Origin of the sequence: Enterobacter sp. 61D5, from assembly GCF_034107965.1 — a bacterium.
Taxonomy (GTDB): domain Bacteria; phylum Pseudomonadota; class Gammaproteobacteria; order Enterobacterales; family Enterobacteriaceae; genus Enterobacter; species Enterobacter cloacae_M.
Genome location: NZ_JAWNFK010000011.1, coordinates 113,957 through 212,912 on the forward strand (window position 1 = coordinate 113,957; position 98,956 = coordinate 212,912).

The window sequence follows — 98,956 nt, forward strand, 5'->3', positions numbered from 1 at the left end:
GGGAGCGAATTTCCTTAAGATACTCCTCGAAACCTTCGCCCTGAAACACCTTCACAACAAAACTACCACCAGGCGCTAGTACATCACGACACATTTCTAACGCTAGCTCCACCAGATACATGGCGCGGGGGATATCCACCGCCGGTGTTCCGCACATATTTGGTGCCATATCTGACATGACAACCTGGACCTTACTATCACCTACACGATCAAGTAACGCTTTCAGCACTAATTCATCACGAAAGTCGCCCTGAAGGAAGTCGACACCGACGATGGGATCCATTGGTAAAAGATCGCACGCGATGATTCGGCCCGTTCCGCCGATCTGCGTTACCGCATACTGGGACCATCCGCCAGGTGCCGCACCGAGGTCAACAACCGTCATCCCCGGCTTAAAAAGTTTGTCACTTTGCTGTATTTCATCAAGTTTAAACCAGGCACGGGAACGTAACCCCTTTTTCTGTGCCTGTTGAACATATTTATCGCTAAAGTGTTCCTGAAGCCAGCGGCTGGAGCTGGCAGAACGCTTTTTACCTGTCATTTAACATTTCCGTCCTGGTTCATCGTTACCTGCCTGTGACGTAAATTTCTACGCAGCTATTTGGCGATATAAGGGAGATGGCGGTAGAATGAACCGTTTTCAATCCCAACGTAAGCAAAAATATACGATGAATCTGAGTACTAAACAAAAACAGCACCTTAAAGGTCTGGCACATCCGCTCAAGCCTGTAGTGATGCTTGGCAACAATGGTTTGACCGAAGGGGTGCTTGCCGAGATTGAACAAGCGCTGGAACACCACGAGCTGATCAAGGTGAAAATCGCCTCTGAAGACAGAGACACTAAAAACCTGATCGTGGAAGCCATCGTGCGCGAAACCGGCGCCTGTAATGTACAGGTCATCGGTAAAACGCTGGTGCTCTACCGCCCATCTAAAGAGCGTAAAATCTCGCTGCCACGCTAAGGATATCCTGAATCAAACACATTTTCTGTGTGAAACGAGGGATTTCTGTCAGCAGGCGAGCAAAATGCCATGCTCCTTGAGTTGATAAAAGGCCGCTATGCGGCCTTTTTCTTTTCTTTACAATGTATCAACATCTCAGTAGAGAAGCGAATTACAGGTATTCAACCTTGATAATTTCGTATTCCACTTCACCGCCAGGGGTGCGGATGGTGACAACATCGTCCTGCTCTTTGCCAATCAGGCCGCGAGCAATCGGAGAGTTCACTGAAATCAGGTTCTGTTTGAAGTCTGCTTCATCATCACCCACGATGCGATAGGTCTGCTCTTCGTCGTTGTCCAGGTTCAGCACGGTCACGGTAGAACCAAAGATCACACGCCCATTATTAGGCATTTTGGTGATATCGATAACCTGTGCATTGGACAGTTTTGCTTCGATATCTTTAATACGCCCTTCACAGAAGCCCTGCTGCTCACGCGCTGCGTGGTATTCAGCGTTCTCTTTCAGGTCGCCATGCTCGCGCGCATCCGCGATAGCGGCGATGATTTCAGGACGACGCACGGATTTCAGGAAATCCAGCTCTTCGCGCAGTTTTTCGGCACCACGTAAGGTCATCGGAATAGCTTGCATTTGTTATACCTCTTAAACATTCCTGTTGGGAGCAGTGTTCCCTGCTCCTGCCCCCCTAAGCGGGCAAGAAGCAAAAAGAAAACCGACCCGGGAGCAATGCCCCAGGTCAGCAGCAATTTTTCAATTTGATATGCATTTTACCGCGAAGTTCACTATGGGTCATCGTTTACTTTGCAGTGCCATGCACCGTAGTATGACGGTTTGTTTTCGGGTTGTTAGCGCGAGATTATGCGATTTTCCAGATTTATCATCGGATTGACTACCAGTATAACGTTCACCGCCCAGGCCGCGAATGTTGATGAGTACATTAATCAGCTCCCCGCAGGCGCGAACCTTGCACTGATGGTGCAGAAGGTTGGCGCACAGGCTCCCGAGATTGACTATCACAGTCAACAGATGGCGCTGCCTGCCAGTACCCAAAAGGTGATCACTGCCCTCGCCGCCCTGCTCCAGCTCGGGCCTGACTTCCGTTTTACGACCACACTCGAGACCAAAGGTAACGTCGAGGGTGGCGAACTGAAAGGCGATCTTATCGCCCGTTTTGGCGGCGATCCGACCTTTAAGCGACAGGATATCCGCAATATGGTTGCGGTACTGAAAAAATCTGGCGTACAGAAAATTGATGGCAATGTGCTGATCGACACATCCATCTTTGCCAGCCACGATAAAGCCCCAGGCTGGCCGTGGAACGACATGACCCAATGTTTTAGCGCCCCACCCGCCGCCGCGATTGTTGACCGTAACTGCTTCTCGGTTTCGCTTTACAGCGCGCCAAAGCCAGATGATTTAGCGTTTATCCGCATAGCATCCTACTACCCGGTAACAATGTTTAGCCAGGTCCGAACGCTGGCGAAAGGCTCCCCGGATGCGCAATATTGTGAGCTGGACGTCGTGCCGGGCGATCTGAACCGCTTCACGCTTACCGGCTGCCTGACGCAGCGCGCCGATCCGCTGCCGCTGGCCTTTGCGATACAGGATGGTGCAAGCTATGCGGGTGCCATTCTGAAAGATGAACTAAAACAAGCGGGCATAACCTACACCGGCACTCTGCTTCGCCAGACGCAGGTTAACCAGCCCGGCACGGTCATCGCCAGCAAACAGTCTCCGCCGCTGCACGATTTACTGCGAATCATGCTGAAAAAGTCTGACAACATGATTGCCGACACCGTGTTCCGCATGATTGGCCACGCGCGTTTCGGCGTGCCGGGAACCTGGCGCGCGGGTTCAGACGCCGTTCGTCAGATCCTGCGCCAGCAGGCCGGGATCGAGCTGGGTAATACCATCGCCGTCGATGGATCCGGATTATCGCGTCATAATTTGATCTCTCCGGCCACGATGATGCAGGTGCTTCAGTACATTGCACAGCATGACACTGAGCTAAACTTTATTTCAATGCTGCCGCTGGCCGGGCATGACGGTTCGCTGCAGTATCGCGCCGGGCTTCACGCTGCCGGCGTGGATGGCAAAGTATCCGCTAAGACAGGCTCGCTGCAGGGGGTTTACAACCTTGCAGGCTTCATCACTACCGCCAGCGGACAACGCATGGCATTCGTGCAGTATCTTTCCGGCTATGCCGTCGAACCGACCGACCAGCGCAATCGTCGTATTCCGCTTGTTCGCTTCGAAAGCAGGCTTTATAAGGACATCTACCAGAATAACTAGCGATGAAACTACTCATAGTTGAAGACGATCTGTTATTGCAGGAAGGGCTGGCGCTGGGGCTGGCCAATGAAGGGTATGCCCTTGACTGTGCTGGCACCGCAGCGGAGGCGGACGCCCTGATCCAGAGCGGCGAATACAGTCTGGTGATCCTCGATTTGGGCTTGCCTGATAAAGACGGCGCCACGCTGCTCAGCCAGTGGCGACGCCGCGGTATCGCCAACCCGGTGTTGATCCTGACGGCACGCGATGCCATTGAGGATCGTATCACCGGCCTTGATGCAGGCGCAGATGATTACCTAGTGAAGCCTTTTGCGCTTGCGGAGCTGCAGGCTCGGGTGCGAGCGTTGATTCGCCGCTATCAGGGCCATAGTGATAACTTACTGACCGACGGCGATATTACGCTGAATCTGCAAACCCAGCAGGTACTGCGCCGGGATCAGGCGGTAGAGGTGACGCCAAAAGAGTTCGCCCTGCTTACGCGTCTGATCATGCGCAGCGGGCAAACGGTGCACAGAGAAACGCTCCAGCAGGATATCTACTCCTGGCAGGACGACCCGGGGTCAAATACCCTTGAAGTTCACATTCACAACCTGCGTCGCAAGCTCGGCAAGGACAGAATCAAAACCGTCCGTGGCGTTGGCTATCGCCTTGAGAGCCAGAAATGAACAGCATGCGTCGGCGTTTGATGGTGCTGCTGGCGGTTATTCTCTTATTTTTCCAGCTGATAAGCGTCATCTGGCTGTGGCATGAAAGCCGTGAGCAGATTGGTTTTCTGGTGAATGAAACGCTGTCGGCAAAAGCCCGCAATAACCATGTCGAAAAAGAGATCCGCGAGGCGATCGCTTCCCTTCTCGTCCCTTCTCTGGTGATGGTCGGTTTCACGCTGCTGTTTTCATTCTGGGCGGTCACCTGGATAACCCGACCGCTGAATAAACTGCGTGACAGCCTGGCTAACCGTTCGGCGGATAACTTAACTCCGCTTCCTATGTATTCCGACATGGAAGAAATAGGCGCGGTGACAACCTCCCTGAACCAGCTGCTCGCCCGGCTGGACAATACTATTCAGCAGGAGCGTCTCTTCACCGCTGACGCCGCACACGAGCTTAGAACGCCCCTTGCCGGTATCCGGCTTCATCTGGAGCTTATGGCGCAGTCAGGCGCACCACAGGCCGCGACGTTAATTAGCCGTATAGATCAGCTCATGCATACCGTCGAACAGCTGCTGATGCTGGCCCGTGCCGGACAGGCAATGGCCAGCGGACACTACGAAACCGTGAGCTGGACGGAAAATATCATTGAACCTCTCGGCCTGGGCCATGAAGCCAAAGAGCATACGGTGATTTGGCCTGCTAAAAGCGCGCTTACGGTTCAGGGAGACGCCGTGCTCCTGCGTCTGATGCTGCGCAACCTGCTGGAGAATGCGGGGCGCTACAGCCCGGCAGGGACAACGATTACAGTGACATTAACCGGGGTCGACGGGGGAACGCAGATTAGCGTGATCGATCAGGGCCCCGGTATTGATGAAGCGCACCGACAGTCAATTACCGAGCCATTCCGCCGTCTTGACCAGCGCTACGGTGGCAGCGGTCTGGGCCTGAGTATCGTGCAGCGCATCGTGCAGCTCCACCACGGCAGGTTGACGCTTGAGAATGGCGCTGAAGGTGGTTTGATCGCCAGCTGCTGGCTACCCGCAACGCTGGAATAAAAAAAGCCCCCATAATGGGGGCTTTGGACAGATATTAGTGCTTGTAGATGAACTCGACGCCTTCTTCGTCGTCTTCATCCCAGTCATCGTCCCAGTCTTCATCATCTTCTTCCGCTTCCAGCTCTTCGAGCTGCTGACGGTGGTAGTCATCCCACATGAATTCGACTTTTTCAGGCTGTTTCGCTTCTTCCGCCTGAACAATTGGGTTCTCAATGATGAAGGTCATCACATCCCAGCACAGATCTTTCACGCCAACCTGGCTTGCCGCAGAGATCAGGTAATATTTATCTTCCCAACCCATTGCTTCAGCAATCGCTTTAGCTTTCGCTTCCGCTTCGGCTTTGTCCATCAGGTCGATCTTGTTGAAGACCAGCCAGCGTGGTTTATTCGCCAGTTTTTCGCTGTATTTTTCCAGCTCACCGATAATGATGCGGGCGTTTTCAACCGGATCGGAACCATCGATAGGATCGATATCGATAAGGTGCAGCAGCACGCGGCAACGCTCAAGGTGTTTCAGGAAGCGAATGCCCAGACCCGCACCTTCCGCAGCGCCTTCAATCAGACCCGGAATATCGGCAACCACAAAGCTCTTCTCGTTATCCATACGGACAACGCCCAGGCTTGGTACCAGCGTGGTAAACGGATAGTCCGCCACTTTTGGTTTCGCCGCAGAAACCGCGCGAATGAACGTCGATTTACCGGCGTTTGGCATACCCAGCATGCCCACGTCTGCCAGAAGCATCAGCTCCAGCTGCAGATCGCGCTTATCGCCCGGGGTCCCCATCGTTTTCTGACGCGGAGTACGGTTAACGGAGGATTTGAAACGGCTGTTACCCAGACCGTGCCAGCCGCCTTTCGCCACCATCAGGCGCTGACCGTGTTTGGTCATGTCACCCATGGTTTCACCGGTTCCCTGGTCAATCACACGCGTACCGACCGGAACTTTAATGGTGACGTCTTTACCGCGTTTCCCGGTACAGTCACGGCTCTGGCCGTTCTGGCCACGTTCAGCGCGGAAGGATTTTTCGAAACGGTAGTCGATCAGCGTGTTGAGGTTCTCATCCGCCTCCAGCCACACGTCACCACCATCCCCGCCGTCGCCGCCGTCAGGACCACCACGTGGGATATACTTTTCACGGCGGAAGCTCACGCAACCATTGCCGCCATCACCAGCCACGACCAGGATCGTCGCTTCATCAACAAACTTCATTTTACTCTCCGTAACTCATTCGCCTGAGCGGGGGACTACTACAACCGCTTCATTTTTGCGCCAACGTCCCCAAAGACGATGACCAATGGCGGAATACATCGCGCCCGCAACCACGACAAACGCACCGAGATAACCCAACAGGTTGAGCATCGGTCTGACGAAGACATCGGGCCAGGCCATTGATAACAAATCTGAAAATAACAGCGTAAACAGCGGAGTAAGCGTAATTAACGCGCTCACCTGTGCTGCCTGCCAGCGCGCCATCGCTTCGGCCAGCGCGCCATAACCGACCAGCGTGTTCAGCCCACAAAAAATGAGGCACGCCAGTTGCCAGTCGCTAAGCTGGGAAATCACACCCGGCTTGGCTAATGGCAGCAATGCTATTGTACACAAAGTGTACAGTAAAAAGAGGATCTGCTGTGAGGCAAGTCGCCGCAATAACACCTTTTGTGCGACGCCATAGCTCACCCAGACCGTTGCTGCCCCCACACCAAAAATTACACCCCATGTGTAATCCGTCAGGCGGGTGAAAATCTCTATCAGACTGGTGTTGAAGAACATCACCAGACCGCACAACAGCATGCTCGCCCCGATAATCTGCGTACCGCGCATCTTCTCCTTGAGGATAAAGACGCTAGCGACCATCATGCCCACCGGTGAAAGCTGACCTATCACCTGCGACGCCGTGGGGCTGAGATATTGCAGGGAAGAGCTGAACAGGATGAAGTTACCGAACAGACCGCCCGTCGCGATAGCCAGCAATACCAGCCAGCGCGGTTTGCGGAAAAGCCGCAAGGGTGGAAGCTTACCTTTGATAGCCAGAATAACCCCGAGGCCGATGCTTGCCATCAGAAAGCGATAAAAGACCACCGTAGGCGGCTCCATCACTTCCAGAACCTGCTTCATTGCAATTGGCAGCGCACCCCAGCACATTGCGGTAGTGAGCGCCAAAAGAATACCCATGCCGGCCTGCTGCTTCATGCCCGTTTTCCCTACAGAAAAAATTACCGGGTTTCCAATGTAAAAAGCCCCGCAACAGGTTGCGGGGCTTTAATCCGTTACCGGACCGAGAAAACCTTACTCAGCAACGATGCTGATGTATTTACGGTTGTTCGGGCCTTTAACTTCAAATTTCACTTTACCGTCTGCTTTAGCAAACAGAGTGTGGTCACGACCGCAACCTACGTTGTTGCCAGCGTGGAATTTGGTACCACGTTGACGAACGATGATGCTACCCGCCAGAACGGATTCGCCACCGAAACGCTTAACGCCAAGGCGTTTAGCTTCTGAATCGCGACCGTTACGTGTGGAGCCGCCAGCCTTTTTATGTGCCATTTAAATCTCTCCTCAGGTCTTAGGCGCTGATGCCAGTAATTTTCACATCAGTGAACCACTGACGGTGGCCCTGCTGCTTACGGTAGTGCTTACGACGACGAAACTTAACGATTTTAACTTTCTCGCCACGACCGTGTGCAACAACTTCAGCTTTGATAACGCCGCCATCAACGAAAGGAACGCCGATTTTGACTTCTTCACCGTTTGCGATCATCAGAACTTCTGCGAACTCAACAGATTCGCCAGTTGCGATGTCCAGCTTTTCCAGGCGAACGGTCTGACCTTCGCTTACTCGGTGTTGTTTACCACCACTTTGGAAAACCGCGTACATATAAACTCCGCTTCCGCGCACGTCCTCGTATGAATCAGAGTGCGCTATAAATATTCACAATAGGGCGCGAATATTACGCAAAACGCGAGCCTTTGACAAGTGCTACCGTCAATACATGAAGAAAAAAAACACAACACGTACGGTAACGTTTATCTGTGCCGTTTTTTCAGTACAATCAGCACTACTATTGATAAACCGAAACCCTTCGTTACCCCATTGAAGATGGGATCAACAGGATAAAAAGCCCGGCTTTTGCGATGAATTTAGAAAAAATCAACGAGTTAACCGCGCAAGATATGGCGGGTGTGAATGCAGCAATCCTGGAGCAACTCAACTCTGACGTTCAGCTGATCAATCAGTTGGGCTATTACATCGTCAGCGGCGGCGGTAAACGCATTCGTCCGATGATTGCCATTCTGGCTGCCAGAGCCGTTGGCTATCAGGGAAATGCTCACATCACTATCGCAGCGCTCATCGAATTTATTCACACGGCGACGCTTCTGCATGACGATGTTGTGGATGAATCGGATATGCGTCGTGGCAAAGCCACGGCAAACGCCGCTTTTGGAAACGCAGCCAGCGTCCTGGTGGGGGATTTTATCTATACCCGTGCCTTCCAGATGATGACCAGCCTGGGCTCACTGAAAGTGCTGGAAGTGATGTCCGAAGCCGTAAACGTCATTGCTGAAGGCGAAGTGCTGCAGCTGATGAACGTCAACGACCCTGACATTACCGAAGAAAACTACATGCGCGTCATCTACAGCAAAACTGCGCGCCTGTTTGAAGCGGCTGCCCAGTGTTCCGGCATTCTGGCTGACTGTACCGAAGCACAGGAAAAAGGCCTGCAGGACTATGGCCGCTATCTGGGTACGGCATTCCAGCTGATTGATGATTTGCTGGACTACAGTGCGGACGGCGAGACGCTCGGCAAAAACGTGGGCGATGACCTCAACGAAGGCAAACCAACTCTGCCGCTGCTTCATGCTATGCGCAATGGAACAGCCGACCAGGCGAAAATGATCCGTGAAGCGATTGAGCAGGGAAATGGCCGCCATCTTCTGGAACCTGTCCTGGAAACCATGGCTATCTGCGGATCGCTGGAATGGACGCGTCAGCGTGCGGAAGAAGAAGCCGACAAAGCCATCGAAGCGCTTCAGGTCATTCCAGACAGCCCATGGCGCGATGCACTGATTGGTCTTGCCCACATCGCCGTTCAGCGCGACCGTTAATCCCCTTGTTTCTCCCCGCAGCGATAGCGGGGAGATTCCAGTACACACCTGTAAATTCTGTGTTCATGTAAATTCATCGGTTTAGAGACCGCATGAATAAAGCCGTGTCTTATTCTGAATATCCCTTCAAGTAACGCGAACTTTTTAGAACAAGAAGTTGAAATGGGTATAGTAACCGCGTCGTTTCAGAAGAAACGGCGTAGGTGAATCCGAACTTAAGGACGGCGTTATGGATACGAAATTTATCGACTGGCACACGGCTGATATTATTGCCGCACTGCGCAAAAGAGGCACTTCACTGGCAGCAGAGTCCCGCCGCCATGGACTGAGTTCTTCAACTCTGGCAAACGCCCTCACCCGCCCCTGGCCCAAGGGAGAATTAATTATCGCGACGGCGCTGGATACTCATCCGTGGGTAATTTGGCCTTCGCGCTACCACGATCCCATTACCCATGAATTTATCGACAGATCGCGCATGATTCGCCAGAGAAAGGTAAAAAGAGAACCGCAGGAATAACGCGTTTTTGACAGGAACAGCAACCCCCCGGTCATTGCTGGCAGGGGGCTGCCGGAACGATTACTCGCCCTTCACACGCTCGATGTTGGCACCCAGCGCGCGCAGTTTATCTTCGATACGCTCATAACCACGATCGATGTGATAGATACGATCCACGATCGTTGTGCCTTCCGCGATACAACCCGCCAGCACCAGGCTTGCAGACGCACGCAGATCGGTTGCCATCACCTGAGCACCTGACAGTTTCTCAACACCGTGGCAGATCACGGTATTACTTTCGATCTCAGCATGCGCGCCCATACGGATCAGCTCCGGTACGTGCATAAAGCGGTTCTCGAAAATGGTTTCTGTGATGAAGCCAGTGCCTTCGGCTACCAGGTTCAACAGGGTGAACTGCGCCTGCATGTCCGTTGGGAACGCCGGATGCGGCGCCGTACGCACATTGACCGCTTTTGGACGCTGGCCGTGCATATCGAGGCTGATCCAGTCTTCACCGATTTCGATATCCGCACCCGCATCGCGCAGTTTCGCCAGCACCGCATCCAGGGTATCTGGCTGCGCGTTGCGACAAACAATCTTCCCGCCAGAAATCGCCGCAGCGACCAGGAAGGTACCGGTTTCGATACGGTCCGGCAGAACGCGATAGACGCCGCCACCCAGACGCTCAACGCCTTCGATGGTGATACGGTCGGTACCCTGACCGGAAATCTTCGCCCCCAGCGCCACGAGGAAGTTGGCGGTATCCACGATCTCCGGTTCGCGCGCGGCGTTTTCGATGATGGTAGTACCTTCTGCCAGCGTCGCCGCAGACATAATGGTGACAGTTGCGCCCACGCTCACTTTGTCCATGACGATATGCGCGCCTTTCAGACGACCATTAACGGACGCTTTAACGTAACCTTCTTCCAGCTTGATCTCGGCGCCCAGTTTTTCCAGACCAAAGATGTGCAGGTCAACCGGACGCGCACCGATGGCGCAACCGCCCGGCAGAGAGACCTGACCCTGACCAAAACGCGCCACCAGCGGGCCAAGCGCCCAGATGGATGCACGCATGGTTTTCACCAGATCGTAAGGGGCTGAGAAATTGTTCACCTTGCTGGCGTCGATCCAGACGGAACCGTTACGCTCAACTTTCGTGCCCAGCTGGGTGAGCAGCTTCATGGTGGTGTCGATATCTTTCAGCTTCGGTACGTTCTGAATTTCTACCGGCTCTTCAGCCAGCAGCGCAGCAAAGAGGATTGGCAGCGCGGCGTTTTTAGCGCCAGAAATTGTGACTTCGCCCTGGAGACGCGTTGGCCCCTGTACACGAAATTTATCCATTGTGTGCTCTCTTATAAATTCAACCGTGCTGCGGGCCTGTCGCCCTCAGCTCAAAAACCGTTTAGTTTGCGATCGCGTGCCCACTCTTGCGGGGTGAACGCTTTAATCGACAGGGCGTGGATGCGGTTATCCGCAATATATTCCATCAGCGGCGCGTACACAGCCTGCTGTTTCTTCACGCGGCTCATACCGTCGAACATCTCACCCACAGCAATAACCTGGAAGTGACTGCCATCGCCAGTGACGTGGGCTTCCTGAAGGGAGAGTGCATTCATCAGCACTGTCTGGATTTCATGATTTTCCATGGGCTCTTAATCATCTGATAGTGAAAACAAGCCCAACATCTTAGAGCAAAGTGGCGTTGTCTTAAACAAGCAAAAAGCCCCGACGATGAAACAGTCAGGGCTTTCGGAAGTAACGCACTGAAAATATTAACGAGGCAGTACGTCCTGAGGGAGATTGTAGAGCTGCGCAAGGGTCACGACATTATCGCTCGCGCCGTGAAGCGTGACGCTTGTTCCCTGCTTTTTCCCCACGGCAATCAGATGGGCAAGCAGCGCAACACCCGCCGTATCTACCCGCGTGACGTCTGTCAAATCGATAAGCGTCACGCCCTGCATCGCTTCGTGGCGTTTGTCCCACAGTGGGTTCAGCAGATCCTGATCCAGTTCACCGGACAGCTTTAATGTTTCGCCTTCACGCGCCCAGCTGAGTTGCTGTAACATTACTTCTTCTCGTCCAGGGTAATTTTCTGGCGAGAGATAGACTGCAGCTGAGCGGTCAGGCCATCAATGCCTTTGGTGCGCAGCAGGTCGCTCCATTCGTTCTGTTTGGTGGTGATCATGCTTACTCCTTCGGCAATCATGTCATACGCCTGCCAGTGACCGGTCTGGCTGTTTTTACGCCACTGGAAATCCAGACGAACCGGCGGACGACCGTTAGGATCGATGATCGTCACACGGATAGGGACGATGGTCGCATCGCCCAGCGGCTGCTCAGGCGCAATCTGATAGGTCTGGCCGTGGTACATCGCCAGCGCCTGGCCATAAGCCTGTTTCAGGTATTCACGGAACGCGGCAAAGTAGGCATCACGCTGCGCAGGGGTCGCGTCTTTGTAATAACGTCCCAGCACCAGCGCACCCGCATATTTAATCTGCACGTACGGCAGCAGCTCCTGGTCAACAACTTCACGCAGATAATCAGGATTAGCACGAATTTTAGGCTGTTCGTTTTTAAGACGGTCGAAGGTCTTTTTCGCCGCTTCGTCCATCAGTTTGTACGGGTTACTCTGATCCGCAGCGTGGGCGGCGGTAAGAGGGGCGATGACCAGCATGGCAACCATTAACAGTCGTTTAAACATGAATGACTTCTCCTGATATTAATTCGCAGCACCTGGCGTCGGTGCGACGTCGGTATGATCTTCGCTCTGCGCTGGGGCAGCGTCGGATTTTTTCTCATCCCCTTTACTGCTGTAAAGGAACTGACCAATCATATCCTCCAGCACCATCGCGGATTTCGTATCCTGAATGACGCTACCGTCTTTAAGGATAGTCGTTCCCAGCTCGGGATCTTCAAAGCCGACGTTAAGCGCCAGATATTGTTCGCCCAGCAGACCGGAAGTGCGGATAGAAAGGGAACTGGTGTCCGGGATATGGTTGTAACGCTCTTCGATATCCATCGCGACGCGTGGCAGGTAGGTTTTCTCATCAAGCGTAATGTCAGATACGCGTCCGATCACCACGCCGCCGATGCGAACCGGTGAACGCGCCTTCAGCCCGCCGATATTATCGAAGGTGGCATAGATGCGATACGTCGGCTCGGTGCGCACAGACGTGATATCCGCCGCTCTCAGGCAGATAAACAGCGCGGCCAGCAGCGCCAGCAGCAGGAATACACCGACCCAAATTTCATTTTTTCTCGTTTGCATGAACTCAATTCCCAAACATCAGTGCGGTGAGCACAAAATCCAGACCCAGTACGGCCAGCGACGAATGTACGACTGTACGTGTAGTTGCGCGGCTAATGCCCGCCGACGTCGGGATGGCATCGTATCCATTGAACAATGCAATCCAGGTGACCGTAATGGCAAATACCACGCTTTTAATCAGGCAGTTAACCAGATCCATCCGCAGGTCGATGGCGTCCTGCATCGCGGACCAGAAGAAACCGGCATCAATGCCTTTCCAGTGAACGCCAACCAGCGAACCGCCCCAGATACCCACGGCGACAAACAGAATAGTCAGTAACGGTAAAGAGATCACCCCAGCCCAGAAACGCGGCGAGATCACGCGACGCAGCGGATCGACCGCCATCATCTCCATGCTGGAGAGCTGCTCGGTCGCACGCATAAGGCCAATTTCAGCCGTTAATGCCGACCCCGCGCGCCCGGCGAACAGCAGCGCCGCCACAACTGGCCCCAGCTCGCGCAGCAGCGAGAGCGCCACCAGCATCCCAAGGCTGGTTTCCGCACTGTAGGTTGTCAGAACAAGATAGCCCTGTAGCCCAAGCACCATACCGATAAACAGACCGGAGACAATGATGATGAGCATCGACAGCACGCCGACATTATAAAGCTGCCGCACCAGCAGCGGTGCGTGCTTGCGGAATTCCGGCTTGCCGACCAGCGCGTTGAATAACATCAATCCGGCACGCCCGAACGTCCTGATGGTTTTTATGCCACGGTGTCCGAGAGCGGCCAACGCATTTAACAGCATGAGTGGCTTAACTCCCTATTCCCAGTAAATCGTCACGATAGTCGCCCGCCGGGTAGCGGAACGGCACGGGGCCATCGGCAATACCGTCGAGGAACTGCCGCACGCGTGGATCGCAATTTTCCTGCAGCGCCTGAGCGCTGCCGTGTGCGACGATCTTTTTGTCCGCCACGATATAGGCGTAATCGGCAATGCTCAATACTTCAGGTACGTCGTGAGATACCACAATGCAGGTGACGCCAAGCGCGCTGTTCAGTTCAGAGATGAGCTTAACAAGCACGCCCATCGTGATGGGATCCTGTCCAACAAACGGTTCGTCGAACATGATTAAATCAGGTTCTAATGCAATGGCTCGCGCCAGCGCGGCGCGGCGCGCCATCCCGCCGGATAGCTCCGAAGGCATCAGCTTCGCGGCGCCCCGCAAACCGACGGCTTCGAGCTTCATCATCACCGTGCTTTTCAGCAGTTCAGGCGGCAGGCTGGTATGCTCGCGCAGCGGATAGGCCACATTATCAAAGACATTCATGTCGGTGAACAAGGCTCCCGACTGAAAGAGCATGCTCATGCGTTTGCGGACAGTATACAGACGCGAGCGTGACATCTCCGGGATGTTTTCGCCATCGAAGAGGATTTCACCGCGATTGGGTGGGATTTGCCCACCAATGAGGCGCAGCAGGGTCGTTTTACCGATCCCGGACGGCCCCATGATGGCAGTGATCTTGCCACGCGGTACGGTCAATGAAATATCATCAAATATCAATCTGTTGGCGCGAGAAAAACTCACGCCGCGAACATCGACTAAATTCGCCATCGTTTGGCTCATTTATGGTTCCTTTATTACCCTGCTCACGTTAAGGCATGCCGCCTGAATCAGCCCTCAACTCCGCATTTTTACAGAATAATAGCCGTTGAGGTTAGCGAAAGCTGGCATTTGTTTTACTTTTCCGGCGCATAAAGTCAAAATTAGGAATTCGTTACGCCTCAGACTGTATGCAGTCCAGCCATTCCCGTGCGATGGACCGACGAGTATACCTGAAGAAAGGACTTTTGATGCTTTTAGCAACAGCACTGTTAATAATTGGTTTACTTTTGGTGGTCTACAGTGCTGACCGTTTAGTGTTTGCTGCATCTATCCTGTGTCGCCTGACGGGCGTACCGCCTGTCGTCATCGGGATGACCGTTGTCAGTGTGGGAACGTCACTTCCTGAAATCATCGTCTCTGTCTCGGCATCGCTGCATGGTCAGTTAGACCTGGCAGTAGGTACCGCGATTGGCTCCAACATCGTTAATATACTCTTGATTTTAGGCCTGGCCGCACTGCTCCATCCATTTCGCGTGCATTCTGATGTTCTGCGCCGCGAATTGCCGCTAATGTTAATCGTAAGCCTGCTGGCAGGCTGCGTATTTTACGATGGTGTGCTGAGCTACAGCGACGGCATTTTCCTGCTGGCGCTGGCCGTTATTTGGCTGCTGTATAGTGTTAAAATCGCCCGTCTGGCTGAGAAGCAGGGTCAGGATAGCCTCACGCGGGAGCAGGTCGCCGAACTGCCGCGAGAAGGCACGCTGCCTGTTGCCCTGCTCTGGCTTGGCGTTGCGCTGATCATCATGCCGATGGCAACGCGCATGGTCGTGGATAACGCGACGGTGCTGGCGAACTATTTCGCCATCAGTGAACTGACCATTGGCCTGACGGTTATCGCCATCGGCACCAGCCTGCCGGAGCTGGCCACGGCCATTGCGGGGGCTCGTAAAGGTGAGGATGACATTGCCATAGGTAATATCATCGGTTCCAACATATTTAATATCGCCATTGTGATGGGCCTGCCGGCCCTGATAACGCCAGGGCCCTTTAATCCCCTGGCGTTATCACGCGACTACGGTGTGATGTTATTGGTCAGCGTGATATTTGCCCTGCTCTGCTGGCGGCGGCAACGACAGATCGGCAAAGGCGCAGGCGCGCTGCTGACGGGTGGATTTATCGTATGGATGGCGATGCTGTACTGGCTCTCGCCTCTTCTCTCTGGGTAAACGGAAACGCATTATGTCGCAAATAGAATTGCAGCCGGGTTTTGACTTTCAGAAAGCAGGCAAAGAGGTTCTGGAGATTGAACGTGAAGGTCTGGCGCAGTTAGATCAGTACATTAATCAGGATTTTAGTCTGGCATGTGAGAAGATGTTCTACTGTGCCGGCAAAGTCGTGGTGATGGGGATGGGTAAGTCCGGACACATTGGACGCAAAATGGCGGCAACGTTTGCCAGCACCGGAACCTCTTCCTTCTTTGTACATCCGGGGGAAGCCGCGCACGGTGACCTGGGTATGGTCACGCCGCAGGATATCGTCATCGCGCTGTCCAACTCCGGGGAGTCTAATGAAATTCTGGCGCTGATCCCGGTACTGAAGCGACTGCAGGTGCCGCTTATTTGCATGACCAGCCGTCCGGAAAGCAGCATGGCGCGCGCAGCTGATATTCACCTGTGCGTGAAAGTGCCCAAGGAGGCCTGTCCGCTCGGCCTGGCGCCGACGTCCAGCACCACCGCCGCGCTGGTCATGGGTGATGCGCTTGCCGTCGCGCTGCTCGAAGCCCGCGGTTTTACGCCGGAGGATTTCGCGCTTTCCCACCCGGGCGGCGCGCTGGGGCGGAAGCTTCTGCTTCGGGTTAACGATATTATGCACACCGGGGATGAGATCCCTCACGTCAGTAAAGAAGCCTCCCTGCGTGATGCGCTGCTGGAAATCACCCGTAAGAATCTGGGTATGACGGTCGTCTGCGACGATCTGATGAAAATTCAGGGGATCTTCACCGATGGCGACCTGCGTCGCGTGTTCGACATGGGTGTAGATGTCCGCACGCTCGGTATTGCCGATGTGATGACGCCGGGCGGTATCCGCGTCCGTCCGGGTACGCTGGCGGTGGATGTGCTGAACCTGATGCAGTCCCGTCACATTACCTCAGTGATGGTTGCCGATGGCGACCAGTTGCTGGGTGTGGTACATATGCATGATCTGCTGCGCGCAGGCGTAGTGTAATGAAGGATAAGACAATGAGTAATGCGGGTGCATCCCTTGCAACCTGTTATGGACCGGTCAGCACCCAGATGATGGCGAAGGCGGAAAACATTCGTCTGCTCATCCTGGACGTGGATGGCGTACTTTCCGATGGCCTGATTTACATGGGCAATAATGGTGAAGAACTGAAAGCGTTTAACGTTCGCGACGGCTACGGTATCCGCTGTGCGCTCACCTCGGGTATTGAGGTGGCTATCATCACCGGGCGAAAAGCTAAACTGGTAGAAGACCGCTGTGAAACCTTAGGAATTACCCATCTGTATCAGGGTCAATCCGATAAGATGGCAGCGTTTAAGGATTTACTGGGTAAACTGGCTATCGCACCGGAAAACGTGGCCTACGTCGGGGACGATCTGATTGACTGGCCCGTGATGGCTGAAGTCGGGCTGAGCATCGCCGTTGCCGATGCGCATCCGCTGCTGATCCCGCGCGCTGATTATGTCACCCACATCAACGGGGGCCGTGGTGCCGTACGTGAAGTCTGCGATCTGCTTTTGCTGGCGCAGGGCAAGCTTGATGAGGCCAAAGGGCAATCGATATGAGTAAAACCAGACGCTGGATTATCATTTTGCTTTCGCTTGTCGCACTGGTCTTGATTGGCGTGAACCTTGCCGATCGCGACGATACGCAAACGGAAGTGGTCAACAATAACGATCCAACCTATAAAAGCGATCACAGCGACACCGTGGTCTACAGCCCGGAAGGCGCGCTGAACTATCGCCTGATTGCCCAGCATGTTGAATATTTTTCAGATGACGGTATTTCGTGGTTTACCCAGCCTGTCATGACCACATTTGATAAGGACAAAGTTCCGACGTGGTCAATTAAGTCAGATCGGGCAAAACTGACAAATGACCGTATGCTTTATCTGTATGGTCACGTTGAAGTCAACGCCCTGACCGCTGACTCGCAACTGAGAAAAATTACGACGGATAATGCCCAGATTAACCTGGTAACCCAGGACGTGACCTCGCAGGATCTGGTCACACTGTATGGCACAACATTTAATTCCAGCGGTTTGAGAATGCGCGGGAACTTACGCAGCAAGAACGCCGAGCTGATTGAAAAGGTTAGAACCTCCTATGAAATTCAAAACAAACAAACTCAGCCTTAAAGTAATTATCGCCAGCGCGATGCTGGCGACCAGTCTCCCCGCACTTGCTGTAACGGGCGATACCGACCAACCGATCCATATCGAGTCTGATACCCAGTCTCTCGATATGCAGGGCAACGTCGTCACCTTCACGGGTAACGTCGTCATGACTCAGGGCACCATCAAAATTAACGCCGACAAAGTGGTCGTGACCCGCCCGGGTGGCGAGCAGGGCAAAGAGATCATTGATGGTTACGGCAACCCGGCAACCTTCTACCAGATGCAGGACAACGGCAAGCCGGTGAAAGGTCACGCCTCGCATATGCACTATGAGCTGGCGAAGGACCTGGTCATCCTGACCGGAAACGCGTATCTGGAACAGCTGGACAGCAACATTACCGGCGACCAGATCACCTATCTGGTGAAAGAGCAAAAAATGCAGGCCTCCAGCGAGAAAGGCAAACGCGTCACGACCGTACTGGTTCCGTCGCAGCTGCAGGACAAAGGCAAAGGCCAGGCCCCGGCACAGAAGAAGAGTAACTAATTCGTTATGGCAACATTAACTGCAAAAAATCTCGCGAAGGCCTACAAGGGCCGCCGTGTCGTAGAAGATGTCAGTCTGACCGTCAACTCCGGCGAAATTGTAGGGCTGCTTGGCCCTAACGGTGCGGGTAAAACCACCACCTTCTACATGGTCGTTGGCATTGTGCCACGCGATGCAGGCAACATTATCATTGACGATGAAGACATCAGCCTTCTGCCGCTGCACGCGCGCGCGCGTCGCGGGATCGGCTACCTGCCGCAGGAAGCTTCCATTTTCCGTCGTCTCAGCGTTTACGATAACCTGATGGCGGTCCTGCAAATTCGTAACGATCTAACCAGCGAACAGCGTCAGGATCGTGCCAACGAGCTGATGGAAGAGTTCCACATTGAGCATCTGCGTGACAGCCTCGGTCAGGCACTCTCCGGGGGTGAACGCCGTCGCGTTGAGATTGCGCGTGCGCTGGCTGCAAACCCGAAATTTATCCTTCTGGATGAACCGTTTGCCGGCGTTGACCCGATCTCGGTTATCGACATTAAACGCATCATTGAACACCTGCGTGACAGCGGGCTTGGCGTACTGATCACCGACCACAATGTCCGTGAAACGCTGGCCGTGTGTGAACGCGCGTATATTGTGAGCCAGGGCAATCTGATCGCCCACGGTACGCCGCAGCAGATCCTCGAAGACGATCATGTTAAGCGCGTCTATCTTGGGGAAGACTTCAGACTCTGATAGGGTAGAGGTAACGTAACGCCGAACCGGAGAAAAACGCTCTGAACATGAAGCAAGGTTTGCAATTAAGGCTCAGCCAACAACTGGCAATGACGCCGCAGCTACAGCAGGCAATTCGCCTGTTGCAACTGTCCACGTTAGAACTTCAGCAGGAGCTCCAGCAGGCGCTGGACAGCAACCCCCTGCTGGAACAAACCGATCTTCATGACGAGGTAGACACTCAGCAGTCACAGGATACAGAAGCGCTCGACACCGCGGATGCACTCGAACAAAAAGAGATGCCCGACGAGCTACCGCTGGATGCCAGCTGGGATGAAATCTACACCGCCGGAACCCCTTCCGGTACGCGTGCAGACTACCAGGATGATGAGCTACCGGTCTATCAGGGAGAGACCACCCAGTCGCTGCAGGATTACCTGATGTGGCAGGTGGAACTCACCCCCTTCTCCGATACCGACCGTGCGATTGCCACCTCAATTGTCGATGCCGTTGACGACACCGGCTATTTGACCGTCACGCTGGACGATATTCTGGAAAGCATGGGCGACGACGAGATTGAGCTTGAGGAAGTCGAAGCCGTTCTGAAGCGCATCCAGCGTTTCGATCCGGTAGGCGTGGCCGCAAAAGATCTGCGTGACTGTCTGCTGATCCAGCTTTCTCAGTTCAGCAAAGAGACGCCATGGATCGACGAGGCGCGCTTAATCATCAGCGATCATCTGGATCTGTTGGCCAACCACGATTTCCGCAGCCTGATGCGCGTCACGCGGCTGAAGGAAGAGGTGCTGAAAGAAGCAGTGAATCTGATCCAGTCGCTCGATCCGCGCCCGGGACAGTCGATCCAGACCAGCGAGCCCGAGTACGTCATCCCGGACGTGCTGGTCAGAAAACACAATGACCGCTGGGTCGTTGAACTGAATTCAGACAGCATCCCTCGCCTGCAAATCAACCAGCAGTATGCCTCCATGTGCACCAGCGCACGTAACGACTCCGACAATCAATATATTCGCAGCAATCTTCAGGAAGCGCGATGGCTGATCAAAAGTCTGGAGAGCCGAAATGATACGCTGCTACGCGTCAGCCGCTGTATTGTCGAACAGCAGCAGGCGTTCTTTGAGCAGGGCGAAGAGTATATGAAACCGATGGTACTGGCGGATATCGCCCAGGCCGTCGAGATGCATGAATCAACCATTTCCCGTGTCACCACGCAGAAGTATCTGCACAGTCCACGCGGTATATTTGAGCTTAAGTATTTCTTCTCCAGCCATGTGAATACCGAGGGCGGCGGCGAAGCGTCGTCAACGGCCATTCGTGCCCTGGTGAAGAAGTTGATCGCCGCGGAGAACCCCGCGAAGCCACTAAGCGACAGTAAGTTAACCACCATGCTGTCCGATCAGGGTATTATGGTGGCACGTCGTACTGTTGCGAAGTATCGAGAGTCTTTATCCATTCCGCCGTCCAACCAGCGTAAACAGCTGGTCTGACACAACCGATAAGGAAGACACTATGCAGCTCAACATCACTGGACAAAACGTCGAAATTACTGAGGCTTTACGCGACTTCGTGAACGCGAAGTTTGCAAAACTCGAGCAGTATTTCGAAAGGATCAATCAGGTCTATATTGTGTTGAAAGTGGAGAAAGTGACTCATATCTCGGATGCCACCCTGCATGTTAACGGGGGTGAACTGCATGCCAGTGCGGAAGGGCAAGACATGTACGCTGCTATCGACGGCTTGATTGATAAGCTTGCACGACAGCTCAATAAACATAAAGATAAACTGAAACAACACTAATTGTCCGGGCAGTTAACGGGTGCAGGACGGCCTGTTGTGAAACACAACAGGCCATTTGTACAGTTAGCGCTTAGGTGAAATTATGATGAACAACGATTCCGCTCTTCAACTGAGCAATGTCCTTAACCAGGAATGTACCCGCAGTGCGGTTCACTGCCAGAGCAAAAAACGTGCGCTGGAGATCATCAGTGAACTGGCTGCAAAACAGCTGGGCTTGCCGCCGCAGGTGGTATTCGAAGCGATTCTGACCCGTGAAAAAATGGGCAGTACCGGTATCGGCAACGGCATCGCGATCCCGCACGGCAAACTGGAAGAGGATACCCTGCGTGCCGTGGGTGTGTTTGTGCAGCTTGAAACCCCCATCGCCTTCGATGCCATTGATAACCAGCCCGTCGATCTCCTCTTCGCGCTGCTGGTGCCCGCTGACCAGACAAAAACCCATCTGCATACGCTGTCGCTGGTCGCAAAACGTCTGGCCGATAAAACCATTTGCCGTCGACTGCGCTCGGCCCAAAGTGATGAAGAGCTCTATCAAATTATCACTGAAGCAGAAGGCAATCAGGATGATGCATAACCAGGAGATGGCCTTCACATCTGTTGTCCTGAGGAGAAACGGAACATGGTGCTGATGATTGTCAGTGGCCGTTCAGGGTCGGGGAAATCCGTTGCTCTGCGCGCGCTGGAAGACATGGGTTTTTACTGCGTCGATAACCTGCCGGTCGTGTTATTGCCCGACCTGGCCCGCACGCTGGCGGAGAGACAAACCTCTGCCGCCGTCAGTATCGACGTTCGCAACATGCCTGAATCGCCAGAGATCTTCGAACAGGCCATGAGCAACCTGCCTGACGCGTTCTCGCCTCAGCTGCTGTTCCTCGATGCAGACCGCAATACGCTGATCCGCCGCTACAGCGATACCCGTCGCTTGCACCCGCTATCCAGCAAGAACCTCTCTCTGGAGAGCGCTATCGATGAAGAGAGCGATCTGCTGGAACCGCTGCGTTCTCGTGCCGACCTGATTGTCGACACCTCTGAGATGTCCGTTCACGAGCTGGCGGAAATGCTGCGTACCCGGCTGTTGGGTAAACGCGAGCGCGAATTGACGATGGTGTTCGAATCCTTCGGCTTTAAGCACGGTATTCCGATTGATGCGGATTACGTTTTCGACGTACGCTTCCTGCCGAACCCGCACTGGGATCCGAAGCTGCGTCCAATGACCGGTCTGGATAAGCCGGTGGCGGCGTTCCTCGACCGGCACACAGAAGTACACAATTTTATCTACCAGACGCGAAGCTACCTTGAGCTATGGTTACCTATGCTGGAGACAAACAATCGTAGCTACCTGACGGTGGCGATTGGCTGTACCGGCGGTAAACATCGTTCGGTTTATATCGCCGAACAGCTGGCCGACTATTTCCGCTCGCGCGGGAAGAACGTTCAGTCCCGTCATCGCACGCTGGAAAAACGTAAAACATGACCGTAAAACAAACCGTTGAGATCACCAATAAGCTGGGTATGCATGCACGCCCGGCGATGAAGCTGTTCGAGCTGATGCAGGGTTTCGATGCAGAGGTTCTGCTGCGGAATGACGAAGGTACCGAAGCGGAGGCGAACAGCGTGATTGCGCTGCTGATGCTGGATTCCGCCAAAGGGCGCCAGATTGAGGTAGAAGCCACCGGTCCTCAGGAAGAGGAAGCTCTGGCGGCGGTGATTGCCCTGTTTAACGCAGGGTTCGACGAAGATTAAGGTCTGCTATTCAGGCGGGTAGCGCTGCGCTTACCCGCTCTACATAAGATTATTACGCTGCATAAACCCCTCTCCACCCAGCTGATTCATCTGGCGCATAATCCACGCCTGACGGCTTCGCACGTACCCTGATGGGGCACTGGCCTTAAAGCGGATAGGGTTCGGTAACACAGCGGCCAATAGCGCCGCTTCTGACATGCTCAGACGGCTTGCTGGCTTATTGAAATACCGCTGTGCGGCAGCTTCGACGCCAAATATGCCGTCGCCAAACTCAGCGACGTTGAGATAGACGGTCAGAATGCGTTTTTTGCTCCACACCGTTTCCATCCCCAGGGTCAACCCCGCTTCCAGCCCTTTTCGCACCCAGCTTCGACCATCCCACAGAAACAGGTTTTTGGCCGTCTGCTGCGACAAGGTTGACGCACCGCGCACGCGGTTTTCATGGCGTTCGTTATGGGCTAGCGCCTTCTCAATGGCCGCCACGTCGAATCCCCAGTGCTCGGGGAATTTCTGGTCCTCCGCCGCGATGACTGCCAGCCCCATGAACGGAGAGATTTCGTCCATGCTCACCCAGTCAGAGTGGGCAACGTAACCGAAATCGCCGCTGAACCACGCGCTAAGCTGGCGCTCAACCATAACGGCAGAGAACGGAACCGGCATAATGCTGAATAAAGCCAGCCCGCCTCCCCAGAATACCGCCAGCACAAGTACGATGCGCAAGAGAAAACGTTTCACCCCTGCGCCTGCGGCAAATTTACGCCTCATTCAGTCAGCACCAGCACGCGAGCCACCAGCTTTTCAATACCTGAGGCCGCCTCAGCGATATTATTCGCCAGCATATACGCCGGGGTGGTGACAATTTTGTTATCTTCATCAACCACAATGTCATCAACCGGGCACGGAACGTGTTCGCCCCCCATTTCCTCGACGATCTCTGCGGTATCAATATCCGTCCCGATAGTCAGGCGCAGCGGGAAATCAAAAATTCTGGGCAGCATTGCCGGCGCGATGCAGATAAAGCCCAGCGGTTTTCCTGCCGCATGCATGGCCTGCGACAGCGCTTTAAGATGAGGATCTATCTGACACTCCGGCCCCTGCGCAGCAAAGGTACTGAGATTTTTGGCCGCGCCAAACCCACCCGGCACAATGAGCGCATCAAGCTCTGTAGGGTCTGCCTGAATAAGAGGATGGATATCACCTCGCGCAATACGCGCGGCTTCAATCAGTACATTACGGGTTTCCGCCATCGGCTCGCCGGTCAGATGGTTAATCACATCCGCCTGATTTTTGTCTGGCGCAAAACAAATAACCTCTGCTCCCTGCTTAGCCAGGGCCAGCAGCGTGATTACGGCTTCATGTATTTCAGAACCATCGTAAACACCGCATCCGCTCAGCACGACACCAATCTTTTTCATCATGACAATCCTTTTCTGCAACTTGCTGAAGCACATTAATAATTTTGATTAAAACGCTATGCTTCACACATTTCACTGATTCATGTAACAAACCATTTAAGATTTGCTATCTTATCTGCGTGCGGCCTAAATTTTTCAGGCAGCGCCCTTTCGAAAATAACTTTATAAAACAGGCGCAGCCACGATTTCCCTGGTGTTGGCGCAGTATTCGCGCACCCCGGTTAAGCCGGGGTCATTTTTTTCTGGCGTCGACCCAGGCTTTAAGCACCGCCACATCGTTTTGCCACTCTTGTTTCATCTCTTCAACCCAATCACCCACGTTATCTTCCCATGCAGGTAAATCAGGCGACTGAATCTGTTGACCCAGCTGCTGCAGGTGGCGTAAGCCGACCGAGCCGGCCGCACCTTTAATTTTATGTCCTTCTTCGACGATGCCCTTCTGGTCCCGGGCGGTCAGGTTTGATTCCAGCACGCTCAGATAGCCCGGCATCATTTTTTCGAACACCGCCAGACCATCGGTAATCAGTTTCGGGCCGACCAGATCGATGTACTGCTCCAGCATCGCGGTATCGAGTATCGTTTGGGCTTTTGCGCTATCAACAGACGTCATGGTGCTCTCCTCTTCATCACGGGTATCCCAGAACTTCTTAATCATGGCGGTCAGAGCAGGCACCGCCAGCGGCTTGCTGAGTACATCGTCCATACCGGCATCGAGATACTCTTTTTTATCTTTCAGCACGTTCGCCGTCAGCGCCACCAGCGGCGGCAGTTCGTCGGCCGCGTACTGACGCGTCAGCTCACGCGAAATATCCAGCCCGGTCATATCCGGCAGCTGGATATCCAGCAGAACAAGATCGTATTCGCCCGGTTTAAACATCTCCAGCGCGGCCTTACCGGTCATCGCGACATCCACGCTGTTGCCCAGTTTTTCCAGCACCGATCGCGCCACAATCACGTTCAGCTCAATATCTTCTACCAGCAGGACGTGCAGCGCGGGCAGCGGCATGTCATCGTTTTCAAAGGTGTCTTCAACCTCTTCCGCCACCGCCGGCGCATGGACCGTCAGCGTGAAGGTTGACCCTTTACCCGGCTGGCTGGCAACGGTGATATCGCCACCCATACTCTTCGCCAGCCGTTTAGAGACCGCCAGGCCAATGCCCGTTCCGGTCGCCGGTTTCCCGCCGTTGCTGTCCTTCACCTGGTAGTACATCGCGAAAATTTTGTCCTGCTCCTCCTGCGGAATACCTATCCCGGAATCCTCCACCTCGAAGTGCAGCATGTCGCCTTCGTCATAGCGGATGCGCACCGCCACCTGCCCCTTCTGGGTAAATTTCACCGCGTTGCTGATCAGGTTCCACAGGATCTGGCGCAGACGCGTGCCGTCAGTCACCACTTTATGCGGCAGCGGCAGGGTTGGCTCCATGACAAAACTCAGTCCCTTCTGCTGCGCCTGCAGGCCGGACAGGTTTTCGAGGTCGGCAAGGAAGCTGGTGAAATCAACAGGCTGATTATCAAGCTGAACTTTACGGCGCTCCATCTTATCCATATCAATAATATCGTTGAAGATATTACCCAGCGTGACCGCTGAGACATGGATAGTCTTGAGGTATTTCTCCTGCTCTGAGGTCAGGTCGGTATCCAGCAGAATACGGCTCAGCCCGACAATGCCATTAAGTGGCGTACGCAGCTCGTGGCTGATAGTGGAGATAAAGGTCGTCTTATCACGGCTGGCGCGCTCCAGAGCGTCCTGGTAGCGCTTACGCTCGGTGATATCGCGGCCAAAGCCCATCAGGCCGTGGCGTTTCCCCACGCGGTCATAGTAGGGCACCTTACGGATCTCAAAACAGGCTTTGCGTCCGTCCGGGTAATCCAGCCACTGTTCATAGGTCAGCGAGACGTTATGGCGGAATACTTTTTCGTCCGTCTCCATGACCTTGGCCGCCGCTTCTTCAGAGTAAACGTCCTGCGGCTTCAGGTTAATCAGCTGCTTCTCGCTTTTCCCGGTGAGCAGCTCCATCGCCCGGTTACATCCGGAAAACTCTTTATCTTCATTACGGTAAAACACCAGATCCGGCGAAGCATCGAGGAACGACCGCAGGAAAGAGGATTGCTGCTCAAGCTGAATCTGCGTGACCTCGCGCTCTTTCATTTCGATTTTCAGCTGCTCCAGCGTGGCCTGACGCTCGGCTTCCGCCTTCTCACGATCGGCGATCTCCTGATTCAGCTGCGCAATGTTGTCTTTAAGCTGGACATTGAGCTTCAGGTCGCGTTCGCGCATCTCTTCCAGTTTATCCACCAGTTTTGACAGACGCTGACGGGACTCTTCCAGCTGTTCAACCACCACGGAAAGGAAATAGACCGCCCAGGGAGTAATGAGCAAGCCAAAGAAGATGGAGCGGATAACGTCGATACTCTCGACCTGACCATGCAGAACCATGGTGACGGCCATTTGCACGACAATGGCCAGAACGACCAGCGCCAGCGCAAGCAGCATGGAGAAACGCACCAGCCCAAGCTTCATCATCAGGTCGACGTAATACTGGGCAAGCATTCGAATTTGCTTCATAGAGGATCCCTTCACGACTTTATCGCTCAATAATACTCAAATTCAGGGCGAGGCGTTGAAGGTTGTGAGAAAAAGTGCGGGGTGAAACAGGAGATTAGCCTCGCCCCCGGTTAACCGGAAGCGAGGAGAGGTCGATCAGGAGCGTTTCAACAGCAGCCAGAGGCTGATCAGGAGGAAACTTGCGCTTGGCAGCAGCGCACCAATTATAGGCGGAATGCCATAAACCAGCGTCAGCGGACCGAAGATCTGATCGAGCACGTAGAACACAAAGCCGAAGCTGATACCGGTCACTACGCGCACGCCCATCGGCACGCTGCGTAACGGGCCGAAGATAAACGACAGCGCCATCAGCATCATCACCGCCACGGACATCGGCTGGAAGATCTTGCTCCACATGTTGAGCTGATAACGTCCCGCATCCTGCCCGCTCGACTTCAGGTATTTCACATAGTTGTGCAAACCGCTGATGGAGAGCGCGTCAGGATCAAGCGCCACAACACCGAGCTTGTCAGGCGTCAGGTTGGTCTTCCACGTGCCGGTTACCGTCTGAGAACCGGTGATCTGTTTCGGATCGGTCAGGTTAGACTCATCGACTTGGGACAATCGCCACTGTTTATGTTCGGCGTCGAATTTCGCCGAAGAGGCGTGGCGGACTGACTCCAGACGGCGCTGGTCATCGAAAGCGTAAATGCTCACCCCACCCAGTTCATCATTCCCCTTCACCCGTTCGATGTAGACGAAGTTTTTACCGTCTTTCGCCCATAAACCTTGCTGAGTCGAGAGCAGCGAGCCGCCGTACATTGCCTGCGCACGGTAGTTACGCGCCATCTGTTCGCCCTGCGGCGCGACCCACTCGCCAATCGCCATGGTTAACAGCACCAACGGGATTGCGGTTTTCATGACCGACAGCGCAACCTGCATACGGGTAAAGCCCGAGGCCTGCATAACGACCAGCTCGCTGCGCTGCGCCAGCATCCCCAGCCCCAGCAGCGCGCCCAGCAGGGCCGCCATCGGGAAGAAGATCTGCACATCTTTCGGCACGCTGAGCAGGGTATACATCCCCGCGCCCAGTGCGTCATAGCTCCCCTGCCCGGCTTTTTTCAGCTGATCGACAAATTTAATAATGCCGGAGAGCGACACCAGCATGAACAACGTCATCATGATGGTGGTAAAAATGGTTTTACCGATATAGCGATCAAGAACGCCAAACGCCTGCATTAGATGGCTCCTTTACGCGAGAATCGGGCACGTATGCGGCGCACAGGCACCGTATCCCACAGGTTTAATCCCAGCGCCAGTAAGATGTACAGGCTGTTGACGAACCATGTCCAGACCATAGGGTCCAGCTTACCCTTCGCGCCGTTAGAACGAATCGAGGTTTGCAGCAGGAAATAGATCAGGTAAAGCAGCATCGCCGGCAGCATAGAGAGCACGCGTCCCTGGCGCGGGTTCACCACGCTCAGCGGAACGACAATCAGCGCCATCATAAACACGGTGAATACAAGCGTAATACGCCAGTGGAACTCAGCACGCGCTCTGTCGGTATCGGTATTCCACAGGGTACGCATGTCCATTTGCTCGGTATCCGTTGGATCGAGCGCCACCGCCTGATGGCCGATAATGGCCTGATAGTTCTGGAAATCCGTAATACGGAAGTCGCGCAGCATGGCGGTGCCTTCGAAACGGGTGCCTTTGTTCAGCGTCACGATCTGAGAACCATCTTTGCGCTGAGCAAGCTGACCGGAGTCTGCAACCACCACGGAAGGACGCGCGTTACCTTTGGGACGTAACTGCGCCAGGAATACATCGTTGAATTTACTGCCGTCAACGCTCTCAATAAACAGCACGGAGTTGCCGTCGGTCGCCTGCTGGAACTGACCCTGAGCTAAGGCTGCCATGCCGGGGTTGGCTTTCGCTTCGGCCAGCACTTCGTCCTGATGACGGGAAGACATGGGACCCGCCCACATCACATTCACCGCCGCGACAATACCCGTGAACAGCGCCAGTATCATGGCCGCTTTCACCAGTACCGCTTTGCTCAGGCCACAGGCATGCATCACCGTGATTTCACTCTCGGTGTAGAGTTTCCCAAGCGTCATGAGCAGGCCAAGGAAAAGACTTAGCGGCAGGATGAGCTGCGCCATTTCCGGGATCCCTAAACCAAGCAGGGAAAGCACCAGATTAGTTGGAATTTCGCCGTCAACGGCCGCACCGAGGATCTTAACCAGCTTCTGACAGAAAAAAATCAGCAGCAGGATGAAGAGGATCGCCAGTTGGCTTTTGAGCGTCTCCCGCACCAGATATCTTATGATTATCACTTTAAATACGCCCGTAAAAACCCGTCTCTTTGCAGGAATTTCGCTTGTTTCATGGCTTAAACGTCATTTATTCTCTTGAGTCGTCGAAATCATCGCTAAGATTAAAACATCCGGCGGATTCACGCTTCAGGACTTTTTCTGACGTGTCGAAACCGTAGTAACGTAAGATTAACACGAAGTCACCACAACAGCGGACATGAGTTACGAAAGGTTTCAATTCTATCCGTAGCTGCCGCCGTTGTCTTTAAGATTCAGGAGCGTAGTGCATGGAGTTCAGTGTAAAAAGCGGTAGCCCGGAGAAACAGCGGAGTGCCTGCATCGTTGTGGGCGTCTTTGAACCACGCCGACTCTCCCCGATCGCCGAGCAACTCGATAAAATCAGTGACGGCTATATTAGCGCCCTGCTGCGCCGTGGCGAACTGGAAGGCAAACCTGGGCAGACGCTGTTACTGCACCATGTTCCGAACGTACTGTCAGAACGTATTCTGCTGATTGGCTGCGGCAAAGAACGCGAGCTGGATGAACGTCAGTATAAGCAGGTGATTCAGAAAACAATCAATACGCTGAATGATACCGGCTCAATGGAAGCCGTCTGCTTCCTGACGGAACTGCACGTTAAAGGACGTAACACCTACTGGAAAGTGCGTCAGGCGGTTGAAACGGCAAAAGAGAGCCTGTACAGCTTCGATCAGCTGAAGACCAATAAAAGCGAGCCGCGTCGTCCGCTGCGTAAAATGGTCTTTAACGTGCCAACCCGTCGCGAGCTGACCAGCGGAGAACGCGCGATCCAGCACGGTCTGGCGATCGCAGCCGGCATTAAAGCGGCCAAAGATCTCGGTAACATGCCGCCTAACATCTGTAACGCGGCGTACCTGGCCTCTCAGGCGCGTCAGCTGGCCGACGCCTACAGCAAAAACGTCATTACCCGCGTCATCGGCGAACAGCAGATGAAAGAGCTGGGGATGCACTCTTACCTGGCGGTCGGTAACGGCTCGCAGAACGAATCCCTGATGTCCGTCATCGAGTACAAAGGCAATCCGTCCGAAGACGCGCGCCCGATTGTGCTCGTCGGTAAAGGCCTAACCTTCGACTCCGGCGGTATCTCCATCAAGCCTGCCGAAGGCATGGATGAGATGAAGTACGACATGTGCGGTGCGGCGGCGGTTTACGGCGTGATGCGCATGGTTGCGGAACTACAGTTGCCTATCAACGTGATCGGCGTACTGGCGGGCTGCGAAAACATGCCTGGCGGGCGCGCCTATCGTCCGGGTGACGTGCTGACCACCATGTCCGGCCAGACCGTTGAAGTGTTGAACACCGACGCCGAAGGCCGTCTGGTGCTGTGTGACGTGCTGACCTACGTTGAGCGCTTCGAGCCGGAAGCGGTGATTGACGTAGCCACCCTCACCGGTGCCTGCGTGATTGCGCTGGGCCACCATATCACCGGCCTGATGTCGAACCACAATCCGCTGGCGCATGAGCTTATTGGTGCCTCAGAGCAGGCTGGAGACCGCGCATGGCGTCTGCCGCTGGGTGACGAGTATCAGGATCAGCTGGAGTCTAACTTTGCGGATATGGCGAACATTGGCGGACGTCCTGGCGGGGCGATCACCGCGGGCTGCTTCCTGGCACGCTTCACCCGCAAGTACAACTGGGCGCACCTGGATATCGCGGGCACGGCATGGCGCTCCGGTAAAGCCAAAGGCGCAACCGGTCGTCCAGTGGCGCTGCTGTCGCAGTTCCTGCTCAATCGTGCGGGTTTTAACGGCGACGAGTAAGTCAAAACGGCAGTAAACCGTAGGCCGGGTAAGGCGAAGCCGCCGCCCGGCTTAAGCATTTAAAGTGAGCACAAGAAGCCCCATATATGAAGAATGCAACGTTCTACCTTCTGGACAACGACACCCATCAGGATGGCCTCAGCGCCGTCGAACAGCTGGTGTGTGAAATTGCCGCAGAACGTTGGCGCGCAGGTAAACGCGTTCTGATTGCCTGTGAAGATGAACAGCAGGCGATTCGCCTGGATGAAGCGCTGTGGGCGCGCCCGCCGGAGAGTTTTGTGCCGCATAACCTGTCGGGCGAAGGCCCGCGCGGCGGTGCACCGGTTGAAATTGCCTGGCCGCAAAAGCGCAACAGCAGCGCGCGCGATATTCTGATTAGCCTGCGGATAGATTTTGCAGATTTTGCCACCGCTTTCACAGAAGTGGTAGACTTTGTCCCTTACGAAGAATCTTTGAAACAACTGGCGCGCGAACGCTATAAAGCGTACCGCCTGGCTGGTTTTAACCTGAATACGGCAACCTGGAAATAATGGAAAAGACATATAACCCACGCGATATCGAACAGCCGCTTTACGAGCACTGGGAACAGCAGGGCTATTTCAAGCCTAACGGCGACGAAAGCAAAGAGTCCTTCTGCATCATGATCCCGCCGCCGAACGTCACCGGCAGTTTGCATATGGGTCATGCTTTCCAGCAGACCATCATGGACACCATGATCCGCTACCAGCGCATGCAGGGTAAAAACACCCTGTGGCAGGCGGGGACTGACCACGCGGGTATCGCGACCCAGATGGTGGTTGAGCGTAAAATTGCCGCTGAAGAAGGTAAAACCCGCCACGACTACGGTCGCGACGCGTTCATCGACAAAATCTGGCAGTGGAAGGCGGAATCCGGCGGCACAATTACCCGTCAGATGCGCCGTCTCGGCAACTCCGTGGACTGGGAGCGCGAGCGCTTCACCATGGATGAAGGCCTGTCCAACGCCGTTAAAGAAGTCTTCGTCCGCCTGTACAAAGAAGACCTGATTTACCGCGGCAAACGCCTGGTAAACTGGGATCCGAAACTGCGCACCGCCATCTCTGACCTGGAAGTGGAAAACCGCGAGTCTAAAGGCTCCATGTGGCACATCCGCTATCCGCTGGCCGATGGCGCAAAAACCGCCGACGGTAAAGATTACCTGGTGGTCGCGACCACCCGTCCGGAAACCCTGCTGGGCGATACCGGCGTGGCCGTTAACCCGGAAGATCCGCGTTATAAAGATCTGATCGGCAAATTCGTGGTGCTGCCGCTGGTAAACCGCCGTATTCCGATTGTGGGCGACGAACACGCCGACATGGAAAAAGGCACCGGTTGCGTAAAAATCACCCCTGCACACGACTTCAACGACTATGAAGTCGGCCGTCGTCACGCCCTGCCGATGATCAACATTCTGACCTTCGACGGTGATATCCGCGAAAGCGCAGAAGTGTACGACACCAAAGGCAACGAATCCGACGTTTACTCCAGCGACATCCCGGCTGAGTTCCAGAAGCTGGAGCGTTTTGCCGCGCGTAAAGCCATCGTGGCAGCCGTTGACGCGCTCGGCCTGCTGGAAGAGATCAAACCTCACGATCTGACCGTGCCGTACGGCGACCGTGGCGGCGTGGTTATCGAGCCAATGCTGACCGACCAGTGGTACGTGCGTGCCGACGTGCTGGCGAAACCGGCTGTCGAAGCGGTTGAGAACGGCAGCATTCAGTTCGTGCCGAAGCAGTACGAAAACATGTACTTCTCCTGGATGCGCGACATTCAGGACTGGTGTATTTCCCGTCAGCTGTGGTGGGGTCACCGTATTCCGGCGTGGTACGACAACGAAGGCAACGTTTACGTTGGCCGTAGCGAAGACGAAGTGCGTCAGGAAAACAACCTGAGCGCAGACGTTGCGCTGCGTCAGGACGAAGACGTGCTGGACACCTGGTTCTCCTCCGCGCTGTGGACCTTCTCCACCCTCGGCTGGCCAGAAAACACCGACGCGCTGCGTCAGTTCCACCCAACCAGCGTGATGGTGTCCGGCTTCGACATTATCTTCTTCTGGATTGCCCGCATGATCATGATGACCATGCACTTCATCAAAGACGAAGACGGCAAGCCGCAGGTTCCGTTCCATACCGTCTACATGACCGGTCTGATCCGCGACGACGAAGGCCAGAAGATGTCCAAGTCCAAGGGGAACGTGATTGACCCGCTGGACATGGTTGACGGTATCTCTCTGGAAGATCTGCTGGAAAAACGTACCGGCAACATGATGCAGCCGCAGCTGGCTGAGAAAATCCGCAAGCGTACCGAGAAGCAGTTCCCGAACGGGATCGAGTCTCACGGTACCGACGCCCTGCGCTTCACCCTGGCGGCACTGGCTTCTACAGGCCGTGACATCAACTGGGACATGAAGCGTCTGGAAGGTTACCGTAACTTCTGTAACAAACTGTGGAACGCCAGCCGCTTCGTGCTGATGAACACCGAAGATCAGGATTGCGGCTTCAACGGCGGCGAGATGACGCTGTCTCTGGCGGACCGCTGGATCCTGGCGGAATTCAACCAGACGGTGAAAGCGTTCCGCGAGGCGCTGGACAGCTACCGCTTCGATATCGCGGCGGGCATCCTGTATGAATTCACCTGGAACCAGTTCTGCGACTGGTATCTGGAGCTGGCGAAGCCGGTGATGAACGGCGGCACTGAGGCGGAACTGCGCGGCACGCGCAACACGCTGATTACCGTTCTGGAAGGCCTGCTGCGCCTGGCGCATCCGGTCATTCCATTTATCACCGAAACCATCTGGCAGCGCGTGAAGGTGATTGCGGGCATCAACGCCGATACCATCATGCTGCAGCCGTTCCCGGAATTCGATGCGGCCAAGGTTGATGAAGCGGCGTCCGCGGATACCGAGTGGCTGAAACAGGCGATCGTTGCGGTACGTAACATCCGTGCTGAAATGAACATCGCCCCTGGCAAACCGCTGGAGCTGCTGCTTCGTGGCTGCAGCGAGGCTGCCGTTCGTCGCGTCACCGAGAACAACACTTTCCTGAAGACCATGGCGCGTCTGGAAAGCATCACCGTGCTGCCTGCAGATGATAAAGGTCCGGTATCCGTGACCAAAATCATCGACGGTGCCGAGCTGCTGATCCCGATGGCGGGCCTGATCGACAAAGACGCCGAGCTGGCTCGTCTGGCGAAAGAAGTGGCGAAAGTCGACGTGGAAATTGGCAAAATCGAAAGCAAGCTGGCGAACGAAGGCTTTGTGGCCCGCGCGCCGGAAGCGGTCATCGCGAAAGAGCGTGAGCGTCTGGTTGCTTTCGCCGATGCGAAGACCAAGCTGATCGAGCAGCAGGCGGTTATCGCAGCCCTGTAATGCTTTTACCCCTTACGCTTCAGGGCGTAAGGGGTATCCTTCCTGAAAACTCCTCGCTTGCACTCCCCTTTCTGCGGTGCTATTAACAGCAGTTATGTGTCAATTTTTGTTATGAGTAATGCTATGAGCGTGATTACCCCCGTCGCGACGACGATGCGTCGGATCACTGAGCAGGATAATTCGGCTATCGCCGCCGTTATCCGCACCGTTTCTGCCGAATATGGCCTGACGGCTGACAAAGGCTACACGGTTGCTGACCCGAACCTGGACGAGCTTTACCAGCTCTACAGCCAGCCAGGGCATGCCTACTGGGTAATCGAGCAGAACGGCCTGGTGGTGGGCGGCGGCGGCGTGGCGCCCCTCAGCTGCAGCGAGCCGGATATCTGTGAACTACAGAAAATGTATTTCCTGCCAACGGCGCGCGGGCAAGGACTGGCAAAAAAGCTGGCGCTGATTGCGCTGGACCACGCGCGCAAGCAGGGTTTTACACGCTGCTACCTTGAAACAACCGCTTTCCTCAAAGAGGCCATCGGCCTGTATGAACATCTGGGCTTTGAGCATATCGATGCACCGCTGGGCTGTACCGGCCACGTTGATTGCGAAGTCAGAATGCTGAAAAGTCTGTAAGTTTTGTTCCTGCCCTCTTCTGTTAAGCGGCTGTAAACTGAATGCTCTACACTCTCAGTTCACACCACAACGGGGGAAACACGATGTCGAAGATAAAAAGCTACGCCGCACCGCAGGCGGGTGCAGAACTTGAGCTGTACGAGTACGATGCGGGCGAACTAAAAGCAGAAGACGTCGAAGTACAGGTTGATTACTGCGGGATCTGCCACTCGGATCTCTCGATGATCGACAACGAATGGGGCTTCTCCAGCTATCCGCTGGTTGCCGGGCACGAAGTTATTGGCCGCGTCGTGGCCCTCGGTAGCGCCGCGCAGGACAAAGGGCTGAAAGTGGGCCAGCGCGTGGGCATTGGCTGGACGGCACGCAGCTGCGGCCACTGCGACGCCTGTATCAGCGGCAATCAGATCAACTGCCTCGAGGGCGCCGTTCCCACCATTCTGAACAAAGGCGGTTTTGCCGACAAACTGCGCGCCGACTGGCAATGGGTGATCCCGCTGCCGGACAGCATTGATATCGAATCCGCCGGTCCGCTGCTGTGCGGCGGTATCACCGTCTTCAAACCCCTGCTGATGCACCATATCACCGCCACCAGCCGCGTGGGCGTCATTGGTATTGGCGGCCTGGGGCATATCGCCATCAAGCTGCTGCACGCGATGGGCTGTGAAGTCACGGCGTTCAGCTCGAACCCGGCAAAAGAGAAAGAAGTGCTGGCGATGGGTGCGGATAAAGTGGTGAACAGCCGCGATCCTGACGCGCTGAACGCGCTGGCTGGGCAGTTTGACCTGATCATCAACACCGTTAACGTGGATCTCAACTGGCAGCCGTACTTTGAGGCACTGGCCTACGGCGGTAACTTCCATACCGTAGGTGCTGTGATGAAGCCGCTGCCGGTTCCTGCGTTTACCCTGATCGGCGGGGATCGCAGTGTGTCAGGCTCCGCGACCGGTACGCCGTTTGAGTTGCGCAAGCTGATGAAGTTTGCCGGACGCACCAAAGTGGCCCCGACCACCGAACTGTATCCGATGTCGAAAATCAACGAAGCGATCCAGCACGTGCGTGACGGCAAAGCCCGCTACCGCGTGGTATTGAAAGCGGATTTTTGATGTGACATAGGCGGGGAATGTGCGGCCTGATGCCCTCACCCCAACCCTCTCCCACAGGGAGAGGGCGCACACACTAAAAACGGTAACGGTCGTTACCGTTTTGCAGCTACCATGGCCTTAAACACCTCAGCCACCGCGACCGCACCGGGATCCATTACCCCATCCAGATTCTCTTTATTCACATACGATGAACGTCCCGCGCCGGCTTTCGCCATTTTCGCCGTTGCTTCGGCACCGTGCTGTGCGGCCTGCGCCGCTGCCTGAATATCGCCACCTTTCAATGCTTCAAGCGCCGGTTGTAGCGCGTCGATCAGGGTACGATCGCCGAGATCTGCCCCACCGTACTGCTTCATCTGCGCCAGCCCGCTGAGCAATGCCTCGGGCAGCGGCTGACCATCGTGAAGCTTTTGCGCGGCCGCGGTGAAGAAGATCGACATTAGCACCCCGCTCGATCCGCCCATCACCGTCGCCAGCCGCTCGCCCACCAGCAACAGCAGCGTCGATACGTTATCAAGCGGGAGCTTGCGATCCTCCAGACGCTGCGCAATATCCCGCGCCCCTTGCGCAAAAGTGGAGCCGGTATCGCCGTCGCCCACTTTGGCATCCAGCGCGTTCAGTCGGTTTTCCAGCTGGAGCAGCGTTTTCGTCACCGAGGAGACATATTCACCCACCCGCAGATTGTCCGACGGAGTGTATTCCACACGATCGTGAATGGCGGTATGTGCCACGGTGCGCAGTGGCGCAAACGCCACGGGCTTCTGCCAGCCCAGCGTTTCGACCTCGGCGTGAATCGCCTTTTCAAAGAAGTCGTTGAGCTTAAGCAGCGTGAGCGAAAAGCCCTTCATGTCCAGCGCGCTCACCAGCGGCGCGGGGCCTATCAGGTACGCGATCTCCTCTTTCAGCGCCGAATGCGCCAGCTCTTTGGTCAGCAGCGCCATCTCCAGCGCCGATACGCCACCGAGATTGTTAATCAATACCGCAAACCGCCCTTCTCCCGCCTGCGCGCGTAACGGCGTCACCAGCGTGTCGATAATGGCTTTGCTGTTCTGCGTATCCACGACGGAAGCACCGGGCTCGCCGTGAATGCCCAGCCCCAGCTCGACATGGCCCTGCTTAATGCGCCCCTCTTCCTCGTCGCTGCCCGGCAGGTTGCACGTTTGCATCGCAACGCCCAGGCTCCAGAGGTTATCGCAGGCCTGTTGCGCAATATCCCGCACCTCGCTCAGCGATTTCCCCTGCTCCGCCGCATAGCCCGCAATCTTGTGCACCAGTGCCGTACCGGCAATACCGCGCGGCTGCTTGTTATCCGGCAGCGCGATATCGTCCGCCACGATCGCCATCTCCACCTTAAGACCGTAGCGTTTGGCCTTTTCTGCCGCGAGGCCAAAGTTCAGGCGATCGCCGGTGTAGTTTTTGACAATCAGCAGACAGCCGCGATCGCCCGTGACCGCCACAATGGCATTCAGCACCGCATCCACGCTCGGCGAGGCAAACAGATCGCCACACACTGCCGCCGTCAGCATCCCTTTGCCAACAAACCCGGCGTGCGCGGGTTCGTGGCCTGAGCCGCCGCCGGAGATCACCGCCACGCGGCTTTTGTCCCAGTCTCCACGTGCGACGATCCTGATGGCCGGATCGATATCAAGTTTGACGAGATTTGCTTGTGGCGCAGAAAGCAGTATGCCTTCAATGGCATCGTTGACCAGCTGTTTGCGATCGTTAAAGAAGAATCTGGACATCGTTTCCCACTATTTTTGTGAACCGTATGCAAAAGCATAGTCCGCACTGGATAATGCGCCGCAAAGTCAGGAATTTACTCAACCAAATTGCGGTCAGGTTGCCTATAATCCACCCAGGACAAAGAGAGGAAGCGCATCATGAGTACACCATTGTTAATTGCCAGGACGCTGGAAAAAGAGCTGTATTTACTGCCCGCGATGGCGAACCGCCACGGTCTGATCACCGGAGCGACCGGGACGGGGAAAACCGTCACCCTGCAAAAGCTGGCGGAGTCGCTTTCGGAGATTGGCGTACCGGTCTTTATGGCTGACGTGAAAGGCGATTTAACCGGTGTGGCTCAGGAAGGTACGGCCTCTGAGAAACTGCTCGAACGGCTGAAGAATATTGGCATCACGGACTGGACGCCGCATAACAATCCGGTGGTGGTGTGGGATATCTTTGGTGAGAAAGGCCACCCGGTGCGCGCTACCGTCTCCGATCTCGGCCCGCTGCTGCTGGCCCGTCTGCTTAACCTCAACGACGTGCAGTCCGGCGTGCTGAATATTATCTTCCGCATTGCCGACGATCAGGGGCTGCTGCTGCTTGATTTCAAAGATCTGCGTGCCATTACGCAGTACATAGGCGATAACGCCAAATCCTTCCAGAACCAGTACGGCAATATCAGCAGCGCCTCGGTGGGAGCCATTCAGCGCGGGTTACTGACGCTGGAGCAACAGGGGGCCGAACACTTCTTCGGCGAGCCGATGCTGGATATCAAAGACTGGATGCGCACCGACAGCAGCGGCAAAGGCATCATCAACATTCTGAGCTCCGAGAAGCTCTACCAGATGCCAAAGCTCTACGCCGCCAGCCTGCTGTGGATGCTCTCTGAGCTCTACGAACAGTTACCCGAAGCGGGCGATCTGGAAAAACCGAAGCTGGTCTTCTTCTTTGACGAAGCGCATCTGCTGTTTAACGACGCGCCGCAGGTATTGCTGGATAAGATTGAACAGGTCATTCGCCTGATCCGCTCCAAAGGCGTTGGCGTCTGGTTTGTTTCACAAAACCCGTCGGATATCCCGGATAACGTGCTCGGTCAGCTCGGTAACCGCGTGCAGCACGCCTTGCGCGCCTTTACGCCGAAGGATCAGAAAGCGGTGAAAGCCGCCGCGCAGACCATGCGCGCTAATCCTGCCTTTGATACCGAAGCGGCGATTCAGGCGTTAGGCACCGGTGAAGCGCTGATCTCATTCCTGGATGCGAAGGGCAGCCCGTCCGTGGTAGAACGCGCCATGGTGATCGCGCCCTGCTCGCGCATGGGGCCCGTTACCGACGATGAACGTAACGGCCTGATTAACCATTCTCCGGTTTACGGGAAGTACGAAGACGAGGTTGATCGCGAGTCTGCGTTCGAGATGCTGCAAAAAGGGGTGCAGGCGACCACCGAATCCCAGGATGCGCCTGCCGCTAAAGGGCAGTCTGTCGCCGTGGATGACGGTATTCTCGGGGGTCTCAAAGACATCCTGTTCGGCAGCACCGGGCCGCGCGGCGGCAAGCGCGACGGCGTGGTACAAACCATGGCGAAAAGCGCGGCGCGACAGGTCACCAATCAGATAGTGCGCGGCATGCTGGGAAGTCTGTTAGGCGGCCGTCGCCGGTAGACGTGGAACCCACGGGCGGCCAAGCGCCGAGCCCTGAACACCGTTCTCCTGCAGGTAGCGGTCGATTTCCAACATCCCCGTCCAGCGGTTCTCACACCATAGCGGTGCCAGAAGCGTTGGACGGCGGGCGCTGGCCGAGATGCGGTGGTAGACAATTTCCGGCGGGGTGTGGCGAATCATCTCCCCCGCCGTCACCGTATAGTCCTCAAGCTCAATACCGCTTAACCGCCCGGCTTCCCAGGCTTTCGCCATAATGCTTCCCGTAACGATATGCAGCGGGTGCAGCTTAATGCCGTCCACGCCGGTCTCAACCACCTTTTCCAGCGTCTCCAGGCCGTGCTGCTGCCCTTCACCCGGCAAGCCGACAATCAGATGCGAGCAGACCTTCAGCCCGCGCTCGCGGGCCAGGCGCGTGGTGCGCTGGTAGCAGGCGAAATCATGGCCACGGTTAATACGGTGCAGGGTTTTGTCGTGCGCGGTCTGCAAGCCCAGCTCCAGCCAGATCTCGTAGCCTTGTGCTTTGTACTCGCTGAGCAGGTCCAGCACCGCGTCCGGTACGCAGTCCGGGCGCGTGCCCACGCACAGCCCAACGATGTTAGCCTGGCTGACGGCCTGCTGATACATAGAGCGCAGCACCTGCACCTCCGCCCACGTGCTGGTGTAGGCCTGAAAATAAGCCAGATACTGCTTCGCGCGGTTCACCAGGCTGGCCTGATGGGCAAGCTGTTCAGCGATAGAGTGATGCTGCTGGGCTTCGTCAGCAAAGGACGCAACGTTACAGAAGGTGCAGCCGCCGCGCCCGATGGTGCCATCGCGATTCGGGCAGCTAAACCCGCCGTGCAGCGTCAGCTTATGAACCTTTTGCCCGTACCGCTGCAAAAGATCCCCACCAAACATATTGACTAATTTCTGTAACTGCATAATCTGATAGACCGTCCCGGAGAAAGGGGACAAGCCTGCCACTTTTAGCCTCTGTCGGCGATGACCTGGATCAATCGCCCTGGACGGCCTTTATCTATATGAATAAATACTCAGGATTACTGCAATTTCATTCATGCCACCCGTGATTACTTTTCCTTATGTTCTGATTGTTTTTTTCATTTATAGCGCCACCACTGAAAAACAGTGGGTTTATGCGGGTTTGCAGTCATTGCCAGATTATTATTCTGCTATAAAACGGCTATTCAGCACGCTACATTGATAATACCGCTTTCATATAGTGAGTCAGATCACACTCCGCTGCGTCCTGCCAGGGCATACAATCAATGTAAAAATAGTTAAATTCCATTTAATTTCAAAGACATAAACTCTCTTTAGCACATTTTTGTATAAATAAGATTGCCATTTGACCTGTGTACCAATTCCCGATAAGTTGGAAATCCGCTGGAAGCTTTCTGGATGAGCGGCCTGCTCATCATATTTATGCAGTAATTGAGATTCCCTCTGAAGCAAGTCCTCAAACTTGTTTACCTGCGCGAAAGGATGAAAAAGAGGGCGAATGCGAGGTCCGCGTATGAAACGCAAACCCCGTCGCCATGCTCTTTCTGTGCCTGTGCGCCACGGTAAAGTTCAGTGGGAAGCCCGACGAGCCTGGGGAGGTTCACTGATATGTTGTACGATAAATCCCTTGAGAAGGATAACTGTGGTTTCGGCCTGATCGCCCACATAGAAGGCGAACCTAGCCACAAGGTAGTGCGTACTGCTATTCACGCACTGGCCCGAATGCAGCACCGTGGCGCGATTCTTGCCGATGGTAAAACGGGCGACGGTTGCGGCCTGCTGCTGCAAAAACCGGATCGTTTCTTCCGCATCGTGGCGGAAGAGCGCGGCTGGCGTTTAGCCAAAAACTACGCTGTCGGCATGCTGTTCCTGAACCAGGATCCTGAAAAGGCTGCCGCCTCACGCCGCATCGTCGAAGAAGAACTTCAGCGTGAAACCCTGTCGATTGTCGGCTGGCGCAATGTGCCAACCAACGAAGGGGTGCTCGGTGAAATCGCCCTCTCCTCGCTGCCTCGTATTGAACAGATTTTCGTCAACGCGCCTGCGGGCTGGCGTCCGCGTGATATGGAACGCCGTCTGTTTATTGCCCGCCGCCGCATTGAAAAACGTCTCCAGGACGATAAAGAGTTCTACGTCTGTAGCCTCTCTAACCTGGTGAACATCTATAAGGGTCTGTGTATGCCGGCTGACCTGCCGCGCTTCTACCTGGACCTGGCGGACCTGCGTCTGGAATCGGCCATTTGCCTGTTCCACCAGCGCTTCTCCACCAACACCGTTCCACGCTGGCCGCTTGCTCAACCGTTCCGCTACCTGGCGCACAACGGCGAGATCAACACCATCACCGGTAACCGCCAGTGGGCCCGCGCCCGTACCTATAAATTCCAGACGCCGCTGATCCCTGACCTGCACGATGCCGCGCCGTTCGTGAACGAAACCGGCTCTGACTCCAGCTCCATGGATAACATGCTGGAACTGCTGCTGGCAGGCGGGATGGACATTGTGCGCGCCATGCGTCTGCTCGTGCCACCGGCCTGGCAGAACAACCCGGATATGGACCCTGAGCTGCGCGCGTTCTTCGACTTTAACTCCATGCACATGGAGCCGTGGGACGGCCCGGCGGGCATCGTCATGTCCGACGGCCGCTTTGCCGCCTGTAACCTGGACCGTAACGGTCTGCGTCCGGCGCGCTACGTCATCACCAAAGACAAGCTCATCACCTGCGCCTCTGAAGTCGGTATCTGGGATTACCAGCCTGACGAAGTGGTCGAGAAAGGCCGCGTCGGTCCGGGCGAGCTGATGGTGATCGACACCCGCGGAGGTCGCATTCTGCACTCTGCCGAAACCGATCACGATCTTAAAAGCCGTCATCCGTACAAAGAGTGGATGGAGAAGAACGTCCGTCGCCTCGTGCCGTTCGAAGATTTATCAGATGAAGAAGTGGGTCGTCGCGAACTGGACGACGATACGCTTGCAAGCTTCCAGAAACAGTTTAACTACAGCGCGGAAGAGCTGGACTCTGTTATTCGCGTACTGGGTGAAAACGGCCAGGAAGCGGTCGGCTCCATGGGGGACGATACCCCATTTGCCGTGCTCTCCAGCCAGCCGCGCATCATCTATGACTATTTCCGCCAGCAGTTCGCGCAGGTGACCAACCCGCCGATCGACCCGCTGCGCGAAGCGCACGTGATGTCGCTGGCTACCAGCATCGGTCGCGAGATGAACGTCTTCTGCGAGGCAGAAGGCCAGGCGCACCGTCTGACCTTTAAATCGCCGATCCTGCTGTACTCCGATTTCAAACAGCTCACCACCATGAAAGAGGAGCACTACCGCGCCGATACGCTCGATATTACCTTCGACGTGACCGAAGCGAGCCTCGAAGAGACGGTGAATGCGCTGTGTGACAAAGCCGAACAGATGGTGCGTAACGGTACCGTTCTGCTGGTGCTCTCCGACCGCAATATTGCGAAAAACCGTCTGCCGGTGCCAGCCCCGATGGCGGTCGGTGCTATCCAGACGCGTCTGGTCGACAAGAGCCTGCGCTGCGACGCCAACATCATTGTGGAAACCGCCAGCGCCCGCGACCCGCACCACTTTGCCGTGCTGTTAGGCTTTGGCGCGACGGCGATCTACCCGTACCTGGCCTACGAAACGCTGGCACGCCTGGTGGATACCCGCGCGATCGACAAAGATTACCGCGCGGTGATGCTGAACTACCGTAACGGCATCAACAAAGGCCTGTATAAGATCATGTCCAAAATGGGCATCTCGACCATTGCCTCCTACCGCTGTTCGAAGCTGTTTGAAGCGGTCGGCCTGCATGACGAGGTCGCCAACCTCTGCTTCCAGGGCGTGGTCAGCCGCATCGGCGGCGCCGGTTTTGCTGACTTCCAGCAGGATCTGGTGAACCTGTCCAAACGTGCCTGGCTGGCACGTAAGCCGCTGGATCAGGGCGGTCTGCTGAAATACGTTCACGGCGGCGAGTATCATGCATACAACCCGGATGTGGTGCGCACGCTGCAGCAGGCGGTTCAGAGCGGTGAATACAGCGATTACCAGCAGTACGCTGAGCTGGTAAACAACCGCCCGGCGGCAACGCTGCGCGACCTCATTGCCCTGAACCCGGGTGATGAAGCGGTCAGCATTGACGAGGTTGAGCCTGCATCCGAGCTGTTCAAACGCTTCGATACCGCGGCGATGTCCATCGGCGCGCTGAGCCCGGAAGCCCACGAAGCGCTGGCGGAAGCCATGAACAGCATCGGCGGCAACTCCAACTCCGGCGAAGGCGGTGAAGATCCGGCGCGTTACGGCACCAACAAAGTGTCCCGTATCAAGCAGGTGGCATCCGGTCGCTTTGGCGTGACGCCTGCGTACCTGGTGAACGCCGACGTGATCCAGATTAAAGTCGCTCAGGGTGCTAAACCGGGCGAAGGCGGCCAGCTGCCGGGTGATAAAGTTACCCCGTACATCGCCAAACTGCGCTATTCCGTGCCGGGCGTGACGCTGATCTCCCCGCCGCCGCACCACGATATCTACTCTATCGAGGACTTAGCCCAGCTAATTTTCGACCTGAAGCAGGTCAACCCGAAGGCGATGATCTCCGTGAAGCTGGTTTCCGAACCGGGCGTCGGCACCATCGCTACCGGCGTGGCGAAAGCCTATGCGGATCTCATCACCATCGCCGGCTACGACGGCGGCACCGGCGCAAGCCCGCTCTCCTCCGTGAAATACGCGGGCTGCCCGTGGGAGCTTGGCCTGGTGGAAACCCAGCAGGCGCTGGTGGCTAACGGTCTGCGTCACAAGATCCGTCTGCAGGTGGACGGCGGCCTGAAAACCGGTCTCGACATCATTAAAGCGGCGATCCTCGGCGCGGAAAGCTTCGGCTTCGGTACCGGCCCAATGGTTGCGCTCGGCTGTAAATACCTGCGTATTTGCCACCTGAACAACTGCGCAACCGGCGTTGCAACCCAGGACGAGAAGCTGCGTAAGAACCACTATCACGGTCTGCCGTTCAAAGTGACCAACTACTTTGAGTTCATCGCCCGCGAAACCCGCGAGCTGATGGCGCAGCTGGGCGTGAAGCGTCTGGTGGACCTGATTGGCCGTACCGACCTGCTGAAAGAGCTGGAAGGCTTCACGGCGAAGCAGCAGAAGCTGGAGCTGAGCAAGCTGCTGGAAACCGCGCAGCCGCACCCTGGCAAAGCGGTCTACTGCACCGAGAACAACCCGCCGTTCGATAACGGCGTGCTGAACGCGCAGCTGCTGCAGCAGGCGAAACCGTACGTGGACGACAAGCAGAGCAAAACGTTCTGGTTTGATATCCGCAACACCGACCGCTCCGTGGGCGCCTCCCTCTCCGGCTACATCGCGCAAACGCACGGTGACCAGGGGCTGGCAGCGGATCCGATTACCGCGCACTTCAGCGGTACCGCGGGTCAGAGCTTCGGCGTATGGAACGCAGGCGGCGTTGAGCTGTACCTGACCGGCGATGCCAACGACTACGTCGGTAAAGGCATGGCAGGCGGTCTGCTGGCGGTGCGTCCTCCGGTCGGCTCAGCCTTCCGCAGCCATGAAGCCAGCATCATCGGTAACACCTGCCTGTACGGCGCGACCGGCGGTCGTCTCTTTGCAGCAGGCCGTGCGGGCGAGCGTTTTGCGGTGCGTAACTCCGGTGCTATCACCGTGGTGGAAGGCATTGGCGATAACGGGTGTGAATACATGACGGGCGGGATTGTTTGCGTTCTGGGTAAAACCGGCGTGAACTTCGGCGCGGGCATGACGGGCGGTTTTGCGTACGTCCTGGACGAAGACGGCGAGTTCCGCAAACGCGTGAACCCGGAGCTGGTGGAAGTGCTGGACGTTGATACGCTGGCTATCCATGAAGAACACCTGCGCGGCTTGATTACCGAACACGTGCAGCATACCGGTTCTTCGCGCGGCGAAGAGATCCTGGCGAACTGGCCGGCGTTCTCTGCGAAATTCGCGCTGGTTAAGCCGAAGTCCAGCGATGTTAAAGCCCTGTTGGGTCACCGTAGTCGTAGCGCAGCAGAGCTGCGCGTGCAGGCGCAGTAAGGAATTCAGATGAGCCAGAACGTATACCAGTTTATCGACCTGCAGCGTGTTGATCCGCCAAAGAAACCGCTGAAGATCCGCAAAATTGAATTTGTTGAAATCTACGAGCCGTTTTCAGAAGGCCAGGCCAAGGCACAGGCAGACCGCTGCCTGTCCTGCGGTAACCCTTACTGCGAATGGAAATGTCCGGTACACAACTACATCCCGAACTGGCTGAAGCTGGCCAACGAAGGGCGTATTTTTGAAGCCGCCGAGCTGTCTCACCAGACCAACACCCTGCCGGAAGTGTGCGGCCGCGTGTGCCCTCAGGACCGTCTGTGCGAAGGCTCCTGTACGCTGAACGACGAGTTCGGCGCGGTGACCATCGGCAACATCGAGCGCTATATCAACGATAAAGCGTTCGAAATGGGCTGGCGTCCGGACATGACCGGCGTGAAGCAAACCGACAAGCGCGTGGCGATCATCGGCGCGGGCCCGGCGGGCCTGGCCTGTGCGGACGTGCTGACCCGCAACGGCGTGAAGGCGGTGGTCTTTGACCGCCATCCGGAAATCGGCGGTCTGCTGACCTTCGGTATCCCGGCCTTCAAGCTGGAAAAAGAGGTCATGACCCGTCGCCGTGAAATCTTCACCGGCATGGGCATTGAGTTCAAACTGAACGTGGAGGTGGGCCGCGACGTGCAGCTCGACGACCTGCTGAAGGATTACGACGCCGTGTTCCTCGGCGTGGGCACCTATCAGTCCATGCGCGGCGGTCTGGAGAACGAAGATGCGCCAGGCGTGTACGATGCGCTGCCGTTCCTGATTGCCAATACCAAGCAGATCATGGGCTACGGCGAAACCGCCGATGAGCCGTTCGTAAGCATGGAAGGCAAACGCGTGGTGGTGCTGGGCGGCGGTGATACCGCGATGGACTGCGTGCGTACCTCCATTCGTCAGAATGCGGCACACGTGATCTGCGCCTATCGTCGTGACGAAGAGAACATGCCGGGCTCTAAACGCGAAGTGAAAAACGCGCGTGAAGAGGGCGTGGAGTTCCAGTTCAACATCCAGCCTCTGGGTATTGAAGTGAATGCCAACGGTAAAGTGAGCGGCGTGAAGATGGCGCGCACTGAGATGGGCGCACCGGATGCGAAAGGCCGTCGTCGCGCCGAGATCGTAGCCGGTTCGGAGCACGTGATCCCGGCCGATGCCGTAGTGATGGCGTTCGGTTTCCGTCCTCACAGCATGGAATGGCTGGCGAAGCACAGCGTTGAGCTGGATTCGCAGGGCCGCGTGATTGCGCCAGAAGGTAGCGACAACGCATTCCAGACCAGCAACCCGAAAATATTCGCCGGTGGTGATATCGTTCGTGGTTCTGACCTGGTGGTAACGGCGATTGCCGAAGGCCGTAAAGCGGCTGACGGGATCCTGAACTACCTGGAAGTGTAAAAAAAACAGGCCCGATTGGGCCTGTTTTTATTTCACGACGCGAAGAGCCGGACGACCACCGCGCGGAGGCGGATCGTCATCAGGGTCATTGTCGTCGTGATGATCGGGTTTATCACCATCGATAAGTGACATCACCGTGTCGCTTTCGCGCTCATCGGATCCGTTGTCATCATTCAGGCTGGCAACATCTTCATCATACGCCGCTTCCGGCTCGAACATGGTACCCGCACCGTTTTCACGCGCGTAGATAGCCAGCACGGCTGCCAGAGGTACGGAAACCTGACGCGGCACGCCGCCGAAACGCGCGTTGAAGCGCACTTCATCGTTTGCCAGCTCCAGGTTACCCACCGCACGCGGCGCAATGTTCAGTACGATCTGTCCGTCACGCGCGTATTCCATAGGAACCAGCACGCCCGGCAACGTCACATCCACAACCAGGTGCGGCGTGAGCTGGTTATCCAGCAGCCATTCATAGAAGGCGCGCAGCAGATAAGGACGGCGTGGGGTAAGTTGTGACATTTCCACAGTCATTAGCCTCGGCCGAGACGCATTTCACGTTCCGGTTCAGTTAAAGATGCCAGGAAAGAGTCGCGTTCAAATACGCGAGTCATATAGCCCTTCAGCTCTTTCGCGCCAGGACCGCTGAACTCTACGCCCAGGGTTGGCAGACGCCACAGCAGTGGTGCCAGGTAGCAATCCACCAGGCTGAACTCATCGCTCAGGAAGAATGGTTTCTGACCAAACACAGGAGCAATCGCAAGCAGCTCTTCACGCAGCTGCTTACGCGCAGCGTCAGCTTCAGAAGCAGAACCGCTGGTAATCACGTTCATCAGCGAGTACCAGTCTTTTTCGATACGCTGCATGTACAGGCGGCTTTCACCACGCGCGACAGGGTAAACAGGCATCAGCGGCGGATGCGGGAAACGCTCATCCAGATATTCCATAATGATACGGGATTCCCACAGGGTCAGCTCGCGATCCACCAGCGTCGGTACGCTTTGGCTCGGGTTGAGATCGATCAGATCCTGAGGCGGGTTATCCTTTTCCACATGCTCGATCTCAAAACTGACACCCTTCTCGGCCAGCACGATACGAACCTGATGGCTATAAATGTCAGTAGGACCAGAAAACAGCGTCATTACCGAACGTTTGTTGGCAGCGACAGCCATGAAAACCTCCAGGTATATTCAGAATTTTTACTGCTACCAGCCCAACAGGGGCCAGCCAGATGTTGTATCGCCCATCCCAGAGAAAACACATTGTTCAAGAAACGAACAAAAATCGAGTATTCACCGATATTTGGGCAGAAAATTGGATGATAGTTTACCAGATTTTGATGGCTTTGTGGTGAGGGGATTCTGGAAATGTGGAAAAAGAGAAGATATATGCATGGAGATTGTGGATAACCTGCGCATTATCCATAAAAAAACCCGCCGAAGCGGGTTTTTCGCCAATCGTTCTGCGTAAGCAGAATGGATTAACGTTTGGAGAACTGTGGACGACGACGTGCTTTACGCAGACCCACTTTCTTACGTTCAACCTGACGCGCGTCACGAGTAACGAAGCCAGCTTTACGCAGTTCAGAACGCAGGGATTCGTCGTACTCCATCAGAGCGCGGGTGATACCGTGACGGATCGCACCTGCCTGACCGGAGATACCACCACCTTTAACGGTGATGTACAGATCCAGTTTTTCTACCATATCAACCAGTTCCAGCGGCTGGCGAACTACCATGCGGGCAGTTTCGCGACCGAAGTATTGTTCCAGAGAACGCTGGTTGATTACGATTTTACCACTGCCCGGTTTGATGAAAACGCGAGCTGCGGAACTTTTGCGGCGACCAGTGCCGTAGTATTGATTTTCAGCCATTGCCTATAATCCCGATTAGATGTCAAGAACTTGCGGTTGCTGTGCCGCGTGGTTGTGCTCGTTGCCTGCGTAAACTTTCAGTTTACGGAACATAGCACGACCCAGCGGGCCTTTTGGCAGCATGCCTTTAACCGCGATTTCAATCACACGCTCAGGACGGCGGGCAATCATCTCTTCAAAGGTCGCTTCTTTGATACCACCGATGTGGCCAGTGTGGTGATAGTACACTTTGTCAGTACGCTTGTTGCCGGTTACAGCAACTTTATCAGCGTTCAGAACGATGATGTAATCACCGGTATCAACGTGCGGAGTGTATTCCGCTTTATGCTTACCGCGCAGGCGACGAGCCAGTTCAGTAGCCAGACGGCCCAGAGTTTTACCGGTCGCGTCAACAACATACCAGTCGCGCTGTACGGTTTCTGGTTTAGCTGTAAAAGTTTTCATTAAAAGCTTACCCAAATAATAAGTTACACGTTGGTGAACACCCAAACGTTTAGTCAGTTGAGGTTCACACGACAAAGTCCGGCAAACCTACCCCTTCGAATAGCACATGCCGACACATAGAAAGTTTCGGGAAAAAAACCTTCTCGTAACGTGGGGTCGCAAGATTATAGAGAAGTTGAGGTCAAAGATCGACCCTTAAATGTGATTTGGAATGGGTTTTTCGGGGGGGTGGAAAATGCCGGGTGGCGGCTGCGCCTTACCCGGCCTACAAGGTTCCCTTCTCAGGGAGAGGGTGGCATTTATGGCATATGCTCCAGCTTCAGGTATTCCTCACTCTGCATCTCCTGCAGGCGCGACAGGCAGCGCTGGAACTCAAATTTCAGCCGCTCTCCCTGGTAAATCTCATATAAAGGTACCTCGGCGCTGACCACCAGCTTGACGTGGCGCTCATAAAACTCATCCACCAGCGCAATGAAGCGCCGTGCTTCGCTCTCCATCAGCCGCGTCATCACCGGTACATCCAGCACCATCACGGTGTGGAACAGACGCGAAAGCGCAATGTAGTCATGCTGGCTGCGGGCATCCACGCAGAGCGTCGTAAAGGAGACCGCCAGCGTTTGGTTTTCGACGCCGAGCGTGGGCAGCGGTCGATGGTTAATCTCGAGTTCCGGGGCGTGCTCGCGTTTTGCTCCCGCCAGCGCCAGCCAGAGTGTATCCATCTCGCGGGTGGTCTCTGCATTTAACGGCGAAAGCCACAGATGCGCCTGAGTCAGCGTGCGCAGACGATAATCGACACCGGCATCGACGTTCATAATGTCGCAGTGCTGCTTGAGGGCATCGATGGCGGGCAGGAAGCGTGCCCGCTGCAGGCCGTTACGATAGAGCTCATCCGGCGGGATATTCGACGTGGCCACCAGCGTGACCCCGCGGGCAAATAGCGCTTTCATCAGGCCGCCTAGCAGCATGGCATCGGTGATGTCAGACACAAAAAACTCGTCGAAGCAGAGCACGTCGGTTTCAGCTTTGAACCTGTCGGCCACAATCTCCAGCGGATCGCTCTTGCCCTGCAGTGCGGTCAGTTCTTCATGCACCCGCAGCATAAAACGATGGAAGTGCAGACGCTGCTTACGTGCGCCAGGCAGGCTCATATAAAACAGGTCCATCAGCCAGGTTTTTCCGCGACCGACCCCGCCCCACATATATAAACCGCGCACCGGCGCGTGAGCCTGTTGCGTTTTTTTACCGAGCAACCGCCCAAACGCCGCCTTTAGCCCACCGTTCTGTTCAACTTCAGCGGGTTTTGCCGTGAGCTCCTGATAAATCATCTCAAGACGGTTCACCGCCTCACGTTGAACGTCATCAGGCTGATGAGAGCCCTCGTTAAGGGCCAGTTGATATCGCGATGCAGGGGACAGGTTTTGCATAATCTTATTGTTATTCCTTCAATTAACGCTCACCAGCAGACGTGACTGATGAAAAAAAGGCCGTTCTACACTACGCGATGATACGTCAGGATTCCACTTCTGCAGAAATAGCGGTTATAGTGGCATTATCAGGCACAGGCAGGAGCCGAGCCAACACCCTACGGAACAACAAGACAACGGGAGAAGTTCATGACCTGGGAATATGCGCTAATCGGTTTAGTCGTCGGCATCGTCATCGGTGCTGTGGCCATGCGTTTCGGTAATCGCAAATTGCGTCAGCAGCAGTCACTGCAGTACGAACTGGAAAAGAACAAAGCCGAGCTGGAAGAGTATCGTGAAGAGCTGGTCAGCCATTTTGCCCGTAGCGCCGAGCTGCTGGACAACATGGCAACCGACTATCGTCAGCTGTATCAACATATGGCAAAAAGCTCCAGCAGCCTGCTGCCGGAAATGACCGCGGAAACCAACCCGTTCCGCAACCGTCTGGCTGACTCTGAAGCCGGTAACGATCAGGCGCCCGTTCAGATGCCTCGCGACTATTCCGATGGCGCGTCCGGCCTGCTGCGCGGCGGTGTAAAACGCGATTAATCGCACAACCTGAATTTATTTTACGGGCGCAGCGATTGCGCCCGTCCTTTCCTGATGACCCCAGCTATCATTTAGTTAAACACCTCATTGTTCAGCGGTTTAAAATTCAATAACATCAACGTGTTTTTTAGGGCCGTTTTTCCTTTATTCCAGGTTACGAGAGTCAACATCGATGAAGAAAAAAAACCAGCTGTTGAGCGCTATCGCGTTAAGTGTCGGGTTATCTCTCTCGGCGTCCGTCCCTGTATTTGCCGCCATTCCTTCCCAGGTGCCTGGCCAGGCGGCCATTCCAAGCCTCGCGCCAATGCTGGAAAAAGTGTTGCCTGCGGTCGTCAGCGTTCAGGTTGAGGGCACCGCAGTACAAAGCCAACGCGTCCCTGAAGAACTGAAAAAATATTTCGGCGATGAGTCTCCCGACCAGCAGGCGCAGCCTTTTGAAGGCCTGGGCTCTGGCGTCATTATTGATGCGGCAAAAGGCTATATCCTGACCAACAATCACGTCATCAGCCAGGCCGATAAGATCAGCGTCCAGCTGAACGATGGCCGTGAATTTGATGCCAAACTGATCGGCGGCGATGACCAGAGCGACATCGCGCTGCTGCAGGTACAAAACCCAAGCAACCTGACCCAGATTGCCATCGCGGATTCCGACAAACTGCGCGTCGGCGATTTTGCCGTCGCCGTGGGCAACCCCTTTGGCTTAGGGCAGACCGCAACTTCCGGGATCGTCTCGGCGCTCGGGCGCAGCGGCCTCAATCTGGAAGGGCTGGAAAACTTTATCCAGACCGATGCATCAATCAACCGTGGTAACTCCGGCGGAGCATTGCTCAACCTTAACGGCGAGCTGATTGGGATTAACACGGCGATTCTGGCCCCGGGCGGCGGCAGCATCGGGATCGGTTTTGCTATCCCCAGCAATATGGCCAAAACCCTGGCGCAGCAGCTGATCCAGTTCGGTGAAATCAAACGCGGGCTGCTGGGTATTAAAGGTATGGAGATGAGCGCGGATATCGCAAAAGCGTTCAATATCAACGTACAGCGCGGGGCGTTTGTCAGTGAAGTGCTGCCAAATTCCGGCTCGGCAAAAGCGGGCGTGAAATCGGGAGATGTGATCGTCAGCCTGAACGACAAACCGCTGAACAGCTTTGCAGAACTGCGCTCCCGGATTGCCACAACGGAACCTGGCGCCAAAGTGAAGCTGGGCCTGATACGTGACGGTAAGCCGCTTGACGTTGAGGTGACGCTGGATAAGAGCACCTCATCTTCGGCCAGTGCGGAGCTTATCGCCCCGGCGCTACAGGGGGCTACGTTGAGCGACGGGCAGCTGAAGGACGGCACGAAAGGCATTAGCATCGATACCGTTGAGAAGAGCAGCCCTGCCGCACAGGCCGGATTGCATCAGGATGACGTGATTATCGGTGTAAACCGCAACCGCGTGCAGTCTATTGCCGAACTGCGCAAGGTGCTGGAAAGTAAACCGGCGGTTATTGCCCTGCAGGTCATGCGTGGCAATGAGTCCATCTATATTCTGTTGCGCTAAGCATTTGCGACCCGGACATCACCGCTGCGTGTGATGTCCGGATAACTCATGTTATGCTGCAAATCGTTCCTTTTTTAACGACACGCGCATCATGCTTTTAAAGCTCTTACGTTCTACTGTCATCGGTTTGATTGTCGCTGGCCTGCTGCTGCTGGCGCTGCCGTCTTTACGTCAGTTCAATAAACTGTCGGCTCCCCAGTTCGATAGCACGGATGAAACGCCGGCCACCTATAACCAGGCCGTCCGCCGTGCCGCACCTGCCGTGGTTAACGTCTATAACCGAGGCCTGAATACCTCAGCCCATAACCAGCTGGAGATCCGTACCCTCGGCTCCGGCGTGATCATGGACGAGCGCGGCTACATTATTACCAACAAGCACGTGATTAACGATGCCGACCAGATCATCGTCGCCCTGCAGGATGGCCGCGTGTTTGAGGCGTTACTCGTTGGGTCTGACAGCCTGACCGACCTGGCCGTTCTGAAAATTAACGCCACGGGCGGTTTGCCGGTCATCCCGATCAACCGTAAACGTACCCCGCATATTGGTGACGTCGTACTGGCTATCGGTAACCCTTACAACCTGGGCCAGACCATCACCCAGGGGATTATCAGCGCGACCGGTCGTATCGGTTTGAACCCCTCCGGGCGGCAGAACTTCCTGCAAACCGATGCCTCCATCAACCACGGTAACTCCGGCGGGGCGCTGGTCAACTCGCTGGGCGAGCTGATGGGCATCAACACCCTCTCGTTCGATAAGAGTAACGACGGTGAGACGCCGGAAGGGATCGGCTTTGCCATTCCGTTCCAGCTGGCGACCAAAATTATGGATAAACTGATTCGCGACGGACGCGTGATCCGCGGCTATATCGGTATCGGCGGGCGCGAAATTGCACCGATGCATACCCAGGGCGGCGGTATCGATCAGATTCAGGGCATTGTGGTTAACGAGGTGGCACAGGGTGGTCCGGCGGCTAACGCGGGGATTCAGGTAAACGATGTCATTGTGTCGGTCAACGGCACGCCAGCGGTCTCTGCGCTGGAGACGATGGATCAGGTGGCAGAAATTCGCCCAGGTTCTATCATCCCTGTTGAGGTCATGCGCAACGATAAGAAACTGACGCTGCACGTGACGATTCAGGAATACCCGGCCACTAACTGACAGGCATAAAAAAACGGAGCGATAAGCTCCGTTTTTTTTACCGGGAGACGGTTCGTTTTACTTGTTAACGAACTCTTCTCCCAGGGTGATATCTTTCTTCAGCGTATCCAGCATGCCTTCCATCGCGTGTTGTTCAAACGCGCTCAGCGTACCAATGGATTTACGCTCTTCGATACCGTTTTTACCCAGCAGCAGCGGCTGAGAGAAGAAGCGAGCGTGTTCGCCATCGCCTTCAACGTAAGCGCATTCAACAACGCCTTTCTCGCCCTGCAGAGCGCGAACCAGTGACAGACCAAAACGCGCAGCCGCCTGGCCCATAGACAGGGTTGCAGAACCGCCGCCCGCTTTCGCTTCCACCACTTCGGTGCCCGCGTTCTGGATGCGTTTAGTCAGGTCAGCCACTTCCTGCTCGGTGAAGCTCACGCCTGGGATCTGCGACAGCAGAGGCAGGATGGTGACGCCAGAGTGACCGCCAATTACCGGTACTTCCACTTCTGTTGGCTGCTTGCCTTTCAGCTCAGCAACAAAGGTGTTGGAACGGATGATATCCAGCGTGGTTACGCCGAACAGTTTGTTTTTGTCGTAAACACCCGCTTTCTTCAGCACTTCTGCCGCGATAGCCACGGTGGTGTTCACCGGGTTAGTGATGATCCCGATGCATGCTTTCGGGCAGATTTCTGCAATCTGCTGCACCAGGTTTTTCACGATGCCCGCGTTGACGTTGAACAGGTCTGAACGATCCATGCCTGGCTTACGCGCCACGCCTGCAGAAATCAGCACCACGTCGGCACCCTGCAGAGCAGGACGTGCATCTTCACCGGAGAAGCCTTTGATTTTTACAGCAGTCGGGATGTGGCTCAGGTCAACCGCCACACCAGGGGTTACCGGAGCAATATCGTACAGGGAGAGTTCTGAGCCTGAAGGCAGTTGGGTTTTCAGTAGTAGGGCAAGCGCCTGGCCGATACCACCAGCAGCGCCGAGGACTGCGACTTTCATCCTAAACTCCTTATTATGGTTAACTTAAGTATCTGTAAATCCGTTGCAGCGACCATAATTCAGCAAGTAAATAATTACAATTTTCGTAGCTAAAGAATTTGAGGTCACGCGACTTTATCTCTCACCAGAAGACTATCTGACGACAGAGGGCAACGCATTAAGAGGTGGTTACAATACACCCTGCCCCGCCACCAAAACAACATCATTTTGATAACATTTAATTTACTTTTAAGCTTATTTGCGCGGCGTGACCCAGGCATGTTTTCTGATAACGAAATCTGATAAAATCACTCCCTTTCATAACATTATTTCAGCCTGGCGCTGAGTAGATAATTTGCATAAAAATTCATCCACATGCATAATAATGTTGTTTCTATCGTCATATTCCGGGTGACTTATGCGAAGCTCGTCTAAGCAAGAAGAATTAGTAAAGGCGTTTAAGGCGCTACTCAAAGAAGAGAAATTCAGTTCTCAGGGAGAAATTGTTCAGGCGCTGCAGGAACAAGGCTTCGATAATATCAATCAGTCGAAAGTCTCCCGCATGTTAACGAAATTTGGCGCAGTGCGTACGCGTAACGCCAAGATGGAGATGGTCTATTGCCTGCCGGCAGAACTTGGCGTGCCGACCACCTCCAGCCCGCTCAAAAACCTGGTTCTGGATATCGATCATAACGACGCCGTCGTGGTGATCCACACAAGCCCGGGTGCAGCACAGCTGATTGCCCGCATGCTGGACTCGTTGGGTAAAACGGAAGGTATCCTCGGAACTATCGCCGGTGATGACACCATCTTTACCACACCGGCCAGCGGTTTCTCCGTGAAAGATCTCCACGAAGCCATTCTGGTACTGTTCGAACAGGAACTCTAATCCCCTCTCCCCGTAGCGCCGCTGCGGGGATCGTTCTGCTTCCGCTGCGTTCTCCCCTCTTTTCTACTGCCCTTCACTTTGACAAATAGTGCTTTTTACCACCTATTAACATTCATCTGGTGAATGCTAAATCAAAAAATCGCACAAAAAATCAAAAGCTGATATCCATATGATTTTATTAGATATAACCAATAATAATGAACAAAAAACGCTCAATATTATGCAATTTGGTTATAAAAAACAGGCTGGTTAACACATAATAACAAAAGAAACCATTAGTCTGGTATTAATTTTTTCCGTTATTAGTGTATACTTGATTTTGTGATGAGGGTCACGAAACAAGACCCCACGAAAAAATTCGACGAGGTAAGAATCATGAAAATCAAATCAACTGTAGCGGCGCTCAGCGTCCTGTCCGTCCTGTCCGTCCTGTCATTCGGTGCTTTCGCAGCAGACTCTATCAACGCTGACCAGGCGCAATCCCGCCAGGCCATCGGTACGGTTTCTGTCGGCGCGGTCGGCACATCGCCAATGGACATGCATGAGATGCTGAACAAAAAAGCGGAAGAACAGGGTGCGTCATCCTATCGCGTCATCGAAGCGCGTTCCGGTGACCACTGGCACGCCACCGCTGAGCTGTACAAATAAGTTTTAGTAATAACTGAAAACGAAAATCTCCACTCAACGGCACCAGGCATAAAAATAGCGGTTCAACCCTTCTCGCCGTTGAGTAAAAAACCCTATTCAGGAGTAAAGACTATGAAAACCAAATTGATCATCGCAACCCTCGGTCTGGCATCCGTTCTCTCTTTCGGCGCAAGCGCAGCCGTACAGCAGGTAAATGCCGACCAGGCACAAAATCTACAGCGTATGGGCAGCATCTCCGTAACGTCTGTCACCGGTTCACCGATGGATATTCGTCACGAACTTGCCGCCAAAGCTGAAAAAGCAGGCGCCAGCAGCTATCGCGTCACCGAACTGAATCAGGGTGACCACTGGCATGCAACGGCAGAGCTGTATAAATAAACCCTCGTCGTATCTCATCATACGACTTGCCCCTGGCCTCATGGTCAGGGGCTTTTTTCATTCAATGCCGCGCGTTAAAGCGCAGCTGCCCTTCAAGCTCTTCTTCCGCTTCATCGAACAGCAATATCAGCGCGCCAAAACGTCTTCGCAGCTTATCGGGCAAATGGATGAACTCAATTTCCAGCGGTAGCGGCAACTGACTGCCGGTGACCACGTCCCACAGCGTATCCAGATTCGTCACGCTTTCTCGTTCAAGATCAAACGCCCGGATAAATTCACGGTAGAAGTCTTCCTGACTGTCGATCTCGTCAAAATCAAACGTATAGGTTTTCATTGCCAGCCACCCAGTCCAGGCGAGCGGCAGATGCCGCCCTGTCTATTATAATCCCCCAATATGCAGGGTTTTAACTTCCAGATACTCTTCCAGCCCCAGCACGGAGCCCTCTCGTCCAAGGCCTGACTCTTTTACGCCGCCAAAGGGCCCAAGCTCCGTGGAGACGGCGCACTCGTTGATGCCGATCATCCCGCTCTCGATGGCCTGTGAAACGCGGAAGACCCGAGAAAGATTCTGGGTGTAGAAGTAAGCCGCCAGTCCATAGGGGGTGTTGTTGGCGCGCTGGATAACTTCATCTTCCGAGGTGAAACGGAAGCACGCCGCCACCGGGCCAAACGTCTCTTCTTCTGCCAGCTTCATGCCTTCATGGCAGTCGCCCAGTACGGTTGGCATCCAGAAATTCCCGCCAAGCGGATGAGGCTTACCTCCTGCCAGTACGGTTGCGCCCCGGGCAACGGCGTCTTCGACATGCTCACGCACCTTGTTGACCGCAGAAGGTTCAATCAGCGGCCCGACGACCACCCCCTCCTCAAGACCATTACCCACCTTCAACGCATTCACCGCATCGGCGAGTTTATTCACAAATTTGTCGTAAACGGTTTCCTGAATATAAAAACGGTTCACGCTGACGCAGACCTGCCCGGTATTGCGGAACTTATTGGCGATCGCGCCCTTAACCGCTGCGTCGATATCCGCATCCTCAAAAACGATATACGGGGCATTTCCCCCCAGCTCCATCGAGACTTTTTTCATGGTTTCTGCGGCGTTACGCACCAGCGTTTTGCCGACGGAGGTTGAGCCGGTAAAGGAGATTTTACGTACGTCGCGGCTTGCCATAATCGCATCGCTGATTTCATGCGTATTCCCGGCTACGGCGTTGAGAACACCGTCGGGCACTCCGGCCTGTTTCGCCAGCGTAAGCAGCGCAAAGGCGCTGAGCGGCGTGTTATTGGCCGGTTTAATGACCCCGGTGCATCCTGCTGCCAGCGCCGGGCCTAACTTGCGGGTGAGCATGGCCATCGGGAAGTTCCACGGCGTAATCGCCGCGACCACACCAATGGGTTCACGGGTCGCCAGAATGCGTGAGCCGGGTTTTATCGGCGGAATAATTTCACCATTCGCGCGTTTGGCCTCTTCGGCAAACCACTGGATAAAGCTGGCGGCGTACTCGACTTCTCCCTCCGCTTCTTTCAGGGGTTTGCCCTGTTCGGTGGTCATCAACCGCCCGAGCCAGCTTTTATTCTCAATAATCAGTTCGTACCAGCGGTAGAGAATCGCCGAACGTTCTTTCGCGGTTTTGGCACGCCATGCCGGGAAGGCCTGGGTAGCCGCTGCAATAGCATCTTCGGTCTGTGCTTTACCCGCTTTAGCGACTTTAGCAATGACCTCGCCGGTCGCGGGATTCAGCACATCAAAGGTTGTATCCAGCGTTTTCCAGATTCCGTTGACCAGATAACCGGTCTGAAAAAGGATGTAGTCCTGAAGCGCCTGGGTCGTCATGTGTTCTCCCTTTCTGAAATGTAAGAACATGCTGGAATAAGTATAGCCACAAAAAAACCGACGCTTTTGGCGTCGGTTTTTTACTTCAGTCAGTTATCCGTGAGGGCATTCTGGTAGCGATGCAGCATAAACACCAGCCGTCCTACTGGCTCGGTCACCTGAGGCGGCGCCTCCCAGTGTTTGAGCTTTTCCTGATAGATATCGAGCTCTTCAAGCAGCTGCGTAAAGTAGCGACGCCGTTTGTCATCGCTGCTGGCAGAAAGCACGTGATCGGCGGTATGACGCAGCTGGCGGTGGTATGCCGACAGATCGTCGTTGATCGGCACGGGCGCGTTACGCAAACGCTGGTGCGCAATGATCATGGTTAACGCCAGGCGGAACTTCGCGATATCGCCCGGGAACTTGTTCAGCAGTAAAAACAGCTGCTGGTAGAGCGCGGGCAGGTGGTTCTCTTTACGGCGCGCGGTATTGGTTGTTAAAGACGACACGGCAGCCGACACAAACTGGTTCAGCAGCACGCGGCCCGTTCTTGCCTGCGAGTTATCCCGCACCAGCAGTATCACCATCATGGCCAGGAAACAGCCCACCAGCTGGCCTAACGCGCTGTCGAGGAACTGGCTGAAATGGAAGGTCATCGGGTTATCGAGCACGATGATGTTAATCGTACTCGCCAGCGCCCCCAGCGATCCCAGGCGCCGCTTTTGCACTTCAATGCCGATAAAGAACGCCATTACCGCCAGGCTAATACAGAGCAGCAGCATGCTCTGTTGCGTCGAGGGGATGATGACAAGGAAATAGAGCGCGCCTATGGGCAACGCGGCAATCGTGCCGTAGAGGAAATCAATGGCGACCATACGCGGGTTAGGCAGACGCATCGCCAGTGCGGTCACGACGGCAATCATTACCATCGCTCCGCTGCCGGACGTCCAGCCCGTCCACAGCCAGAACAGCGTGCCGAGCATGCAGGCAAGCGTCGTACGCCAGAAATTGACCATGGCGTGATGGCGCTCGGCGGATTCCGCCTTGATCACCACTTCCCCCTGCAGCACCTCTTCTTCCGCCGCGCTGATTTTGGTGTTACCAATCACGCCGCGCTTCAGCAGCAGATAGCGCGTCGCGGCGCCGACCCAGGTATAGATGGTCACCGGCGTGTCGCGCTCCCCGGTCCAGGCAATCACCCGACGCATGCGCTTAAGCTGCTTATGCACGTCCTGCACGGTTTCCACCGGCTCGGCAAACAGTTCGCGGAACGTATCGGTGACCGCTTCCGGCCGGGTGTTCTGAATCAGATAGGTTTCACAGGCCTGGGTAATCAGCGTCAGAGAGACGGTGTTGAGGGCTTTCAGGCGACGATTCGCGCGGGCCCAGCGCGAGGACTCCATGTTAAGGTTGCTGCGCATACCTTCCAGCGCCTGCGTACGGCGTACCAGCCCGCTCCAGGCTTTATCCACCTCTTCGCTGTCGCCATGCTTAATGCACAGCTGCATCAGCTGATACTGGGCAACAATCAGCGCGTCGAGCTCACGGTCGACCTCCTGCTTGATGGAGCGCGGGGAGAAAAGCAGATCAGCGACGATCGCGCTGACAATACCAATCACAATTTCGCTGCAGCGCTCCACCGCAAACTGCGGGGCCAGCAGCGGTTCGCTTTGGATAGTGATGATAATAATCAGCGCGGTATAGCCCGCCAGCCCCCAGGCGTAGGAGTTCTCCACTTTCACCAGAGACGAGATCCAGGTGCAGAAACCCGCCCAGATGCAGCAGACCATCAGCATCAGCAGTGGTGTGCGGATCATGAGAATAATAATGGTTAGCGCCGCGAAACAGCCGATAAACGTCCCGATAATACGCAGCATCCCGCGATAGCGGATCGCGCCTGAATAGGGTTCCCCGCCCGCGGCAAAGGCAGGACCCGCCGCGACAATCGCAGCCGTCAGCACTGCCCAGCGAGGGGTTTCAAGCTGGAAGTGGAAGCCAACAAACAGCGCCAGCACGATGGCGCACGCCAGCTTCACGGCGAAGCGAATGTGCTGGCTGGCGATGGAAAAGATACCCATGGCGATTAACCAAACTCGCGCAGGCGGTGGGCAATTTTACGGAAGAACGGGTCCTGGCTGGCATCCCGGTCCTTTTCACCGGTGATCACCACCGTCGCCGTGGTACCCGCAGGCCACAGATTTCCCTGCTGTTCGTCCAGGTGGATGCGCACCGGCACGCGCTGGGCCAGACGCACCCACTCCAGGTTGGAATCGACCGTCGCCATCCCTTTGGCATCGTTAGAGCTGCTGGAGTTAGTCACCCCTGCGGCAACGCTGTCGACGGTGCCTTTAAAGACGCGGTTGCTGCCGAGCGGCGTAATTTCAGCCCGATAACCTGGGCGCACGCCTTCCAGCTTGGTCTCTTCCATATAGGCGAGCACGTAGAAGGAGTTCTGTTTAACCAGCGCCACGGCGGTAGAGCCACGGGTAATGAATTCCCCGGCATAGACGTTGAGGTTGGTCACCCAGCCATCGGACGGCGCGCGGATCACGGTGCGCTCGAGATCGAGCTTCGCCAGATCGCGCGTTGCCTGCGCTTTCGCCAGCTGGTGCAGCACGGTTTGCAGCACGTTGTTGGACTGGTCAATCTCTTCACGGGACATTGCCTGAACGCCCAGCTGATTACGGCGGCCTGCCTCGCGGCGTTTCTCCGCAGCGAGCGCCTGATAATAGGCCACGTCCGCTTCTGCCTCTTCCAGCGCTTTCTGGTAACGAGGCTGGTCGATGGTGAACAGAACCTGATCTTTTTTCACCAGCTGGTTATCGTGGACGTTGACCGCCGTGATAAGACCGGCCACGTCAGGGGCTATTGCCACCACATCGGCGCTGAAGCGTGCATCACGCGTCCACGGTGATTCGGTGTAATAAACCCAGGCGCGGAAAATAGCGATGAAGGCGAGGATAACCAGCGCCATTGTGATGGCAGTGCGGGAGATTTTTCTTGTTAGCGTTTTCACATCAACCTCAGACAAACATGCGCGATATCAGATAAAACAGGCAGCAATACAGCGCGGTATTGAACAATGCAGGGTGCCAGACGAAATCGTAGATCCCGGTAGGGACCAGCACCTTGCGCACCAGCCAGAAGATCGCCAGTGATAAAAGAAGCTCGAAAAATATCGGTGGGAACGACAGACCGAACACCACGATAATGGGAAACAGACTCATGTTGACCTTGATAAGAGAGAGTGCAGGCTTCAGAATTTTTTAGCGCACGCCACCGCAGGAGAGCAAGAAACGCCGGGCGAGAATGGCGCAGCCGTTATGTAATTAATAATATATTAACGTAACTGTTATGCTGTTATCTATAATATGTGATCTAAATCACTTTTAAGCCAGAGTGAACAATGGAACGTTTAAAACGCATGTCGGTCTTCGCCAAAGTGGTTGAACTGGGCTCTTTTACCGCCGCTGCACGCCAGCTTCAGATGAGCGTCTCATCCATCAGCCAGACGGTGTCCAAACTGGAAGATGAGCTTCAGGTCAAGCTGCTCAACCGCAGCACCCGCAGCATTGGGCTGACGGAAGCGGGTAAAATTTACTATCAGGGCTGTCGCCGTATGCTGCTTGAAGTGCAGGATGTTCACGAACAGCTCTATGCCTTCAACAACACCCCCATCGGCACGCTGCGCATCGGGTGTTCTTCAACTATGGCACAAAATGTTCTCGCTGCCATGACTGCGGATATGCTGAAAGAGTATCCCGGGCTTACCGTCAATCTGGTGACGGGTATCCCGGCGCCGGATCTGATTGCCGACGGGCTGGACGTGGTGATCCGCGTCGGCGCGTTGCAGGATTCCAGCCTGTTCTCGCGTAGGCTGGGCAGCATGCCGATGGTCGTCTGCGCCTCGAAAAGCTATCTGGCGCAGTACGGTGTTCCGGAGAAACCCGCCGATCTCACCAACCACTCGTGGCTGGAGTACAGCGTGCGGCCCGATAATGAATTTGAGCTGATCGCTCCGGAAGGGATCTCCACCAGGCTGCTGCCGGAAGGACGGTTTGTCACCAACGATCCGATGACGATTTCACGCTGGCTGGTGGCCGGCGCCGGGATCGCCTACGTGCCGTTAATGTGGGTGATCAACGAGATCAACAGCGGCGTGCTGGAGATCCTCTTCCCGCGCTACCAGTCCGATCCGCGACCGGTGTACGCCCTGTATACCGAAAAAGACAAACTCCCGCTCAAGGTACAGGTGTGTATTAACTATCTGACCGAGTATTTTGTGGACGTGGCGGAGCTGTTTCAGGGGATGCGGGGGAGAAGGAAAGAGTAGGTCTTTTTCCAAAAGGACGAGGGAGAAAAGACAGCGCGGAGCAGTACCCTCACCCCTTTGGGGAGAGGGTCAGGAAATTACGCCGTGCCGCCCACCGTAAGGTTGTCCACCTTCAGCGTTGGCTGGCCCACGCCAACCGGCAGGCTCTGGCCCTCTTTACCGCAGACGCCCACGCCGTTATCCAGCTTCAGATCGTTACCGACCATGGAGATCTGCTGCATGGCTTCAATACCGGAGCCAATCAGCGTTGCACCCTTCACCGCTTTGGTCACTTTGCCTTTCTCGATCAGATACGCTTCTGACGTGGAGAAAACAAACTTACCGGAGGTAATGTCCACCTGGCCGCCGCCAAAGTTTGGCGCAAAGATACCGTAATCAACGGATTCGATAATCTCCTGCGGCGTGGATTTGCCCGGCAGCATGTATGTGTTAGTCATGCGCGGCATCGGCAGGTGCGCGTAAGATTCACGGCGTCCGTTGCCCGTTGGCGCCACGCCCATCAGACGCGCGTTGAGTTTGTCCTGCATGTAGCCTTTCAGCACGCCGTTTTCGATCAGCACATTGTACTGCCCTGGCGTACCTTCATCGTCGATAGCCACCGAGCCGCGACGATCGCGCATGGTGCCGTCATCCACCACGGTGCACAGCTCAGAGGAGACAAGCTGCCCGATTTGACCGCTGAACACGGACGTCCCGCGACGGTTAAAGTCGCCTTCCAGGCCGTGGCCTACGGCTTCGTGTAACAGCACGCCGGGCCAGCCAGCGCCCAGCACCACCGGGAATGAGCCCGCCGGCGCCGCGACGGCATTCAGATTCACCAGCGCCATGCGCACGGCTTCTTTCGCCCACGCGTCGGCGCGAGCTTCACCGTCAACGTCGCCCAGGAACCAGTCATAGCCGAAACGACCGCCGCCGCCGCTTGAGCCGCGTTCGCGTTTGCCGTCGTCATCGACCTGCACGCTGATAGAGAGACGCACCAGCGGGCGAACGTCTGCCGCAAGGGTACCATCCGTTGCCGCAACCAGAATCAACTCATACACGCCGCTCAGGCTGGCTGAAACTTCCTGCACGCGTTTATCCGCCGCGCGGGCGACTTTGTCCACGCGACGCAGGATATCCAGCTTCTCTTCACGGCTCATGCTCTGCAGCGGATCGATGCTGGTATAGAGCGCAGAGTGCTGCACTTCTCCCAGGGTTTTCACGCGACCATCGCCGGTATCACGCACAATGGTACGTGCGGCCTGCGCGCTCTGCTCGAGTGCGGTAAGGCTAATCTGATCGGCATAGGCAAAACCGGTTTTCTCGCCGCTGACGGCACGGACGCCGACGCCCTGGTCGATGTTGTAGGAGCCATCTTTGATGATGCTGTCTTCTAAAACCCAGGATTCGTGATAGCTCGACTGGAAATAAAGGTCGCCGTAGTCGAGACGGCGTTCGGTCAGTTGACCAAGAATGGAGAACAGGTCCTGATGGCTCAGGCCGTTCGCTGCGAGCAAATGTTCACTTACCAGGTTCAGACTCATCGTATTGCTACTCGTTCGTTGCCGCCCGTGGCGGTATAAAGATCGTATTTATTGAGAGTGAGGCAATTACCTGCCCACGTCAAATCATTGCTGTGCATCTTTGCGCGGCTGGCGCAGCACCTCGTTAATCTGCGGTTTATCTACCGGACCGGTAATGCGGTAGCGCAGAATGGAAACCTTGCTCCACAGCGGACCCAGCACTTTGCTGGCAGCAAACACCGCCGCACCGACAATCGGGTTCACCACAAAGGCCGCCGCCACGCCCACGCTCGCGGAAATTTCCGGCGCCACCACGGCTTCCATATCCAGCTCGCGACGCACGAGGTTAACGGAGCCTTTCATGGCGATATCCGCTTCCAGGCCATCCACCAGCGTGTCGTCCGTATGCAGAACGCCGTCCTTGATCCACGCCGTGCTGCGGATGGAATCGTAGTAGAAACCTTCGCTGAACGTATCGCTGAAATCGAAGCGCAGCTTGCGCAGCAGCGCATCAAAACTCAGCAGGCGCAGGATCTGCCCGGCGCGCCCCGTGCTCACGTCGGCAATTTCACCTTTGCCGAAGCGGGTTTTCAGAATGCCGTTCAGCGAGGCTTCATCCGGCTTCCACGGGGCGTCACGCCAGTGAAGATCGTAATCGACGTCAAACGAGGAACCACGCAGCGGCGTGCTGATTCCAAAGAAATTGGCTGCCGCATCCAGCTTGTTGCCTTTAATGTCGCCCTTCAGGGACGTTCGCTGCTCGCCCGGGTTATTCACCCATTCCCCTGCGGCCGTCATGCGGCCAAAACCGGTATCAACCAGGCCACCGGAGAGCGTAAGCGTGTTAGCCTGAATAGTGAAATCACCGTCGATACGGCCATATTTTTGCCCCCACAGCCAGCACTCCGCGCAGCGCAGCTGGAGATCGGGCCAGCCGCTAAAATCGACGCGGGAGACATTACTCAGCGGCGACGCTTCTGCCGGTTTATCTTTCCCGCTCGCGGCGCTTGCCGGGTTGTAGTAGAGGTAGCGGATCGCCGCCTGCCACGGCGCGTGATTGCGCATGGTCAGCGTGCCGTTAATCTCCCTTCCCTGGGCCTCCACCTTCGTGCCGTTAGCGCCAGGCTGTGAAACCAGGCTCAGGTTGTTCCACTGCTGCCCGCCCAGCATCAGCGACGGCGTGCGTACGGTAATGGTTTGCGGGAACTGGGCGGTTTCATCAACGTTTTGCCCGACGCCTTTCTGGAACAGCGCCAGCCACTCTGCACCGTCCATAGGCGGGAGATTCAGCTCAATGCCCGACTGCTCCGGCAGTGGCGGCGTGGAGCGGCTATCCGTTGTCCAGATGGCTTTGTCGAGGGTGAGCTTGCGGTTAAGCAGCCAGCGGCTGTTGAAGTGGTTTGTCCCGCCCGCGCTTCCGGTCAGTGCGAAGCTGTTCAGGTTGCCATCGACGTTCAGCTTTACCGGCAGGGGCTGTCCGGCCTGTTTATCCAGCGGCGCAGGCAGCTGGCTCTGAAGGTTTTTCAGATCGCCCGTGATGTCGACCTTATACTGGGCACCCGCGTGATAAGGCAGGTCAATTGCCACTTTACCCTGCCAGGCGACTGCGCCCTGCACTGACGCCTCAATGGGCTTCGGCAGAACGTCCATGCGCGCTGGCTGCCAGTTACCGTCCAGATTGACGGCCACCTGATAGGCCTTTTCACCCTCGGTGGTCGTGAAGTCGATATTAACGGGCTGATTAAACCAGTTGGCCGTAAGCGGCTCGCTCTTAAGGTTTCCGTTGTCAAAGCTGAACTGCCCGCTGAGATTTTTCAGGGTGCTCTCAAGGGGTTTGATGAACAGACTGTTGTTCTTCAGGCGGACGTTACCTTTGGCGGTGGTCATCTCTCCGTCCAGCGGGATATCAAGATGTAAGCGAGCATTCACATCGCCATCAAGCTGTAGCTGCTGGAGCGTCGCCGCCAGCGAATCTTTCAGCGGCGTCTCCTCAAAGTACGGACCCACCGCTTTGGCCGGACCGTTGATGTCAGCATCAATCAGCAGCTTCTCTTTGGAGTAATCCGGGATGTTGGCCGTCAGGTTGCTGGCCGTCACGCCGCCCAGCGCCACGCTGTCGGACTTCATCCATAGCCCGTCATTGAGGAAGTTGAGCTCGATATCCAGGTCTTTCAGCGCAGGCCAGCCGGGCTGGAACGCAAAGGTCGCGTTATGCAGCGGCACCAGCACCTGGAACTGGCCTTCATTATGTTTGTACGGGAAAAGATGAGGATTACCGCCGTACACCAGCGTGGCATTGTCCGCCTGACCGCCCTGAATCGCGCCGCTGAGATAGTCCACCAGGGCTTTTCCCATCAGGTTTTCCGGGAAGTAGCGCCAGGCCTGAGAGCCGTCATCGGTGCTGATCCCGGCCAGAATGCCCAGCCACGGCTCATCACCTTCAGGCTGCAGATACCGGAAATCGCCGCGCGCGTGAACGGCTTTGGCTTTCACATCGATATGGCGGCCATCAAGCTGGAAACCCTTATCGTTACGGAGCCAGTTAAGCACCGCGCTGCCCTGTTCGATTTCCAGCGGCGCGCGGAAGACCGTCTCATAAGGCATTTTGGCGTCGTGCATATCAACCGTCAGCCTGCCGTTTTCCACGCTGCCTTCCAGCTTGCCGCTAAAGTGCTCCGCCCCCGGCAGCAGCTTCCACTGCTTCCAGGCAAGATCTTTCCACGTTGCCTGGAAGCGCGTTTTTTCCGTCGCCTGGAGCGGGATATCCAGCGCCAGAGCGTCGATCGTCCCGCTCGGTTGCGTTGCCAGCCAGATCTCGCCCAGGTCCGGAGAGAGTTTTGCCGCCATCGAGCGCAGGCCCTCAATGGCCGCCAAATCGAGGTTGCTGGCGCGGATGCGCAGCTCGTCGCTGCGTTTACTCGCCGTGCCGCCGACATCCTGCTCCGGCATCCAGGCCAGCGTCAGCGCACCACGCGGCCACGGCTTGCCGTCCATGGTGATGCGCGTATCCGGAATGGCAAACTGCCAGCCCTCTTTTTCCTGCGTCACGTGCGCGGTGAGGTTATCGACGGAAAGCTGATGCTGCTGTTTTTCGCCTTTCCAGCTGGCGCCCCCCTGCTTAAGCCAGATATCGCCGCTGGCAAATTCGCCTTTGGTCAGGGTCAGCCAGCCTTCAAGGCTGAAACGGGCAGTCTCCAGCTGCATATTTTGCTGGAGCCAGTCGCCCAGCCAAGGCTTCACGTCAACATCGTCGGCCTGCAGCCAGACTTTGCCGTTGTTTAACAGGCCGTCATCGTCCCGCAGATCCATCCGCACCTGCATCACGCCGTGCTGGCCGTTCAGGCTTGAGAGATTGACCTGCCCCTCGGCGCGGTGACGTTCTTTACCGTTGAGCCAGGTCAGCTGAGGGATCGCCAGTTCGGCGCGCTGGCCGGAAAGGGTAATGAAGCTCACTTCGCTGTCGCGCAGATCGAAGTGATCGAACTGACGGAGGAAAAGATCGCTGACGCGGTTGGCTTCCAGACCCTGACCGCTATCGCCGCCGGACAGAGGCGTATTGGTCAGGAACTGGAGTTGATAAAAGGTGAGATCGCGAAACTGCCAGCGCAGATGCAGCAGGCTTTGCCAGACGTCCAGCGCCAGGGTTACGCGTTTGATTTTCAGATAGCCGCCATCTTTCAGGCTGGCGTTGATATCCCGGACATCGAGCGTCGGGCCAAAATTCTGCCAGTTAGCGCTAATCTGGCTTACGTTCACCGGCACGCCGGTGGTGGATTCGATTTTAGCCAGCAGCTGCGGACGCCAGCTGTCCAGATGCGGTAATACGAGGCGTAGCCCGCTCACGAGCAACGCGACAATCACGACCAGCGTTGCCCCTGTAAGCAATAAAATCCCCGGCAATCGCCTCACGCATCTCTCCTTGTCAGCTTTCGTCACGCAGCGTACTGCGTCTTACATCATCACGACGTCAAACTGCTCCTGGTTATAGAGCGGTTCAATTTGTACTTTTACCTGTTTGCCGACAAAGATTTCCACTTCCGCCAGCGCGTGTGACTCTTCGCCTTTCAGCGCTTCAGCCACCGCAGGGGAAGCATAGACCAGAAAACGATCGGAGTCGTAGGCATGATGAACACGGACGATTTCACGCATAATTTCGTAGCAGACGGTCTCAACCGTCTTTACCGTTCCGCGCCCATGGCAGGTTGGGCATTCATTACACAGCACATGCTCAACGCTCTCGCGGGTACGCTTACGCGTCATTTCCACCAGCCCCAGCTGTGAGAAGCCGTTAATGCTGGTTTTCACGCGGTCTTTGCTCAGCGCCTGCTCAAGCGAGTGCAGCACGCGGCGACGGTGGTCTTCATTACTCATATCGATGAAGTCGATGATGATAATGCCGCCCAGATTACGCAGACGAAGCTGGCGCGCAATCGCCTGCGTGGCTTCGATGTTGGTGTTGAAGATGGTGTCATCGAGGTTGCGATGGCCGACAAACGCGCCGGTGTTGATATCGACGGTGGTCATCGCTTCGGTCTGATCGATGATCAGATAGCCGCCTGACTTCAGCTCGACCTTACGCTCCAGCGCGCGCTGGATCTCGTTTTCGACATCATAGAGATCGAAGATCGGCTGACGCCCTGAATAATGCTCCAGCAGGCCTGGCATCTCCGGGATGTACTCAGCGGTAAATTCCAGCAGCGCTTCATAGGTCAGGCGCGAGTCCACGCGAATGCGGTCGAGCTGCGCATCAGCAAAGTCGCGCAGAACGCGCTGAGCAAGCGCCAGTTCACCGTAAAGCTGGTAGCGGGTCTGGTTGCGTTTTTTACGCTCCATCACCTTGGTCCAGACGCGCTTCAGGTAAGCCGCATCCGACGCGAGGTCTTCTTCGCTGATCCCTTCCGCAGCGGTACGGATGATAAACCCGCCCTGTTCATCGCAGTAGGCGCTGACCACTTTCTTCAGACGCTCGCGCTCGGTTTCGCTCTCAATACGCTGCGAAACGCCCACGTGCGACGCGCCGGGCATAAAGACCAGATAGCGGGAAGGTAAGGTGATGTCGGTGGTCAGACGGGCGCCTTTGGTACCGAGGGGATCTTTCACCACCTGCACCATCAGATCCTGCCCCTGACGCACCAGTTCAGAAATATCGCGTACGGCAAACTGCTTTTGCTCTTCGCCCGCGACGCACTCGGTGTGCGGCATGATATCGGAGGCATGTAAAAACGCCGCCTTATCCAGTCCAATATCTACAAAAGCCGCCTGCATACCCGGTAGTACACGACTGACACGACCTTTGTAGATATTGCCTACTATTCCGCGCCGCGCTTCACGCTCAATATGAATTTCCTGAAGAATGCCACCATCAATATAGGCCACACGGGTTTCCGATGGCGTTACGTTTACCAACAATTCAGCCGTCATAATTATCCCTTCCCTCACGCAGTGAGTTAAAATTGCTCAGCAACTCATACGTTTCCACCAGCGGTAAGCCGACTACGGCGTGATAGCTGCCATTAATCTTCCTGACAAAACAGCCACCCAGCCCCTGAATACCGTATGCACCTGCTTTATCCATCGGTTCACCGCTGGCAATATAAGCGGCGATGTCGTCGTCGGTAAGTACTCTGAACGTCACTTCGGTCACCACCAGGCAATCCAGCACGTGCTGGCGGTCAGCCAGCGCGACGGCCGTCATCACCTGATGCGTTTGTCCGGACATTTTGTGCAGCATGCGCGCCGCATGATCGGCGTCGCGCGGTTTCTCAAGCACTTCACCGTTCAGAATAACGATGGTATCAGCTCCCAGCACGGGAAGATCGCGTGGCACACTGGCCACGCCCGCCTGCGCTTTCTCGCGCGCCAGGCGAGAAACGTATTGTTGAGCGCTTTCGCCCTCAGCACGTTTTTCTTCAATGCCGGTAACGATGCGTTCAAAAGAGACCCCTAGCTGCGTCAGGAGTTCCTGACGGCGCGGGGAGCCGGAAGCGAGATACAAAGACGTCATAGAAACCTTTTATTGCACAGCAAACTGCTGGCGAACCTTACGCATCAGCAGGAATAACCATGGCCAGAGCACACCGTTTACTACACTACTCCAGAACACTTCCGGTCGGAAAGAGACGTTGATCACTAAAAACTCTGCCCAGAAAACAACGATATCCGCAGCGAGCGACAATAGCATCACCACCAGGGCCTGTTGCCAGAGCGCAAGGTTGCGAAAGAGCTGGAATTTGAGTGCGACGAGGTACGCAATAATGCTCATGGACAAGGCGCGCACGCCAAGCGTAGAGCCGCTAATGAGATCCAGTATGGCACCCATCACGAAACCTGTGCCGACATTTACGCGATGCGGCAGGGCAAGGATCCAGTAGAGCAAAATGAGCAATACCCAGTTTGGCCGGAAAACGAGAATGTCATCCGGCCAGGGCATCACTTGCAGCAACAGTGCAATGAGAAACGAGAGCCAGATGACCCAGCGTCCCTGGCTACGATAGCTTGCCACTACTGCCCTCCCGAAGAGAGTTTAGGCGGTGGCGGTGCATCCGGCAGCGGCTGCGTTAACCCGGTTGCCGGCGCCGGAACTGGCGCAGGCGGCCCCATGGAATCCGCAGGCGGGAGAACCTGCGGCATCATCTGCATCAGGCGCTCGTTTGCTACGCGATGCACCTCTTCAGGCGTCATCGGATTAGCACCGTTACGATCGGCGCCCCACAGCAGCAGCAGATAGCGCAGACGCTGCAAACCGGCGGTTGGGCGCGCCTGAATCACGGTATAGGCACGCTGGGTGTCCAGCTTGACCGAAGAGACCACCGCAACCGGATAGCCTTCAGGGAAGCGTCCACCCAGGCCGGACGTGACCAGCACGTCGCCCACGCGAATATCCGTGTTAGCCGGCAGGTGTTCCAGCTGCAGGTCGTCCGTACAGCCGTTACCGGCCGCAATCACGCGGATGTCGTTGCGCAGAACCTGGATCGGCAGCGCATGCGTGGCATCGCAAATCAGCAGCACGCGGCTGGTCAGTTTAGCCACGGCAACAACCTGGCCCACAACGCCTTTATCGCTGATAACAGGCTGACCTTCATACACCCCGTTCACGCTCCCTTTGTCGATCACAACCTGATCGCTGTAGGGGTCGTTCACGGTGGAGATCACCTGCGTGACCATTTTCTGCTCATCCTGACGCAGCGGCGAGCCGAGCAGTTCACGCAGGCGCGCGTTCTCCTGCTTGTATTGCCCCAACATCAGCAGTTCACTGTTTTTCAGCAGCAGTTCCTGACGTAATGCCCGGTTTTCGAGTTCGAGTTGGTCGCGCGAAGACAGCGTTTGAGAAACAGAGTCGAGCAGTTCACGAGGACCATTTGAAACAAAGTAGAAAGGACTGACGGCGGTATCCATGTACGTTCTGATCTGGCTGAACGTACCGAGGCGGCTATCGGCAATAATGACCCCAAGCGCAACCAGAACCGCCAAAATGAGGCGAAACTGTAGCGATGGGCCACGGCTAAAAATTGGCTTCATAGGCTATGCGTATTCTCGCGTCAGAGAGAAAGGGTAGCAAATTGCTACCCTCTCAAACTCGACTACTCTTCGCTGAACAAATCGCCGCCGTGCATGTCGATCATTTCCAGCGCCTTGCCACCACCACGGGCGACGCAAGTCAGTGGATCTTCTGCAACTACGACAGGAATACCTGTCTCTTCCATTAACAGGCGGTCGAGGTTACGCAGCAGCGCACCACCACCGGTCAGAACCATACCGCGCTCGGAGATATCGGACGCCAGCTCTGGTGGGCACTGTTCCAGCGCAACCATTACCGCGCTCACGATGCCCGTCAGTGGTTCCTGCAGAGCTTCCAGAATTTCGTTGGAGTTCAGGGTGAAACCGCGTGGAACACCTTCAGCCAGGTTACGGCCACGAACTTCGATCTCACGCACTTCATCGCCCGGATACGCAGAGCCGATTTCGTGTTTGATACGCTCTGCGGTGGCTTCACCGATCAGAGAGCCGTAGTTACGGCGCACATAATTAATGATGGCTTCATCGAAGCGGTCACCACCGATACGTACGGAAGAGGAGTACACCACGCCGTTCAGAGAGATAACGGCCACTTCAGTGGTACCACCACCGATATCCACCACCATAGAACCGGTAGCTTCGGAAACAGGCAGGCCCGCACCGATGGCCGCAGCCATTGGCTCTTCGATCAGGAACACTTCACGTGCACCTGCACCCTGGGCAGATTCACGGATTGCGCGACGCTCTACCTGGGTTGCGCCAACCGGCACACACACCAGAACACGCGGGCTTGGACGCATGAAGCTGTTGCTGTGAACCTGCTTGATGAAGTGCTGAAGCATTTTTTCAGTCACGAAGAAGTCGGCGATAACGCCGTCTTTCATTGGGCGAATGGCGGCGATGTTGCCAGGGGTACGACCCAGCATCTGCTTCGCGTCATGACCCACTGCAGCCACGCTTTTCGGCGAGCCTGCACGATCCTGACGAATGGCCACAACGGAAGGCTCATTCAATACGATGCCTTGTCCTTTTACATAAATAAGGGTATTCGCGGTACCCAGGTCAATGGACAGGTCATTGGAAAACATGCCACGAAATTTTTTCAACATACTAAGGGATAATCCTGAAAGCTGGGGCGGAAAACAAAATCCGCTTACTTTACCAACCACACGCAGCAGCGACAAGGCGCAAAAATCATCTGCAACGGTGAAAATTTGTGCAGTACGTTTCCTGATGTTACAAAATCATCCCCTGACTCCCTCAGGGCTGAGTAAACAGTAGCGTTCCCCACTGACGTTTGTAACCCGTTACAGGTCGTTCACTGGCTTTTTGCTCGACATACTCAAAGCTACAGGCGCGATATTCTACGTGAAAACAGCGTAAACGGCAGGTCAAACAGAGTATCTTTGCAAATATTTTTTCACGTTGGTGTCAAGCGGTTGAGAGGCAGCAAAAAAATCCCCCTGACCGCCCATCACGCCGCGCGCTGTTAACATCTGCCATTCGCTTCTGGAGCGCACGCCCGTGGCAAATACTTGTGTTCGCGTACCCTTGCACGCTTCTACCAGACTCTGTACCAGCAGCTGGTTTTCCGTACGCTTCTCAATATTCCTTACCAGCCCCGGATGTAGCTTTAATAACTCCACATCCAGTTCCTTGATCCAGTTGGTGCTGACCAGCGTTAAACCTGCCTGCGTCACAGCGATACGTGCGCCGAGCGCATTGATCAAACGTACCACCGGACGTAACCGGCTGATGTGTTGACCTACATCGGCCTCAGCAAGTTCAAAAATAATGTGTTTACGTTGCGATTTTTCGCATTGCATTAGCGTATCACGTAGCCAGCGCTGAAAACGTGGGCGTATTAACGACTCCACGGTGACCTGTAACGCCAGGTTTTCTTCAGGCCAGAAGGATAAAAACGGAATCAGCCGGGTAATTTGCTGGCGGTCATACTCTTCAGACAGGCCAAATTGCAGCACCATCGGCAGATATTCAGCAGAGATGACCTCTTCGGAACCGTCAAAAATACGACACATCAGTTCACGGTGATGAACGTTGCCGTTTTTCATGACCGCGGGTTTTTGATAAATACGTGGCCCGCCGCGGCTGAGCATTTGCTCAATCAGCGTGCGCCAGCGCACGTTGCCGCGCCCTTTTTCCGGCAGCGAGTCATCGTAAACCGCCCATCCGTTGGCCCCCTGCAACACGGCGTTACGGGTAGCGGCTTCCGCATGTTCCATCACCTGCTCTGTGGATTGTCCGCCACGCCAGGCGCAGATTCCCATGTGGACCATATCGTCCCTGTCGAGCATTTTGCTTTGCGGCAGCGCATCTACTGCCTTCAGCAGCTGGCTGGCGATGCTTTCGGATTCTTTCAGCGTTCGATGAGGCAACAGCACGGCAAAGTCGCTGCGGTGATAGCGGGCCAGCAGCGCGCCCGGGTAGCGCATAATAAAGGTGGAGAGCAGGTTGATCAGCGTAAAGAGGTTTTCTTCCGCGACCCGCTGTCCCCAGGTGTCGCGCAGGAGATCGAAATCGGGCAGGCGAATCATCATCACCACCCCGTGTGTCCCCACTTTTTCTGAATCGTCGAGCAGCGTGGCGAGCTGATTATCAAAGAAAAGACGGTTGTTAAGGCCGGTTTTATTATCCTGCGCCGCATAAGAGCGGATCAGCGTATCCATACGGCTGCGCTGGTCGCTGGCAAACTGGATTTCGGAGAGCAGGGTATCGAGCGCGCTGCTGGCGCGTGACGGCCACTCGTGAACGGAGCCACGCACCTGTGGGCCGCGCTCACCGTTCAGGATCCGCACGGAGCGCATCTCCAGCAGCTCCTGACCGGAAAGCTGGCGGCGCAGCCAGCGGACCGCGAGAAAGATCAGCAGGACGATAAACGCAACGGCGACGGTGAGCGGCGCGGTGGTCATCATGGAACGAAAATAGCTGGCCATCGGATCGAGGTAGACCATGTGTATGGTCATCCCCGGGTTTTTAAGAGAATGCACCGTCACTTCCCGATACTGGTTTACCACGCCCGCGGGGCGATAGCTTCCCGGTCGTTGGTGGCTTAAAACACGATGCTTTCCCTGCAGAATGTCGATCTGAACGATATCAACAGGTACCATCAACTCATCGAGCTCACTGGAGAGCGCCGGTAGCGGCGTCGTCAGCAGACGCGTATCAATCACCGAGGCAACAGACTGTACCCGGTTGACCAGCTTGTCCTGAATGGCGGTGTAAAAGCTCAGGGAACAACCCAGAAGCGTGACAAAAATGGTAAGCCCCGTCAGCAAGGTGATAAAAGCTGAGAACTTCGTCGTTAATCGCATCCTTGAGATTACTCCGTGGGTTGATGGGGTAGCGAGTAAGCGCTAACTTGCATTTCAAATGCGGCATACTACCAAATCGGGTGTATCTGGCAATTTATTGCGTTAAATCGGCACTGCGTTTCCCTGAGCGAGTATAGTCTTCAGAAATTATTTTCCAATCATCTGAGTCGTGAGGACCCCTTATGCAGGCTTTGATCTTAGAACAACAGGACGGCAAAACGCTTGCCTCAGTGCAGTCGGTTGAAGAGAGTCGCCTGCCGGAAGGCGAAGTAACCGTCGACATCGACTGGTCCAGTTTAAATTATAAAGATGCGCTGGCTATTACCGGTAAGGGTAAAATCATCCGAAATTTCCCTATGGTGCCGGGGATCGATTTCGCTGGCCGGGTTCATACCAGCGAGGATCCGCGCTTCCATCCGGGCCAGCATGTACTGCTCACCGGCTGGGGCGTGGGTGAAAATCACTGGGGCGGGCTGGCAACGCAGGCGCGCGTGAAGGGCGACTGGCTGGTGCCTGTGCCGAAAGGCATGGATGGCCGCAAGGCAATGATCGTCGGCACGGCAGGCTTTACCGCCATGCTGTGCGTGATGGCGCTGGAAGATGCGGGTATTCGCCCTGAGTCAGGGGAAATTGTCGTCACCGGCGCCAGCGGCGGCGTGGGCAGCACGGCTGTCACGCTGCTCCACAAGCTGGGCTATCAGGTCGCTGCGGTTTCCGGCCGAGAAAGTACCCATGACTATCTGCGCCAGCTCGGCGCCAGCCGCATTCTCAGCCGCGACGAATTTGCCGAAACCCGTCCGCTGGAAAAACAGGTTTGGGCAGGGGCGGTGGATACCGTTGGTGATAAGGTGCTGGCAAAAGTCCTGGCGCAGATGAACTACGGCGGATGCGTGGCAGCCTGCGGTCTGGCCGGCGGATTTGCCCTGCCAACCACCGTGATGCCATTTATTCTGCGTAACGTACGCCTGCAGGGTGTGGATTCCGTGATGACCCCTGCGGCCCGTCGTCATCAAGCCTGGGAACGACTGGTGCGCGATCTGCCGGAATCTTTCTATACCCAGAGCGCAACGGAGATAACCCTCAGCCAGGCGCCGGAATACGCCAGTAAGATCATGGACAACCAGTTCCACGGCCGCGCGCTGGTGAAAATCGCCTAATCTTCAAATTTTCGTGACATATTCGCGCGAATCCCTCTCCTCCGTCATGCTTAGAAAAACGCATGACGGAGGATGCCATGAAAAACCGAAAACTGACGGAAGCCGACGTAACGTCTGAGTCTGTCTTTATGTTACAGCGCCGCCAGATCCTGAAAATGCTTGGCATCAGCGCCACAGCCCTGACGCTCTCTCCCGCGGCACACGCCGACCTGCTCGACTGGTTTAAAGGCAACGATCGGCCAAAGGCCCCATCCGGCGCCCCGCTCACCTTTACCAAACCGGCCGAATGGCAAAACAAGCTGACGCTCACGCCGGAAGATAAAGTTACCGGCTACAACAACTTCTACGAATTTGGTCTCGATAAGGCCGATCCGGCCGCCAACGCGGGAAGCCTCAAAACCGATCCGTGGACGCTGAAAATTGATGGCGAAGTGGCGAAACCCCTGACGCTGGACCACCACGATCTCACCACCCGTTTCCCGCTCGAAGAGCGCATCTATCGCATGCGCTGCGTGGAGGCCTGGTCGATGGTGGTGCCCTGGGTCGGCTTCCCGCTGCATAAACTGCTGGCGATGGTTGAGCCCACCAGCAATGCAAAATATGTCGCTTTCCAGACGCGCTATGCGCCGGACGAGATGCCCGGGCAGAAAGATCGGTTTATCGGCGGCGGGCTTGAGTATCCGTATGTGGAAGGGCTACGTCTCGACGAAGCTATGCACCCCCTCACCCTGCTGACCGTTGGCGTTTATGGCAAAGCGCTTCCGCCGCAGAACGGTGCCCCCATTCGTTTAACCGTACCGTGGAAATATGGTTTCAAAGGGATTAAATCTATCGTCAGCATTAAGCTTACCCGCGAACGTCCGCCAACCACCTGGAATCTGGCGGCCCCGGACGAATACGGCTTCTTCGCCAACGTGAACCCGCACGTGGATCATCCGCGCTGGTCGCAGGCAACCGAGCGGTTTATCGGTTCCGGCGGTGCGCTGGACGTAAAGCGCCAGCCGACGCTGCTGTTTAACGGCTATGCGGATGAAGTGGCTTCGCTTTACCGTGGTCTCAACTTACGGGAGAACTTCTGAGTGCGTTTAACGGCAAAACAGATTACCTGGCTGAAAGTGCTGCTGCACCTCGCCGGGCTGCTTCCTTTTATATGGCTGTTCTGGGCCGCCAGCCAGGGGCTATTTAGCGCAGATCCTGCAAAGGATATCCAGCATTTTACCGGTCGGATGGCTCTGAAATTTTTGCTGGCCACCTTGCTCGTCTCGCCGCTGGCGCGCTACGCTAAACAGCCCTTATTGATACGCACCCGTCGGCTGTTAGGGCTATGGTGTTTTGCCTGGGCGACGCTGCACCTTACCAGCTACGCCCTGCTGGAACTGGGAATTAACAATCTGGCGCTGCTTGGCCGCGAACTGGTGACACGTCCTTATCTGACGCTGGGTATCGTGAGCTGGGTGGTTTTACTGGCGTTAGCGCTGACATCCACGCAATATGCGCAGCGAAAACTGGGCAGGCGCTGGCAGCTCCTGCATAACTTCGTCTATCTTGTCGCGATCCTGGCTCCCATCCATTACCTGTGGTCGGTGAAGATCCTCTCGCCGCAGCCAATCCTTTATGCACTGGCGGCCGCGGCGCTTTTGGCATGGCGTTACAAGAAGTTCCGCCAGTGGTTGCGATAGTTCGCGAAACTGTGCGTTTTCCCGCAGATTACCCGTCAACCGCAAATCTTTTTCGGATAGCGGTTGATAATCTTCCCTGATAAGACCAGTATTTAGCTGCTAAATGCTACGAAATCGTTATAATGTGCGACCTTGGTTCGCCTGACAGCGGTTTTAAGCCTCTGAAAAGGTGACATTTGCGTTTCGAAGGTATATTTTGTTTTTTACCCGAAAATCGCAGGAGATAGCGGCATTATGACTGATAAGTTCCATATCTTAGTTTTGAACGGACCGAACCTGAACATGCTCGGCACCCGTGAGCCAGAGAAGTACGGCACGCTAACATTGAGTGAAATTGTTAACCGTCTGGGAACGGAAGCAGCGTCACTGAATGTGGATTTGGATCATTTTCAGTCGAATGCGGAGTACGCACTCATCGACCGTATTCATCAGGCTAAAGACAATGTGGACTATATCCTGATCAATCCGGCCGCGTTTACGCACACCAGTGTTGCTATCCGCGACGCACTGCTCGCGGTGAGTATCCCGTTTATCGAGATCCACCTGAGTAATGTGCACGCCCGAGAGCCGTTCCGTCACCATTCGTATCTGTCGGATATCGCTGCTGGCGTTATCTGTGGACTGGGCGCAGACGGCTATTCATACGCTTTACAGACAGCGGTAAAACGCTTGTCACAATCACACTAAACAAGAGTACGGAACCCACTCATGGATATTCGTAAGATTAAAAAACTGATCGAGCTGGTTGAAGAATCAGGCATCTCCGAACTGGAAATTTCTGAAGGCGAAGAGTCTGTACGCATCAGCCGTGCAGCCCCAGCCGCTAGCTTCCCGGTAATGCAGCAGGCTTATGCTGCGCCAGTGCAGCAGCCTGCGCTCTCCGCAGCCGTTGCGCCAGCAGCTGAAGCCGCACCTGCCGCTGCAGCAGAAATCAGTGGTCACATCGTACGTTCCCCAATGGTTGGTACTTTCTACCGCACCCCGAGCCCGGACGCGAAGGCGTTCATCGAAGTGGGTCAGAAAGTCAACGTAGGCGATACCCTGTGCATCGTTGAAGCGATGAAAATGATGAACCAGATCGAAGCAGACAAATCAGGTACTGTGAAAGCGATTCTGGTCGAAAGTGGTCAGCCGGTTGAATTTGACGAGCCGCTGGTCGTCATCGAGTAACGAGGCGTACATGCTGGATAAAATTGTTATCGCCAACCGCGGCGAGATCGCACTGCGTATTCTTCGTGCCTGTAAAGAACTGGGCATCAAGACCGTCGCTGTGCACTCAAGCGCGGATCGCGATTTAAAACACGTATTGCTGGCGGATGAGACGGTCTGTATTGGCCCGGCTCCGTCCGTAAAAAGCTATCTGAACATCCCGGCTATCATCAGCGCCGCTGAAATCACCGGCGCGGTGGCAATTCATCCGGGTTACGGCTTCCTCTCTGAGAACGCCAACTTTGCTGAGCAGGTTGAACGCTCTGGCTTCATCTTCATCGGCCCGAAAGCCGACACCATCCGCCTGATGGGCGACAAAGTGTCTGCAATCACCGCGATGAAAAAAGCCGGTGTTCCAACCGTACCAGGCTCTGACGGCCCTCTGACCGACGACATGGATGCTAACCGTGCTCATGCTAAACGCATTGGCTATCCGGTTATCATCAAGGCGTCCGGCGGCGGCGGCGGTCGCGGTATGCGCGTTGTGCGCAGCGATGCTGAACTGGCGCAGTCCATCTCCATGACCAAAGCAGAAGCGAAAGCCGCTTTCAGCAATGACATGGTGTACATGGAAAAATACCTGGAAAACCCACGCCACATCGAAATTCAGGTGCTGGCTGACGGTCAGGGTAACGCGATCTATCTGGCAGAACGTGACTGCTCCATGCAGCGTCGTCACCAGAAAGTGGTCGAAGAAGCGCCAGCACCGGGCATTACTCCGGAACTACGTCGCTACATCGGCGAGCGTTGCTCCAAAGCGTGTGTCGATATCGGCTATCGCGGTGCAGGTACCTTTGAGTTCCTGTTCGAGAACGGCGAGTTCTATTTCATCGAAATGAACACCCGTATTCAGGTTGAACACCCGGTTACCGAAATGATCACCGGCGTTGACCTGATCAAAGAACAGCTGCGTATCGCTGCAGGCCAGCCGCTGTCCATCAAGCAGGAAGAAGTTGTGGTGAAAGGCCATGCGGTAGAGTGCCGTATTAACGCCGAAGACCCGAACACCTTCCTGCCAAGCCCGGGTAAAATCACGCGTTTCCACGCGCCGGGTGGCTTTGGTGTGCGCTGGGAGTCTCATATCTACGCCGGTTACACCGTACCGCCGTACTATGACTCAATGATCGGCAAGCTTATCTGCTACGGCGAAAACCGTGACGTGGCGATTGCCCGCATGAAAAACGCCCTGCAGGAGCTGATCATCGACGGTATCAAAACCAACGTTGATCTTCAGATGCGTATCATGAGCGACGAGCACTTCCAGAATGGTGGAACCAACATCCACTATCTGGAGAAAAAACTCGGTCTGAACGAGAAGTAAGAGACCTGTGTTGCTAAAAGGCCGGATTATCCGGCCTTTTTTATTTCTGGGGCCTGGAAAGCCTCATCATGTACAATCCCCGCTTTCTTCATCCACAAGGGACAAAAAATGGACAAACGTTTTGTTCAGGCCCATAAAGAAGCGCGCTGGGCGCTGTGGCTGACCCTTCTCTATCTCGCAGCGTGGTTAGTAACTGCTTACTTACCTGACTCAGCTATTGGCATCACCGGCCTGCCGCACTGGTTCGAAATGGCGTGTCTGCTGGTACCGCTGGTCTTCATCCTGCTGTGCTGGGCAATGGTGAAATTCATCTATCGCGATATTCCGCTGGAGGACGATGATGCAGCTTGAAGTCATTCTGCCGCTTATCGCTTACTTGTTAGTGGTGTTTGGTTTATCCATTTACGCCATGCGTAAAAGAACGACGGGCACCTTCCTGAACGAGTATTTTCTTGGCAGCCGCTCGATGGGCGGCGTCGTGCTGGCCATGACGCTGACCGCGACCTACATCAGCGCCAGTTCGTTTATCGGCGGGCCCGGTGCAGCCTATAAATACGGGTTAGGCTGGGTGCTACTGGCGATGATCCAGCTTCCTGCCGTCTGGCTCTCGCTGGGCATACTGGGTAAAAAATTTGCCATTCTGGCGCGCCGTTATAATGCCGTGACGCTCAACGATATGCTGTTTGCCCGCTATCAGAGCCGTTTACTGGTGTGGCTGGCCAGCTTAAGCCTGCTGGTGGCCTTTATTGGCGCAATGACGGTGCAGTTTATCGGCGGGGCACGCCTGCTGGAAACGGCGGCCGGGATCCCCTACGAGACAGGCTTGATCATCTTTGGAGTCAGCATTGCACTGTATACCGCGTTTGGCGGATTCCGCGCCAGCGTGCTGAACGATACGATGCAGGGTTTGGTAATGCTTGTTGGCACTCTGGTTCTGCTGGTCGGCATTGTGCATGCCGCGGGTGGCCTGAGCCACGCCGTCGAAACGCTGGAAGCCATCGACCCGAAACTGGTCTCTCCGCAGGGCGCGGATGACATCCTTTCGCCAACCTTTATGACCTCGTTCTGGGTGTTGGTGTGCTTTGGGGTGATTGGGCTGCCGCATACTGCCGTGCGCTGTATCTCTTACAAAGACAGCAAAGCCGTGCACAGAGGTATCATTATCGGCACTATCGTTGTCGCAATCCTGATGTTTGGTATGCACCTGGCAGGCGCGTTAGGTCGGGCAGTTATTCCTGACCTTACCGTACCCGATCTGGTTATCCCAACCCTGATGGTTAAAGTACTGCCGCCATTTGCCGCCGGGATCTTCCTCGCCGCACCGATGGCCGCCATTATGTCGACCATCAACGCTCAGCTGCTGCAAAGTTCCGCTACGATCATTAAAGATCTCTATCTGAACCTGCGTCCTGAGCAGGCAGAGAATGAACGGCGCCTGAAGCGCATGTCGGCCGTTATTACTCTGGCGTTAGGGGCATTGCTGCTGTTAGCCGCGTGGCGCCCGCCGGAGATGATCATCTGGCTGAACCTGCTGGCATTTGGTGGGCTTGAAGCGGTATTCCTGTGGCCGCTGGTGTTAGGGCTCTACTGGGAGCGCGCGAATGCCGCCGGTGCGCTGAGCGCGATGATTGTCGGCGGCGTGCTTTACGCCGTCCTCGCAACGTTTAAAATTCAGTACCTGGGCTTCCATCCGATTGTGCCTTCGTTACTGCTAAGTTTACTGGCGTTTGTGGTGGGGAACCGTTTCGGTCAGCCCGTCCCACAACCTGCTATGATTTCTACTGATAAATAAAGAGTTTTGCCATGCCGTGGATCCAACTAAAACTGAACACAACCGGCGCGAACGCCGAGGAACTGAGCGATGCGCTGATGGAGGCCGGGTCGGTCTCTATCACCTTCCAGGACACGCATGACACGCCGGTCTTTGAGCCGCTGCCGGGCGAAACCCGCCTGTGGGGTGATACCGACGTTATTGGCCTGTTTGATGCAGAAACCGATATGAAAGAGGTTGTCGCGATTCTGGAGAATCATCCTCTGCTGGGTGCGGGTTTCGTGCACAAAATCGAACAGCTGGAAGACAAAGACTGGGAACGCGAGTGGATGGATAACTTCCACCCGATGCAGTTCGGCAAACGTCTGTGGATCTGCCCAAGCTGGCGCGACGTCCCGGACGAGAATGCGGTCAACGTGATGCTCGACCCGGGTCTGGCGTTTGGTACCGGCACTCACCCCACTACGTCTCTGTGCCTGCAGTGGCTGGATGGTCTGGATCTGGACGGTAAGACCGTGATCGACTTCGGCTGTGGATCCGGGATCCTCGCGATTGCAGCCCTGAAGCTGGGCGCGGCAAAAGCCATCGGGATCGATATCGATCCGCAGGCGATTCAGGCCAGCCGCGATAATGCCGAGCGTAACGGCGTCTCCGATCGTCTGGAGCTGTATCTGCCGGATGCTCAGCCAGAAGCCATGAAAGCCGATGTGGTGGTCGCAAACATTCTGGCGGGCCCACTGCGCGAACTGGCTCCGTTAATCAGTGTGCTGCCCGTTGAGGGCGGTCTGCTGGGGCTTTCCGGTATCCTGGCGAGCCAGGCCGACAGCGTGTGTGAAGCCTACGCCGATCTCTTTGCCCTCGACCCGGTCGTGGAAAAAGAAGAGTGGTGCCGCATCACCGGCCGTAAAAAATAAGAATCTGGCGTGGTCATCTGACCACGCCTCTCCCCCTCTGATAATCCTCTCTCCCCCGTTCATTCTCCGGTAAAATAACCCTACAAATCATGTTGATTTGTATTACAAAAATTCACCGGAAGAATATGATGACACAAGTTACAGGCAAGGCAGCGCTGCTGGCGCTGAGCATGATCTCGGCTTCAGCATTCGCATCACACTGGAGCTATGAAGGGGAAGGTTCACCGCAACACTGGGGCGAGATGGACGAGGCATATAAGACCTGTCAAAGCGGAATGAACCAGTCCCCTATTAATATTGATTCGACCGCTATCGCCCATCTCTCCCCGCTACAAACCCACTACGTTGATGGCCCTGTTACACTGACGAACAATGGCCATACCATTCAGGCAGGTGAACAGGCGAACACCCGCGATACTCTTACTCTCGATAAGCAATCCTGGACGTTACAGCAGTTCCATTTCCACGCGCCGAGCGAAAACACCGTACATGGCAAGAGATACGCGATGGAAATGCATCTGGTTCATAAAAATGCCAGTGGGGAACTGACGGTGGTGGCGGTCATGTTTGATAAAGGGGCCGCAAACCCGGAGCTTGAAAAACTGTGGCGCGTTATGCCTCAGCAGGCCGAGCAGAACGTCTCCATCAAACAGGATCTCAACCTGAACAAACTGCTGCCAAAAAATAAAACGTACTGGCGCTTTAGCGGTTCACTGACCACTCCACCGTGTTCAGAAGGCGTTACCTGGATTGTACTTAAACAGCCCCTGACGGTTTCTGCAGAACAACTTGCCAGATTCACCCAGACAATGCATCACGATAATAACCGTCCGGTACAGTCACTGCATGGGCGCGTCGTGGTCGAATAACACGCATTTTTCGCATGACGATCATGTTCTAAAATGCGACGCAGATCGCAAAGAAGAAGGGAAATCTGCTGCTAAAAACAGCAGATTATCCCGCTTCAGCGACGCATTTATTCAGAAATGATGAGAAGTTACGGGAAATTGTAAGCGCCCATAAAATAACCATTATTATATAACTTAATGATTTAAATAATGAATAATTTTTAACGGGAAGATTGGGTGGCGATTCCTTGATCTACAACAGTGGATTGTTCAAAGTTTGGCCTTTCATCTCGTGCAAAAAATGCGTAATATACGCCGCCTTGCAGTCACAGTATGGTCATTTCTTAACTCATGCGCATCGGACACCACCAGCTTAGAAATCGCCTGATCGCAGCCCCAATGGCAGGTATTACAGACCGGCCGTTCAGGACGCTGTGCTATGAGATGGGAGCCGGTTTAACCGTATCCGAGATGATGTCGTCTAACCCGCAGGTTTGGGAAAGCGATAAATCCCGCCTTCGGATGGTGCACGTTGATGAACCAGGTATTCGCACCGTGCAAATTGCCGGAAGCGTGCCTGAAGAGATGGCAGATGCCGCGCGGATTAACGTGGAAAGTGGTGCCCAGATTATTGATATTAATATGGGGTGCCCGGCCAAAAAGGTGAATCGCAAGCTTGCAGGTTCAGCCCTTCTGCAATACCCCGACCAGGTGAAAGCTATCCTGACGGCGGTTGTCAGCGCGGTGGACGTTCCTGTTACGTTGAAGATTCGCACGGGTTGGTCGCCGGAACACCGTAACTGTGTAGAGATTGCCCAACTGGCCGAAGACTGTGGCATTCAGGCCCTGACCATCCATGGACGCACTCGCGCCTGTTTGTTCAACGGTGAAGCTGAATACGACAGCATTCGGGCAGTTAAGCAGAAAGTTTCCATTCCGATTATCGCGAATGGCGACATAACTGACCCGCTTAAAGCCAGGGCTGTACTCGACTATACGGGAGCTGATGCTCTGATGATAGGACGTGCAGCTCAGGGAAGACCCTGGATCTTCCGGGAAATCCAGCATTATCTGGACACTGGGGAGCTGCTTGCCCCGCTGCCTCTGGCAGAGGTTAAGCGTTTGCTTTGTTCGCATGTTCGGGAACTGCATGACCACTACGGTCAGGCAAAAGGGTACCGAATTGCGCGTAAACACGTCTCCTGGTATCTCCAGGAGCACGCTCCAGATGACCAGTTTCGGCGCACATTCAACGCCATAGAGGATGCCAGCGTACAGCTGGAGGCGTTGGAGGCATACTTCGAAAATCTTGCGTAATGAAATAAAGAGCTGACAGAACTATGTTCGAACAACGCGTAAATTCTGACGTACTGACCGTTTCTACCGTTAACTCTCAGGACCAGGTAACTCAAAAGCCCCTGCGTGACTCGGTTAAACAGGCACTGAAGAACTATTTTGCTCAACTGAATGGTCAGGATGTTAATGATCTGTATGAGCTGGTATTGGCTGAAGTTGAACAGCCACTGTTGGACATGGTGATGCAATACACCCGCGGTAACCAAACCCGCGCTGCGCTGATGATGGGTATCAACCGTGGTACTCTGCGTAAGAAACTGAAAAAATACGGCATGAACTGATACTAATCAGTTAAATGCTTGTTTAAAAAGGCGCTCTTCGGCATGGGGAAGCGCCTTTTTTATTACCTGCGCTTCTCCGTCAACGCATTGTAAACCTTCGCCTCTCCCGCTTTTCAACCACGGTTTTTCGTGTATATTTCCCCCACCTTACTGGCGATCTTCCCGCGGAATGACACAATGATTCGTAAATACTGGTGGCTGGTTGTTTTTGCAATCTCCGTTCTCATTTTCGATGCACTCCTGATGCAGTGGATTGAACTGATGAGCACCGAAACCGATAAGTGTCGCAATATGAACTCTGTCAATCCGCTGAAACTCGTAAACTGCTCAGAGCTCGACTAACCGCCCGATTGCGCAAACCACCCCGTTATTACCCACTAAAAACGGGGATTTAAATCCCTTTGAGCCATTACCTGACGGTGATAATGTCTCGCCCTTCTCAACCGCTCTAGCGTAACCCCACACTCGAGTAGAACCGTCCATGCTGGTCAGCCAATACAACCCTATCCTTGTCGTCCTCTCCTTTGTTGTTGCCATTCTTGCTGCGTATACCGCGCTGAACATGGCTGCACGCGTCGCCGGGAGTGAGGGCGTCGCTGCCCGCGTCTGGCTGGCTGGCGGCGGTATTGCTATGGGGATTGGCGTGTGGGCCATGCATTTTATCGGCATGCTGGCGAAGGACCTCTCCATGAGCATGAGCTACAACGCCACCCTGACGGTGTTATCCATGGTCATCGCCGTAGGTTCGTCGCTGTTTGCGCTATGGCTCGTGAGCTGCGAGCAACTACGCCTGCGCCGACTGTTGCCCGGCGCGCTGGTGATGGGAAGCGGTATTGTTGCTATGCATTACACCGGCATGGCGGCGCTGGAGGTGATGCCCGGGATTATCTGGGACAAGATGTGGGTGGCCATTTCGGTCGTGATTGCGCTTGCCGCTTCGCTCGCGGCATTATGGCTCACCTTCCGCCTGCGTCGCGAAGCCGCGCAGGTCGTGCTGATGCGCATGGGTGCCGCCATCACGATGGGTATTGCCATTGCCGGCATGCACTATGCCGGGATGAAAGCGGCGCAGTTTCCCATGTCCACAATGGTTCATCATGAGGGGATTAACGGGAGCTGGCTGGCGGTGCTGGTCAGCGTCGTCGCGCTCTCTATTCTTGGGATCACCCTGCTGGTGTCGATGCTGGATGCCCGCCTTCAGGCACGCACCGCCCTTCTGGCCTCGTCGCTGGCAGAAGCTAACCGGGAACTCGCTCAACTGGCCCTGCACGATACCCTGACGCGTCTGCCTAACCGTATCCTGCTGGAAGATAGACTCGATCAGGCCATCAGCAAAGCCGATCGTGAAGGGAACCACTTTGCCCTGATGTTCATGGATCTTGACGGCTTTAAAGCCATCAATGATGCCTACGGCCATGATGTCGGTGACAGGCTGCTGGTCGCCGTTACGCAGCGTCTGCTGCTTCTTCTGAAAGGCCAGTTCACCCTTGCACGTATCGGCGGTGATGAATTTGTTCTGCTGGCAGAGGGAGAAGGTCCGGACGACGCGGCATCGCTGGCAAATTCGCTGGTGCGCGCGATCGATAGCCCATTCAATCTCAGCCCCTATGAACTGGTAGTGACCCTCAGCATTGGTATCGCACTGTACCCTCACGACGGCAAAACCGAGCGTGAGCTGATGTTTAACGCCGACGCGGCGATGTATCACACGAAGCATATGGGCCGTAACGGTTACCACTTTTTCCAGCCCTCGATGAACACCCTGGCGCAGACCCATCTCCAGTTAATGAACGATCTGTGGATGGCAATCGATCGCAATGAGCTGCGCCTGCTGTATCAGCCAAAATTTCACGCCCCGGCGGGCCCGGTCCTCGGATTCGAGGCGTTATTGCGCTGGCAGCATCCTAAGCAGGGGCTACTGACGCCGGACCTTTTTCTGCCGCTGGCGGAAAAAACGGGGCTAATCGTCCCCATTGGCAACTGGGTGATTCATGAAGCCTGCCGTCAGCTGCGGGAATGGCATCTCCAGGGGCATCAAAGCTGGTCAATGGCGGTAAATCTGTCGACACTGCAGTTTGAACAACCTTCGCTGGTTAAAACGGTTCTCGACTGCCTGGCACTTCACCAGGTGCCACCGGAAATGTTGATCCTCGAAGTGACGGAAACCACGGCGATGAGCAACCCGGATGAAAGCGTACGCGTGCTAACAGAGCTGACGGATGCAGGCGTGAAGGCCTCCATTGATGATTTTGGCACCGGATATTCGAGCCTGCTGTATCTCAAGCGCTTACCGGCCTGCGAATTGAAAATCGACAGGGCGTTTGTGAAAGAGCTCAGCGGCGAGAGCGAGGATGCCACTATTGTCTCAGCAATTGTGGCTCTCGCTAAAACACTTAACCTGAAAGTCGTGGCTGAAGGTGTGGAAACCGAAGCGCAGCAAGCCTTTTTAACCGAGCTTGGCTGTAACACCCTTCAGGGTTATCTGTTAGGTAAACCCGTTAGCGCGCAGACCATAGAGGCACTTTGTGCCCGAGGGGAAATGTTACCCGGCGCTGAACAGTAAGCACCCTCATCTGGCGACACGCGAATAACCGGGAGTGTCGCCAGTATGCTATCGACCAGAGCGGGAGCCTGCTGATAAAGATTAAAACTGTCGTTATTCATTAACCAGTTTTTAATTATTCCGCTAAAAAAACCGTGGAATACAATCAAGGTGAGATCAACATTCACCTGTGGCGAAATGATGTTTCGCGAAATACAGGTCTCCAGCACGGCACGTAGCGTGTCATCATTGAATCCAATACGCTTTCTGATTTCACGCTCTGAAATCATATCACTGCTAAACTCACACTTATGATACAAAATTTGTAAAAGCGCACATTGCCGGGGTTCATGGGCAATATACTGCAGCGCGGTAATAAATTGCTCACGAAGTTTTAACAAGGGATCGTCACTATCGGAAACGGAAAGCCTGTCGCGAATCATATCGCGAAGGGGTAATTGCTGTTCCCAGATGGCATTAAATATTTCAGATTTACTGGTGAAGTGCCAGTAGATCGCACCGCGCGTCACTTTAGCAGCATCAGCGATATCCGTCAGCGTCGTGCTGGCTACGCCACGCGTCGCAAACTGTCCGATAGCTGCCTCAATCAGTTTCTGCCGAGTTTGTTGAGCTTCTTCTTTCTTTTTACGCGCCATAGGCAACTACTCGTGACTCAAAAGGTTTAAAGGTAATATTGCTTTCATACAAATGTAAGTATTCACTAAAACCCGTTTTAATTTTGCACAAAAAAAGTCACCGCCATTAATCCATAATTAATACAAATATATCAAATCAATTAAATTGACACTATGAATAATAAGAAGCATTAAGTTTACTTACCTGATTAATATACATGAAGTATATCTCTGAATGGACATGGTTTGATTCTGATTTTTCTACAAGCATGGTCATTCGCACTTATAAATTAAAAAAGATTAAACATACTCATTATTATATGCAGCCACATTTTATTTTTATCCCTCTGCCCCACCACCGATTCGCGGTATATATCGGTTAATGGGTATTTAAAGGAACAGTAATGACGAATCATTTCAGACGCTTGCCCTTATCCGGTTTCATTGTCTGCGCGGTACTGCTTACTGGATGCGATGGTCAGGAAAATCAACAACACCAGCAGGCGCCTCAGGTCAGCGTGCATATTGTGAAAAGCGCGCCTCTGGCTGTCACCACTGAACTGCCGGGCAGAACAGATGCATTTCGCGTTGCGGAGGTTCGTCCTCAGGTTAGCGGCATAATCCTGCGCCGCAACTTCGCGGAAGGTAGCGATGTAAAAGCAGGTGAATCACTGTACCAGATTGATCCTGCGACCTATCAGGCAGCCTATGACAGCGCGAAAGGCGAACTGGCGAAGGCTCAGGCAGCGGCCAATATTGCGCACCTGACCGTGAAACGCTATCTCCCGCTGGTAGGCACCCAGTATGTCAGTAAGCAGGAGTATGACCAGGCCGTGGCGACGGCTCAGCAGGCAGATGCCAGCGTTGTTGCTGCAAAAGCCGGCGTTGAAAGCGCACGTATCAATCTTGCCTACACCAAAGTGACCTCTCCTGTTGATGGCCGCATCGGGAAATCCAGCGTGACCGAAGGGGCGCTGGTGACGAACGGGCAAGCCGCAGCACTGGCAACGGTCCAACAGCTCGATCCGATTTATGTCGATGTCACCCAGTCCAGTAATGATTTTATGCGCCTGAAACAGACCAGCCTGCAAAAAGGCGATACCGCCAGCAGCGTTGAACTGCTGATGGAGAACGGACAGCCCTATCCGCTGAAAGGCACATTGCAGTTCTCTGACGTAACGGTCGATGAAAGCACCGGCTCGATTACCCTGCGCGCCATTTTCCCGAACCCTCAGCATCTGTTATTACCCGGCATGTTTGTTCGCGCCCGTATTGATGAAGGCACCCAGCCGGACGCGATTCTGGTTCCACAGCAAGGCGTGACCCGTACACCGCGAGGCGATGCAACCGTTCTGGTGGTGAACGATAAAAACCAGGTTGAGTCGAGAACCGTCGTAGCCCCTCAGGCAATTGGCGATCGCTGGCTGGTGACGGAAGGGCTGAAAAACGGTGACCGCGTGATTGTCAGCGGGCTACAGAAAGTCGGACCAGGGGTAACCGTCGTCGCCACGCCGGATACCACCACGACTCCAACCGGTTAAGGGACGACGACATGGCTAATTTCTTTATTCAGAGACCGGTTTTCGCCTGGGTACTTGCCATCATTTTGATGATTGCAGGCGGGCTGGCCATTCTCAAACTCCCCGTAGCACAGTATCCAACCATTGCCCCTCCCGCCGTGGCGATTTCCGCGACCTACCCGGGAGCGGATGCTCAAACGGTGCAGGACACCGTGACCCAGGTTATCGAACAGAATATGAACGGTATCGATAACCTAATGTATATGTCATCCACCAGCGATTCAGCGGGTAACGTCACCATCACCCTGACCTTCGAGTCAGGAACCGACCCGGACATCGCCCAGGTGCAGGTACAGAACAAGCTGCAGCTCGCCATGCCGCTGCTGCCGCAAGAGGTTCAGCAGCAAGGGATTGGCGTGGAGAAATCCAGCAGTAGCTTCCTGCTTGTCGCCGGTTTTGTTTCAGACAACAAAAGTCTCACGCAGGATGACATCTCTGACTATGTCGCCTCAAACGTCAAAGATGCCATCAGCCGAACGTCTGGTGTCGGTGACGTTCAGCTGTTTGGCGCTCAGTATGCGATGCGCATCTGGCTCGACAGCAACGCGATGAACAAATACCAGCTGACGCCGCTGGATATTATCAACCAGCTGAAAACGCAGAACGATCAGATAGCGGCAGGCCAGCTGGGCGGAACGCCGTCCATTCCAGGACAACAGCTGAATGCCTCAATCATCGCGCAAACCCGCCTGAAATCACCGGAGGAGTTTGGCCGCGTAACGCTCAGGGTGAATCAGGACGGCTCGATGGTTCATCTGAAGGACGTGGCTCGCATTGAGCTGGGTGGCGAAAACTACAACATGGTCACTAAAATTAACGGGCAGGCGGCAACCGGCCTAGGGATTAAGCTGGCAACCGGGGCAAATGCGCTGGACACTGCGGCAGCCATTAAGAGCAAGCTGGCGCAACTGCAGCAGTTCTTCCCGCAGGGGCTGAAAGTGGTCTATCCCTATGACACCACGCCTTTTGTGAAGATCTCCATTCACGAAGTGGTGAAGACCCTGTTTGAAGCAATCATTCTTGTCTTCCTGGTCATGTACCTGTTCCTGCAAAACCTGCGCGCGACCCTCATCCCAACTATCGCGGTGCCGGTCGTTCTGCTGGGTACCTTCGCGGTTCTGGCGGCATTCGGTTTCTCTATCAATACCCTGACGATGTTCGGCATGGTGCTGGCGATAGGTCTGCTGGTTGATGACGCTATCGTGGTCGTAGAGAACGTTGAACGCGTAATGGTCGAGGACAAACTGCCGCCGAAAGAGGCCACGCAGAAGTCGATGGAGCAGATCCAGGGCGCACTGGTGGGGATCGCTATGGTTCTCTCGGCGGTCTTTATCCCGATGGCCTTTTTTGGCGGCTCGACGGGGGCGATCTATCGCCAGTTCTCGCTGACTATCGTTTCCGCTATGGCGTTGTCCGTACTGGTTGCGCTCATCCTGACGCCTGCACTCTGCGCAACGTTGCTTAAGCCCGTAGACCATCATGAGAAAAAAGGTGGCTTCTTCGGCTGGTTTAATGCGCTCTTTGATAAAAGCGTAGAGCACTACAGCAACAGCGTGAGCGGTATTTTGCGTAAGACAGGCCGCTATCTGGTGGTGTACGTCATTATTGTTGGTGGGATGGCGGTGCTCTTCTTGCGTTTGCCCACCTCCTTCCTGCCCGAAGAGGATCAGGGGGTGTTTATGACGATGGTCCAACTCCCGGCAGGTGCTACCCAGACGCGTACTCAGCAGGTCCTCGACCAGGTTCAGGACTACTATCTGAACAACGAAAAGGCGAACGTTGAATCCGTCTTTACCGTAAACGGCTTTAGCTTTAGCGGCCAGGGTCAGAACTCCGGTATTGCATTTGTCAGCCTGAAGCCCTGGGAGGAGCGCCAGGGGTCGGAAAATAGCGTCGAAGCCATTGTGGGTCGCGCGACGAAAGCCTTCAGTCATATTAAAGATGGCCTTGTGTTTCCGTTTAACCTGCCTGCAATTCTTGAGCTGGGTACCGCCACGGGCTTCGACTTTGAATTGATCGATCAGGCTAACATGGGGCATACCCAGCTGACGCAGGCGCGTAACCAACTACTTAGCATGGTGAAAAAGCACCCTGACCTGCTGGTTAACGTGCGCCCTAACGGCCTTGAAGATACGCCACAGTTCAAGCTGGATGTCGATCAGGAGAAAGCACAGGCGCTGGGCGTCAGTCTTTCTGACGTCAACCAGACGATTTCGACGGCCTTAGGTAGCACCTATGTGAACGACTTTATCGACCATGGACGAGTGAAAAAGGTCTACGTACAGGCCGACGCAAAATTCCGTATGTTGCCAGGAGATATTAACAGCCTTTACGTGCGCAGCGCGAATGGGGAAATGGTTCCGTTCTCAGCCTTTAGCACCGCTCATTGGGTCTATGGTTCACCTCGTCTGGAGCGCTATAACGGGATGCCCTCTATGGAGATCCTGGGTGAATCAGCCCAAGGTAAAAGTACCGGTGAGGCCATGGTTATGATGGAAAGTCTCGCGGCAAAACTGCCTTCCGGCATCGGCTATGACTGGACGGGAATGTCTTATCAGGAGCGGCTCTCGGGTAACCAGGCGCCTGCCCTGTACGCCATTTCACTGATCGTGGTGTTCCTGTGTCTGGCAGCGCTGTATGAAAGCTGGTCCATTCCGTTCTCCGTCATGCTGGTTGTGCCGCTGGGAGTCATTGGGGCTCTTCTCGCAGCGTCGCTGCGCGGGTTAAATAATGACGTCTATTTCCAGGTCGGCCTGCTGACGACGATTGGTTTATCGGCGAAAAACGCCATCCTGATCGTCGAATTTGCTAAAGACCTGATGGATAAAGAAGGCAAAGGCATTATTGAAGCCACGCTGGAAGCATCCAGGATGCGCCTTCGACCGATCCTGATGACTTCCCTGGCCTTTATCCTTGGCGTCATGCCGCTGGTGATCAGCTCCGGGGCCGGGAGCGGCGCGCAAAACGCCGTCGGTACGGGCGTTATGGGGGGAATGCTTTCCGCAACGCTTCTGGCGATTTTCTTCGTGCCCGTCTTCTTTGTGGTTGTTCGGCGACGGTTTACTAATCATAAAGAGTAATGTTTCCCTGAAAAGGCACCTCTGGTGCCTTTTTTTTATTTTTAACATAAACAATAAATTAGGCTTTACATGAAGGCAGTGTTAAAAATATGATGATTTGCATTAAGTAAAAACAGCCTCTTGCATCTTCATAATGTCTTAATTAATTCCTCCTAAAACCGACTTTTCTCCACAAATTTTACAAACTACATAATTTGAGATTATTCCTCGTGTAACGAGGACTTACCTGGGTGGTAAAATAACCGCCAGTTCGTTAATAGCCCTCCTGGCTTTATGGCGGATGAGAAATAATACTGAGGTAACATCATGAAAAGATTCATTTCCGTTGCACTTCTCGCTGCGCTGCTTGCTGGTTGCGCGCACGACTCTCCATGTGTACCGGTTTACGACGACCAGGGCCGACTGGTTCATACCAATACCTGTATGAAAGGCACCACCCAGGATAACTGGGAGACTGCGGGTGCTATCGCCGGCGGTGCTGCCGCAGTAGCGGGTCTGACGCTGGGTATTGTTGCCCTGACCAGGTAAAATCTGTTGAGAAAGCGCGGCTCTGGCCGCGCTTTTGCTTTTAATGAGTGCAGTATTTTCAAATAAGTAAAAAAATAGCCCCGTATCTATTCACATAATTAATCCAAGCCTGAAGTCAGTCACAGCTTTTTCGCATACTCATTCAAATTACCTGTTCTATCGTGATGATTTTCACACATTAATATTATTGAATACCCTGCCAATATTCACGCTGAAAACTATCTCTTCTTTTTCCTGACGCGACTCGAAACTTTTGCTCCAATTTGTGGCACAGGTTGTAATTTCGCACCGTTTCGGGGCGCTCGTTTTATTTAAGCCTGTCTACACTCAGCATTAAGCGTTCACTCGTCTCTTATTTTGTCGAACGCAAAACTGGCATTACGTTTGCTTTATAAACGTTGGCCAAAGCCACAGACAGGTAAAGCGTTTAAAAACGCCTCTATAACGATAAATTACGCCACACAGGATGCATTATGAAAAAGACGATGATAGCCAGCCTGGCCGCTGCAGGCATGTTGTTTGCCGTAGGCGGTCAAGCCCATGCGGGAACGACACTGGATGCCGTTAAAAAGAAAGGTTTTGTTCAATGTGGTATCAGTGACGGTTTGCCTGGCTTCTCTTATGCCGATGCGAACGGCAAATTTACCGGTATTGATGTGGATGTCTGCCGTGGCGTTGCAGCCGCCGTTTTTGGCGATGACAGCAAAGTAAAATATACCCCGCTGACGGCGAAAGAACGCTTTACGGCGCTGCAGTCCGGCGAGGTCGACATGCTTTCCCGTAACACCACCTGGACCTCCTCCCGCGATGCAGGCATGGGGATGTCATTTACGGGCGTGACCTATTATGACGGCATCGGCTTCCTGACCCACAATAAAGCCGGCCTGAAAAGCGCTAAGGAACTGGATGGTGCCACCGTTTGTATCCAGGCGGGCACCGATACCGAGCTGAACGTCGCGGATTATTTCAAAGCAAACAACATGAAATACACCCCGGTGACATTCGACCGCTCGGATGAATCGGCCAAAGCGCTGGAATCCGGCCGTTGCGACACGCTGGCCTCTGACCAGTCACAGCTGTATGCCCTACGCATTAAGCTGAGCAACCCGGCAGAGTGGATTGTCCTGCCTGAAGTGATCTCCAAAGAGCCTCTCGGCCCCGTCGTTCGTCGCGGCGATGAAGACTGGTTCTCTATCGTTCGCTGGACGCTGTTTGCCATGCTGAACGCAGAAGAGATGGGCATCAATTCCAAAAACGTTGATGAAAAAGCCGCTAAGCCATCCAACCCGGATATGGCACACCTGCTCGGTACAGAAGGTGATTTCGGCAAGGATCTGAAGCTGGATAACAAGTGGGCTTACAACATCATCAAACAGGTGGGCAACTACTCTGAGATCTTTGAGCGCAACGTGGGATCGGAAAGCCCGCTGAAGATCAAACGCGGCCAGAACAATCTCTGGAACAACGGCGGTATTCAGTACGCACCACCAGTACGTTAAGTCATAGCTGTAACGGGCACTGCTCCGGCAGTGCCCACTCCAGAGTCATGGTTACTGAGGTTTCTTTATGTCCCATCGCCGCTCAGCCGTAAAAGGATCGCTATCCTTTTCTCATCCCGCGGTCCGCGCCTGGCTATTCCAGATTATTGCTATTGTTGCGGTTGTTCTCATCGCCGTGTATCTCATCCATAACACCATCACCAACCTGAATAACCGCGGCATTACCTCCGGTTTCGCGTTTTTAGACCGCAGCGCGGGGTTTGGCATTGTTCAGCACCTTATTGATTACCAGGAAGGTGACACGTACGGACGCGTATTCGTGGTCGGTTTACTGAATACGCTGTTGGTATCGGCGCTTTGTATCGTCTTCGCGTCGATACTGGGCTTCTTTATTGGCCTGGCGCGTCTTTCTGAAAACTGGCTCCTGCGGAAACTGTCGACCGTTTATATCGAGACGTTCCGCAATATCCCCCCGCTCCTGCAGATCTTCTTCTGGTATTTCGCCGTACTGCGTAACCTTCCCGGTCCCCGCCAGGCCGTCGACGCATTTGAGCTGTTTTTCCTGAGTAACCGTGGGTTATCCATTCCTTCTCCTCAGCCGGGTGAAGGACTGTACGCTTTTATCGGCGCGATGGTGATAGCGCTTGCGCTCTCTGCGGGGGTATTCCGTTTTAACCGCAAGCATCAGATCAAAACCGGTCAGCTTCGTAGAACCTGGCCCACGGCAGTTGTCCTGATCGTTAGCCTGCCGCTAATTGCACACTGGCTGTTTGGGGCCGCTTTGCACTGGGATATTCCACATCTGCGGGGCTTTAACTTTCAGGGCGGGATGGTATTAATTCCCGAGCTGGCGGCCCTGACGCTGGCGCTGTCGATTTATACGTCCGCGTTTATCGCAGAAATTATCCGTGCAGGGATCCAGGCCGTACCTTATGGACAGCACGAGGCGGCACGCTCGCTGGGACTACCCCATACCGTGACGCTTCGCCAGGTCATTATTCCGCAGGCTTTACGGGTCATCATTCCCCCCCTGACCAGCCAGTATCTCAATATTGTCAAAAACTCGTCGCTGGCCGCTGCGATTGGTTATCCGGATATGGTGTCACTCTTCGCCGGAACCGTGCTTAACCAGACCGGACAAGCCATCGAAACCATCGCCATCACGATGTCTGTCTATCTGATCATCAGCCTGGTGATTTCACTGCTGATGAACCTTTATAACCGCCGTATAGCACTGGTCGAGCGCTAAGGATCTATGATGACAAAAGCGATACTGTCGCACTCCTCGCGCCCTGCCAACTCGACAGGTGGGCGTTTCATTCTCTGGGCGCGTAAGAATCTGTTCTCCAGCTGGAGTAACAGCCTGCTGACGATTGTCTGCCTGTGGCTCATGTGGGAATTGATTCCTCCCCTGCTGAACTGGGCGTTTTTACAGGCCAACTGGGTCGGTTCAACCCGAGCAGACTGCACAAAAGCCGGCGCCTGCTGGGTGTTTATTCATGAGCGCTTCGGCCAGTTCATGTATGGATTGTATCCGCACGAACAGCGCTGGCGGATTAATCTGGCGCTGGTTATTGGCCTGCTTTCTGTCGCAGCCATGTTCTGGAAAAAGCTGCCTCATCGTGGACGTTATATTGCCGGCTGGGCAGTGGTTTATCCGATTATTGTCTGGGTACTGTTGTATGGCGGTTTCCTGGGACTGGAACGCGTTGAAACACGCCAGTGGGGCGGGCTGACGCTGACGCTAATTATCGCTTCAGTGGGGATAGCCGGTGCTTTACCGTGGGGGATTTTACTGGCCCTGGGACGGCGTTCAAAAATGCCGATCGTCCGCGTGCTCTCCGTTATCTTCATTGAGTTCTGGCGCGGCGTACCGCTTATCACCGTGTTGTTTATGTCGTCGGTCATGCTGCCGCTGTTTATGGCAGAGGGAACAACCATCGACAAGCTGATCCGTGCCCTGGTGGGGGTGATTCTCTTCCAGTCCGCCTATGTCGCTGAAGTTGTGCGAGGTGGTTTGCAGGCGTTGCCTAAAGGCCAGTACGAAGCGGCGGAATCACTGGCTCTCGGTTACTGGAAAACGCAGGGACTGGTCATTCTTCCACAAGCACTCAAGCTGGTCATTCCGGGTCTGGTCAACACGATCATTGCCCTCTTCAAGGATACCAGCCTGGTGATCATCATTGGATTGTTCGATCTCTTTAGCAGCGTGCAGCAGGCAACCGTTGACCCTGTCTGGCTGGGTATGTCCACCGAGGGATATGTCTTTGCAGCTCTGATCTACTGGATCTTTTGTTTTAGCATGTCGCGCTACAGCCAGCATCTGGAAAAGCGCTTTAACACCGGGCGTACACCGCACTGAGGAAATTATGAGCCAAATAACTATGACACCCGCCGACGCGATGATTACGCTGGAAAATGTGAATAAATGGTACGGACAATTTCATGTCCTGAAGGACATTAATCTTAAGGTCAAGCAGGGAGAGCGCATTGTCCTGTGCGGCCCTTCCGGATCCGGGAAATCCACAACCATTCGCTGCATTAACCATCTTGAAGAGCATCAGCAAGGACGCATCGTGGTGGATGGCATCGAGCTGAATGAAGATATCCGCAATATTGAACGCGTGCGTCAGGAAGTGGGAATGGTCTTTCAGCACTTTAATCTGTTTCCGCACCTGACCGTTCTGCAGAACTGTACGCTTGCGCCGATTTGGGTACGAAAGATGCCGAAAAAGGAAGCGGAGGCGTTGGCAATGCACTACCTGGAACGCGTACGTATCGCAGAGCATGCGAATAAGTTCCCTGGCCAGATATCGGGTGGCCAACAGCAGCGTGTGGCTATCGCCCGTTCTCTGTGTATGAAACCGAAAATTATGCTGTTTGATGAACCGACATCTGCCCTCGATCCTGAAATGGTGAAAGAGGTTCTGGACACCATGATTGGGTTGGCACAATCCGGCATGACCATGCTGTGTGTGACGCATGAGATGGGGTTTGCGCGAACTGTAGCCGACCGGGTGATCTTTATGGACCGTGGGGAGATTGTTGAGCAGGCGCCGCCGGATGAGTTCTTTGCCCATCCGAAGTCAGAACGTACGCGAGCATTCCTGTCGCAGGTGATTCATTAGTCGTTAGCTCTGCCGGGTGGCGGCTTCGCCTTACCCGGCCTACCGTTTTTTTCGGCGCATGAACGCAAAAAGGCCATCCTTTCGGATGGCCTTTTCACTTATTTGATGCCTGGCAGTTCCCTACTCTCACATGGGGAGACCCCACACTACCATCGGCGCTACGGCGTTTCACTTCTGAGTTCGGCATGGGGTCAGGTGGGACCACCGCGCTAAAGCCGCCAGGCAAATTCTGTTACTTCTTGCCGAACTTTAACCTAAGTATAAAGTGGTGCTGATACCCAGAGTCGAACTGGGGACCTCACCCTTACCAAGGGTGCGCTCTACCAACTGAGCCATATCAGCACGCTAAATTTGATGCCTGGCAGTTCC

General features: G+C 55.0%; 93 protein-coding genes, 1 tRNA gene and 1 rRNA gene (1 of these 95 only partly in view). 53 read left to right on the plus strand and 42 right to left on the minus strand.

Translation table 11 applies throughout. The features are described from left to right. Positions 1 to 541, minus strand: the 5' portion of a protein-coding gene (rlmE, locus tag UTM25_RS12660) for a 23S rRNA (uridine(2552)-2'-O)-methyltransferase RlmE (RefSeq protein ID WP_003861812.1). 86 nt of this gene lie to the left of the window's left edge; 541 of the gene's 627 nt are visible here — the first part of the coding sequence; the start codon lies at positions 539 to 541; its stop codon lies off the left edge, out of view. Positions 542 to 668: 127 nt separating this feature from the next. Between rlmE and yhbY the strand changes: the two genes are divergently transcribed. Then, positions 669 to 962: a ribosome assembly RNA-binding protein YhbY gene (gene yhbY / locus UTM25_RS12665; RefSeq protein ID WP_003861814.1), complete on the plus strand. Its 294-nt coding sequence runs from the start codon at positions 669 to 671 to the stop codon at positions 960 to 962. 151 nt (positions 963 to 1,113) lie between these two features. Here yhbY and greA read toward each other — a convergent pair whose 3' ends face one another. Beyond that, positions 1,114 to 1,590 (minus strand): transcription elongation factor GreA, encoded by a 477-nt coding sequence (greA, locus tag UTM25_RS12670; RefSeq protein ID WP_014171793.1) that lies wholly within the window; start codon positions 1,588 to 1,590, stop codon positions 1,114 to 1,116. 228 nt (positions 1,591 to 1,818) lie between these two features. Between greA and dacB the strand changes: the two genes are divergently transcribed. Genes dacB through pmrB form a run of 3 tightly spaced genes read left to right on the plus strand, consistent with a single transcriptional unit; the run spans position 1,819 to position 4,957 of the window. Then, positions 1,819 to 3,252, plus strand: coding sequence for a serine-type D-Ala-D-Ala carboxypeptidase (gene dacB / locus UTM25_RS12675; protein WP_032659718.1), 1,434 nt, complete (start codon positions 1,819 to 1,821; stop codon positions 3,250 to 3,252). A gap of 2 nt (positions 3,253 to 3,254) precedes the next feature. Beyond that, positions 3,255 to 3,917 carry a two-component system response regulator PmrA gene (gene pmrA, locus UTM25_RS12680; protein ID WP_033146744.1) on the plus strand — a complete coding sequence of 221 codons (663 nt, stop codon included), beginning with the start codon at positions 3,255 to 3,257 and terminating at the stop codon, positions 3,915 to 3,917. Beyond that, positions 3,914 to 4,957 (plus strand): two-component system sensor histidine kinase PmrB, encoded by a 1,044-nt coding sequence (pmrB, locus tag UTM25_RS12685; RefSeq protein WP_023309344.1) that lies wholly within the window; start codon positions 3,914 to 3,916, stop codon positions 4,955 to 4,957. Before pmrA ends, pmrB begins: the two co-directional genes overlap by 4 nt. A 34-nt stretch (positions 4,958 to 4,991) precedes the next feature. Here the strand turns inward: pmrB and cgtA are convergent, their stop codons facing one another. From cgtA to rplU, 4 genes are all read right to left on the minus strand, one after another. Beyond that, positions 4,992 to 6,167, minus strand: coding sequence for an Obg family GTPase CgtA (cgtA, locus tag UTM25_RS12690; protein ID WP_023333597.1), 1,176 nt, complete (start codon positions 6,165 to 6,167; stop codon positions 4,992 to 4,994). A gap of 15 nt (positions 6,168 to 6,182) precedes the next feature. After that, positions 6,183 to 7,148 (minus strand): DMT family transporter, encoded by a 966-nt coding sequence (locus UTM25_RS12695; protein ID WP_194401325.1) that lies wholly within the window; start codon positions 7,146 to 7,148, stop codon positions 6,183 to 6,185. Positions 7,149 to 7,244: 96 nt separating this feature from the next. Further along, positions 7,245 to 7,502: a 50S ribosomal protein L27 gene (gene rpmA / locus UTM25_RS12700; protein ID WP_004385076.1), complete on the minus strand. Its 258-nt coding sequence runs from the start codon at positions 7,500 to 7,502 to the stop codon at positions 7,245 to 7,247. Positions 7,503 to 7,521: 19 nt separating this feature from the next. Continuing rightward, a complete protein-coding gene (rplU, locus tag UTM25_RS12705; RefSeq protein WP_003025032.1) occupies positions 7,522 to 7,833 on the minus strand; it encodes a 50S ribosomal protein L21 in 312 nt (103 codons plus the stop codon). A 257-nt stretch (positions 7,834 to 8,090) separates the two neighbouring features. Here rplU and ispB point away from each other — a divergent pair, with 257 nt between their 5' ends. After that, positions 8,091 to 9,062, plus strand: coding sequence for an octaprenyl diphosphate synthase (ispB, locus tag UTM25_RS12710; RefSeq protein ID WP_045355402.1), 972 nt, complete (start codon positions 8,091 to 8,093; stop codon positions 9,060 to 9,062). Positions 9,063 to 9,291: 229 nt separating this feature from the next. Then, positions 9,292 to 9,579: a DNA-binding transcriptional regulator SfsB gene (gene sfsB, locus UTM25_RS12715; protein ID WP_023309348.1), complete on the plus strand. Its 288-nt coding sequence runs from the start codon at positions 9,292 to 9,294 to the stop codon at positions 9,577 to 9,579. A 60-nt stretch (positions 9,580 to 9,639) separates the two neighbouring features. Here sfsB and murA read toward each other — a convergent pair whose 3' ends face one another. From murA to mlaF, 7 genes are all read right to left on the minus strand, one after another. Further along, positions 9,640 to 10,899, minus strand: a complete 1,260-nt coding sequence (gene murA, locus UTM25_RS12720) for a UDP-N-acetylglucosamine 1-carboxyvinyltransferase (protein WP_023309349.1) — start codon at positions 10,897 to 10,899, stop codon at positions 9,640 to 9,642. Positions 10,900 to 10,949: 50 nt separating this feature from the next. Then, positions 10,950 to 11,204 (minus strand): BolA family iron metabolism protein IbaG, encoded by a 255-nt coding sequence (gene ibaG, locus UTM25_RS12725; RefSeq protein WP_008501458.1) that lies wholly within the window; start codon positions 11,202 to 11,204, stop codon positions 10,950 to 10,952. Positions 11,205 to 11,330: 126 nt separating this feature from the next. Then, a complete protein-coding gene (gene mlaB, locus UTM25_RS12730) occupies positions 11,331 to 11,624 on the minus strand; it encodes a lipid asymmetry maintenance protein MlaB (RefSeq protein ID WP_194401326.1) in 294 nt (97 codons plus the stop codon). Further along, positions 11,624 to 12,259 carry a phospholipid-binding protein MlaC gene (gene mlaC / locus UTM25_RS12735; RefSeq protein WP_029739617.1) on the minus strand — a complete coding sequence of 212 codons (636 nt, stop codon included), beginning with the start codon at positions 12,257 to 12,259 and terminating at the stop codon, positions 11,624 to 11,626. Before mlaC ends, mlaB begins: the two co-directional genes overlap by 1 nt. An 18-nt stretch (positions 12,260 to 12,277) precedes the next feature. Next, a complete protein-coding gene (gene mlaD / locus UTM25_RS12740) occupies positions 12,278 to 12,826 on the minus strand; it encodes an outer membrane lipid asymmetry maintenance protein MlaD (RefSeq protein ID WP_023309352.1) in 549 nt (182 codons plus the stop codon). 4 nt (positions 12,827 to 12,830) lie between these two features. Next, positions 12,831 to 13,613, minus strand: a complete 783-nt coding sequence (gene mlaE / locus UTM25_RS12745) for a lipid asymmetry maintenance ABC transporter permease subunit MlaE (protein ID WP_010436044.1) — start codon at positions 13,611 to 13,613, stop codon at positions 12,831 to 12,833. A gap of 7 nt (positions 13,614 to 13,620) precedes the next feature. Further along, the gene (gene mlaF, locus UTM25_RS12750; RefSeq protein WP_194401327.1) at positions 13,621 to 14,433 is read right to left on the minus strand and encodes a phospholipid ABC transporter ATP-binding protein MlaF; all 813 of its coding nucleotides are present in this window, start codon (positions 14,431 to 14,433) and stop codon (positions 13,621 to 13,623) included. Between the two features lie 227 nt (positions 14,434 to 14,660). On the opposite strand from mlaF, the gene UTM25_RS12755 reads away from it, so the two are divergent. From UTM25_RS12755 to npr, 11 genes are all read left to right on the plus strand, one after another. Further along, positions 14,661 to 15,638 carry a calcium/sodium antiporter gene (locus UTM25_RS12755; RefSeq protein ID WP_094934467.1) on the plus strand — a complete coding sequence of 326 codons (978 nt, stop codon included), beginning with the start codon at positions 14,661 to 14,663 and terminating at the stop codon, positions 15,636 to 15,638. A gap of 13 nt (positions 15,639 to 15,651) precedes the next feature. Continuing rightward, positions 15,652 to 16,638 (plus strand): arabinose-5-phosphate isomerase KdsD, encoded by a 987-nt coding sequence (gene kdsD, locus UTM25_RS12760; protein WP_023333606.1) that lies wholly within the window; start codon positions 15,652 to 15,654, stop codon positions 16,636 to 16,638. 14 nt (positions 16,639 to 16,652) lie between these two features. Next, complete coding sequence (kdsC, locus tag UTM25_RS12765) at positions 16,653 to 17,219, plus strand: 3-deoxy-manno-octulosonate-8-phosphatase KdsC (RefSeq protein WP_023309356.1); 567 nt, start codon at positions 16,653 to 16,655, stop codon at positions 17,217 to 17,219. After that, positions 17,216 to 17,791: an LPS export ABC transporter periplasmic protein LptC gene (lptC, locus tag UTM25_RS12770; protein WP_023309357.1), complete on the plus strand. Its 576-nt coding sequence runs from the start codon at positions 17,216 to 17,218 to the stop codon at positions 17,789 to 17,791. Before kdsC ends, lptC begins: the two co-directional genes overlap by 4 nt. Continuing rightward, positions 17,760 to 18,314 carry a lipopolysaccharide ABC transporter substrate-binding protein LptA gene (lptA, locus tag UTM25_RS12775; RefSeq protein ID WP_023309358.1) on the plus strand — a complete coding sequence of 185 codons (555 nt, stop codon included), beginning with the start codon at positions 17,760 to 17,762 and terminating at the stop codon, positions 18,312 to 18,314. Before lptC ends, lptA begins: the two co-directional genes overlap by 32 nt. A gap of 6 nt (positions 18,315 to 18,320) precedes the next feature. Next, positions 18,321 to 19,046 (plus strand): LPS export ABC transporter ATP-binding protein, encoded by a 726-nt coding sequence (lptB, locus tag UTM25_RS12780; RefSeq protein WP_023309359.1) that lies wholly within the window; start codon positions 18,321 to 18,323, stop codon positions 19,044 to 19,046. Between the two features lie 47 nt (positions 19,047 to 19,093). After that, positions 19,094 to 20,527 carry an RNA polymerase factor sigma-54 gene (rpoN, locus tag UTM25_RS12785; RefSeq protein WP_023309360.1) on the plus strand — a complete coding sequence of 478 codons (1,434 nt, stop codon included), beginning with the start codon at positions 19,094 to 19,096 and terminating at the stop codon, positions 20,525 to 20,527. A 22-nt stretch (positions 20,528 to 20,549) separates the two neighbouring features. Continuing rightward, positions 20,550 to 20,837 (plus strand): ribosome hibernation promoting factor, encoded by a 288-nt coding sequence (hpf, locus tag UTM25_RS12790; RefSeq protein WP_008501444.1) that lies wholly within the window; start codon positions 20,550 to 20,552, stop codon positions 20,835 to 20,837. Between the two features lie 82 nt (positions 20,838 to 20,919). Next, positions 20,920 to 21,411, plus strand: a complete 492-nt coding sequence (gene ptsN, locus UTM25_RS12795; protein WP_008501443.1) for a PTS IIA-like nitrogen regulatory protein PtsN — start codon at positions 20,920 to 20,922, stop codon at positions 21,409 to 21,411. Positions 21,412 to 21,456: 45 nt separating this feature from the next. After that, positions 21,457 to 22,311, plus strand: coding sequence for an RNase adapter RapZ (gene rapZ, locus UTM25_RS12800; RefSeq protein ID WP_014885397.1), 855 nt, complete (start codon positions 21,457 to 21,459; stop codon positions 22,309 to 22,311). Further along, positions 22,308 to 22,580, plus strand: a complete 273-nt coding sequence (gene npr / locus UTM25_RS12805; RefSeq protein ID WP_003861872.1) for a PTS phosphocarrier protein NPr — start codon at positions 22,308 to 22,310, stop codon at positions 22,578 to 22,580. Before rapZ ends, npr begins: the two co-directional genes overlap by 4 nt. A gap of 39 nt (positions 22,581 to 22,619) precedes the next feature. Here npr and mtgA read toward each other — a convergent pair whose 3' ends face one another. From mtgA to lptF, 5 genes are all read right to left on the minus strand, one after another. Next, entirely contained in the window at positions 22,620 to 23,345 is a 726-nt protein-coding gene (mtgA, locus tag UTM25_RS12810) for a monofunctional biosynthetic peptidoglycan transglycosylase (protein WP_045355397.1), read from the minus strand. Continuing rightward, positions 23,342 to 23,995, minus strand: coding sequence for an isoprenoid biosynthesis glyoxalase ElbB (gene elbB, locus UTM25_RS12815; protein WP_194401328.1), 654 nt, complete (start codon positions 23,993 to 23,995; stop codon positions 23,342 to 23,344). The genes mtgA and elbB overlap by 4 nt, the downstream gene beginning before the upstream one ends. 232 nt (positions 23,996 to 24,227) lie before the next feature. Then, on the minus strand, positions 24,228 to 26,561 hold the full coding sequence (gene arcB / locus UTM25_RS12820) for an aerobic respiration two-component sensor histidine kinase ArcB (protein WP_194401329.1): 2,334 nt from the start codon (positions 26,559 to 26,561) through the stop codon (positions 24,228 to 24,230). A 135-nt stretch (positions 26,562 to 26,696) separates the two neighbouring features. Beyond that, complete coding sequence (lptG, locus tag UTM25_RS12825; RefSeq protein ID WP_194401330.1) at positions 26,697 to 27,779, minus strand: LPS export ABC transporter permease LptG; 1,083 nt, start codon at positions 27,777 to 27,779, stop codon at positions 26,697 to 26,699. Then, complete coding sequence (gene lptF / locus UTM25_RS12830) at positions 27,779 to 28,879, minus strand: LPS export ABC transporter permease LptF (protein WP_024906345.1); 1,101 nt, start codon at positions 28,877 to 28,879, stop codon at positions 27,779 to 27,781. Before lptF ends, lptG begins: the two co-directional genes overlap by 1 nt. Positions 28,880 to 29,145: 266 nt before the next feature. On the opposite strand from lptF, the gene pepA reads away from it, so the two are divergent. From pepA to ahr, 5 genes are all read left to right on the plus strand, one after another. Continuing rightward, a complete protein-coding gene (gene pepA, locus UTM25_RS12835; RefSeq protein WP_023309366.1) occupies positions 29,146 to 30,657 on the plus strand; it encodes a leucyl aminopeptidase in 1,512 nt (503 codons plus the stop codon). 86 nt (positions 30,658 to 30,743) lie between these two features. Then, positions 30,744 to 31,187 (plus strand): DNA polymerase III subunit chi, encoded by a 444-nt coding sequence (gene holC / locus UTM25_RS12840; protein ID WP_008502815.1) that lies wholly within the window; start codon positions 30,744 to 30,746, stop codon positions 31,185 to 31,187. Next, positions 31,187 to 34,042, plus strand: coding sequence for a valine--tRNA ligase (locus UTM25_RS12845; protein ID WP_023309367.1), 2,856 nt, complete (start codon positions 31,187 to 31,189; stop codon positions 34,040 to 34,042). Before holC ends, UTM25_RS12845 begins: the two co-directional genes overlap by 1 nt. Before the next feature lie 123 nt (positions 34,043 to 34,165). After that, entirely contained in the window at positions 34,166 to 34,669 is a 504-nt protein-coding gene (locus tag UTM25_RS12850; protein WP_194401331.1) for a GNAT family N-acetyltransferase, read from the plus strand. A gap of 83 nt (positions 34,670 to 34,752) precedes the next feature. After that, entirely contained in the window at positions 34,753 to 35,772 is a 1,020-nt protein-coding gene (ahr, locus tag UTM25_RS12855) for an NADPH-dependent aldehyde reductase Ahr (RefSeq protein WP_033146757.1), read from the plus strand. Between the two features lie 92 nt (positions 35,773 to 35,864). Here the strand turns inward: ahr and UTM25_RS12860 are convergent, their stop codons facing one another. Further along, positions 35,865 to 37,511, minus strand: a complete 1,647-nt coding sequence (locus UTM25_RS12860) for a dihydroxyacetone kinase subunit DhaK (protein WP_194401332.1) — start codon at positions 37,509 to 37,511, stop codon at positions 35,865 to 35,867. 138 nt (positions 37,512 to 37,649) lie between these two features. Here UTM25_RS12860 and UTM25_RS12865 point away from each other — a divergent pair, with 138 nt between their 5' ends. After that, positions 37,650 to 39,152: a helicase HerA-like C-terminal domain-containing protein gene (locus UTM25_RS12865; protein ID WP_023309371.1), complete on the plus strand. Its 1,503-nt coding sequence runs from the start codon at positions 37,650 to 37,652 to the stop codon at positions 39,150 to 39,152. Here the strand turns inward: UTM25_RS12865 and UTM25_RS12870 are convergent. Continuing rightward, the gene (locus UTM25_RS12870) at positions 39,132 to 40,073 is read right to left on the minus strand and encodes a TIGR01212 family radical SAM protein (RefSeq protein ID WP_194401333.1); all 942 of its coding nucleotides are present in this window, start codon (positions 40,071 to 40,073) and stop codon (positions 39,132 to 39,134) included. The two genes, UTM25_RS12865 and UTM25_RS12870, sit on opposite strands and share 21 nt — an antisense overlap. A 687-nt stretch (positions 40,074 to 40,760) precedes the next feature. Between UTM25_RS12870 and gltB the strand changes: the two genes are divergently transcribed. Both gltB and gltD read left to right on the plus strand, forming a co-directional pair. After that, positions 40,761 to 45,221 carry a glutamate synthase large subunit gene (gene gltB / locus UTM25_RS12875; RefSeq protein ID WP_032665053.1) on the plus strand — a complete coding sequence of 1,487 codons (4,461 nt, stop codon included), beginning with the start codon at positions 40,761 to 40,763 and terminating at the stop codon, positions 45,219 to 45,221. A 9-nt stretch (positions 45,222 to 45,230) separates the two neighbouring features. Further along, positions 45,231 to 46,649: a glutamate synthase subunit GltD gene (gltD, locus tag UTM25_RS12880; RefSeq protein WP_023309377.1), complete on the plus strand. Its 1,419-nt coding sequence runs from the start codon at positions 45,231 to 45,233 to the stop codon at positions 46,647 to 46,649. A gap of 27 nt (positions 46,650 to 46,676) precedes the next feature. Here gltD and sspB read toward each other — a convergent pair whose 3' ends face one another. The 5 genes from sspB to zapE all read right to left on the minus strand — a co-directional run bounded on the left by sspB (position 46,677) and on the right by zapE (position 50,387). Beyond that, a complete protein-coding gene (gene sspB / locus UTM25_RS12885; protein WP_194401334.1) occupies positions 46,677 to 47,174 on the minus strand; it encodes a ClpXP protease specificity-enhancing factor in 498 nt (165 codons plus the stop codon). Between the two features lie 5 nt (positions 47,175 to 47,179). Then, a complete protein-coding gene (gene sspA / locus UTM25_RS12890; protein ID WP_014885418.1) occupies positions 47,180 to 47,818 on the minus strand; it encodes a stringent starvation protein SspA in 639 nt (212 codons plus the stop codon). 308 nt (positions 47,819 to 48,126) lie between these two features. Next, complete coding sequence (rpsI, locus tag UTM25_RS12895; protein ID WP_003860436.1) at positions 48,127 to 48,519, minus strand: 30S ribosomal protein S9; 393 nt, start codon at positions 48,517 to 48,519, stop codon at positions 48,127 to 48,129. Positions 48,520 to 48,534: 15 nt separating this feature from the next. After that, a complete protein-coding gene (gene rplM, locus UTM25_RS12900) occupies positions 48,535 to 48,963 on the minus strand; it encodes a 50S ribosomal protein L13 (protein WP_006178824.1) in 429 nt (142 codons plus the stop codon). Between the two features lie 299 nt (positions 48,964 to 49,262). After that, a complete protein-coding gene (zapE, locus tag UTM25_RS12905) occupies positions 49,263 to 50,387 on the minus strand; it encodes a cell division protein ZapE (protein ID WP_194401335.1) in 1,125 nt (374 codons plus the stop codon). 189 nt (positions 50,388 to 50,576) lie between these two features. Here zapE and zapG point away from each other — a divergent pair, with 189 nt between their 5' ends. From zapG to degS, 3 genes are all read left to right on the plus strand, one after another. Then, the gene (gene zapG / locus UTM25_RS12910; RefSeq protein ID WP_008502832.1) at positions 50,577 to 50,975 is read left to right on the plus strand and encodes a Z-ring associated protein ZapG; all 399 of its coding nucleotides are present in this window, start codon (positions 50,577 to 50,579) and stop codon (positions 50,973 to 50,975) included. A gap of 172 nt (positions 50,976 to 51,147) precedes the next feature. Beyond that, positions 51,148 to 52,515, plus strand: a complete 1,368-nt coding sequence (gene degQ / locus UTM25_RS12915; RefSeq protein ID WP_023309385.1) for a serine endoprotease DegQ — start codon at positions 51,148 to 51,150, stop codon at positions 52,513 to 52,515. Positions 52,516 to 52,606: 91 nt separating this feature from the next. Next, positions 52,607 to 53,674, plus strand: coding sequence for an outer membrane-stress sensor serine endopeptidase DegS (gene degS, locus UTM25_RS12920; RefSeq protein ID WP_194401336.1), 1,068 nt, complete (start codon positions 52,607 to 52,609; stop codon positions 53,672 to 53,674). 57 nt (positions 53,675 to 53,731) lie between these two features. On the opposite strand, the gene mdh is transcribed toward degS, so the two are convergent. Continuing rightward, the gene (mdh, locus tag UTM25_RS12925; protein WP_023309387.1) at positions 53,732 to 54,670 is read right to left on the minus strand and encodes a malate dehydrogenase; all 939 of its coding nucleotides are present in this window, start codon (positions 54,668 to 54,670) and stop codon (positions 53,732 to 53,734) included. Between the two features lie 397 nt (positions 54,671 to 55,067). Here mdh and argR point away from each other — a divergent pair, with 397 nt between their 5' ends. The 3 genes from argR (at position 55,068) to yhcN (UTM25_RS12940) (ending at position 56,564) form a co-directional block, all read left to right on the plus strand. Continuing rightward, complete coding sequence (argR, locus tag UTM25_RS12930) at positions 55,068 to 55,538, plus strand: transcriptional regulator ArgR (protein ID WP_023309388.1); 471 nt, start codon at positions 55,068 to 55,070, stop codon at positions 55,536 to 55,538. A gap of 375 nt (positions 55,539 to 55,913) precedes the next feature. Beyond that, on the plus strand, positions 55,914 to 56,186 hold the full coding sequence (gene yhcN, locus UTM25_RS12935) for a peroxide/acid stress response protein YhcN (protein WP_194401337.1): 273 nt from the start codon (positions 55,914 to 55,916) through the stop codon (positions 56,184 to 56,186). A gap of 111 nt (positions 56,187 to 56,297) precedes the next feature. Further along, a complete protein-coding gene (gene yhcN, locus UTM25_RS12940) occupies positions 56,298 to 56,564 on the plus strand; it encodes a peroxide/acid stress response protein YhcN (protein ID WP_023333630.1) in 267 nt (88 codons plus the stop codon). Positions 56,565 to 56,625: 61 nt separating this feature from the next. Here yhcN (UTM25_RS12940) and UTM25_RS12945 read toward each other — a convergent pair whose 3' ends face one another. The 5 genes from UTM25_RS12945 to aaeX all read right to left on the minus strand — a co-directional run bounded on the left by UTM25_RS12945 (position 56,626) and on the right by aaeX (position 61,604). Then, positions 56,626 to 56,898, minus strand: a complete 273-nt coding sequence (locus UTM25_RS12945) for a barstar family protein (RefSeq protein WP_023309391.1) — start codon at positions 56,896 to 56,898, stop codon at positions 56,626 to 56,628. A gap of 45 nt (positions 56,899 to 56,943) precedes the next feature. Next, entirely contained in the window at positions 56,944 to 58,398 is a 1,455-nt protein-coding gene (locus tag UTM25_RS12950) for an NAD-dependent succinate-semialdehyde dehydrogenase (RefSeq protein WP_194401338.1), read from the minus strand. 89 nt (positions 58,399 to 58,487) lie between these two features. Next, a complete protein-coding gene (aaeB, locus tag UTM25_RS12955) occupies positions 58,488 to 60,455 on the minus strand; it encodes a p-hydroxybenzoic acid efflux pump subunit AaeB (protein ID WP_194401339.1) in 1,968 nt (655 codons plus the stop codon). A gap of 5 nt (positions 60,456 to 60,460) precedes the next feature. Next, the gene (aaeA, locus tag UTM25_RS12960; RefSeq protein WP_194401340.1) at positions 60,461 to 61,393 is read right to left on the minus strand and encodes a p-hydroxybenzoic acid efflux pump subunit AaeA; all 933 of its coding nucleotides are present in this window, start codon (positions 61,391 to 61,393) and stop codon (positions 60,461 to 60,463) included. A 7-nt stretch (positions 61,394 to 61,400) separates the two neighbouring features. Continuing rightward, the gene (gene aaeX, locus UTM25_RS12965) at positions 61,401 to 61,604 is read right to left on the minus strand and encodes a p-hydroxybenzoic acid efflux pump operon protein AaeX (protein ID WP_194401341.1); all 204 of its coding nucleotides are present in this window, start codon (positions 61,602 to 61,604) and stop codon (positions 61,401 to 61,403) included. Positions 61,605 to 61,783: 179 nt separating this feature from the next. Between aaeX and aaeR the strand changes: the two genes are divergently transcribed. Next, the gene (gene aaeR / locus UTM25_RS12970; protein WP_023309395.1) at positions 61,784 to 62,710 is read left to right on the plus strand and encodes an HTH-type transcriptional activator AaeR; all 927 of its coding nucleotides are present in this window, start codon (positions 61,784 to 61,786) and stop codon (positions 62,708 to 62,710) included. Positions 62,711 to 62,787: 77 nt separating this feature from the next. On the opposite strand, the gene tldD is transcribed toward aaeR, so the two are convergent. From tldD to csrD, 8 genes are all read right to left on the minus strand, one after another. Continuing rightward, positions 62,788 to 64,233, minus strand: coding sequence for a metalloprotease TldD (gene tldD / locus UTM25_RS12975; RefSeq protein WP_029740073.1), 1,446 nt, complete (start codon positions 64,231 to 64,233; stop codon positions 62,788 to 62,790). Positions 64,234 to 64,317: 84 nt separating this feature from the next. After that, a complete protein-coding gene (gene yhdP, locus UTM25_RS12980) occupies positions 64,318 to 68,121 on the minus strand; it encodes an AsmA2 domain-containing protein YhdP (RefSeq protein WP_194401342.1) in 3,804 nt (1,267 codons plus the stop codon). A 42-nt stretch (positions 68,122 to 68,163) separates the two neighbouring features. After that, on the minus strand, positions 68,164 to 69,633 hold the full coding sequence (gene rng, locus UTM25_RS12985; RefSeq protein WP_010436156.1) for a ribonuclease G: 1,470 nt from the start codon (positions 69,631 to 69,633) through the stop codon (positions 68,164 to 68,166). Further along, entirely contained in the window at positions 69,623 to 70,216 is a 594-nt protein-coding gene (locus UTM25_RS12990; RefSeq protein WP_023309398.1) for a Maf family protein, read from the minus strand. The genes rng and UTM25_RS12990 overlap by 11 nt, the downstream gene beginning before the upstream one ends. Before the next feature lie 9 nt (positions 70,217 to 70,225). Further along, the gene (gene mreD / locus UTM25_RS12995; RefSeq protein ID WP_023309399.1) at positions 70,226 to 70,714 is read right to left on the minus strand and encodes a rod shape-determining protein MreD; all 489 of its coding nucleotides are present in this window, start codon (positions 70,712 to 70,714) and stop codon (positions 70,226 to 70,228) included. Then, positions 70,714 to 71,730 carry a rod shape-determining protein MreC gene (gene mreC, locus UTM25_RS13000; protein ID WP_023309400.1) on the minus strand — a complete coding sequence of 339 codons (1,017 nt, stop codon included), beginning with the start codon at positions 71,728 to 71,730 and terminating at the stop codon, positions 70,714 to 70,716. Before mreC ends, mreD begins: the two co-directional genes overlap by 1 nt. 62 nt (positions 71,731 to 71,792) lie before the next feature. Then, positions 71,793 to 72,836, minus strand: a complete 1,044-nt coding sequence (gene mreB / locus UTM25_RS13005; protein ID WP_000913396.1) for a rod shape-determining protein MreB — start codon at positions 72,834 to 72,836, stop codon at positions 71,793 to 71,795. Between the two features lie 282 nt (positions 72,837 to 73,118). Then, entirely contained in the window at positions 73,119 to 75,059 is a 1,941-nt protein-coding gene (gene csrD / locus UTM25_RS13010; RefSeq protein ID WP_194401343.1) for an RNase E specificity factor CsrD, read from the minus strand. A gap of 182 nt (positions 75,060 to 75,241) precedes the next feature. On the opposite strand from csrD, the gene UTM25_RS13015 reads away from it, so the two are divergent. From UTM25_RS13015 to UTM25_RS13080, 14 genes are all read left to right on the plus strand, one after another. Beyond that, entirely contained in the window at positions 75,242 to 76,216 is a 975-nt protein-coding gene (locus UTM25_RS13015) for an MDR family oxidoreductase (protein WP_194401344.1), read from the plus strand. A gap of 77 nt (positions 76,217 to 76,293) precedes the next feature. Beyond that, positions 76,294 to 77,295 carry a protein-methionine-sulfoxide reductase catalytic subunit MsrP gene (gene msrP / locus UTM25_RS13020; RefSeq protein ID WP_032659657.1) on the plus strand — a complete coding sequence of 334 codons (1,002 nt, stop codon included), beginning with the start codon at positions 76,294 to 76,296 and terminating at the stop codon, positions 77,293 to 77,295. Continuing rightward, complete coding sequence (gene msrQ, locus UTM25_RS13025) at positions 77,296 to 77,895, plus strand: protein-methionine-sulfoxide reductase heme-binding subunit MsrQ (protein WP_047174083.1); 600 nt, start codon at positions 77,296 to 77,298, stop codon at positions 77,893 to 77,895. Between the two features lie 234 nt (positions 77,896 to 78,129). Next, entirely contained in the window at positions 78,130 to 78,582 is a 453-nt protein-coding gene (gene aroQ / locus UTM25_RS13030) for a type II 3-dehydroquinate dehydratase (RefSeq protein WP_023309405.1), read from the plus strand. 21 nt (positions 78,583 to 78,603) lie between these two features. Continuing rightward, complete coding sequence (accB, locus tag UTM25_RS13035; protein WP_010436174.1) at positions 78,604 to 79,065, plus strand: acetyl-CoA carboxylase biotin carboxyl carrier protein; 462 nt, start codon at positions 78,604 to 78,606, stop codon at positions 79,063 to 79,065. Positions 79,066 to 79,075: 10 nt separating this feature from the next. Next, entirely contained in the window at positions 79,076 to 80,425 is a 1,350-nt protein-coding gene (gene accC / locus UTM25_RS13040) for an acetyl-CoA carboxylase biotin carboxylase subunit (RefSeq protein ID WP_023333644.1), read from the plus strand. A 108-nt stretch (positions 80,426 to 80,533) separates the two neighbouring features. Continuing rightward, positions 80,534 to 80,776, plus strand: coding sequence for a YhdT family protein (locus UTM25_RS13045; RefSeq protein ID WP_006178860.1), 243 nt, complete (start codon positions 80,534 to 80,536; stop codon positions 80,774 to 80,776). Beyond that, positions 80,766 to 82,217 (plus strand): sodium/pantothenate symporter, encoded by a 1,452-nt coding sequence (gene panF / locus UTM25_RS13050; protein WP_194401354.1) that lies wholly within the window; start codon positions 80,766 to 80,768, stop codon positions 82,215 to 82,217. The genes UTM25_RS13045 and panF overlap by 11 nt, the downstream gene beginning before the upstream one ends. An 11-nt stretch (positions 82,218 to 82,228) precedes the next feature. Continuing rightward, complete coding sequence (gene prmA / locus UTM25_RS13055) at positions 82,229 to 83,110, plus strand: 50S ribosomal protein L11 methyltransferase (RefSeq protein WP_029741742.1); 882 nt, start codon at positions 82,229 to 82,231, stop codon at positions 83,108 to 83,110. A 128-nt stretch (positions 83,111 to 83,238) separates the two neighbouring features. Beyond that, entirely contained in the window at positions 83,239 to 83,979 is a 741-nt protein-coding gene (locus tag UTM25_RS13060; protein ID WP_194401345.1) for a carbonic anhydrase, read from the plus strand. A 330-nt stretch (positions 83,980 to 84,309) separates the two neighbouring features. After that, positions 84,310 to 85,275 carry a tRNA dihydrouridine synthase DusB gene (dusB, locus tag UTM25_RS13065; protein WP_023309409.1) on the plus strand — a complete coding sequence of 322 codons (966 nt, stop codon included), beginning with the start codon at positions 84,310 to 84,312 and terminating at the stop codon, positions 85,273 to 85,275. Positions 85,276 to 85,298: 23 nt separating this feature from the next. After that, positions 85,299 to 85,595 carry a DNA-binding transcriptional regulator Fis gene (gene fis / locus UTM25_RS13070; protein ID WP_000462905.1) on the plus strand — a complete coding sequence of 99 codons (297 nt, stop codon included), beginning with the start codon at positions 85,299 to 85,301 and terminating at the stop codon, positions 85,593 to 85,595. Positions 85,596 to 85,772: 177 nt separating this feature from the next. Further along, positions 85,773 to 85,937, plus strand: a complete 165-nt coding sequence (locus tag UTM25_RS13075) for a DUF2556 family protein (protein WP_008502862.1) — start codon at positions 85,773 to 85,775, stop codon at positions 85,935 to 85,937. Between the two features lie 139 nt (positions 85,938 to 86,076). Beyond that, positions 86,077 to 88,158: a putative bifunctional diguanylate cyclase/phosphodiesterase gene (locus tag UTM25_RS13080; RefSeq protein ID WP_194401346.1), complete on the plus strand. Its 2,082-nt coding sequence runs from the start codon at positions 86,077 to 86,079 to the stop codon at positions 88,156 to 88,158. Here UTM25_RS13080 and envR read toward each other — a convergent pair. Further along, complete coding sequence (gene envR, locus UTM25_RS13085; protein WP_320714851.1) at positions 88,074 to 88,793, minus strand: acrEF/envCD operon transcriptional regulator; 720 nt, start codon at positions 88,791 to 88,793, stop codon at positions 88,074 to 88,076. The two genes, UTM25_RS13080 and envR, sit on opposite strands and share 85 nt — an antisense overlap. A 383-nt stretch (positions 88,794 to 89,176) precedes the next feature. Here envR and UTM25_RS13090 point away from each other — a divergent pair, with 383 nt between their 5' ends. The 7 genes from UTM25_RS13090 (at position 89,177) to UTM25_RS13120 (ending at position 98,587) form a co-directional block, all read left to right on the plus strand. Next, complete coding sequence (locus UTM25_RS13090; protein ID WP_194401348.1) at positions 89,177 to 90,313, plus strand: efflux RND transporter periplasmic adaptor subunit; 1,137 nt, start codon at positions 89,177 to 89,179, stop codon at positions 90,311 to 90,313. Between the two features lie 11 nt (positions 90,314 to 90,324). Further along, on the plus strand, positions 90,325 to 93,432 hold the full coding sequence (locus tag UTM25_RS13095; protein ID WP_194401349.1) for an efflux RND transporter permease subunit: 3,108 nt from the start codon (positions 90,325 to 90,327) through the stop codon (positions 93,430 to 93,432). 306 nt (positions 93,433 to 93,738) lie between these two features. Further along, positions 93,739 to 93,960: a lipoprotein gene (locus tag UTM25_RS13100; RefSeq protein WP_013099001.1), complete on the plus strand. Its 222-nt coding sequence runs from the start codon at positions 93,739 to 93,741 to the stop codon at positions 93,958 to 93,960. A gap of 473 nt (positions 93,961 to 94,433) precedes the next feature. Beyond that, positions 94,434 to 95,459, plus strand: a complete 1,026-nt coding sequence (locus UTM25_RS13105) for an amino acid ABC transporter substrate-binding protein (protein WP_194401350.1) — start codon at positions 94,434 to 94,436, stop codon at positions 95,457 to 95,459. Positions 95,460 to 95,526: 67 nt separating this feature from the next. Further along, a complete protein-coding gene (locus UTM25_RS13110) occupies positions 95,527 to 96,708 on the plus strand; it encodes an amino acid ABC transporter permease (protein ID WP_039260388.1) in 1,182 nt (393 codons plus the stop codon). 9 nt (positions 96,709 to 96,717) lie between these two features. Next, positions 96,718 to 97,821 carry an amino acid ABC transporter permease gene (locus UTM25_RS13115; RefSeq protein WP_038417796.1) on the plus strand — a complete coding sequence of 368 codons (1,104 nt, stop codon included), beginning with the start codon at positions 96,718 to 96,720 and terminating at the stop codon, positions 97,819 to 97,821. Between the two features lie 7 nt (positions 97,822 to 97,828). After that, positions 97,829 to 98,587, plus strand: a complete 759-nt coding sequence (locus UTM25_RS13120) for an amino acid ABC transporter ATP-binding protein (protein WP_014171880.1) — start codon at positions 97,829 to 97,831, stop codon at positions 98,585 to 98,587. 107 nt (positions 98,588 to 98,694) lie between these two features. Here the strand turns inward: UTM25_RS13120 and rrf are convergent. Beyond that, positions 98,695 to 98,810, minus strand: a 5S ribosomal RNA gene (rrf, locus tag UTM25_RS13125). A 43-nt stretch (positions 98,811 to 98,853) separates the two neighbouring features. Further along, positions 98,854 to 98,929, minus strand: a tRNA-Thr gene (locus tag UTM25_RS13130). Positions 98,930 to 98,956 lie beyond the last annotated feature (27 nt).

Excerpts from the sequence above, each read along its gene's own strand:
- yhbY (WP_003861814.1), top strand. The coding sequence starts at position 669 with ATGAATCTGAGTACTAAACAAAAACAGCACCTTAAAGGTCTGGCACAT.
- greA (WP_014171793.1), bottom strand. The coding sequence starts at position 1,590 with ATGCAAGCTATTCCGATGACCTTACGTGGTGCCGAAAAACTGCGCGAA.
- dacB (WP_032659718.1), top strand. The coding sequence starts at position 1,819 with ATGCGATTTTCCAGATTTATCATCGGATTGACTACCAGTATAACGTTC.
- pmrA (WP_033146744.1), top strand. The coding sequence starts at position 3,255 with ATGAAACTACTCATAGTTGAAGACGATCTGTTATTGCAGGAAGGGCTG.
- pmrB (WP_023309344.1), top strand. The coding sequence starts at position 3,914 with ATGAACAGCATGCGTCGGCGTTTGATGGTGCTGCTGGCGGTTATTCTC.
- cgtA (WP_023333597.1), bottom strand. The coding sequence starts at position 6,167 with ATGAAGTTTGTTGATGAAGCGACGATCCTGGTCGTGGCTGGTGATGGC.
- UTM25_RS12695 (WP_194401325.1), bottom strand. The coding sequence starts at position 7,148 with ATGAAGCAGCAGGCCGGCATGGGTATTCTTTTGGCGCTCACTACCGCA.
- rpmA (WP_004385076.1), bottom strand. The coding sequence starts at position 7,502 with ATGGCACATAAAAAGGCTGGCGGCTCCACACGTAACGGTCGCGATTCA.
- rplU (WP_003025032.1), bottom strand. The coding sequence starts at position 7,833 with ATGTACGCGGTTTTCCAAAGTGGTGGTAAACAACACCGAGTAAGCGAA.
- ispB (WP_045355402.1), top strand. The coding sequence starts at position 8,091 with ATGAATTTAGAAAAAATCAACGAGTTAACCGCGCAAGATATGGCGGGT.
- sfsB (WP_023309348.1), top strand. The coding sequence starts at position 9,292 with ATGGATACGAAATTTATCGACTGGCACACGGCTGATATTATTGCCGCA.
- murA (WP_023309349.1), bottom strand. The coding sequence starts at position 10,899 with ATGGATAAATTTCGTGTACAGGGGCCAACGCGTCTCCAGGGCGAAGTC.
- ibaG (WP_008501458.1), bottom strand. The coding sequence starts at position 11,204 with ATGGAAAATCATGAAATCCAGACAGTGCTGATGAATGCACTCTCCCTT.
- mlaB (WP_194401326.1), bottom strand. The coding sequence starts at position 11,624 with ATGTTACAGCAACTCAGCTGGGCGCGTGAAGGCGAAACATTAAAGCTG.
- mlaC (WP_029739617.1), bottom strand. The coding sequence starts at position 12,259 with ATGTTTAAACGACTGTTAATGGTTGCCATGCTGGTCATCGCCCCTCTT.
- mlaD (WP_023309352.1), bottom strand. The coding sequence starts at position 12,826 with ATGCAAACGAGAAAAAATGAAATTTGGGTCGGTGTATTCCTGCTGCTG.
- mlaE (WP_010436044.1), bottom strand. The coding sequence starts at position 13,613 with ATGCTGTTAAATGCGTTGGCCGCTCTCGGACACCGTGGCATAAAAACC.
- mlaF (WP_194401327.1), bottom strand. The coding sequence starts at position 14,433 with ATGAGCCAAACGATGGCGAATTTAGTCGATGTTCGCGGCGTGAGTTTT.
- UTM25_RS12755 (WP_094934467.1), top strand. The coding sequence starts at position 14,661 with ATGCTTTTAGCAACAGCACTGTTAATAATTGGTTTACTTTTGGTGGTC.
- kdsD (WP_023333606.1), top strand. The coding sequence starts at position 15,652 with ATGTCGCAAATAGAATTGCAGCCGGGTTTTGACTTTCAGAAAGCAGGC.
- kdsC (WP_023309356.1), top strand. The coding sequence starts at position 16,653 with ATGAGTAATGCGGGTGCATCCCTTGCAACCTGTTATGGACCGGTCAGC.
- lptC (WP_023309357.1), top strand. The coding sequence starts at position 17,216 with ATGAGTAAAACCAGACGCTGGATTATCATTTTGCTTTCGCTTGTCGCA.
- lptA (WP_023309358.1), top strand. The coding sequence starts at position 17,760 with ATGAAATTCAAAACAAACAAACTCAGCCTTAAAGTAATTATCGCCAGC.
- lptB (WP_023309359.1), top strand. The coding sequence starts at position 18,321 with ATGGCAACATTAACTGCAAAAAATCTCGCGAAGGCCTACAAGGGCCGC.
- rpoN (WP_023309360.1), top strand. The coding sequence starts at position 19,094 with ATGAAGCAAGGTTTGCAATTAAGGCTCAGCCAACAACTGGCAATGACG.
- hpf (WP_008501444.1), top strand. The coding sequence starts at position 20,550 with ATGCAGCTCAACATCACTGGACAAAACGTCGAAATTACTGAGGCTTTA.
- ptsN (WP_008501443.1), top strand. The coding sequence starts at position 20,920 with ATGATGAACAACGATTCCGCTCTTCAACTGAGCAATGTCCTTAACCAG.
- rapZ (WP_014885397.1), top strand. The coding sequence starts at position 21,457 with ATGGTGCTGATGATTGTCAGTGGCCGTTCAGGGTCGGGGAAATCCGTT.
- npr (WP_003861872.1), top strand. The coding sequence starts at position 22,308 with ATGACCGTAAAACAAACCGTTGAGATCACCAATAAGCTGGGTATGCAT.
- mtgA (WP_045355397.1), bottom strand. The coding sequence starts at position 23,345 with ATGAGGCGTAAATTTGCCGCAGGCGCAGGGGTGAAACGTTTTCTCTTG.
- elbB (WP_194401328.1), bottom strand. The coding sequence starts at position 23,995 with ATGAAAAAGATTGGTGTCGTGCTGAGCGGATGCGGTGTTTACGATGGT.
- arcB (WP_194401329.1), bottom strand. The coding sequence starts at position 26,561 with ATGAAGCAAATTCGAATGCTTGCCCAGTATTACGTCGACCTGATGATG.
- lptG (WP_194401330.1), bottom strand. The coding sequence starts at position 27,779 with ATGCAGGCGTTTGGCGTTCTTGATCGCTATATCGGTAAAACCATTTTT.
- pepA (WP_023309366.1), top strand. The coding sequence starts at position 29,146 with ATGGAGTTCAGTGTAAAAAGCGGTAGCCCGGAGAAACAGCGGAGTGCC.
- holC (WP_008502815.1), top strand. The coding sequence starts at position 30,744 with ATGAAGAATGCAACGTTCTACCTTCTGGACAACGACACCCATCAGGAT.
- UTM25_RS12845 (WP_023309367.1), top strand. The coding sequence starts at position 31,187 with ATGGAAAAGACATATAACCCACGCGATATCGAACAGCCGCTTTACGAG.
- UTM25_RS12850 (WP_194401331.1), top strand. The coding sequence starts at position 34,166 with ATGAGCGTGATTACCCCCGTCGCGACGACGATGCGTCGGATCACTGAG.
- ahr (WP_033146757.1), top strand. The coding sequence starts at position 34,753 with ATGTCGAAGATAAAAAGCTACGCCGCACCGCAGGCGGGTGCAGAACTT.
- UTM25_RS12860 (WP_194401332.1), bottom strand. The coding sequence starts at position 37,511 with ATGTCCAGATTCTTCTTTAACGATCGCAAACAGCTGGTCAACGATGCC.
- UTM25_RS12865 (WP_023309371.1), top strand. The coding sequence starts at position 37,650 with ATGAGTACACCATTGTTAATTGCCAGGACGCTGGAAAAAGAGCTGTAT.
- UTM25_RS12870 (WP_194401333.1), bottom strand. The coding sequence starts at position 40,073 with ATGCAGTTACAGAAATTAGTCAATATGTTTGGTGGGGATCTTTTGCAG.
- gltB (WP_032665053.1), top strand. The coding sequence starts at position 40,761 with ATGTTGTACGATAAATCCCTTGAGAAGGATAACTGTGGTTTCGGCCTG.
- gltD (WP_023309377.1), top strand. The coding sequence starts at position 45,231 with ATGAGCCAGAACGTATACCAGTTTATCGACCTGCAGCGTGTTGATCCG.
- sspA (WP_014885418.1), bottom strand. The coding sequence starts at position 47,818 with ATGGCTGTCGCTGCCAACAAACGTTCGGTAATGACGCTGTTTTCTGGT.
- rpsI (WP_003860436.1), bottom strand. The coding sequence starts at position 48,519 with ATGGCTGAAAATCAATACTACGGCACTGGTCGCCGCAAAAGTTCCGCA.
- rplM (WP_006178824.1), bottom strand. The coding sequence starts at position 48,963 with ATGAAAACTTTTACAGCTAAACCAGAAACCGTACAGCGCGACTGGTAT.
- zapE (WP_194401335.1), bottom strand. The coding sequence starts at position 50,387 with ATGCAAAACCTGTCCCCTGCATCGCGATATCAACTGGCCCTTAACGAG.
- zapG (WP_008502832.1), top strand. The coding sequence starts at position 50,577 with ATGACCTGGGAATATGCGCTAATCGGTTTAGTCGTCGGCATCGTCATC.
- degQ (WP_023309385.1), top strand. The coding sequence starts at position 51,148 with ATGAAGAAAAAAAACCAGCTGTTGAGCGCTATCGCGTTAAGTGTCGGG.
- degS (WP_194401336.1), top strand. The coding sequence starts at position 52,607 with ATGCTTTTAAAGCTCTTACGTTCTACTGTCATCGGTTTGATTGTCGCT.
- mdh (WP_023309387.1), bottom strand. The coding sequence starts at position 54,670 with ATGAAAGTCGCAGTCCTCGGCGCTGCTGGTGGTATCGGCCAGGCGCTT.
- argR (WP_023309388.1), top strand. The coding sequence starts at position 55,068 with ATGCGAAGCTCGTCTAAGCAAGAAGAATTAGTAAAGGCGTTTAAGGCG.
- yhcN (WP_194401337.1), top strand. The coding sequence starts at position 55,914 with ATGAAAATCAAATCAACTGTAGCGGCGCTCAGCGTCCTGTCCGTCCTG.
- yhcN (WP_023333630.1), top strand. The coding sequence starts at position 56,298 with ATGAAAACCAAATTGATCATCGCAACCCTCGGTCTGGCATCCGTTCTC.
- UTM25_RS12945 (WP_023309391.1), bottom strand. The coding sequence starts at position 56,898 with ATGAAAACCTATACGTTTGATTTTGACGAGATCGACAGTCAGGAAGAC.
- UTM25_RS12950 (WP_194401338.1), bottom strand. The coding sequence starts at position 58,398 with ATGACGACCCAGGCGCTTCAGGACTACATCCTTTTTCAGACCGGTTAT.
- aaeB (WP_194401339.1), bottom strand. The coding sequence starts at position 60,455 with ATGGGTATCTTTTCCATCGCCAGCCAGCACATTCGCTTCGCCGTGAAG.
- aaeX (WP_194401341.1), bottom strand. The coding sequence starts at position 61,604 with ATGAGTCTGTTTCCCATTATCGTGGTGTTCGGTCTGTCGTTCCCACCG.
- aaeR (WP_023309395.1), top strand. The coding sequence starts at position 61,784 with ATGGAACGTTTAAAACGCATGTCGGTCTTCGCCAAAGTGGTTGAACTG.
- tldD (WP_029740073.1), bottom strand. The coding sequence starts at position 64,233 with ATGAGTCTGAACCTGGTAAGTGAACATTTGCTCGCAGCGAACGGCCTG.
- rng (WP_010436156.1), bottom strand. The coding sequence starts at position 69,633 with ATGACGGCTGAATTGTTGGTAAACGTAACGCCATCGGAAACCCGTGTG.
- UTM25_RS12990 (WP_023309398.1), bottom strand. The coding sequence starts at position 70,216 with ATGACGTCTTTGTATCTCGCTTCCGGCTCCCCGCGCCGTCAGGAACTC.
- mreC (WP_023309400.1), bottom strand. The coding sequence starts at position 71,730 with ATGAAGCCAATTTTTAGCCGTGGCCCATCGCTACAGTTTCGCCTCATT.
- mreB (WP_000913396.1), bottom strand. The coding sequence starts at position 72,836 with ATGTTGAAAAAATTTCGTGGCATGTTTTCCAATGACCTGTCCATTGAC.
- csrD (WP_194401343.1), bottom strand. The coding sequence starts at position 75,059 with ATGCGATTAACGACGAAGTTCTCAGCTTTTATCACCTTGCTGACGGGG.
- UTM25_RS13015 (WP_194401344.1), top strand. The coding sequence starts at position 75,242 with ATGCAGGCTTTGATCTTAGAACAACAGGACGGCAAAACGCTTGCCTCA.
- msrP (WP_032659657.1), top strand. The coding sequence starts at position 76,294 with ATGAAAAACCGAAAACTGACGGAAGCCGACGTAACGTCTGAGTCTGTC.
- aroQ (WP_023309405.1), top strand. The coding sequence starts at position 78,130 with ATGACTGATAAGTTCCATATCTTAGTTTTGAACGGACCGAACCTGAAC.
- accB (WP_010436174.1), top strand. The coding sequence starts at position 78,604 with ATGGATATTCGTAAGATTAAAAAACTGATCGAGCTGGTTGAAGAATCA.
- accC (WP_023333644.1), top strand. The coding sequence starts at position 79,076 with ATGCTGGATAAAATTGTTATCGCCAACCGCGGCGAGATCGCACTGCGT.
- UTM25_RS13045 (WP_006178860.1), top strand. The coding sequence starts at position 80,534 with ATGGACAAACGTTTTGTTCAGGCCCATAAAGAAGCGCGCTGGGCGCTG.
- panF (WP_194401354.1), top strand. The coding sequence starts at position 80,766 with ATGCAGCTTGAAGTCATTCTGCCGCTTATCGCTTACTTGTTAGTGGTG.
- prmA (WP_029741742.1), top strand. The coding sequence starts at position 82,229 with ATGCCGTGGATCCAACTAAAACTGAACACAACCGGCGCGAACGCCGAG.
- UTM25_RS13060 (WP_194401345.1), top strand. The coding sequence starts at position 83,239 with ATGACACAAGTTACAGGCAAGGCAGCGCTGCTGGCGCTGAGCATGATC.
- dusB (WP_023309409.1), top strand. The coding sequence starts at position 84,310 with ATGCGCATCGGACACCACCAGCTTAGAAATCGCCTGATCGCAGCCCCA.
- fis (WP_000462905.1), top strand. The coding sequence starts at position 85,299 with ATGTTCGAACAACGCGTAAATTCTGACGTACTGACCGTTTCTACCGTT.
- UTM25_RS13075 (WP_008502862.1), top strand. The coding sequence starts at position 85,773 with ATGATTCGTAAATACTGGTGGCTGGTTGTTTTTGCAATCTCCGTTCTC.
- UTM25_RS13080 (WP_194401346.1), top strand. The coding sequence starts at position 86,077 with ATGCTGGTCAGCCAATACAACCCTATCCTTGTCGTCCTCTCCTTTGTT.
- envR (WP_320714851.1), bottom strand. The coding sequence starts at position 88,793 with ATGGCGCGTAAAAAGAAAGAAGAAGCTCAACAAACTCGGCAGAAACTG.
- UTM25_RS13090 (WP_194401348.1), top strand. The coding sequence starts at position 89,177 with ATGACGAATCATTTCAGACGCTTGCCCTTATCCGGTTTCATTGTCTGC.
- UTM25_RS13095 (WP_194401349.1), top strand. The coding sequence starts at position 90,325 with ATGGCTAATTTCTTTATTCAGAGACCGGTTTTCGCCTGGGTACTTGCC.
- UTM25_RS13100 (WP_013099001.1), top strand. The coding sequence starts at position 93,739 with ATGAAAAGATTCATTTCCGTTGCACTTCTCGCTGCGCTGCTTGCTGGT.
- UTM25_RS13105 (WP_194401350.1), top strand. The coding sequence starts at position 94,434 with ATGAAAAAGACGATGATAGCCAGCCTGGCCGCTGCAGGCATGTTGTTT.
- UTM25_RS13110 (WP_039260388.1), top strand. The coding sequence starts at position 95,527 with ATGTCCCATCGCCGCTCAGCCGTAAAAGGATCGCTATCCTTTTCTCAT.
- UTM25_RS13115 (WP_038417796.1), top strand. The coding sequence starts at position 96,718 with ATGACAAAAGCGATACTGTCGCACTCCTCGCGCCCTGCCAACTCGACA.
- UTM25_RS13120 (WP_014171880.1), top strand. The coding sequence starts at position 97,829 with ATGAGCCAAATAACTATGACACCCGCCGACGCGATGATTACGCTGGAA.